Source organism: Pseudomonas sp. R4-35-07, assembly GCF_003852235.1.
Classification (GTDB): domain Bacteria; phylum Pseudomonadota; class Gammaproteobacteria; order Pseudomonadales; family Pseudomonadaceae; genus Aquipseudomonas.
On the sequence record NZ_CP027732.1, the window covers coordinates 2,449,568 to 2,563,385 of the forward strand.

General features: G+C 61.8%; 97 protein-coding genes and 2 pseudogenes (2 of these 99 cut by a window edge). 50 read left to right on the top strand and 49 right to left on the bottom strand.

The features are described from left to right. The 3 genes from C4J89_RS11350 to C4J89_RS11360 form a co-directional block, all read right to left on the bottom strand. A protein-coding gene (locus C4J89_RS11350; protein WP_124414430.1) for a hypothetical protein crosses the window boundary here: on the bottom strand, positions 1 to 3,646 show its 5' portion. 128 nt of this gene lie to the left of the window's left edge; only the first 3,646 of its 3,774 coding nucleotides appear in the window; it begins with the start codon at positions 3,644 to 3,646; the stop codon falls past the left edge of the window. A 110-nt stretch (positions 3,647 to 3,756) separates the two neighbouring features. Beyond that, positions 3,757 to 4,662, bottom strand: a complete 906-nt coding sequence (locus C4J89_RS11355) for an AraC family transcriptional regulator (RefSeq protein ID WP_124362431.1) — start codon at positions 4,660 to 4,662, stop codon at positions 3,757 to 3,759. Between the two features lie 72 nt (positions 4,663 to 4,734). Continuing rightward, a complete protein-coding gene (locus C4J89_RS11360) occupies positions 4,735 to 6,024 on the bottom strand; it encodes a glycosyltransferase (RefSeq protein ID WP_124414431.1) in 1,290 nt (429 codons plus the stop codon). 159 nt (positions 6,025 to 6,183) lie between these two features. Here C4J89_RS11360 and tpx point away from each other — a divergent pair, with 159 nt between their 5' ends. The 5 genes from tpx to C4J89_RS11385 all read left to right on the top strand — a co-directional run bounded on the left by tpx (position 6,184) and on the right by C4J89_RS11385 (position 15,951). After that, the gene (gene tpx / locus C4J89_RS11365; protein ID WP_124370392.1) at positions 6,184 to 6,684 is read left to right on the top strand and encodes a thiol peroxidase; all 501 of its coding nucleotides are present in this window, start codon (positions 6,184 to 6,186) and stop codon (positions 6,682 to 6,684) included. Between the two features lie 231 nt (positions 6,685 to 6,915). Next, positions 6,916 to 8,214 (top strand): MdtA/MuxA family multidrug efflux RND transporter periplasmic adaptor subunit, encoded by a 1,299-nt coding sequence (locus tag C4J89_RS11370; RefSeq protein ID WP_124414432.1) that lies wholly within the window; start codon positions 6,916 to 6,918, stop codon positions 8,212 to 8,214. Next, a complete protein-coding gene (locus C4J89_RS11375; protein WP_124414433.1) occupies positions 8,211 to 11,312 on the top strand; it encodes an MdtB/MuxB family multidrug efflux RND transporter permease subunit in 3,102 nt (1,033 codons plus the stop codon). The genes C4J89_RS11370 and C4J89_RS11375 overlap by 4 nt, the downstream gene beginning before the upstream one ends. Beyond that, entirely contained in the window at positions 11,309 to 14,416 is a 3,108-nt protein-coding gene (locus tag C4J89_RS11380; RefSeq protein ID WP_124414434.1) for an efflux RND transporter permease subunit, read from the top strand. Before C4J89_RS11375 ends, C4J89_RS11380 begins: the two co-directional genes overlap by 4 nt. Then, a complete protein-coding gene (locus C4J89_RS11385; RefSeq protein ID WP_124414435.1) occupies positions 14,413 to 15,951 on the top strand; it encodes an efflux transporter outer membrane subunit in 1,539 nt (512 codons plus the stop codon). Before C4J89_RS11380 ends, C4J89_RS11385 begins: the two co-directional genes overlap by 4 nt. A gap of 108 nt (positions 15,952 to 16,059) precedes the next feature. On the opposite strand, the gene C4J89_RS11390 is transcribed toward C4J89_RS11385, so the two are convergent. The 4 genes from C4J89_RS11390 to xylA all read right to left on the bottom strand — a co-directional run bounded on the left by C4J89_RS11390 (position 16,060) and on the right by xylA (position 21,237). Continuing rightward, positions 16,060 to 17,196 (bottom strand): sugar ABC transporter permease, encoded by a 1,137-nt coding sequence (locus C4J89_RS11390; RefSeq protein WP_124414436.1) that lies wholly within the window; start codon positions 17,194 to 17,196, stop codon positions 16,060 to 16,062. Continuing rightward, entirely contained in the window at positions 17,197 to 18,753 is a 1,557-nt protein-coding gene (xylG, locus tag C4J89_RS11395) for a D-xylose ABC transporter ATP-binding protein (RefSeq protein ID WP_124414437.1), read from the bottom strand. Further along, on the bottom strand, positions 18,750 to 19,751 hold the full coding sequence (gene xylF / locus C4J89_RS11400) for a D-xylose ABC transporter substrate-binding protein (protein ID WP_057721949.1): 1,002 nt from the start codon (positions 19,749 to 19,751) through the stop codon (positions 18,750 to 18,752). Before xylF ends, xylG begins: the two co-directional genes overlap by 4 nt. Positions 19,752 to 19,920: 169 nt before the next feature. Continuing rightward, entirely contained in the window at positions 19,921 to 21,237 is a 1,317-nt protein-coding gene (gene xylA / locus C4J89_RS11410) for a xylose isomerase (protein WP_124414438.1), read from the bottom strand. Between the two features lie 139 nt (positions 21,238 to 21,376). Here xylA and C4J89_RS11415 point away from each other — a divergent pair, with 139 nt between their 5' ends. Then, complete coding sequence (locus C4J89_RS11415; protein ID WP_124403895.1) at positions 21,377 to 22,552, top strand: XylR family transcriptional regulator; 1,176 nt, start codon at positions 21,377 to 21,379, stop codon at positions 22,550 to 22,552. Here the strand turns inward: C4J89_RS11415 and C4J89_RS11420 are convergent. The 4 genes from C4J89_RS11420 to C4J89_RS11435 form a co-directional block, all read right to left on the bottom strand. After that, positions 22,549 to 23,814 (bottom strand): carbohydrate porin, encoded by a 1,266-nt coding sequence (locus C4J89_RS11420; protein WP_124414439.1) that lies wholly within the window; start codon positions 23,812 to 23,814, stop codon positions 22,549 to 22,551. The two genes, C4J89_RS11415 and C4J89_RS11420, sit on opposite strands and share 4 nt — an antisense overlap. A 57-nt stretch (positions 23,815 to 23,871) precedes the next feature. Next, positions 23,872 to 26,280, bottom strand: coding sequence for a glucose/quinate/shikimate family membrane-bound PQQ-dependent dehydrogenase (locus C4J89_RS11425; RefSeq protein WP_124414440.1), 2,409 nt, complete (start codon positions 26,278 to 26,280; stop codon positions 23,872 to 23,874). Positions 26,281 to 26,461: 181 nt separating this feature from the next. Next, positions 26,462 to 27,505, bottom strand: a complete 1,044-nt coding sequence (locus C4J89_RS11430; protein ID WP_124414441.1) for an LLM class flavin-dependent oxidoreductase — start codon at positions 27,503 to 27,505, stop codon at positions 26,462 to 26,464. Between the two features lie 56 nt (positions 27,506 to 27,561). Then, the gene (locus tag C4J89_RS11435) at positions 27,562 to 28,047 is read right to left on the bottom strand and encodes a flavin reductase family protein (RefSeq protein ID WP_124362446.1); all 486 of its coding nucleotides are present in this window, start codon (positions 28,045 to 28,047) and stop codon (positions 27,562 to 27,564) included. 317 nt (positions 28,048 to 28,364) lie between these two features. Here C4J89_RS11435 and C4J89_RS11440 point away from each other — a divergent pair, with 317 nt between their 5' ends. Next, positions 28,365 to 29,771 (top strand): cytosine permease, encoded by a 1,407-nt coding sequence (locus C4J89_RS11440; protein WP_124414442.1) that lies wholly within the window; start codon positions 28,365 to 28,367, stop codon positions 29,769 to 29,771. 195 nt (positions 29,772 to 29,966) lie between these two features. Here the strand turns inward: C4J89_RS11440 and C4J89_RS11445 are convergent, their stop codons facing one another. From C4J89_RS11445 to ribBA, 5 genes are all read right to left on the bottom strand, one after another. After that, complete coding sequence (locus C4J89_RS11445) at positions 29,967 to 31,121, bottom strand: ABC transporter ATP-binding protein (protein WP_124362448.1); 1,155 nt, start codon at positions 31,119 to 31,121, stop codon at positions 29,967 to 29,969. A 17-nt stretch (positions 31,122 to 31,138) separates the two neighbouring features. After that, positions 31,139 to 31,948: an ABC transporter permease gene (locus tag C4J89_RS11450; RefSeq protein WP_124362449.1), complete on the bottom strand. Its 810-nt coding sequence runs from the start codon at positions 31,946 to 31,948 to the stop codon at positions 31,139 to 31,141. A gap of 6 nt (positions 31,949 to 31,954) precedes the next feature. Then, positions 31,955 to 32,872 (bottom strand): ABC transporter permease, encoded by a 918-nt coding sequence (locus C4J89_RS11455; protein WP_164484582.1) that lies wholly within the window; start codon positions 32,870 to 32,872, stop codon positions 31,955 to 31,957. Further along, positions 32,869 to 33,894, bottom strand: coding sequence for an ABC transporter substrate-binding protein (locus C4J89_RS11460; protein ID WP_124362451.1), 1,026 nt, complete (start codon positions 33,892 to 33,894; stop codon positions 32,869 to 32,871). The genes C4J89_RS11455 and C4J89_RS11460 overlap by 4 nt, the downstream gene beginning before the upstream one ends. 179 nt (positions 33,895 to 34,073) lie before the next feature. Next, positions 34,074 to 35,180 (bottom strand): bifunctional 3,4-dihydroxy-2-butanone-4-phosphate synthase/GTP cyclohydrolase II, encoded by a 1,107-nt coding sequence (gene ribBA / locus C4J89_RS11465; RefSeq protein WP_124362452.1) that lies wholly within the window; start codon positions 35,178 to 35,180, stop codon positions 34,074 to 34,076. A gap of 69 nt (positions 35,181 to 35,249) precedes the next feature. On the opposite strand from ribBA, the gene C4J89_RS11470 reads away from it, so the two are divergent. Both C4J89_RS11470 and C4J89_RS11475 read left to right on the top strand, forming a co-directional pair. Then, positions 35,250 to 35,543, top strand: coding sequence for a DUF1330 domain-containing protein (locus tag C4J89_RS11470; protein WP_124362453.1), 294 nt, complete (start codon positions 35,250 to 35,252; stop codon positions 35,541 to 35,543). Positions 35,544 to 35,988: 445 nt separating this feature from the next. Next, a complete protein-coding gene (locus C4J89_RS11475) occupies positions 35,989 to 37,509 on the top strand; it encodes an MFS transporter (RefSeq protein WP_124414443.1) in 1,521 nt (506 codons plus the stop codon). A gap of 99 nt (positions 37,510 to 37,608) precedes the next feature. Here the strand turns inward: C4J89_RS11475 and C4J89_RS11480 are convergent, their stop codons facing one another. The 10 genes and pseudogenes from C4J89_RS11480 to C4J89_RS11520 all read right to left on the bottom strand — a co-directional run bounded on the left by C4J89_RS11480 (position 37,609) and on the right by C4J89_RS11520 (position 45,946). Beyond that, complete coding sequence (locus tag C4J89_RS11480) at positions 37,609 to 38,172, bottom strand: NUDIX hydrolase (RefSeq protein WP_124362455.1); 564 nt, start codon at positions 38,170 to 38,172, stop codon at positions 37,609 to 37,611. A gap of 2 nt (positions 38,173 to 38,174) precedes the next feature. Then, positions 38,175 to 38,927: a GntR family transcriptional regulator gene (locus C4J89_RS11485; RefSeq protein WP_057721964.1), complete on the bottom strand. Its 753-nt coding sequence runs from the start codon at positions 38,925 to 38,927 to the stop codon at positions 38,175 to 38,177. Positions 38,928 to 38,950: 23 nt separating this feature from the next. Beyond that, positions 38,951 to 39,352 carry a carboxymuconolactone decarboxylase family protein gene (locus tag C4J89_RS11490; RefSeq protein WP_124414444.1) on the bottom strand — a complete coding sequence of 134 codons (402 nt, stop codon included), beginning with the start codon at positions 39,350 to 39,352 and terminating at the stop codon, positions 38,951 to 38,953. A 13-nt stretch (positions 39,353 to 39,365) separates the two neighbouring features. Then, entirely contained in the window at positions 39,366 to 39,851 is a 486-nt protein-coding gene (locus C4J89_RS11495; protein WP_124362457.1) for a flavin reductase family protein, read from the bottom strand. A gap of 12 nt (positions 39,852 to 39,863) precedes the next feature. Next, on the bottom strand, positions 39,864 to 41,345 hold the full coding sequence (locus C4J89_RS11500) for an aldehyde dehydrogenase (protein ID WP_124362458.1): 1,482 nt from the start codon (positions 41,343 to 41,345) through the stop codon (positions 39,864 to 39,866). Then, positions 41,342 to 42,175 carry an alpha/beta fold hydrolase gene (locus C4J89_RS11505; RefSeq protein ID WP_124362459.1) on the bottom strand — a complete coding sequence of 278 codons (834 nt, stop codon included), beginning with the start codon at positions 42,173 to 42,175 and terminating at the stop codon, positions 41,342 to 41,344. The genes C4J89_RS11500 and C4J89_RS11505 overlap by 4 nt, the downstream gene beginning before the upstream one ends. Before the next feature lie 39 nt (positions 42,176 to 42,214). Further along, positions 42,215 to 42,805, bottom strand: a complete 591-nt coding sequence (locus tag C4J89_RS11510; RefSeq protein ID WP_124362460.1) for an amino acid synthesis family protein — start codon at positions 42,803 to 42,805, stop codon at positions 42,215 to 42,217. Positions 42,806 to 42,971: 166 nt separating this feature from the next. Further along, a pseudogene (locus tag C4J89_RS27435) lies at positions 42,972 to 43,508 on the bottom strand (methyl-accepting chemotaxis protein); the annotation flags it as partial. Between the two features lie 375 nt (positions 43,509 to 43,883). Further along, a pseudogene (locus C4J89_RS27440) lies at positions 43,884 to 44,915 on the bottom strand (cache domain-containing protein); the annotation flags it as partial. Positions 44,916 to 45,055: 140 nt separating this feature from the next. Then, positions 45,056 to 45,946: a bestrophin family protein gene (locus tag C4J89_RS11520; protein WP_124414446.1), complete on the bottom strand. Its 891-nt coding sequence runs from the start codon at positions 45,944 to 45,946 to the stop codon at positions 45,056 to 45,058. 262 nt (positions 45,947 to 46,208) lie between these two features. Between C4J89_RS11520 and C4J89_RS11525 the strand changes: the two genes are divergently transcribed. Next, positions 46,209 to 47,060 carry a hypothetical protein gene (locus tag C4J89_RS11525; RefSeq protein ID WP_177412812.1) on the top strand — a complete coding sequence of 284 codons (852 nt, stop codon included), beginning with the start codon at positions 46,209 to 46,211 and terminating at the stop codon, positions 47,058 to 47,060. Between the two features lie 2 nt (positions 47,061 to 47,062). Further along, complete coding sequence (locus tag C4J89_RS11530) at positions 47,063 to 48,088, top strand: GGDEF domain-containing protein (RefSeq protein WP_124414447.1); 1,026 nt, start codon at positions 47,063 to 47,065, stop codon at positions 48,086 to 48,088. Positions 48,089 to 48,105: 17 nt separating this feature from the next. Here C4J89_RS11530 and C4J89_RS11535 read toward each other — a convergent pair whose 3' ends face one another. After that, the gene (locus C4J89_RS11535) at positions 48,106 to 48,405 is read right to left on the bottom strand and encodes a helix-turn-helix transcriptional regulator (protein ID WP_124370413.1); all 300 of its coding nucleotides are present in this window, start codon (positions 48,403 to 48,405) and stop codon (positions 48,106 to 48,108) included. A 90-nt stretch (positions 48,406 to 48,495) separates the two neighbouring features. On the opposite strand from C4J89_RS11535, the gene C4J89_RS11540 reads away from it, so the two are divergent. Together C4J89_RS11540 and C4J89_RS11545 are read left to right on the top strand one after the other, a co-directional pair. Beyond that, a complete protein-coding gene (locus tag C4J89_RS11540) occupies positions 48,496 to 49,587 on the top strand; it encodes an NADH:flavin oxidoreductase/NADH oxidase (RefSeq protein ID WP_124414448.1) in 1,092 nt (363 codons plus the stop codon). Between the two features lie 274 nt (positions 49,588 to 49,861). Continuing rightward, positions 49,862 to 51,988, top strand: coding sequence for a TonB-dependent siderophore receptor (locus C4J89_RS11545; RefSeq protein WP_124414449.1), 2,127 nt, complete (start codon positions 49,862 to 49,864; stop codon positions 51,986 to 51,988). Between the two features lie 135 nt (positions 51,989 to 52,123). Here C4J89_RS11545 and C4J89_RS11550 read toward each other — a convergent pair whose 3' ends face one another. Beyond that, the gene (locus tag C4J89_RS11550) at positions 52,124 to 52,846 is read right to left on the bottom strand and encodes a FadR/GntR family transcriptional regulator (RefSeq protein WP_124362468.1); all 723 of its coding nucleotides are present in this window, start codon (positions 52,844 to 52,846) and stop codon (positions 52,124 to 52,126) included. 48 nt (positions 52,847 to 52,894) lie between these two features. Further along, the gene (locus tag C4J89_RS11555; protein WP_124362469.1) at positions 52,895 to 54,631 is read right to left on the bottom strand and encodes an IlvD/Edd family dehydratase; all 1,737 of its coding nucleotides are present in this window, start codon (positions 54,629 to 54,631) and stop codon (positions 52,895 to 52,897) included. A 192-nt stretch (positions 54,632 to 54,823) separates the two neighbouring features. Here C4J89_RS11555 and C4J89_RS11560 point away from each other — a divergent pair, with 192 nt between their 5' ends. From C4J89_RS11560 to araH, 7 genes are read left to right on the top strand one after another with little or no spacing between them, the layout of a single operon-like run. Then, positions 54,824 to 56,146 (top strand): MFS transporter, encoded by a 1,323-nt coding sequence (locus tag C4J89_RS11560; RefSeq protein ID WP_124414450.1) that lies wholly within the window; start codon positions 54,824 to 54,826, stop codon positions 56,144 to 56,146. A 15-nt stretch (positions 56,147 to 56,161) separates the two neighbouring features. After that, on the top strand, positions 56,162 to 57,151 hold the full coding sequence (araD1, locus tag C4J89_RS11565; RefSeq protein WP_124414451.1) for an AraD1 family protein: 990 nt from the start codon (positions 56,162 to 56,164) through the stop codon (positions 57,149 to 57,151). Positions 57,152 to 57,162: 11 nt separating this feature from the next. Further along, positions 57,163 to 58,743 carry an aldehyde dehydrogenase (NADP(+)) gene (locus C4J89_RS11570; RefSeq protein WP_124414452.1) on the top strand — a complete coding sequence of 527 codons (1,581 nt, stop codon included), beginning with the start codon at positions 57,163 to 57,165 and terminating at the stop codon, positions 58,741 to 58,743. Positions 58,744 to 58,759: 16 nt separating this feature from the next. Beyond that, a complete protein-coding gene (locus C4J89_RS11575; RefSeq protein WP_124414453.1) occupies positions 58,760 to 59,623 on the top strand; it encodes an SMP-30/gluconolactonase/LRE family protein in 864 nt (287 codons plus the stop codon). Positions 59,624 to 59,667: 44 nt separating this feature from the next. Beyond that, a complete protein-coding gene (locus C4J89_RS11580; protein ID WP_124414454.1) occupies positions 59,668 to 60,669 on the top strand; it encodes a substrate-binding domain-containing protein in 1,002 nt (333 codons plus the stop codon). Beyond that, positions 60,666 to 62,168 (top strand): L-arabinose ABC transporter ATP-binding protein AraG, encoded by a 1,503-nt coding sequence (gene araG, locus C4J89_RS11585; protein ID WP_124414455.1) that lies wholly within the window; start codon positions 60,666 to 60,668, stop codon positions 62,166 to 62,168. The genes C4J89_RS11580 and araG overlap by 4 nt, the downstream gene beginning before the upstream one ends. Positions 62,169 to 62,177: 9 nt before the next feature. After that, the gene (araH, locus tag C4J89_RS11590; protein WP_124370421.1) at positions 62,178 to 63,146 is read left to right on the top strand and encodes an L-arabinose ABC transporter permease AraH; all 969 of its coding nucleotides are present in this window, start codon (positions 62,178 to 62,180) and stop codon (positions 63,144 to 63,146) included. A gap of 127 nt (positions 63,147 to 63,273) precedes the next feature. On the opposite strand, the gene C4J89_RS11595 is transcribed toward araH, so the two are convergent. Then, the gene (locus C4J89_RS11595) at positions 63,274 to 64,422 is read right to left on the bottom strand and encodes an aldose epimerase family protein (protein ID WP_124362477.1); all 1,149 of its coding nucleotides are present in this window, start codon (positions 64,420 to 64,422) and stop codon (positions 63,274 to 63,276) included. Positions 64,423 to 64,560: 138 nt separating this feature from the next. Between C4J89_RS11595 and C4J89_RS11600 the strand changes: the two genes are divergently transcribed. Then, complete coding sequence (locus C4J89_RS11600; RefSeq protein WP_124362478.1) at positions 64,561 to 65,328, top strand: SDR family NAD(P)-dependent oxidoreductase; 768 nt, start codon at positions 64,561 to 64,563, stop codon at positions 65,326 to 65,328. Between the two features lie 170 nt (positions 65,329 to 65,498). On the opposite strand, the gene C4J89_RS11605 is transcribed toward C4J89_RS11600, so the two are convergent. Beyond that, positions 65,499 to 66,488 carry an AraC family transcriptional regulator gene (locus C4J89_RS11605; RefSeq protein WP_372238975.1) on the bottom strand — a complete coding sequence of 330 codons (990 nt, stop codon included), beginning with the start codon at positions 66,486 to 66,488 and terminating at the stop codon, positions 65,499 to 65,501. 62 nt (positions 66,489 to 66,550) lie between these two features. On the opposite strand from C4J89_RS11605, the gene C4J89_RS11610 reads away from it, so the two are divergent. Both C4J89_RS11610 and yghU read left to right on the top strand, forming a co-directional pair. Then, positions 66,551 to 67,777: an MFS transporter gene (locus C4J89_RS11610; protein ID WP_124414457.1), complete on the top strand. Its 1,227-nt coding sequence runs from the start codon at positions 66,551 to 66,553 to the stop codon at positions 67,775 to 67,777. Positions 67,778 to 67,823: 46 nt separating this feature from the next. Next, positions 67,824 to 68,651 carry a glutathione-dependent disulfide-bond oxidoreductase gene (gene yghU / locus C4J89_RS11615; protein ID WP_124414458.1) on the top strand — a complete coding sequence of 276 codons (828 nt, stop codon included), beginning with the start codon at positions 67,824 to 67,826 and terminating at the stop codon, positions 68,649 to 68,651. A 52-nt stretch (positions 68,652 to 68,703) separates the two neighbouring features. Here the strand turns inward: yghU and C4J89_RS11620 are convergent, their stop codons facing one another. From C4J89_RS11620 to C4J89_RS11630, 3 genes are read right to left on the bottom strand one after another with little or no spacing between them, the layout of a single operon-like run. Then, positions 68,704 to 69,630, bottom strand: coding sequence for a sugar ABC transporter substrate-binding protein (locus C4J89_RS11620; RefSeq protein ID WP_124362482.1), 927 nt, complete (start codon positions 69,628 to 69,630; stop codon positions 68,704 to 68,706). Between the two features lie 18 nt (positions 69,631 to 69,648). Then, positions 69,649 to 70,428, bottom strand: coding sequence for a TIM barrel protein (locus C4J89_RS11625; protein ID WP_124414459.1), 780 nt, complete (start codon positions 70,426 to 70,428; stop codon positions 69,649 to 69,651). Beyond that, the gene (locus tag C4J89_RS11630) at positions 70,425 to 71,429 is read right to left on the bottom strand and encodes a Gfo/Idh/MocA family oxidoreductase (protein ID WP_124362484.1); all 1,005 of its coding nucleotides are present in this window, start codon (positions 71,427 to 71,429) and stop codon (positions 70,425 to 70,427) included. The genes C4J89_RS11625 and C4J89_RS11630 overlap by 4 nt, the downstream gene beginning before the upstream one ends. 183 nt (positions 71,430 to 71,612) lie before the next feature. Here C4J89_RS11630 and C4J89_RS11635 point away from each other — a divergent pair, with 183 nt between their 5' ends. Beyond that, complete coding sequence (locus C4J89_RS11635; RefSeq protein WP_124414460.1) at positions 71,613 to 73,586, top strand: sigma-54-dependent Fis family transcriptional regulator; 1,974 nt, start codon at positions 71,613 to 71,615, stop codon at positions 73,584 to 73,586. Between the two features lie 182 nt (positions 73,587 to 73,768). Here C4J89_RS11635 and C4J89_RS11640 read toward each other — a convergent pair whose 3' ends face one another. Then, the gene (locus tag C4J89_RS11640; protein WP_124414461.1) at positions 73,769 to 74,818 is read right to left on the bottom strand and encodes a LacI family DNA-binding transcriptional regulator; all 1,050 of its coding nucleotides are present in this window, start codon (positions 74,816 to 74,818) and stop codon (positions 73,769 to 73,771) included. Positions 74,819 to 74,980: 162 nt separating this feature from the next. Between C4J89_RS11640 and C4J89_RS11645 the strand changes: the two genes are divergently transcribed. The 4 genes from C4J89_RS11645 to C4J89_RS11660 all read left to right on the top strand — a co-directional run bounded on the left by C4J89_RS11645 (position 74,981) and on the right by C4J89_RS11660 (position 78,579). Next, complete coding sequence (locus C4J89_RS11645) at positions 74,981 to 76,066, top strand: fatty acid desaturase family protein (protein ID WP_124414462.1); 1,086 nt, start codon at positions 74,981 to 74,983, stop codon at positions 76,064 to 76,066. A gap of 110 nt (positions 76,067 to 76,176) precedes the next feature. Next, positions 76,177 to 76,497 (top strand): MocE family 2Fe-2S type ferredoxin, encoded by a 321-nt coding sequence (locus C4J89_RS11650; protein ID WP_053128781.1) that lies wholly within the window; start codon positions 76,177 to 76,179, stop codon positions 76,495 to 76,497. A gap of 2 nt (positions 76,498 to 76,499) precedes the next feature. Beyond that, on the top strand, positions 76,500 to 77,699 hold the full coding sequence (locus C4J89_RS11655; RefSeq protein ID WP_124414463.1) for an NAD(P)/FAD-dependent oxidoreductase: 1,200 nt from the start codon (positions 76,500 to 76,502) through the stop codon (positions 77,697 to 77,699). A gap of 1 nt (position 77,700) precedes the next feature. After that, entirely contained in the window at positions 77,701 to 78,579 is an 879-nt protein-coding gene (locus tag C4J89_RS11660; protein WP_256681794.1) for a sugar phosphate isomerase/epimerase, read from the top strand. Here C4J89_RS11660 and C4J89_RS11665 read toward each other — a convergent pair. After that, positions 78,519 to 79,391 (bottom strand): undecaprenyl-diphosphate phosphatase, encoded by an 873-nt coding sequence (locus C4J89_RS11665; protein ID WP_124362489.1) that lies wholly within the window; start codon positions 79,389 to 79,391, stop codon positions 78,519 to 78,521. The genes C4J89_RS11660 and C4J89_RS11665 overlap by 61 nt on opposite strands. A gap of 178 nt (positions 79,392 to 79,569) precedes the next feature. Here C4J89_RS11665 and C4J89_RS11670 point away from each other — a divergent pair, with 178 nt between their 5' ends. Further along, the gene (locus C4J89_RS11670) at positions 79,570 to 80,076 is read left to right on the top strand and encodes a GNAT family N-acetyltransferase (RefSeq protein WP_256681679.1); all 507 of its coding nucleotides are present in this window, start codon (positions 79,570 to 79,572) and stop codon (positions 80,074 to 80,076) included. Here C4J89_RS11670 and C4J89_RS11675 read toward each other — a convergent pair. Beyond that, positions 80,065 to 81,027, bottom strand: a complete 963-nt coding sequence (locus tag C4J89_RS11675; RefSeq protein ID WP_124414464.1) for a GlxA family transcriptional regulator — start codon at positions 81,025 to 81,027, stop codon at positions 80,065 to 80,067. The genes C4J89_RS11670 and C4J89_RS11675 overlap by 12 nt on opposite strands. 173 nt (positions 81,028 to 81,200) lie before the next feature. Between C4J89_RS11675 and C4J89_RS11680 the strand changes: the two genes are divergently transcribed. The 3 genes from C4J89_RS11680 to C4J89_RS11690 all read left to right on the top strand — a co-directional run bounded on the left by C4J89_RS11680 (position 81,201) and on the right by C4J89_RS11690 (position 83,709). Beyond that, positions 81,201 to 81,830 (top strand): TetR/AcrR family transcriptional regulator, encoded by a 630-nt coding sequence (locus tag C4J89_RS11680; protein ID WP_124414465.1) that lies wholly within the window; start codon positions 81,201 to 81,203, stop codon positions 81,828 to 81,830. Beyond that, entirely contained in the window at positions 81,827 to 82,504 is a 678-nt protein-coding gene (locus tag C4J89_RS11685) for a type 1 glutamine amidotransferase domain-containing protein (RefSeq protein ID WP_124414466.1), read from the top strand. Before C4J89_RS11680 ends, C4J89_RS11685 begins: the two co-directional genes overlap by 4 nt. A 77-nt stretch (positions 82,505 to 82,581) precedes the next feature. Then, positions 82,582 to 83,709 (top strand): alkene reductase, encoded by a 1,128-nt coding sequence (locus C4J89_RS11690; protein ID WP_124414467.1) that lies wholly within the window; start codon positions 82,582 to 82,584, stop codon positions 83,707 to 83,709. Positions 83,710 to 83,794: 85 nt separating this feature from the next. Here the strand turns inward: C4J89_RS11690 and C4J89_RS11695 are convergent, their stop codons facing one another. Continuing rightward, complete coding sequence (locus tag C4J89_RS11695; RefSeq protein WP_124414468.1) at positions 83,795 to 84,793, bottom strand: NAD(P)H-quinone oxidoreductase; 999 nt, start codon at positions 84,791 to 84,793, stop codon at positions 83,795 to 83,797. Further along, positions 84,790 to 86,019, bottom strand: a complete 1,230-nt coding sequence (locus C4J89_RS11700) for a YbfB/YjiJ family MFS transporter (protein ID WP_124414469.1) — start codon at positions 86,017 to 86,019, stop codon at positions 84,790 to 84,792. Before C4J89_RS11700 ends, C4J89_RS11695 begins: the two co-directional genes overlap by 4 nt. Before the next feature lie 109 nt (positions 86,020 to 86,128). On the opposite strand from C4J89_RS11700, the gene C4J89_RS11705 reads away from it, so the two are divergent. Both C4J89_RS11705 and C4J89_RS11710 read left to right on the top strand, forming a co-directional pair. Further along, positions 86,129 to 87,004, top strand: coding sequence for a LysR family transcriptional regulator (locus C4J89_RS11705; protein ID WP_124414470.1), 876 nt, complete (start codon positions 86,129 to 86,131; stop codon positions 87,002 to 87,004). Positions 87,005 to 87,084: 80 nt separating this feature from the next. After that, positions 87,085 to 87,471 carry a DoxX family protein gene (locus C4J89_RS11710; protein WP_124414471.1) on the top strand — a complete coding sequence of 129 codons (387 nt, stop codon included), beginning with the start codon at positions 87,085 to 87,087 and terminating at the stop codon, positions 87,469 to 87,471. 116 nt (positions 87,472 to 87,587) lie between these two features. Here the strand turns inward: C4J89_RS11710 and C4J89_RS11715 are convergent, their stop codons facing one another. The 3 genes from C4J89_RS11715 to C4J89_RS11725 form a co-directional block, all read right to left on the bottom strand. Beyond that, positions 87,588 to 88,406 (bottom strand): alpha/beta fold hydrolase, encoded by an 819-nt coding sequence (locus C4J89_RS11715; protein WP_124362499.1) that lies wholly within the window; start codon positions 88,404 to 88,406, stop codon positions 87,588 to 87,590. A gap of 112 nt (positions 88,407 to 88,518) precedes the next feature. Further along, entirely contained in the window at positions 88,519 to 89,910 is a 1,392-nt protein-coding gene (locus C4J89_RS11720; RefSeq protein WP_124414472.1) for an alginate export family protein, read from the bottom strand. After that, a complete protein-coding gene (locus C4J89_RS11725) occupies positions 89,907 to 90,803 on the bottom strand; it encodes a VOC family protein (protein WP_124414473.1) in 897 nt (298 codons plus the stop codon). The genes C4J89_RS11720 and C4J89_RS11725 overlap by 4 nt, the downstream gene beginning before the upstream one ends. Positions 90,804 to 90,950: 147 nt before the next feature. Here C4J89_RS11725 and C4J89_RS11730 point away from each other — a divergent pair, with 147 nt between their 5' ends. The 3 genes from C4J89_RS11730 (at position 90,951) to C4J89_RS11750 (ending at position 95,524) form a co-directional block, all read left to right on the top strand. Continuing rightward, positions 90,951 to 92,018, top strand: a complete 1,068-nt coding sequence (locus tag C4J89_RS11730) for an NAD(P)-dependent alcohol dehydrogenase (protein WP_124414474.1) — start codon at positions 90,951 to 90,953, stop codon at positions 92,016 to 92,018. 188 nt (positions 92,019 to 92,206) lie between these two features. Further along, positions 92,207 to 93,508, top strand: coding sequence for an IS4 family transposase (locus C4J89_RS11735; RefSeq protein WP_124416016.1), 1,302 nt, complete (start codon positions 92,207 to 92,209; stop codon positions 93,506 to 93,508). Positions 93,509 to 94,160: 652 nt separating this feature from the next. After that, a protein-coding gene (locus C4J89_RS11750; protein WP_124414103.1) for an IS3 family transposase occupies positions 94,161 to 95,524 on the top strand; the annotation gives its coding sequence in 2 pieces (ribosomal slippage) (positions 94,161 to 94,626 and positions 94,626 to 95,524; 1,365 coding nt in all). A 112-nt stretch (positions 95,525 to 95,636) separates the two neighbouring features. Here C4J89_RS11750 and C4J89_RS11755 read toward each other — a convergent pair. Next, entirely contained in the window at positions 95,637 to 96,209 is a 573-nt protein-coding gene (locus C4J89_RS11755) for a PAS and helix-turn-helix domain-containing protein (RefSeq protein ID WP_124362504.1), read from the bottom strand. A gap of 129 nt (positions 96,210 to 96,338) precedes the next feature. Between C4J89_RS11755 and C4J89_RS11760 the strand changes: the two genes are divergently transcribed. From C4J89_RS11760 to C4J89_RS11785, 6 genes are all read left to right on the top strand, one after another. Next, positions 96,339 to 97,517: an acetyl-CoA acetyltransferase gene (locus tag C4J89_RS11760; protein ID WP_124414476.1), complete on the top strand. Its 1,179-nt coding sequence runs from the start codon at positions 96,339 to 96,341 to the stop codon at positions 97,515 to 97,517. Between the two features lie 3 nt (positions 97,518 to 97,520). Next, on the top strand, positions 97,521 to 99,050 hold the full coding sequence (locus C4J89_RS11765; RefSeq protein ID WP_124414477.1) for a class I adenylate-forming enzyme family protein: 1,530 nt from the start codon (positions 97,521 to 97,523) through the stop codon (positions 99,048 to 99,050). 33 nt (positions 99,051 to 99,083) lie between these two features. Then, positions 99,084 to 100,403, top strand: coding sequence for an MFS transporter (locus tag C4J89_RS11770; protein WP_124414478.1), 1,320 nt, complete (start codon positions 99,084 to 99,086; stop codon positions 100,401 to 100,403). A gap of 64 nt (positions 100,404 to 100,467) precedes the next feature. After that, a complete protein-coding gene (locus C4J89_RS11775; protein WP_124414479.1) occupies positions 100,468 to 101,022 on the top strand; it encodes a histidine phosphatase family protein in 555 nt (184 codons plus the stop codon). Positions 101,023 to 101,067: 45 nt separating this feature from the next. Next, positions 101,068 to 101,823, top strand: coding sequence for a precorrin-6A synthase (deacetylating) (gene cobF / locus C4J89_RS11780; protein WP_124362509.1), 756 nt, complete (start codon positions 101,068 to 101,070; stop codon positions 101,821 to 101,823). Positions 101,824 to 101,835: 12 nt separating this feature from the next. Next, entirely contained in the window at positions 101,836 to 102,555 is a 720-nt protein-coding gene (locus tag C4J89_RS11785; protein ID WP_124414480.1) for an alpha/beta hydrolase, read from the top strand. 130 nt (positions 102,556 to 102,685) lie between these two features. Here the strand turns inward: C4J89_RS11785 and C4J89_RS11790 are convergent, their stop codons facing one another. Further along, positions 102,686 to 103,240 (bottom strand): hypothetical protein, encoded by a 555-nt coding sequence (locus C4J89_RS11790; RefSeq protein ID WP_124362511.1) that lies wholly within the window; start codon positions 103,238 to 103,240, stop codon positions 102,686 to 102,688. 72 nt (positions 103,241 to 103,312) lie between these two features. Beyond that, the gene (locus C4J89_RS11795; protein WP_124414481.1) at positions 103,313 to 105,121 is read right to left on the bottom strand and encodes a monovalent cation:proton antiporter-2 (CPA2) family protein; all 1,809 of its coding nucleotides are present in this window, start codon (positions 105,119 to 105,121) and stop codon (positions 103,313 to 103,315) included. Positions 105,122 to 105,401: 280 nt separating this feature from the next. On the opposite strand from C4J89_RS11795, the gene C4J89_RS11800 reads away from it, so the two are divergent. From C4J89_RS11800 to C4J89_RS11815, 4 genes are all read left to right on the top strand, one after another. Then, on the top strand, positions 105,402 to 105,767 hold the full coding sequence (locus C4J89_RS11800) for a type II toxin-antitoxin system RelE/ParE family toxin (protein WP_124362513.1): 366 nt from the start codon (positions 105,402 to 105,404) through the stop codon (positions 105,765 to 105,767). Next, positions 105,760 to 106,065, top strand: coding sequence for an XRE family transcriptional regulator (locus tag C4J89_RS11805; protein ID WP_124362514.1), 306 nt, complete (start codon positions 105,760 to 105,762; stop codon positions 106,063 to 106,065). Before C4J89_RS11800 ends, C4J89_RS11805 begins: the two co-directional genes overlap by 8 nt. A gap of 94 nt (positions 106,066 to 106,159) precedes the next feature. After that, on the top strand, positions 106,160 to 107,716 hold the full coding sequence (locus C4J89_RS11810; RefSeq protein WP_124414482.1) for a DUF726 domain-containing protein: 1,557 nt from the start codon (positions 106,160 to 106,162) through the stop codon (positions 107,714 to 107,716). Positions 107,717 to 107,754: 38 nt separating this feature from the next. Beyond that, complete coding sequence (locus C4J89_RS11815; protein WP_124414483.1) at positions 107,755 to 109,074, top strand: Nramp family divalent metal transporter; 1,320 nt, start codon at positions 107,755 to 107,757, stop codon at positions 109,072 to 109,074. Between the two features lies 1 nt (position 109,075). Here the strand turns inward: C4J89_RS11815 and C4J89_RS11820 are convergent, their stop codons facing one another. Next, on the bottom strand, positions 109,076 to 110,008 hold the full coding sequence (locus C4J89_RS11820; RefSeq protein WP_124414484.1) for a LysR family transcriptional regulator: 933 nt from the start codon (positions 110,006 to 110,008) through the stop codon (positions 109,076 to 109,078). A 115-nt stretch (positions 110,009 to 110,123) separates the two neighbouring features. Here C4J89_RS11820 and C4J89_RS11825 point away from each other — a divergent pair, with 115 nt between their 5' ends. The 3 genes from C4J89_RS11825 (at position 110,124) to C4J89_RS11835 (ending at position 111,338) form a co-directional block, all read left to right on the top strand. Next, entirely contained in the window at positions 110,124 to 110,612 is a 489-nt protein-coding gene (locus tag C4J89_RS11825; RefSeq protein WP_124362518.1) for a DMT family transporter, read from the top strand. Positions 110,613 to 110,616: 4 nt separating this feature from the next. Next, positions 110,617 to 111,072, top strand: coding sequence for a DMT family transporter (locus tag C4J89_RS11830; RefSeq protein ID WP_124362519.1), 456 nt, complete (start codon positions 110,617 to 110,619; stop codon positions 111,070 to 111,072). Positions 111,073 to 111,161: 89 nt separating this feature from the next. Further along, positions 111,162 to 111,338 carry a metallothionein gene (locus C4J89_RS11835; protein ID WP_124414485.1) on the top strand — a complete coding sequence of 59 codons (177 nt, stop codon included), beginning with the start codon at positions 111,162 to 111,164 and terminating at the stop codon, positions 111,336 to 111,338. Positions 111,339 to 111,448: 110 nt separating this feature from the next. Here C4J89_RS11835 and C4J89_RS11840 read toward each other — a convergent pair whose 3' ends face one another. The 3 genes from C4J89_RS11840 to C4J89_RS11850 form a co-directional block, all read right to left on the bottom strand. Next, the gene (locus tag C4J89_RS11840; protein WP_124414486.1) at positions 111,449 to 112,477 is read right to left on the bottom strand and encodes a purine nucleoside permease; all 1,029 of its coding nucleotides are present in this window, start codon (positions 112,475 to 112,477) and stop codon (positions 111,449 to 111,451) included. 14 nt (positions 112,478 to 112,491) lie between these two features. Continuing rightward, positions 112,492 to 113,442, bottom strand: a complete 951-nt coding sequence (locus tag C4J89_RS11845; protein WP_124362522.1) for a nucleoside-specific channel-forming protein Tsx — start codon at positions 113,440 to 113,442, stop codon at positions 112,492 to 112,494. Positions 113,443 to 113,596: 154 nt separating this feature from the next. Further along, positions 113,597 to 113,818: the 3' portion of an AraC family transcriptional regulator gene (locus C4J89_RS11850; RefSeq protein ID WP_124414487.1), read on the bottom strand. Its footprint extends 702 nt past the window's final position; the window shows 222 of its 924 coding nt (coding positions 703-924); its start codon lies off the right edge, out of view — the gene reads right to left on this strand; its stop codon occupies positions 113,597 to 113,599.

The window sequence follows — 113,818 nt, forward strand, 5'->3', positions numbered from 1 at the left end:
CATTGACGCTGAGCCAGGTGTTCAACGTGGGCACGTTTTGCGTCCATTTCAACGTGCCCAGATGGATCTCGACAAAGGTCGGCGCCCCAATCGCGGCAAACTTGCTGATCCTGTAGCGGAAGCTGACGCGGTAGTAGCCCTCGGCGGCGGGCGTCAGCACTTTGTACAGACTGACGCCCCTGCCGGTAGTCGGTGTCGACTGCCAGAAATAGTTGCCATTCGACTCGCGGCGAATGCCTGCGTCCGGCCATTCACTGAGCCAGTAGTTCATGTAATTGTCATTGAACGTCGTGCACTCCTTGATCATCACGCTTTGCAGCGTGTAACGAGTGGGTGGAAATTCAATCGCTTGCAATTCATCCCTTAAGCCATTGAGCGCCACTTTGAATTGCAGGGTCAGCTGGCTGCGATTGCCAAGGTCTCGCAGGTAGTTGATCAATACGGTTTCCAGGTGATAACCCTGGCTGATCCAGGCCGAGTCGACCTCGGCCTTGTTCGAACCATTCATCAGGGTCAGGTTATGCGGCGTACCGTCGGCTCTGAAACCGTACAAATACAGCCATACGGGCAGGTGTGGGGCAATGAATGGGAAGGTCGTCACCCTTGCGGTGGCGTTGCCGGGCAGGGCGTCCACATCGATCACGCCGCTGGCGGATGCTTGATCGATACGAATCACGGTTTTTTTCAGTTCGCTCAGCGGCAGGCTTTCAAGATTGACCGTGAGCGGTACCGAGGGCCGGGTTTGCCCGCTTCGTGTCACCGTATACCTGATCGTGAACTGCGTAGGCGTGTTGCCGATATTCGCGGCGATCACTGAAGCGGGCACGTCGACGATGACGGTGCCATCGGTTTCGCCATACGTCGGCCCGATCACTGCCGAGCCTGCAGCGGTTTTACCCACGATCTCCACGAAGATGACGTCGCTGGTATACATCGGGCTGGTGGACACCTGCACATGCGCCCCGTGCTGTGCGTTCAAGGGGGCCAGGGTGACCAGTGTGCCGGAGCCGGTTGCCTCGATCAGGATCGGCACCGGGAACTGCGCGGGCAAGGCCTGAATGGTATAGCGCCGCTCCTTGAACCAGACCGCATTGGCCAGCTCGGCGCTGCGGTCGAACGTTACCCCGAAGCGCATTTTCAGTGGCGAACCGTCCTTGAGCTTGCGCAATTCAGGGACCGGCGCCGGTGGACGAATACCGTTCAATTCGCCGTCCTGTGTCACCAGGTCTGCCGTGTAAAAGGTGTGGTAGAAGGGATAACCGTCAGCGTAGGTGCCGGACATCTCGAACCACATTCGCTGGAACCGATGACTGAAGTGCCAGCGGTCTTCAATCGCGCGTTCGGTACCGTTCAATGTGCCGACATTCAGCACGCCATCATAGGAGTGGCCTTCTATGTAGGGTTCAGGCAGCGGCGGTGGCAACAACTCCAGGGCCAGCACAGGCGAAGGGGACTCGTGCTCGCCCCGCATGACGAAGTACTGCACGTGGATGACATGTCCCTGGGCCTGGATGTTGGCGCCCACCACCTCTGGGTCAATATCAAAGTGCAGAACTTTCGAAGAGCTGCCGTATTGGGTCTCGCAGTAAGTGCCGATGCCCGCAATGCCGGTCCAGCAACAGCGAACCTGATGGGAAGGCGCCATCTGCGGGTAGTCGACGACGACAGTCGCGCCGTTTATCGCGGCCACCGCCGCCAACTGGTCGGGATAGCGCGTGGCCTGCACGACCTCGGGACGCTTGAGGGTCAGCGCTCGGCCCACGGTAATGGTCCGGCGCTCCGAATAACGGCGTCGGCTGCCGTCCTTGGGTACCAAGGCGTAGCTCAGGCGGATTTCCTTATTGTCATTGGCAATGACGAACGCTTCGTCCACCAGGACCACTACCGGCTTGCCGGCCGTATCGGAATAGAGTTCGACTTCCTCTCCAGTGGTTCCGCTGGCGTTGGCGCCCAGCCATGTCCAGATGAACTTGTCCCCAGGGAACGTGCGTGGGTAAGGCAACGTCAGCTTGAGCTGACCTCCGATCACGCTGGCAGGGTCCAGGTTGTCGAACACGTCGACATACTGCAATAGCGGCGCCGGCAACTCGGCGACGACCGATCCGAAAATGACTTCCAACACTTCGGACTTGCGCACCGTCTGTACGCCTGGGCCAAGCGTGCGCATTTGATGGTCATTGACGAGGTAGTAGACCTTGACCGACCCCACGCCAATGAAGGGCGCAAAATCCTCCTGCAGTACGATGCGAAAGCGATCAGGTGGCGGTGGGGCGCCGGCGTTCACGGTTTCTTCGTATTCAATCAGGCCGCCGCCAGGTCGCGGTGCTTCCATGCGAAAGGTCACGCTGTTGCTGGGGGCGTAAGGGCTGTAGACCGGAAAAATGGCTCTGATGAAAGGGTGTTCCGGATCAATCAGGCCGCCCTCGTCTTGCTCGATTCGCATCGGGGGCATCATTTTTTTTGTGCCGAACACGCGAATACTCAGGCGTCGAGAAGCGCGCAGGAAGGCGCCGCTGGCCGTTGTCAGGGTATATTCGATGCGCAGTTGTCCATCGATCACGTCTTCAAGGTACTTATTGTCCAGCACGATGGAGGACGAAAGGCCGATGCGTGCAGGAAAACCAGGCAGCGTCACCACGCTGGATGAGCCATCCGGGAAAAACTGGGTCAGGGTTACATGGATCAGCGCGCCAGCTGGGGTAGGTCTGGCGGTATCATTGGGCGTAGCGGGTAGCGTTCGAGGAACGACCATTTCCGCGGTGAACACCTCGTCTCCATGGGTATCAAAATTCAACTCATCGACGGACTCAACGCCGACCACGAAGTGCGGCCGATCAAGCAAGCCGAGTTCAAGGTCGGTCTCCAACTTGACCACCTTCGACCACTGCGGGTCTTCCCCGGAATAGTTGAGTACGCGGTCAAACACCCGGAAGAGAATGGAGACTGCGCCGCTGCCCCCTGAAATAATCGTTTGTTCAGGTACATGCACGATGATGGGCTTGGTGCCATCAACGTGTTGCTGATCGATTTTTTGAAAAATAGCGATACCGTTCCACCACACTTCAATAGTGTCGCCTACCGTGCAGAACGGATAAAAGTCACAGGTCAAGTCCACTCCTGCCTTGGCACGCTCGGCGTCCAGCGGCGTGTATTCCAAGTCTTCAGGCAGGTGTATCACCAGGTTCGAGTGGAACCATGGGTAGACGCTGCGACCACCTGGCCGTGAGGTTTTGGTGTACCAGGTCTGAGGTGGGGATGTGCTGGGCGTGGCGCTGCCCACTCTGATCGCTTCACCGAAGCAGGGATAAATCGTGCCTTCGGGCACCAGCGATGCGGGAATGACCAACTGCACACGGTCTTTGTACAAATCTTCCGGGTAAACCTCGCCTGCACCCAAAGCGTAGCTGGTACTGCCGGCGAAAAATTTATAGGTGTCACCGACATTGAAGTTCGACCATCTTTCAAAACTCACAATCAGCCACGGATCGATCTGTCGAATGCCCAATCCTACGTCAGCATCCAGATTCGGCTGCAGTGCGCCGTTGACATACGGCGGGTCAAGGTTGACGGCGGAGGGCGATGGGGGTTCGTGGGGCGGGGATTCACACAGGGGAATGGGCAGGTTGGAGGACGTTGGTTCTTTCATCGTGAGCGCTCCTTGTACAGTGGTGAAACCGGGCAAGGAAATCACACACCCCTGGCAGCAGAGCGGATAGCTGTCAAAGTTGACAGAAGCGACGAGTGGTTGCGTCAGGCTCAGGCCTGGTTACGCTCGGTCAGCCGTTGTACGGCCAGGCGCCGATAGTGCGATGGGGTCATGCCCTTGAGCTGCTGAAAGCGCCGGTTGAAGTTGGAAATGTTATTGAAGCCCGACTCAAAGCACACATCCGTCACCGCCTTGTCGCCATCGGCCAGCAACTCGCAGGACTTGCTGATGCGCAGCCGGTTGACGAACTCGATAAACGTGCGCCCGGTAGCCTGTTTGAACACGCGGGAAAAATAGGTGGGCTTCATGCCCAGGTAGTCCGCCACTTCCTCCAACGGTAGCTCGCGGGCGTAGTGGGCAAAGATATAATCCACCGCGCGGTTGGTGCGGTCGATGCTGTGCTCATCGGCCAGCTGCGGTGTAGTGGCACCCGACAGCAGATGGTAGTCCTCGCAGGCGCTCAATACTTCCAGCAAGATAAAGAAGTGCCCCAGCCGCGCCATGCCCTGGGTGTCTTCGATGCGCTGCATCAGATCCATGGCTCGCGCGATGGTGGTCTTGCAGCGGAATTCGATGCCGTACTGGGCGCGTTCGAGCAGCGGCGCCAGGCTTCTGAGTTCGGTGAAGATCTGACTGCCGTTTTCCAGCAACTCGTCGGTAAAGTTCACCAGCATGTCGCGCTTGGGGACTGTCTCATCGGCCTCCACCTGGCTGATCCAGTTATGCGGCAAATTGGGGCCCGTCAGGAACAGGCTTTCGGGATAGAAGTTGCCGATGTAGTCGCCAATGAACACTTTTCCGGAGCTGGCGACGATCAGGTGCAGCTCGTATTCCTTATGGAAGTGCCAGCGCACCAGCGGGCAGGGAAAGCCGTGCTGGCGATAGATGATGGACAGGCCGTTATGGTCGTCCATCAACTCGTAGGAAGGGTCGGTGATGCGCGTTGCTCGGGTCATGTTGCCGTCGCTTTATTGTGGGTGCCGCGTAGGATAATGCCCCGTTGCGCGCGACCCTGCCAGCGTCGCGCGTTAAAGACTGCGGTTTTTTGCCTCGATCCATTGAGACATGTACTGCGTACTTTTATGCGCATGGTGGCGCAGCATGCTGCCGGTGAAATTATCCCGTCGATGGGCGTCCAGCTGGCTGCGACAGTGTTCCAGGCAGGCCACCAGCGCTGGGCCGTGGAAAGTTTGGTCATAGCGCCGGGCAAGCAGCTGACGGCCGTGTTCCTGGGCCTGGGTCCAGCGTTCGCCGTCTTGGTAGAGGCTCACGGCGGCAGCGGCCAGGGCCGGGGCGCTGTGCTCGATTGCCCCCGGCCAGGGCTGTTCAGCGCCCATGGCTTCGGCACCGATTGGCGTGGTGATAGTCGGCGTGCCACACAGCATCGCGTCCGCCAGTTTGCCCTTGATCCCCGCGCCAAAGCGCAGCGGCGCCAGGCAGATGCGTGCGGCCGTCATCACTTGCAGCGCATCTTCGGCCCAGTTCATCACATGAAAGCCCTGCGCCGGGTTGTGCAGGGCGGTGGCCTTGGGCGGGGTGTAGGCGCCGTAGATGTGCAACTGGGCGCCCGGTAATTGCTGGCGGATCAGCGGCCAGAGGCTGTGCTTCATCCACAACACCGCGTCCCAGTTGGGCGCGTGGCGGAAGTTGCCGATGCTGAGAAAGTGCGCGCGGTCTTCGAACGGCGCGAAGGCTGCGGTCGGCGGCTGCATCATCAACGGGCACCAGTGGAGCAGGGCGGCGGGCACCTTGAACTGCTCGGTGAGCAGGCGGATCTCCACGTCGGAGATCATCAGGCTGATGTCGCAGCGGTAGATCGCGGCAATTTCGCGTTTGGCCAGGTCGGTGTCGGCCATCCGTTGGAATTCCTGCTCCAGGTCCGGGGCGAACAGGGCGGTAAAGTCATCACGCTCCGGATCGGCTTTGAGCGCCGCCTTGAGCCGCACATGCCGGGCGTCGCGCAGGCTTTGCAGGTCGGAGGTTTCCAGCACGCGCAGGGCGTCGGGGCAGCATTTTTCCACGCGCCAGCCGAACTGTTCTTCCATCATGAAACGGTCGAACAGCACGATGTCCGGCGCCAGCTCACGGATGAAGTCGTCGAAGCTGCTGTTATTGAGCTCGATGGCGCATTCACGGATGCCCAGCGCCGGCAAGTCGGCCTTGTGCTCGCCGACGGTGGCCGGGCTGCTGAAGGTGATGTCCCAACCTTGTGTAAGAAAACTCTGCAGAATTTGCATCATATGCCCGCCCGCAGCCGAAGAACGCGGCTCCGGCCAGACGTAACCGATGACCAGGACTTTGGTGGCGGGATGATTCATCGGCATTGATTTCCTTGAAGGGCAGGCGAAAAGCGCGCAATTAAACCACAATCAGATGGCATGACAATTTGTGTCTGGCGGTAGGTAGCCAAGGGACTTTGTGGTTAACTTCGGCCTCTCGATTTCGTTTAACCAAAACCCAGCATAAGGATTCCGTTCATGGCTCAAGTTACCCTCAAAGGCAACCCGGTCCAGGTTGAAGGCGAACTGCCGAAAGTCGGCGCCAAAGCTGCAGATTTCACCCTGACCGCCGGCGATCTGTCCAACGCCACCCTGGCTACCTTTGCCGGCAAGCGCAAAGTGCTGAACATCTTCCCAAGCGTTGACACCCCAACCTGCGCGACTTCGGTGCGCAAGTTCAACGCCCAGGCCAACGATGTGGAAAACACCGTGGTGCTGTGCATCTCCACCGACCTGCCATTCGCCCAGGCGCGTTTCTGCGGCTCCGAAGGCCTGGAAAACGTGAAGAACCTGTCGGACTTCCGCGATTCGGATTTCGCCGTTGATTACGGTGTGGCGATTGCCGACGGCCCGCTCAAGGGCCTGACCGCTCGCGCGGTGGTGGTGCTGGACGAAAACGACACTGTGCTGCACAGCGAGTTGGTCAAGGAAATCGCTGAAGAGCCAAACTACGACGCAGCCCTGGCTGTGTTGAAGTAACTGTATCTGCGCGTGACTGTCGTTTGGCAGTAACACGTATGATGCATGATTGCGGCCTGGCCTAGTCCAGGCCGTTTTTATTTGAGCGTCAGCGGTTTAGCGAAATAGCCGGCGGACTAAGATCAGCAGTTAAAAGTTGTAAGCCCAAGGTAAATAGCCGGTAAAGGTGCTTTTCTAAACGCACCCCAGTGCTTATCTTTCAGCCTCCCAAAGAAGAAGCTCTCGCGCCCAATGGTTGATCACTCCATGCAATCCTCCCCCCGCAACTCCCGTCGCTGGCTGTTCGGCCTGCTTGTGCTGCTGGTTATCGCCGGCCTGTGCTGGAAATTCTGGCCCAACGGTGCGGCCCATAAAGACGCGCCGGCCGGGCACACCGGCAAGACCGGTATGGCGCGCCCAGGGTTTGGCGGTGCCACCGGCCCAGTGCCGGTGCGGGTGGCGCCTGCGGCACTGGGTGATTTCCCGGTGTACTACAAGGCATTGGGCACGGTGACGGCGCTCAACACCATTAATGTGCGCAGCCGGGTGGGCGGCGAGCTGGTGAAGATCGCCTTTGAAGAAGGGCAGATGGTCAAGGCCGGCGACCTGCTGGCCGAAATCGACCCGCGCAGCTACCAGAACGCCTTGCTCCAGGCCCAGGGCACGTTGTTGCAGAACCAGGCCCAGCTGAAAAACGCCCAGGTCGACGTCGAGCGTTATCGCGGCCTGTATGCCCAGGACAGCATCGCCAAGCAGACCCTGGACACCGCCGAAGCGCTGGTGATGCAGTACCAGGGCACGGTCAAGACCAACCAGGGCGCGGTCGACGATGCCAAGCTGAACCTTGAATTCACCAAGATCCGCGCGCCGATTGCCGGTCGCGTCGGCCTGCGTCAGCTCGATGTCGGCAACCTGGTGGCCGCCAACGACACCACCGCCCTCGCGGTGATCACTCAGACCCAACCAATCAGCGTGGCCTTCACCCTGCCGGAAAATACCCTGGAAACCGTGCTGGCCCGTTACCACGCCGGCAACAAACTGCCGGTGGAAGCCTGGGACCGTGGCGACGCGAAAAAGCAGGCGGTGGGCGTGCTGCAAAGCCTGGACAACCAGATCGACGTGACCACCGGCACCCTGAAATTCAAGGCGCGCTTCGATAACAAGGATCAGGCGCTGTTCCCCAATCAGTTCGTCAATGTGCATCTGCTGGCCGACACCTTGCACAACGTGGTACTGGCACCTTCCGCTGCGATCCAGTTCGGTAACAACGGCACCTTCGTCTACAAGCTCGATGGCGACAAGAAGGTCAAGGTCCAGCCGCTGGTGGTGGGCGACACCGATGGCGACAACACCGTGATCAAGCAAGGCCTCGCGGCGGGTGATCGGGTGGTCATGGAAGGCACCGACCGTCTCAAGGACGGCAGTGAAATCGAAGTGGTCAACGACAGCAGCGAAGTGCCGACCACCCCGACCGAACACCTGCAAGGCAAACCCGCGGCAAAAGGGGAGACCGGCACTGACGGCGGCAAGGCGCAAAAGGTCGGCGCATGAACCTGTCGCGCCTGTTCATCCTTCGCCCGGTCGCCACCACGCTGAGCATGCTGGCCATTGTACTGGCCGGCCTCATCGCCTATCGCCTGTTGCCGGTGTCGGCCTTGCCCCAGGTGGACTACCCGACGATTCGGGTGATGACGCTGTACCCCGGCGCCAGCCCCGACGTGATGACCAGCGCAGTCACCGCGCCGCTGGAGCGCCAGTTCGGGCAGATGCCCGGCCTGACCCAGATGGCGTCCACCAGCTCCGGCGGTGCGTCGGTGCTGACCCTGCGCTTCAACCTCGACATCAACATGGATGTCGCCGAGCAACAGGTACAGGCTGCGATCAATGCCGCCACCAACCTGCTGCCCAAGGATTTGCCGGCGCCGCCGGTGTACAACAAGGTCAACCCGGCGGATACCCCGGTACTGACGTTGGCCATCACCTCCAAGACCATGCTGCTGCCCAAGCTCAATGACCTGGTCGACACGCGCATGGCGCAAAAGATCGCGCAGATCAGCGGTGTCGGCATGGTCAGCATCGCCGGTGGCCAGCGCCAGGCCGTGCGCATCAAGGTCAACCCCGAGGCCCTGGCGGCCAACGGCTTGAACCTGTCGGACGTGCGCACCTTGATCGCCGCGTCCAACGTCAACCAGCCCAAGGGCAATTTCGACGGCCCCACGCGGGTGTCGATGCTCGATGCCAACGACCAGTTGGTCTCGCCCCAGCAATATGCCGAACTGATCCTGGCCTACAGCAACGGCGCGCCGCTGCGCCTTAAAGACGTGGCGCAAATTGTCGACGGCGCCGAAAACGAGCGCCTTGCTGCCTGGGCCAATGAAAACCAGGCCGTGCTGCTCAATATCCAGCGCCAGCCGGGCGCCAACGTGATCGAGGTGGTGGACCGTATCAAGGCGCTGCTGCCGAGTATCACCGACAACCTGCCGGCGGGCCTGGACGTGACCGTGCTCACCGATCGCACCCAGACCATCCGCGCGTCGGTGAAAGACGTGCAGCACGAATTGCTGATCGCCATTGTCCTGGTGGTAATGGTGACGTTCCTGTTCCTGCGCCGAGTCAGCGCCACGCTTATTCCATCCATCGCCGTGCCGCTGTCGCTGATCGGCACCTTTGGCGTGATGTACCTGGCGGGGTTCTCGGTCAACAACCTGACGTTGATGGCCCTGACCATTGCCACCGGGTTCGTGGTGGACGATGCCATCGTGATGCTGGAGAACATCTCCCGCTACATCGAGGAAGGCGAGACGCCCATGGCCGCCGCGCTCAAAGGCGCCAAACAGATCGGCTTCACCCTGATTTCCCTGACCCTGTCGCTGATCGCCGTATTGATCCCGCTGCTGTTCATGGCCGATGTGGTCGGGCGCCTGTTCCGTGAGTTTGCCATCACCCTGGCCGTGGCGATCCTGATTTCCCTGGTGGTGTCCCTCACGCTCACGCCGATGATGTGCGCGCGCTTGCTCAAGCGTGAGCCGAAAGAAGAGGAGCAGGGCCGCTTTTACAAGGCCAGCGGCGCCTGGATCGATTGGCTGATCGAAGCCTACGGGCGCAAGTTGCAATGGGTGCTCAAGCACCAGCCGCTGACCCTGCTGGTGGCCATCGCCACCCTGGGCCTTACGGTGGTGCTGTACCTGGTGGTGCCCAAGGGCTTTTTCCCGGTGCAGGACACCGGCGTGATCCAGGGCATTTCCGAGGCGCCGCAGTCGATCTCCTTTGCGGCGATGAGCCAGCGCCAGCAGGAACTGGCGAAGATCATCCTGGCCGATCCGGCGGTTGAAAGCCTGTCGTCCTACATTGGCGTGGACGGTGATAACGCCACGCTCAACAGCGGCCGCTTGCTGATCAACCTCAAGGCCCACGGGCAGCGCGACTTGAGCGCGACGCAGGTGATCGCGCGCCTGCAGCCGGAAATCGACAAGCTGGTGGGCATCCGCCTGTTCATGCAGCCGGTGCAGGACCTGACCATTGAAGACCGCGTCAGCCGCACCCAGTACCAATTCAGCATGTCGTCGCCGGACGCCGAGCTGTTGGCCCTGTGGAGTGAAAAACTGGTGCATGCCCTCAGCCAGTTGCCGGAACTCACCGACGTGGCCAGTGACCTGCAGGACAAAGGCCTGCAGGTGTACCTGGTGATCGATCGCGATGCCGCCTCGCGCCTGGGCGTCAGCGTCTCGACCATCACCGACGCGCTGTACGACGCCTTCGGCCAACGGCAGATTTCCACCATCTACACCCAGGCCAGCCAGTACCGCGTGGTATTGCAGGCCCAATCGGGCGAAACCCTGGGCCCGGCCGCGCTCAACCAGATCCATGTGAAGACCACCGACGGCGGCCAGGTACGGCTGTCGAGCCTGGCCCATGTGGAGCAGCGCCAGGCGCAGTTGGCGATTGCCCATATCGGCCAGTTCCCGGCGGTGATGATGTCGTTCAACCTGGCCCCCGGCGTTGCGCTGGGCAAAGGCGTCGAGCTGATCAACCAGACCCAGAAGGACATCGGCATGCCGGTCGGCGTGCAGACCCAGTTCCAGGGCGCGGCCCAGGCGTTCGAGGCCTCGCTGTCGAGCACCTTGCTGCTGATCCTGGCGGCGGTGGTCACCATGTACATCGTGCTCGGCGTGCTCTACGAGAGTTATATCCACCCGATCACCATTCTCTCGACCTTGCCCTCGGCGGCGGTGGGTGCCTTGCTCGCCTTGCTGCTCAGTGGCAATGACCTGGGCATGATCGCGATCATCGGCATCATTTTGCTGATCGGTATCGTCAAGAAGAACGCGATCATGATGATCGACTTCGCCCTCGACGCCGAGCGCAACCAGGGCCTGGACCCGCAGACCGCCATTTACCAGGCGGCGCTGCTGCGCTTCCGGCCGATCCTGATGACCACCCTGGCCGCCTTGTTCGGTGCGGTGCCGCTGATGCTGGCCAGCGGTTCCGGTGCGGAACTGCGCCAGCCCCTGGGCCTGGTGATGGTCGGCGGGTTGCTGGTGAGCCAGGTGCTGACGCTGTTCACCACGCCGGTGATCTACCTGTATTTCGATCGGTTGGGACGGCGCTGGCGCAAGGAACCGCAGAGCCTGGAGCCGGTTGAATCATGAACCTGTCCGGACCGTTCATTCGCCGGCCAGTAGCCACGATGCTGCTGAGCCTGGCGATCATGTTGCTCGGCGGCGTCAGCTTCAATCTGCTGCCGGTGTCGCCGTTGCCGCAGATCGACTTCCCGGTGATCGTGGTGTCGGCCAGCTTGCCCGGCGCCAGCCCCGAGGTCATGGCGTCTACCGTGGCCACGCCGCTGGAGCGCTCGTTCGGCGCGATTGCTGGCATCACCACCATGAGCAGTTCATCGAGCCAGGGCTCGACGCGGGTGATCCTGGCGTTCGATTCCGACCGCGATATCAACGGCGCGGCGCGGGAAGTGCAGGCGGCGATCAATGCGTCGCGCAACCTGCTGCCCAGCGGCATGCGCAGCATGCCCACGTACAAGAAGATCAACCCGTCCCAGGCGCCGATCATGGTGCTGTCGCTGACCTCGGACGTGCTGCAGAAGGGCCAGCTGTACGACCTGGCCTCGACCATCCTGTCCCAGAGCCTGTCCCAGGTGCCGGGGGTGGGTGAAGTGCAGATCGGCGGCAGTTCGCTGCCGGCGGTGCGCATCGAACTGGAGCCCAAGGCCCTCGACCAGTACGGCGTGGCCCTGGACGATGTGCGCAATACCATCGCCAACGCCAACCAGCGCCGGCCCAAGGGTTCCCTGGAAGACAGCGAGCGCAACTGGCAGATTCAGGCCAACGACCAGTTGGAAAAAGCCAAGGACTACGAGCCGCTGCTGATTCGCTACCAGAATGGCGCGGCGCTGCGCCTGAGCGATGTGGCGAAGATCAGCGATGGCGTCGAAGACCGTTACAACAGCGGTTTTTTCAACAATGATTCGGCGGTGCTGCTGGTGATCAACCGCCAGTCCGGCGCCAACATCATCGAGACGGTGCGGCAGATCAAGGCGCAGTTGCCGGCGTTGCAGGCGGTGTTGCCGTCCAGCGTCAAGCTCAACCTGGCCATGGACCGTTCGCCGGTCATCACCGCCACCTTGCACGAAGCCGAAATGACCCTGCTGATCGCCGTGGCCCTGGTGGTGCTGGTGGTGTACCTGTTCCTGGGCAACTTCCGCGCCTCGTTGATCCCCACCCTGGCGGTGCCAGTGTCGCTGGTGGGCACTTTTGCGGTGATGTACCTGTACGGGTTTTCGTTGAACAACTTCTCGCTGATGGCGCTGATCCTGGCCACCGGCCTGGTGGTGGACGATGCCATCGTGGTGCTGGAGAACATTTCCCGGCATATCGACGAGGGCGTGCCGCCGATGAAGGCTGCCTACCTGGGCGCCGAGGAAGTCGGCTTTACCTTGCTGTCGATGAACGTATCGCTGGTGGCGGTGTTTCTCTCCATCCTGTTCATGGGCGGGATCGTCACCAACCTGTTTCGTGAGTTTTCCATCACCTTGTCGGCGGCGATCATCGTCTCGCTGATCGTGTCGCTGACCCTGACCCCGATGCTCTGCGCGCGCTGGCTCAAGCCCCATGTCAAAGGGCACATGACCGGGTTGCAGCGCTGGAGCCACCGCATCAACGAGCGCATGGTCGCCGCCTATGCCACCAGCCTGGACTGGGTGCTGCGCCATCGACGCCTGACCCTGCTCAGCCTGCTGGTCACCGTGGGCGTGAACATCGCGCTGTACGTGGTGGTGCCGAAAACCTTCATGCCCCAGCAGGACACCGGCCAGTTGATCGGTTTTGTGCGCGGCGATGACGGGCTGTCGTTCAATGTGATGCAGCCGAAGATGGAAATTTTTCGCCAGGCCGTGCTCAAGGACCCGGCGGTGCTCAGCGTGGCTGGCTTTATCGGCGGCAACAGTGGCATCAACAATGCGGTGATGCTGGTGCGCCTCAAACCCATCGGTGAGCGCAAGGCCTCGGCCCAGGCGGTGATCGAGCGCTTGCGCAAGGAGGTACCGCTGGTGCCGGGCGGTCGTCTGTTCCTGATGGCCGACCAGGACCTGCAGTTTGGCGGCAGCCGCGACCAGACCAGCGCGCAGTACTCCTACATCCTGCAAAGCGGTGACCTGGCCGCGTTGCGCCTGTGGTACCCGAAAGTGGTGGCCGCCATGCGTGAACTGCCGGAGCTGACCGCCATCGACGCCCGCGAAGGACGCGGCGCGGCCCAGGTCACGCTGATCGTCGACCGCGATCAGGCCAAGCGCCTGGGGATCGACATGGACATGGTCACCTCGGTGCTGAATAACGCCTACAGCCAGCGGCAGATTTCCACGATCTACGACAGCCTCAACCAGTATCAGGTGGTGATGGAGGTCAACCCTAAATATGCCCAGGACCCGATCACCCTTAACCAGGTGCAGGTGATCACCGCCGATGGCGCGCGCGTGCCGCTGTCGACCATTGCCCATTATGAGAACAGCCTGGCCGATGACCGCGTCAGCCATGAAGGGCAGTTCGCCTCGGAAAACATCGCGTTCGACATGGCGCCCGGCGTCACGGTGGAGCAGGGCACTGCTGCCATCGAACGCGCGATTGCCAAGGTCGGCCTGCCGGAAGATGTGATCGCCAAGATGGCCGGCACCGCCGACGCGTTCGCCGCGACCCAGAAGGGCCAGCCGTTCATGATTCTCGGTGCGTTGGTGGCGGTGTACCTGGTGCTGGGCATTCTGTATGAAAGCTATATCCACCCGCTGACGATCCTGTCGACCTTGCCGTCGGCCGGGGTCGGCGCGTTGCTGTCGATCTACCTGCTGGGCGGGGAGTTCAGCCTGATCTCACTGCTGGGATTGTTCCTGCTGATCGGGGTGGTGAAGAAAAACGCGATCCTGATGATCGACCTGGCGCTGCAGCTTGAGCGTCATGACGGCATGAGCCCGCTGGAGTCGATTCGCAGCGCCTGCCTGCTGCGCCTGCGCCCGATCCTGATGACCACCCTGGCGGCGATTCTCGGGGCCTTGCCATTGCTGCTCGGCGCCGGCGACGGCGCGGAAATGCGCCAGCCCCTGGGCCTGACCATTATCGGCGGCCTGGTGTTCAGCCAGATCCTGACCCTTTACACCACTCCGGTGGTTTACCTCTATCTTGACCGCGCGCGCCACCGCTTCAATGCCTGGCGCGGCGTGCGTACCGATGCTGCCCTGGACACTGCGCTATGACCGATTCAGCTAACGCCAATCCCACTGTAGGAGCGAGCTTGCTCGCGAAAAACCTGCACGCACCGCGTTCTTCCAGGTTCGGCGCGTTATCGTTGACGATCTTCGCGAGCAAGCTCGCTCCTACAGTGGGGTTGGCGTTGCTACTGAGCGCCTGCGCCATCGGTCCTGATTACCAGCGCCCGGCCGTGGTCGAACCGGCACAATTCAAGCAAGCCCAGGGCTGGCGCCAGGCCAATCCAAGTGATTCCCTGGCCCGTGGCGCATGGTGGGAGCTGTACGGCGACCGCCAATTGAACGACCTGGTGGTGCGCCTCAACACCTCCAACCAGACCGTCGCCCAGGCCGAGGCGCGCTTTCGCCAGGCCCAGGCACTGGTGCGCAGTGCTCGCGGGGCGTTTTACCCCAGCGTCGACCTGAGCGTCGGTAAAACCCGCGCCAGCCAGGGCACCGGCAGCAGCAGCGCCAGCCTCAGCAGTTCCAGCAGTGGTATTCGCGACACCCTCAATGCGCAGTTGGGCGTGAGCTGGGAAGCTGATATCTGGGGCAAATTGCGTCGGGGCCTGGAGGCCAACGAAGCCAGCGCCGAGGCCAGCTCGGCCGACCTGGCCGCAATGCGCCTGAGCCAACAGTCGGAGCTGGTGCAGAGCTATTTGCAGTTGCGGGTCATGGACGAACAGACCCGTTTGCTGCAAGCCACGCTGGACACCTACCAGCGCTCGCTGCAAATGACCGAAAACCAATACCGTGCCGGTGTGGCCGGCAAGGACGCCATCGCCCAGGCGCAAACCCAGTTCAAGACTACCCAGGCCAGCCTGATCGACCTGATCTGGCAGCGCGCGCAGCTGGAAAACGCCATTGCAGTACTGATCGGTGAAGCGCCGGCCAATTTCAGCCTGGCCGTGAGCAAAGACATCCCGGCACTGCCGCAGATTCCCGTCGGCCTGCCGTCGCACCTGTTGGAGCGTCGCCCGGATATTGCCTCGGCGGAACGCTCGGTGATTGCGGCCAACGCCAATATCGGCGTAGCCAAGGCTGCCTATTACCCCGACTTGACCTTGAGCCTGGCGGGGGGCTATTCCAGCAGCACCTATGCAGACTGGATCAGCCTGCCGAACCGCTTCTGGTCGGTGGGCCCGAAGCTGGCCATGACCCTGTTCGACGGCGGCCAGCGCTCGGCGGAAGTCGACCGCAGCGTGGCCAGTTACGACGAGACCGTGGCCAAGTACCGTCAGACCGTGCTGGATGGGTTCCGCGAAGTGGAAAACTACATGGTGCAGCTCAAGGTGCTGGCGGACGAAGCGGTAGTCAGCAACGAAGCGCTGGAGTCTGCCCGCGAGTCGTTGCGGTTGACCGAAAACCAGTACAAAGCGGGGCTGATTGCTTATCTGGACGTGGTCACCGTGCAGGCGACGGCCTTGAGCAACGAGCGCACGGTATTGACCTTGCTGCAGTCGCGGCTGGTGGCGAGCGTGCAATTGATTGCGGCGCTGGGTGGCGGATGGGACGGCAACACTGCTCTGGTCGAGAAGGATTGACCGCAACGCTCCCGCGTGGGAACGATCATCCCCCGTTGCTAGCCTTGGCGATCACCCCCGAGGAAAAATGAGGACAATGTGGGAGGGGGCTTGCCCCCTCCCAAAGGGTTACCGGCGACCCGCCCGTGTACTCACATCCACCCACACCGCCAGCACCAGGATGCTGCCCTTCACGATCATCTGCCAGTAACTGTCCACATCCAGCATCGACATGCCGTTATCCAAACTGGTAATCACCAACGCCCCGAGTAGGGCGCCATATACCGTGCCCGACCCGCCGCGCATCGAGGTGCCGCCGATGAAGCACGCCGCAATGGCGTCCAGCTCGCCCATATTGCCCGCCGACGGTGAGCCGGCGGCCAGGCGGGCGGTGTTGACCAGGCCGGCGAGGGCGCACATCACGCCCATGATGCCGAAGATCCACAATTTCACCGCCTGCACGTTGATGCCGGACAGCCGCGTGGCTTCCATATTGCTGCCCACCGCATACACGCGGCGGCCGAAGACGGTCTGGCTGGTGACGTAGCTGAACACGCCGAGCAGCACCAGCAGCAGCAACACCGGCACCGGGATGCCGTCGTAGCTGTTGAGGGTGGTGACAAACCCTGCCAGCACCGCGCCGATCAGCACCACGCGCAGCACGTCGCGCACCAGAGAGTGCGCGGCCAGGCCATGCAGGGCGCGGTTGCGCCGTTGTTTCCAGGTGAGGAACAGCGTCAGCGCGAACAGCACTGCGCCCAGCCCGATGCCCACGGTGTGCGGCAGGTAGCCTTGGCCGACGTACACCAGCGACGGCGACACCGGTGCGATGGTGGTGCCGCCGGTGATGCCCAGCAAAATCCCGCGAAACGCCAGCATCCCGCCCAGGCCGACAATGAACGAGGGGATGCGCAGGTAGGCGGTCATGTAGCCATTCGCCAGGCCGATCATCAGACCGCACAACGCCACCAGGCTCAGGTTGGCCAGCAGCGGGATGTGGTACACCACATCCAGGATCGCCGCCAACCCGCCCAGCAATCCGAGCAACGAACCCACCGACAAATCGATTTCGCCACTGATGATCACCAGCACCATGCCGCACGCGAGGATCCCGGTGATCGACATCTGCCGCAGCAGGTTGGACAGGTTGCGCGGCGTAAGGAAGCCGCCGTCGGTCTGCCAGCTGAAAAACAACCAGATGAATGCCACGGCGATCACCAGGGCGAGCATTTTGTAGCGGGTGAAAAGGTGTTTGACCTGATTCATCTACGCGGTCTTCCGATCATTGTTATTTTGGCTGAGCGCAGCGGCGAGCACCTGTTCCTGGGTGAGCCCCTGATTGATGAAGTCACCCCGCAGCTGGCCGTCGCCGATCACCAGCACGCGGTTGGACACGCCGAGCACTTCAGCGAGCTCCGACGACACCATGATGATCGACACCCCCTCGGCCGCCAGCGCGCCCATCAGTTTGTAGATCTCGTACTTGGCGCCCACATCCACCCCGCGCGTGGGCTCATCGAGGATCAGCACCTTGGGCTTGGCCATCAGCATTTTCGCCAGCACGGCTTTTTGCTGATTGCCACCGGACAGGCTGGTGATCGGCAGAAACGGGCTGGCGGTCTTGAGGTGCATGCGGGCGATCTGCTGATCGATGCTGCCCAGTTCGGCTTCGGCGTCGATGCGGGTCAGGTGGGCGTAGGTGTCGAGAACCGCCAGGGTGATGTTCTGGCCCACGCCCAGGTCGGGAATGATGCCCTGGCGCTTGCGGTCCTCGGGCACCATGCACAGCCCTGCGCGGATCGACTTGAGCGGCGTGCGCGTGTCGATCACCTGGCCCTCCAGCCATACCTCGGCGCTGTAGCGGCCGGGGTAGGCGCCGAACAGCGCCGACACCAGTTCCGTACGCCCGGCGCCCACCAGCCCGGCGATGCCGAGGATTTCACCGCGCTTGAGCACAAACGAAATATCGTCGACGCGTTTGCGCCTGGGGTTGTCGACGTCGTAGCAGGTGACGTTGCGCGCTTCGAAGATCACCTCGCCCACCTCGTGGGGCTCGGTGGGGTAGAGGTTGCTCATTTCGCGGCCGACCATCTGCGTGATGATCCGTGGGATGTCCATGTCGGCCATGGCGGTGGTCGCGATGTGCTTGCCATCGCGAATCACCGCAATGGTGTCGCACACGGCGGCCACTTCATCGAGCTTGTGCGAGATATACACACAGGCCACGCCCTTGGCCTTGAGGTCACGGATAATGTCGAGCAGCACCTCGATTTCCGAGCGGGTCAGGGCCGAAGAGGGCTCGTCCAGGATCAGCAGGCGCGCCTGTTTGTTGAGGGCCTTGGCGATCTCCACCAGTTGCTGGTAGCCGCCGCCGTACTGCGACACCGGCAGCGCGACGTTCATGTCCGGCACCTTGAGTTCGCGCATCAACGCCTCGGCGCGGTGCAGCATCGCCGGGTAATTCATACGCCCACCGGGCAGGGTCAGCTCGTGGCCCATGAAGATGTTCTCGGCCACCGACAGGTCGGGCACCAGGGTCAGTTCCTGGTGGATAATGACGATGCCGGCGGCCTCGGTTTCGCTGATCGACTGGGCTTTGAGCGGTTGCCCGTCCCAGAGGATTTCGCCCTCCCAGGTGCCATACGGGTACACCGCCGACAGCACCTTCATCAAGGTGGATTTGCCGGCGCCGTTCTCGCCACACAGGCCGACGCATTCCCCCGGCCGTACCTTGATGTCGATGCCGTCGAGGGCGTTGACACCGCCAAAGCTTTTGACGATGCCGTTCATTTGCAGCAAGTAGTCGGCGGCCATAGCGGTCATTGCCCGGCGATCTGCTCTTTGGTGTAGAACCCGTCCTTCTCCAGCACGTCGATGTTGGCCTTGGTCAGCGGCGTCGGCGTGAGCAGGATGGTGTCGACCTGCTTGCTGCCATTGTCGTATTGCGAGCTGTAGGTGGGCTTTTCATTGCGCGCCAGCTGCACCGACAATTTGGCCGCCTCGGTGGCGATCAACTTGAGCGGCTTGTAGACGGTCATGGTCTGGGTACCGTCGATCACACGCTTGATCGCCGCCAGGTCAGCGTCCTGCCCGGAAATCGGCACCTTGCCTGCCAGCTTCTGCGCGGCCAGGGCCTGGATCGCACCGCCGGCGGTGGCGTCGTTGGAGGCGACGATGGCGTCGATTTTGTTGTTATTGCGGGTCAGGGCGTTCTCGACAATGCTCAGCGCCTCGGTGGGGTTCCATTCCTTGACCCACTGCTGGCCGACAATCTTGATATCGCCCTTGTCGATGGCCGGCTGCAGCACTTTCATCTGGCCTTCGCGCAGCACCTTGGCGTTGTTGTCGGTGGGCGCGCCGCCGAGCAGGAAATAATTACCCTTGGGCGCCGCTTGCAGCACGCCGCTGGCCTGCATTTCGCCGACTTTTTCGTTATCGAAGGAGATGTAGGCGTCGATGTCCGCGTTGAGGATCAGGCGGTCGTAAGACACGACTTTGATCCCGGCCTTCTTGGCTTCGGCGACCGCGTTGGTCAACACCGTGGCATTGAACGGCACGATAACGATCACGTCGACGCCACGGGAGATGAGGTTTTCGATCTGCGAGATCTGCTTCTGCTCATTGGCATCGGCCGATTGCACGAACACCTTGGCATCGAGCTTTTCCGCCGCTGCGACGAAGTAATCGCGGTCTCGGGACCAGCGTTCCAGGCGCAGGTCGTCGATGGAAAAACCGATTTTCGGGTGCGCCGAATCGGCCATCACCGGCAGGGCGAGCAGGGCCAGGGCGGTGGCGAGCAGGGTACGTTTGAATGACTTCATGGTGGTGCGTCCTTTTATTGTTGTTGGAAAGACACTGTGGCGAGGGAGCTTGCTCCCGCTGGGCTGCGAAGCAGCCCCAAAACCAGACACCTCGGTATATCAGGTAAACCGCAGAACCTGTAGACGGGGCCGCTTCGCGACCCAGCGGGAGCAAGCTCCCTCGCCACAGTCAGGTGTAGATAAATCGGTTCACAACCCCCTCCAGCATCTCCTGCCGTCCACTCACGGCCTGCGGGTCCAGTTCGTTGGCGAACGCGTGTTCGGCCAGGGATTGCAGGCTGAACTCGCCCGCCAGTACGGCTTTGCCCAGCGGCTGGTCCCAGCCGGCATAACGCTGGTCCTTGAACTGCTGCAGCCGGTCGTTCTGCACCATCGCCGCCGCGCGCTCCAGGGCCAGGGCCAGTACATCCATAGCCGCTACATGGCCGTGGAACAGGTCCACATCGTCCAGGCTCTGGCGGCGCACTTTTGAATCGAAATTGTAGCCGCCGTTCTTGAACCCGCCGGCCTTGAGAATCTCATAGGTGGCCAGGGTCATTTCCTCGACGCTGTTGGGGAATTGGTCAGTGTCCCAGCCGTTCTGCGGGTCGCCACGGTTGGCGTCGATGCTGCCGAAAATCCCCAGGGACACGGCGGTGGCGATCTCATGATGAAAGCTGTGCCCGGCGAGCGTCGCGTGGTTGGCCTCGATGTTCACGTTGATCTCGTGTTCCAGGCCGTACTCATGCAGGAAGCCGAATACCGTGGCGCTGTCGTAATCGTACTGGTGCTTGGTCGGCTCCTGGGGCTTGGGCTCGATCAACAGGTCGCCCTTGAAGCCGATCTTGTGCTTGTGTTCCACCACCATGCGCATGAACCGGCCGAGCTGTTCCCGCTCGCGCTTGAGGTCGGTATTGAGCAGGGTTTCATAGCCTTCACGGCCGCCCCACAGCACATAGTTGGAGCCCTTGAGCCGCAGCGTGGCATTCATCGCGCTGAACACCTGGGCAGCGGCGTAGGCGAACACCTCTGGGTCGGGATTGCTCGCGGCACCGGCGGCAAAGCGCGGGTTGCTGAAGCAATTGGCAGTGCCCCACAGCAGCTTGATACCGGTCTGTTCCTGATGACGCTCCAGGTGATCGACCATCTGCGCAAAGTGGTTGCGATATTCCTTGAGCGAGCTGCCTTCGGGCGCCACGTCAGTGTCGTGAAAACTGTAGTAATCGATGCCCAGCTTGGAGAAGAACTCGAAGGCCGCATCCGCCTTGCCAATGGCCAACTCCATCGGATCACCGCTGCGCTGCCACGGTCGCTTGAAGGTGCCCACGCCAAACATATCCGCCCCCGGCCACACAAAGGTGTGCCAGTAACAGGCGGCCATGCGCAGGTGCTCACGCATGGGTTTGCCGAGGATCAACTTGTTGGCGTCGTAGTGGCGAAAGGCGAGAGGGGCGTCGCTGGCAGGGCCTTCGAAGCGAACCTGCTCGACACCGGGGAAGTACGGCATGGCGTTTTCCTTATTGTTCTTGGCGGTGTCTGGATACTAGCAACGGCACTGGGGCTGCTGATTATGAAAATCACCAAGGGATGGTGCGATTTTGTGCAGTCAGGTCTAGTCTGTCCCAACCGGCCCCAGGACAAAAACAATGAAAACCCTACCGCCCGTTCACCGCATCGCCTTGCTCTTCAACGGCAGCAAAATCTACGACCGTGGCATCATCGCCGGCATCGGCAATTACCTGAGCAGCACCCGGGCGTCCTGGGATTTGTTTCTGGAAGAAGATTTTCTCTGTCGGTTGCGCGGCATCGAGCGTTGGCAGGGCGATGGCATCATTGCCGACTTCGATGACCCGCTGATCGGCGAGGCGTTGGCCGGGAGCCGAATACCGGTGGTGGCGGTGGGCGGTTCGTATGAGGACGCCGGCCAATACCCCAAGGGCATTCCCTATGTGGCGACCGATAACCACGCCTTGATGAAGTTGGCCTACGAGCACCTGATCGAGGCCGGGCTGACGCGGTTTGCCTGTTTCAGCCTGCCCGAAGCCCAGGCCAATCGCTGGGCCCAGGAGCGTGAGAAGGCCTTTCGCCGCTTGATGCAGCGCGATGGCCTGCATGTCGAAGTGTACCGTGGCCTGGGCACCAGCGCGCCGTTATGGGACAGCGCGGTGGAGCAGCAGATCGCCTGGCTGCACAGCTTGCCCAAGCCCATCGGCATTATTGCGGTGACCGATGCCCGCGCTCGGCAACTGCTGCAAGCCTGCCTGACAGCAGGCATTGCAGTGCCTGAGGAAGTGGCGCTGATCGGTATCGACAACGACCCGCTGACCCGCACCCTGACGCGGGTGCCGCTCAGTTCGGTGATCCAGGGCACCGAGACCATGGGCCGCACCGCCGCCGCGCTGCTGCACCAGATGCTGCATGGCAAACCCTGTGCCGGTACGCAGGTGCTGGTGCCGCCGGACGCGATCAACGTGCAGGCCTCCAGCCTGCATCAACCGTTGGGCAATCCCTATGTGATGCAGGCCCTGCTGTTCATTCGCCAGTATGCGTGCCAGGGCATCAAGACCGCGCAGGTGGCGGCGTATGTCGGGGTGTCGCGTTCATCGTTGGAGTCGCACTTTCGCAAGGTGCGCGGGTGCAGCGTGCACGATGAGATCCTGCGCTTCAAACTTGCCGCCGCCGCCAAGGGCCTGGAAAACCAGGCGCTGGCGATTGCCGATATCGCGCAGACCTGCGGGTTCACATCGGCGCAATACCTGCACACGGTGTTTCGTCGTGAGTACGGGTGTACGCCGAGGCAGTACCAGCAAGGCGCGGCTTAGAACACCGCCTTGACTTGCAAACCCAGGATCAGTGCATCGTCGATGCTTTCGCCGGAGAACGCCCCCGGTTCGATGATGTATTGCACGTCCGGCCGCAGGGTCAGCCAGGGCGTGGCCTGATAGCCATAACTGAGTTCGATCAACTGCTCGGCGCTGTCGAGGCCAGGGTAGGGGCGGTCGGCATTGAACGCGGCAAGCGCCTGCACGTCGCGACTGCGCGGGTTCGGCACCGCGCGGCCATACCCCAGGGCGACGGTGTCACGTGGGCGGCCTTCGAACGGTTTGTACAGCACCACCCCGGCGCCATACCACTTGCTGAACGGCGACGCCGCCTCGCTGGCCGCCGAATACTGACCGAAGGCGTGCAGGCTGCGGCCCTGGGATGACCGGGAAGCCCATACGGCCTGGTCGATCAACAGGTAGTGGCCGCCGCGACCGCTGACCTCCTTGTCGCTGCCGATGCGTTTTACATCGGAGCTGTCGTAGTAGTAACCCAGCTTGTATTCCCCCGGCAGGCTGCCGGCGTGTTTGTAGATCAGCTCAATGGGCACCACGGTGCCAGTGGTGTGCTTGGGCCCCAGGTGCCAGGCGCGGCTGGAATTACCGTTGCTGGACGGGTCGACATTGAACGCCGCCACGCGCAGTTGCCAGCTCGGCGAAAAGTCGTATTTAACCCGCGCGCCCAAGTGCGCGTTCGGGTAGTTGGCCCAGCCGCTGCCGCCCGACATGTTCAGCGGATGCCCGCAGAAACCGGCGTTCATGAAATTGCACAGGATGCCGCTGTCCAGGCCGCCGAGGTCATTGCCCATGGCCATGTAGCCGAGCTTGACGTTAAGTGCCGGGGTGAACAGCGTGCGCTCATAGCTCAGTTCGGTGAGGCGCGTATACAGGCCGCCATAATTTTCCTGGATCGGGAGGCGGTTGCCCACCAGGTCATCGGAGGCGCTGTTGCCGCGCCGGTCGTTGATGGTCAGCTGGATGCGGTCGTCATGGGTGAAACCGTAGAGCTTGCCCAGGTCGAACTGCACACCGAGTTTGAGGTTCTGCGAATAGCGCGCCGAGCGATGCTGGCCGCCGTGGGCGTTGTAGGCGGTCTCACCGCTGTAGTCGCCGGTGAAACGCACACCGCGTTCGTCGAGTTCACGGCGCAGGCCGCCCCAGTCGCCGGTCAGGGTGGTGTCGTCGGCCTGGACGGGCAGCGCGGCAGCAAAGGCCAGGCCCAGCACCAGGCGCCCAAGGGCGATATGAGAAGTAGGGTTCATGGGGGGATTTTCCAGACACAAAGCGCGGTGCGGGCGCACCGCGCGAACAGAGGGTGGTTAAGGCAAGGCGTAGGCGATCACGTAGTCGCCACGGTCGGTGGACTGGCGCGCACCGCCGGCGGTGACAACGATGTATTGCTTGCCGGTTTTCGGTGACACGTAGGTCATCGGGCCGCCCTGGCTGCCGACCGGCAGGCGGGCTTTCCAGATTTCATCACCGTTGCCGCTGTTGAAAGCGCGCAGGTAGAAGTCCTGGGTGCCGGCGATAAAGATCAGGCCACCCTGGGTCGACAGCGTACCGCCGAGGGTCGGCAGGCCTACTTTGATCGGCAGGTGCATGCGGATACCCAGGGGGCCGGTGTCTTCAACGGTGCCCACCGGTACTTGCCAGGCGATTTTTTGCGTCTTCATGTCGATGGCGGTCAAGGTGCCGAACGGCGGCGCCTGGCACGGAATGCCGGCCACCGACAGGAAGCGGTTCTTGTTCACCGCATACGGCGTGCCCTTGAGCGGCACGGCGCCCATGCCGGTGTTCAGCGCTTCACCCCCGGACGCCGCCAGGGCCTTGTTCTGCGACGGCACCATCTGGATCCACAGGCCCAGGCGCATGTCGTTGACAAAGATAAAGCCGTGCACCGGGTCGGTGGAAATGCTGCCCCAGTTCATGCCACCCAGGGAGCCCGGGAAACTCAGGGATTTATCGGTGCCCGGCGCGGTGTACAGGCCGTCGTAGCGCATGCCTTTGAAGTCGATGCGGCACAGCAGCTGGTCATAGGGCGTGGCGCCCCACATGTCCGATTCGGTCAGGGTCTGCGCGCCGATCTGCGGCATGCCCACTGATTTGGGCTGGGTGGGGGAATACGGCTCGTTGGGAATGTTCGCGGCTTTCACCGGCACTTCCTGTACGTCGGTCAACGGCTTGCCGGTGGCGCGGTCGAGCACGTAGATCTGCCCGGCCTTGGTGCCGATTACCACCGCAGGTACGGCCTTGTCGCTGCCGGGCGGGGTGAAATCGATCAGGCTCGGTTGCATCGGCAGGTCGAAGTCCCACAGATCATTGTGAACCGTCTGGTACACCCATTTCTCTGCGCCGGTGGAGGCGTCCAGCGCCAGTACCGAAGCGCCGTATTTGTGATTGAGCTCGGTGCGCTCAACACCGTAGATGTCGGTGGATGAGCTGCCCATCGGCAGGAAAACCGTGTTCATCAGCGGGTCGTAGGACATCGGCGCCCAGCTGTTCGGGGTGCTGCGCACGTAGGTGCTGCCGTCGGCCGGCGCCTGCTTGTCTTGCGGGTTGCCGGGGTCGAACGCCCAGCGCATCTGACCGCTGATCACATCGAACCCACGGATCACGCCGCCCGGCATATCGGTTTGCACGTTATCGGCCACGCGTCCGCCCACCACCACCGTGGTACCAGCAATCAGCGGCGCCGAGGACAGTTGGTAGTAGCTGTCCGGGACATTACCCAAGCCCGCCTTCAAATCCACCTGGCCGTGGGTGCCGAAGTCTTCGCAGAATTTGCCGGTGTCGGCATCCACGGCGATCAGGCGTGCATCGATGGTGTTGGTCAGCAGGCGCCGCTGGCATTGCGCACCGGCGGGCACGCTGGCGGCGATCACCGGCGAACTGTTCGGTTGGGTCGGCTGGGCAATCGGCGCAGTCGCGTCGAAGTAGGCCATGCCACGGCATCGCTGCCACACCGCCGATTGGGCATTGATCTCGTTCTTCCACAGCTCCTTGCCGGTGTCGGCGTCCAGCGCGATGAGGTTGTTGTGCGGGGTGCAGATGAACACTTTGTTGCCGATCTGCAGGGGCGTCAGCTGGTCTTCGGCGCCGTTGCCGTCGCTGATGGCCACGTCACCGGTGCGGTAGGTCCAGGCGACTTTGAGCTTGTCGATGTTGTCGCGATTGATCTGGTCCAGCGCAGCGAAGCGGCTGCCGCCTTCGGTGTTGCCGTAGTGTGCCCAGTCTTTCTGGGCATCGGCCGCAGCCACCGGGGTGATGCCAGGGCCGGCACCGGTCGGCGCTACGCTTGGGTGAGCGACGAACATATTGCCCGCCGCCACCGCCGCGCCCAGCGCCAGCACGGCAGCAACGCCATACGCGCCCCGCGCCGGTTTGCCGACCAGCAATGGATAGACCAGCGCAACCACGATGCCGATCACCGCGAACATGAACAGTCGCGAGAACAGCGGCCAGTACACCAAGCCTACATCGGCCACGGCCCAGACGGCCGTGCCGACCAGAAACGCGGCGAACCACCACGCGCCCGCCGGCTTGCGCCGGGCAATCAACAGCCCGGCAATGGCCATGACCACGCCACCGACCAGGAAGTACCAGGAACCTCCCAGACTGACCAGTTTGGCGCCGCCGACGGCGAGCGCAAGGCCGAGCAGGGCGATGATTACGCCCAGGCCCAGCAGAAGAAAACGTGAGACGCCAGCGGCGCGCGATGCTCGTTTCATGTCGAAAAGACTCGAGTGAGAGAGGGCAAAGCGCGATTTTAGCAAGATAAGTAACTGGTTAGTACATTATGCGGCGCAATAGACTGTTACCGATGCTGCGATGATGGCCTGAGGCCAAAAGAATGTGGAGCGGGCAAGCCCGCTCCCATGATGTGGTTGATGAGCGGGCGCCTGCAGCCGGTCAACGAAACGCGGGCATCACCTGCTCGATAAACAGTGCCAGGGACTTCTTTTTCTCGGCATGGGGCAGGCTGTTGTCGCACCAAAAACTGAACTCATCCACGCCCAGTTCCTGGTAGTACCGAATGCGCGGGATGATCTCTGCTGCGGTGCCGATCATTGCGGTTTTGTGCAGGCTCTCCAGTTCGAACTCTGGGCGTGCGGCGAACTTCTCTTCCGGGCTTGGCTCCAGGAAACCATTGACCGGCACGTTCTTGTTGCCGAACCAGGCATCGAAGGTGCGATAGAACTTCGAGATCGCCTTGGCCCCGACTTCCCAGCCTTGCGGGTCATCAGCGGCGTGCACGTGGGTGTGACGCAGCACCATCAATTGCGGGCGGGGCACGCCAGGGTTGTTGTCCAGGGCGACCTGGAATTTGTTTTTAAGGTCCAGGACTTCTTCGTCGCCCTTCATCAGCGGCGTGACCATGACGTTGCAGCCGTTGGCCACTGCAAAATTGTGGGAGTCGGGGTCGCGGGCGGCGATCCACATCGGTGGGGTGGGCTGCTGGATCGGCTTGGGCACGCTGGTGGAGGTGGGGAATTTCCAGATGTCGCCGTCATGGGCGTAGTCGCCTTTCCAGAGGGCGCGCACTACCGGCACCATTTCGCGCAGGGCCTGGCCGCCGCTCGAGGCGGGCATGCCGCCGGCCATGCGGTCGAATTCCACTTGGTAAGCACCACGGGCCAGGCCCACTTCCATGCGTCCATTGCTGATCACGTCGAGCAACGCGCATTCCCCTGCCACCCGCAGCGGGTGCCAGAACGGCGCGATGATGGTGCCAGCGCCCAGGCGAATAGTGGTGGTCCTGGCCGCGAGGTATGCCAGCAGCGGCATTGGACTTGGCGAGATGGTGTATTCCATGGCGTGGTGTTCGCCAATCCACACGGTGCTGAAGCCACCGGCTTCGGCCATCAGGGTCAGTTCGGTCAAGTCTTCGAACAACTGACGGTGGCTGACGCTTTCATCCCAGCGTTCCATGTGTATGAACAGCGAAAATTTCATGACGCATACCTCGGATCTATTGTTATTTTCCGCAAAAAAACGGGTTCAGCGGGGTATCAGGCAGGCACCGGCAGGGTACCCATCTTGCCGTGGCAATACACCAGGGGCCCATTCGGCTGTGTGGGAACGATCAGGTTCTTGACCGAGCCAACCATGATTGCGTGGTCGCCGCCTTCGTATTCACGCCACAACTGGCATTCAATGACCGCCGTGGCGTTGGCCAGGATCGGATTGCCCAAAGCACTCAAGGTCCACTCGATGCCCTGGGCCTTGTCCTTGCCTTTGCGCGCAAAGGCATAGGCTTCGCTTTGCTGCCCGCCGGACAACACATGGATGGCGAAGCGCTTGTTCTTGATCAGTACGGGGTAGGAGTCAGAGCTGTAGTTGGGGCAGAAGAGCACCAGGGCCGGGTCCATGGACAGCGAGCTGAAAGCACTGGCGGTGAGGCCGACGATTTGCCCGTCGTCGTCCAGCGTAGTAATCACGGTGACCCCGGACGGAAACGAACCCATCACTTGTTTGTAGATGGCGGCATCGATCATGAGATGGTCCTCTGCTATGAAGCGGTTTTTTAAATTTATAGGTCTGATGGTATACCGTAATACAGTAGTTGCAAGGGCTTTTTTGGACAGGCGATAAACGTGTCTCTGACCCACCAAAGCCCTCTATTACCGGGGTTTATCCTCTGGTAGCGGTCTTTCCAGAGCCGGGATTACCAGATCAGAGGCGGGCGAAAAAAGCGAATCAATCTTGTTAAAAAGTTGGAATACCATAATATGGTGTTCATCTGAGGCGGCTGTAGAGCTCCCCTCGGTTGGCGTCAAACAACTATAAGATCAGACAAACGCGAGTTATTCCTATGCCTCAGATGTCCCGGCAAGACCCCCTGATCGAGCATCACACGGTCGATTACGTCCCCCTCGCAGAGCGCCACGGGAAGGCCCGCGACCTGTTCACCTTGTGGTTCAGTACCAATATCGCGCCGCTGCCCGTCGTCACCGGTGCGATGGTGACCCAGGTGTTCCATCTCAACCTGCTGTGGGGGTTGCTGGCGATTGCCCTCGGGCATCTGTTGGGCGGTGTAGTGATCGCCCTTGCCTCGGCCCAGGGCCCGCGCATGGGCATCCCGCAGATGGTGCAGAGCCGCGGCCAGTTCGGGCGCTATGGCGCGCTGCTGATCGTGTTTTTCGCAGCGCTGATCTACATCGGCTTTTTCATTTCCAACATCGTGCTGGCCGGCAAATCCATCGTCGGCATCGTGCCCTCGGTCCCGGTGCCAGCGAGCATCCTGATCGGCGCTCTCAGCGCCACGGCCATCGGCGTGATCGGCTACCGCTTTATCCATACCTTGAACCGCATCGGCACCTGGGTGATGGGCAGCGCGTTGCTCGCCGGTTTTGTCTACATTTTTGCTCACGACCTGCCGGCCGACTTCCTCACCCGCGGCGGTTTCAACGCCGCCGGATGGCTGGCCACGGTGTCGCTCGGGATCATCTGGCAGATCAGCTTCTCGCCCTACACCAGCGACTATTCGCGTTACCTGCCGGCGGACATCGGCATCACCCGACCGTTTATTGCCACCTATCTGGGCGCAACGCTGGGCACCATCCTGTCGTTCGCCTTCGGCCTGGTGGCAGCGCTGGCGACACCGGAAGGCACCGAAGCGATGGTCGCGGTCAAACAAGCCACGGGCGCGCTGGGGCCGATCCTGATGGTGCTGTTCCTGCTCAATATCATCAGCCACAACGCACTGAACCTGTACGGCGCAGTGCTTTCGATCATCACCTCGATCCAGACCTTCGCCAGCCACTGGACCCCCGGCATCAAGGTGCGCGTGGTGCTCTCGGGTATTATTCTCGCCGGTTGCTGCGTGGTGGCGCTGGGCGCGTCGGCGGACTTCATCGCGCAATTTATCGGGCTGATCCTCGCGCTGTTGCTGGTGCTGGTGCCGTGGGCCTCGATCAACCTGATCGATTTCTACGTGATCAAGCGCGGGGTGTACGACATTGCCTCGATCTTTCAGGCGGATGGCGGGGTGTATGGGCGGTTTAACCTGCACGCGATCGTGGCGTATTTCATCGGCATCCTCGTGCAACTACCGTTTGCCAATACGTCGTTGTATGTGGGGCCCTGGGCCAACCTGGTGGACGGCGCGGATCTGTCGTGGCTGGTCGGGTTGGCGGTGACGTGTCCGTTGTATTACTGCCTGGCGACACGCAAGCACACGCAGAAGGTCCGAGCGGTGAAGCTGGGTTATTCGGACTGATCATCACGTCAAATCAGATACCCGGCGCTTGCCGGGTATTTTTTTGTAGTCGGTTTTTCCTGGCGAGGTAGTCTGGATCATTTGGTACAGACTTGATACGACGCTCCGATGGCGGAACTGCCAGCTACAAACTAACTGACGGATATTTCGCTATCGGGAGCCAGCCGCTGCCACATGAAGTCTTACAAGGCAGGCTCAGTGCGCTCCGGCCGCCTTATTCAAATCACTCTCGGCCCACTCCGTATACACACACGCATCCGCCGTGGCCCAACGCACCCGCACCGGATCGCCGGCCTTGAGCGGCATGCCCGCCGCCGAGAGCGCCTTGACCGTCATCGAAGTACCGCCGAGGGTCTTCACTGCGCAGGTCTGGCTCTCGCCCAGAAACAGCACCTCCCCGACAATCGCCGAGACCTCATTCCAGCCTGCGGCCAACGGTTGCTCGATGGCCTGTTCGACGCTCAGCGCCAGGGCCTTTTCCGGGCGCACCATCAGCAATACATCCTGCTCGGTTTGAAGGCCGCTGGTCAGGCGGATCGACAGCGACTGGCCTTCGAACGACGCTGCCGCATTGCCCTGGGCCTTGAGCTTGAGGAAGTTGGAATTGCCCAGGAACGAGGCGACGAACGCGTTCGGCGGGTTCTGGTACAGGTCGAAACCACTGCCCAGGCCGACGATTTTGCCGTGGCTGAAAATCGCGATGCGCTGTGACAGACGCATGGCTTCTTCCTGGTCGTGGGTCACGTAGACGATGGTGATGCCCAGGCGTCGGTGCAGCTGGCGCAGTTCGTCCTGCAGGTCTTCACGCAGCTTCTTGTCGAGGGCACCGAGGGGTTCGTCCATCAGCAGGATGCGCGGCTCGTACACCAGCGCACGGGCGATGGCCACTCGCTGTTGCTGGCCACCGGAGAGTTGCGAAGGGCGGCGATGGGCGAACGGTTCCAGCTGTACCAGCTTGAGCATGGCGTCCACGCGTTTCTCGCGTTCGGCGCTGGCCAGTTTGCGGATGGCCAGGGGGAAGGCGATGTTGTCGCGCACCGACAAGTGCGGAAACAACGAGTAGCGTTGAAACACCATGCCGATGTCACGCTTGTGCGGCGGCACGTTGACCAGGGATTGCCCGCTCACCAGGATCTCGCCGCTGCTCGGCGTTTCAAAGCCGGCGAGCATCGACAGGGTGGTGCTCTTGCCCGAGCCGCTGGAGCCGAGGAAGGTGAGGAACTCGCCGTCCTGGATGTCCAGGGAAATGTTGTCCACGGCGGCAAAGTCGCCGTAGTACTTGTTCAGGTTACGCAGGCTGACCAGGGGTTGGCCGGAATTCTGCGCGACATCTTGGATCACTGCACTCATGTTCTGCTCCTGGGCGCTTAGGCGTTGGTTTCAGTGCGCCGACGAAGGGCGGCGGCGATCACCATGACCAGTACCGACAGGCCGATCAGCAACGTCGAGGCGACGGAGATCACAGGCGTCAGGTCCTGGCGCAGGGTGGTCCACATTTTGACGGGAAGGGTTTGCAGGGTTGGGCTGGCCATCATCACGCTGAGCACCACTTCGTCCCACGAGACGAGAAAGGCGAACAGCGCACCGGCGACCATCCCTGGGCGAATCGCCGGGAAGGTCACCTTGAACACCGCCTGCACGCGCGAGGCGCCGCAGATCACCGCCGCGTCTTCAATTGACTGGTCGAACAGCTTCAGCGAGTTGATGATCGAGATGATGGTGAACGGCAGCGCGACAATCACATGGCTGACCACGAAAGCGAACATCGTGCCGGTATAGCCGAGCTTGAGGAACAGCGCGTACACCGCCACGGCGATGATCACCAGCGGCACGATCATCGGCAGGGTGAACAGGCCGTAGAGCAACTCGCGGCCGGGGAAGCGTCCGCGCACCAGGGCAAAGGCGGTCGGCAGCCCCAGCGCGACGGCGAACAGCGTGGTCAGCACCGCCACCTTGAGGCTGGCCATCGCCGCGCTCATCCAGTCGGGGTTGGAGAAGAACTGGCCGTACCATTTCAGTGTCCAGCCCGGTGGCGGGAACACCAGCCATTGCGACGAGCCGAACGACAGCAACACGATAAACACGATCGGCAACAGCAGGAACAGGCCAATCAAACCGGTGGTGGTGTAGAGGCCCAGGCGCATCCTGCGACTCATGGCGTTGGGGGTCAGGAGCATGACGGCTTACCTCGCGTTGCTGGCGCCAACCGGGGATTCCGGCTGGAGCTTCAGGTAGAAGTAGAACAGCACCAACGTGATGAAAATCAGCAACGCCGCCCCGGCACTGGCCAGACCCCAATTGAGGAACGATTGCACCTGTTGAATGATGAACTCGGGCAGCATCATGTTCTGTGCACCGCCGAGCAGAGCCGGGGTGACGTAGTAACCGAGGGACATCACAAAAACCATCAACCCGCCGGAAAACAACCCCGGCCGGCACAGCGGCAGGAACACCCGGAAGAAGTTGGTCCACGGGCTGGCGCCACAGATGGAGCCGGCCTGCAGGATCATCGGGTCGATGGCCTGCATGGTCGCCTGCAGCGGCAACACGATGAACGGAATCATGATGTAGCTCATGCCGATCACCACGCCGGTGAGGTTATGCACCATCTCCAGCGGTTGATCGATGATGCCCATGGCCATCAACGCCTTGTTGATCACCCCCGAGGCCTGCAGCAATACCAGCCAGGAATAGGTGCGGGCGAGTAGGCTGGTCCACATCGACAGCAGCACGATACTCAGGATCCAGCGGCCCCAGCCGCGCGGCACGAGGGTAATCGCCCAGGCGAGCGGAAAGCCCAGCAGCAGGCTGAACAGGGTCACCAGGCCGGCCACTGAAAAGGTATTGAGCAACACCCGCGCATAGGCCGAGTTGGCGAACAGCTGTTCATAGTTGCCAAGGCCCGGTACCGGCTCCAGCACGCCGCGCAGTAACAGGCCGATCAGCGGTGCCAGGAAGAACAGGCCGAGGAACAGCAGGGCCGGGATCAAGGTGCTCGACCCCCGCCAGCGTTGCGCCAGGGATAGCGCCCCGGCCTTGTGGGAAACCGCGTCGGCAGCGCCGAGGGCGCTCCCGGTCGGCGTGGTTGCCGTCATTTTCATTTGACTAGCCATTCATTCCACCGTGTCGCAATGGCCGGACCGTTCTTGGCCCAGTAGGCGAAATCGAGGGTGATCTGATCCTTGGCGTACGCCGTCGGTAGGTTGGGCGCCAGGACCGAATCCAGGCGCTGCACGCTGTCGATATTTACCGGAGCGTAGGCGGTCAGGTTGGAGAAATCCGCCTGGCCCTTGGCGCTGCTGGCACTGACCAGAAACTTCATCGCGGCCGCTTTGTTTTTCGAGCCTTTAGGCACCACAAGAATGTCGGCCATCACCAGATTCTGTTTCCAGCTCACGCCCACTGGTGCGCCATCTTCCTGCAAGGCGTGAATGCGGCCGTTCCAGAACTGGCCCATGCTGACTTCGCCGGAGGCCAGCAACTGTTGCGACTGCGCACCGCCGCCCCACCAGACGATGTCTTTCTTGATGGTGTCGAGTTTCTTGAAGGCGCGGTCCAGGTCCAGGGGGTAGAGCGTGGCGGCGGGTACGCCGTCGGCCAGCAGCGCCAGTTCAAGCACACCTGGGCTTGGCCATTTGTAGAGGGCGCGTTTGCCGGGGTAGGTCTTGGTGTCGAACAAGGCGCTCCAGTCCTGCGGTTTGCCGGTGCCGAGCTTGCCTTCGTTGTAGCCGAGCACGAAGGAGAAGAAGAACGAGCCGACGCCATGGTCGGAGACGAAACGCGGGTCGATCTTGTCGCGCTCGATCACCGAGAAGTCGAGGGGCTCGAGCAGGCCTTCGGCGGCGGCGCGCAGGGCGAAGTCGGCTTCGACATCCACCACGTCCCACTGTACGTTGCCGCTTTCGACCATGGCCTTGAGTTTGCCGTAGTCGGTGGGGCCGTCCTGAACGACGGTGATGCCGCTGGCCTTGCTGAAAGGATCGGCCCATGCCTGCTTCTGCGCATCCTGGGTGCTGCCGCCCCAACTGACGAAGTTGACACTTTCCGCCGCCAACGCCGCCTGGCTGGCCACGCTCAACAAACCCGCGAACAGCACCGCGGTTGCACCTGTGTTCAACACCATTTTTACGCCCTCATTGTTGTGTTTATGAGCGGGGCTTTGGAGTGCCCGCCTGTCGGGAGCAATCGGTCCGGGTGGCCTGATTCAGGTTGTCCGGCCTATGGAATATCATATTATGGTATTCCAAGCTTTGCGCAAGCACTTTGCCATACCGGCTATCCGCCGACGCTGGGTTTCCAGCCTCAGGTGAAGGGGATGCTTTCCACGACTTCCAGGTCGTAACCGGTCAAGCCTGCGTATTTCAGCGGTGGTCCGAGGTGGCGCAGTTTGCCCACGCCCAGGTCCTGCAATATCTGAGCGCCAGTACCCACTTCCGAGTAAATCCGTGACTGGGAGCGGCTGAACTGACGCGGCGCCTGGGTCAACTGCGGTACGCGTTCCAACAGTGCCTGGGACGACTCATGGTTGGCCAGCACCACCACCACGCCGCTGCCTTCTGCCGCCACGCGTTGCAGGGCGGCCCACAAGGTCCAGTTGGACGGCCCACTGTAGTCGGCGCCGACCAGGTCGCGCAGCGGGTCGATCACGTGCACACGGACCAGTGCCGGTTCATCGCGGCGCAGTTGGCCCATGACCATGGCCATATGCACGCCGCCGTCGATGCGGTCTTCAAAAGTGATCAGGCGGAAGGTGCCGTGCACTGTGGGCAGGTCGCGTTCGCCGATGCGTACCACGGTGCGTTCGGTGCTGAGGCGGTAGTGGATCAGGTCGGCGATGGTGCCGATCTTGATCCGGTGCTTGCGGGCAAAGGCTTCCAGATCAGGTCGGCGGGCCATGGTGCCGTCGTCGTTCATCACTTCGACAATCACCGAGGCCGGTATGTGCCCCGCCAGGCGCGCCAGATCGCAACCGGCTTCGGTGTGGCCGGCGCGGGTCAGCACGCCGCCATCCCTGGCGCGCAGCGGGAAAATATGCCCCGGCTGCACAATGTCGGCGGGGCCCGCGTTGATGTCCACAGCCGCCGCCACGGTGCGTGCGCGATCGGCGGCGGAGATGCCGGTGGTCACGCCGGTGGCGGCTTCGATGGACACGGTAAACGCAGTGCTGAACACGCTGCCATTGCTGGGCACCATCTGCTCCAGGCCCAGGCGTTGGCAATGTTCATCGGTGAGGGTCAGGCAGATCAGGCCCCGCGCTTCACGGGCCATGAAGCTGATAGTCTCGGCGGTGCAGCACGCTGCAGGCAACAGCAGGTCGCCTTCGTTTTCCCGGTCTTCGTCGTCCACCAGAAGCACCATCTTGCCCTGGCCGTAGTCTTCGAGGATGTCTGCGATGCTGTTGAAGGGCATGGGGAGTGCTCTGTTTGTTGGTTGTATGTATTATGGTATACCACAAATTCTAAGCAAGAGGATGTCTCGATGAAGGCCTATTGGATTGCCCATGTGGATGTGTCAGATGCAGAGCAATACACCCAGTACACCCAGCGCGCCCCGGCTGCTTTCGCGAAGTTCGGCGGGCGATTTCTGGCCAGGGGCGGGCGCAGTGAGGCGCTGGAAGGCGGGCCGGCACGGCAGCGCAATGTGGTGATTGAGTTTGAGAGCTATGAGCAGGCGGTGGCGTGCTATGAGTCTGTGGAATATCAGGAGGCAAAGGCGCATAGAGCGGGGGCGGGAGAGGCGCAGATCATTATTGTGGAAGGGCTGGCGCCCTAGGTGCCAAGTGTATGCCAATCAGATGCAGGAGGCCCATCCACAGTAACCTGCATTCAAATTCGAAATGAAAAGGCGACCTTTCAAAAGTCGCCTTTTTGTCATTGCTCGCATTTCTTGCTCGGCTGCCTGCGGCGCGCTCTGCATTTTTTTGCTCGCGGTCTTAAGCAGTGGCCGCCATCACAACCAGAATCAATAGCAAGTATCGGTATTCAGCGATCCGTATCAGGACGACTTGAGTTCGCTCAGCCGCTTTTTATGCGCGAGGAGAATTAAGGTGGGTAAGTTCTTACAGAAAATTCAGAATTTGTTTTGAATCTATGTGGGTTTGTAACAGCAATACAATGTGAAACAAATACTTCATGGTCTCGCAGCCTTACAAATTATAAAAAGCTCAGCATGCTCCTACAGGGGGACGGTTTTACGATTGTTTTATAAGGAGCCGATGATGTCATTGACGGCGGAAGATGTAACGCAGCAACCACGCTCCAGCCGGTGGATAGCTTTAGCGATATTGATGCTACCGGTCCTGCTCGTGACCGTGGATAACACTGTCCTGGGTTTTGCCCTGCCGAAAATAGCCGAAGCCTTGCATCCCAGCGCCAGCCAGCAGCTATGGATAATCGATGCCTATTCATTGGTCTTGGCCGGGCTGCTCATTTCCATGGGTAGCCTGGGTGATCGCAAAGGTCATCGAAAACTGCTGCTGATCGGCTCATTGGGATTTTGCGTAGTCTCCGTCATGACGGCTTACTCCGGTAATGCCGCGCAACTGATCGCCGGGCGCGCCTGCATGGGGATCTTCGGGGCCATGTTGATGCCTTCAACATTAGCCTTGATCCGTTCACTTTTTGAAGACCGGGAAGAGCGGCGGCTTGCCGTGGCTATTTGGGCAACAACCTTGACGGTCGGTTCTGCACTCGGGCCTTTGATAGGCGGTGTGCTACTGGAGTTCTTCAGCTGGGGATCGATTTTTCTGCTGGCGGTGCCGGTGCTGGTGCCATTATTGGTCCTCGGACCGTTGCTGTTACCCGAGTCTGAGCCAGATGGGTCGGGGCCGATGGATACCATAAGTACTGTGCAATCGATGGTGGCCCTCGGTGCGCTGGTGTATAGCATCAAGCACATCGCAAGTGCTGGTCCGGATGTGTTGGCACTGGTGGCCTTCAGTGTTGCTCTCGTCATCGGCTGGCTATTCGTGCGGCGGCAACTGCGCCTGCCAACGCCGTTGATGGACCTGAGCCTGTTTCGCAACAAAATGTTCAGCGGGTCGGTGGCCATCAACCTGATGAGTCTGGCGTTTCTGATCGGTTTTATGTTTTTTTTCACTCAGTTCCTGCAAATCGTCCTGCGGATGTCTCCCCTCAACGCCAGCCTGGCGCTGATACCGGGCCAGGTTATGGCTATCGTCGTGGGGCTGCTGATAGTCCCGGTCGCCCAGCGAGTATCGGTCATTGTTTTGATTCCAATTTTGCTGGGTCTTATTGCTGCAGCCTTTTTGCTGGTTGCCGGCCTTGGTAGCAGCCTGATGGTACTAGTGGTGGCATTTGCCTTGCTGAACATTGGAGTCGGCGCCATCGCCACGGTATCCAACGACGTGGTGCTGTCGGCCGTCCCCTCCACCAAAGCTGGAGCGGCTTCAGCCATCAGCGAGACTGCCTATGAAGTGGGTGTCGTGCTCGGTACCACCGTACTCGGCGGCATCGTCACCGCAAACTACCGCGGCACATTACAGTTGCCGGACTTCCTGACACCGCTGCAAATGCACTTGGCCAGCGAAACATTGGCAGGTGCCCACGCGGTATCGGCAACATTGTCAGGAGATCAAGCCAATGAGGTGATGTATAACGCCACACGAGCATTTGAAGGCGGTATCAGTTTGATGGCCTGGGCAACTTTCAGTTTGGCGGTGCTGGCGATCCTCATTGCCAGGTGCACATTGAAAAGCCCCAAAGCGGCTCCGGTATAGTGTAAGGAAGGAGCAGTGATCATTTTCTTGGTACTGTTATCGAGAGCAACGCGAATCGTCGCACCGCGCCTGCCACATTAAGACCGGTTTGGCCTGGGCTCAGCGCATGAAGTGGATTTTGCCGCTGTCATCATTCCCCATGTAGATGCCATACACCCCAGCCTGGCGTTCCTCGATGTAACGCTCGAGGATCTGCCGGATCGCCGGGTAATAGATGCTGTCCCACGGAATGTCCTCGGGGGCGAAGAATGTGTAGGCCAGGGTTTCCGGGCCGAACTGGCCGGTGATCTCCAGCGCGATGGCGCGGAAGATGATGTACACCTCGCTGATTTTCGGCACGCTGAAAATCGAGTAGGGCGACACGATCGCGGCGCGCACGCCGGTCTCTTCCCAGACTTCGCGCAACGCCGCTTCTTCGGTGGTTTCGCCACCTTCCATGAAGCCCGCCGGCAGCGTCCAGGTGCCGGGGCGTGGGGGGATTGCGCGCTGGCACAGCAGGTATTTGCCGTCCTGCTCGATGATGCAACCGGCGATGATCTTGGGGTTGATGTAGTGGATGTAGCCACAGTCCCGGCACATCAGGCGCTCGTGGGTGTCGCCCGGTGGCAGTTGGTGACCGAGGTCACGGCCGCCGCAGGTCGGGCAGAAGCTGGGGCAGGGCACGATCAGTGACCTATGCGCGGTTCTTTGAGCGCGATAGGCAGGGTGATCTCGGGGAGCTTGCCGGTTTCTTCCTGTTTGCGCTTGAGGTAATCCAGGGCCACGGCTGCCGCTGCACGCACGTGATCGACGCAGGCTTGGTGGGCTGCCAGGGGGTCACCGCTCTTGATCGCCTGAACCATGCGTTCCATTTCCTGGTTGCTGGCGCCACGCCGGTTTTGCTGGGACACAGACGTCGCGCGCAGGTAGCTGATACGCGCCTGCAACTGGCGCAACTGAGTGGCGGCCACGTGATTGCCGCAGCCTTCGAGCAACACATCGTAGAAGCCCTGCACGGAGTCGATCACTTGCTGCAGTTCGCCTTCCTTGAGAGCCTTGCGGTTTTCCTCAAGGGCTTTTTCCAAGGCCTTGATGTCCTTGGCCTTGGCGCGCAGGGTGAACAGCTGCACGATCAAGCCTTCGAGCACGCAGCGCAGTTCATAGATATCGACGGCATCGGCCAGGGTGATGATCGCCACCTGCGGGCCCTTGGCATCGGCGAATTCCACCAGGCCTTCGGACTCCAGGTGGCGCAAGGCTTCGCGCACCGACGTGCGGCTGACACCGAGGCGGTCACACAGGTCGCGCTCCACCAGGCGGTCACCGGGCAGTAGCTGGAAATTCATGATGGCGCTGCGCAGTTTCTCCAGCACGATTTCGCGCAGGGTGACCGGGTTGTGATTGACCTTGAAGCTATCGTCGAGGGGCGCGCGTTTCATGGGGTCTGCTCTGAATGTAGCGGTTAACTGGAGGCCTCGGCATCGGCATCGGCATCGGCTTCGGCGAAGGCTTCACGGGCCAGCCGGAAGCTGTCCACAGCAGCGGGAACCCCGCAGTAAATGCCGACCTGAAGCAGAATTTCGCGTATTTGTTCACGACTCAGCCCGTTGCGCAAGGCGCCACGCACGTGCAGCTTGAGTTCGTGAGGCCGATTGAGGGCCGAAATCATCGCCAAGTTTATCATGCTGCGTTCTTTAAGCGACAAACCCTCCCGGCCCCACACATGGCCCCAGCAGTACTCGGTGACCATCTCCTGCAGCGGTCGGGTGAAGTCGTCGGCGTTGTCGATTGAACGCTGTACATAGGCTTCACCCAAGACCTGGGTACGAATTTTCAGGCCCTGTTCATACTTGTCGTTGCTCATGGTTCAGCGCTCCTCAGGCCAGGGTCGGCAGTGGGCCCAGCTTGCCCTTGTGATAGATCATCGGCGTGACCGGCTGTGTGGGCAGGATCAGGTTCTTCACCGCACCGACAATGATCGCGTGGTCGCCGCCGTCGTATTCGCGCCACAACTCGCACTCGATGATGGCCGTGGCGTTGGCCAGCAACGGGTTGCCCAGCTCGCTGAGGTACCACTCGATGCCCTTGGTCTTTTCTTTGCCTTTGCTGGCGAAGGCATAGGCTTCGGCGGTCTGGCCGGCGGACAGCAGGTGGATCGCGAAGCGCTTGCTGTCGCGCAGAATCGGGTAGGTGTCCGACGCGTAGTTGGGGCAGAACAGCACAAGGGCCGGGTCGATCGACAGCGCACTGAAGGCGCTGGCGGTGATGCCGACGATGCCGCCGTCCGGGTCGAGGGTGGTGACCACCGTGACGCCCGAAGGAAACGAGCTCATGACGTCTTTGTAAATGCCGGGTTCGATCATGGTTGTGGTCTCTTAACGCATCACAAAGGGATCAGGCATGGGCGCCTGGGAGAGGTTGATCCACACCGTCTTCAGCTCGGTGTAGGCGAGCACCGAATCGATGCCGCTTTCGCGTCCATAGCCGCTGTTCTTGAAGCCGCCGATGGGCGCCATGGCCGAGACGGCGCGGTAGGTGTTGACCCAGATGATCCCCGAGCGCACGTCGCGTGCCAGGCGGTGGGCGCGGCCCAGGTCACGGGTCCAGATGCCGGCGGCGAGGCCGAACTGCGAGTCGTTGGCGATGGCCAGGGCCTGGGCTTCGTCCTTGAAACGGATCACCGAAGCCACCGGGCCGAACACTTCTTCCTGCATGATCTTCATCGAATTGGTGTCGCACTCGAACAGCGTCGGCTCATAGAACCAGCCTTCGCCGAGGTTCTGCGGGCGCTTGCCACCGGTGCGCAGGCGCGCGCCTTCAGCGATGGCATCCGCCACCAGGCCTTCTACCACGGCCAGTTGCTGGGCGGTGGCCATGGGACCCATTTCGCTGGCGTCGTCCTGCGGGTTGCCGATGCGGATGCGTTGGGCGCGTTCCACCAGACGCTCGACGAACTCGTCGTAGATTTCATCCTGAACCAGCAGGCGCGAACCGGACACGCAGCTCTGCCCGGACGCCGCATAGATCCCGGCGATTGCACCGTTGATGGCACTGTCGAGGTCGGCGTCGGCAAAAATGATATTCGGTGACTTGCCACCCAGTTCCAGCGACAGCTTGGCGAAGTTCTCCGCGCTGCTGCGCACCACATGCCGTGCCGTGGCCGCGCCGCCGGTAAAGGCGATCTTGCGTACCAACGGGTGGCGGGTGAGGGCGGCGCCGGTGTTTGGGCCGTAGCCGGTCACCACGTTGACCACGCCTGGTGGAATCCCGGCTTCCAGCGCCAGGCGCGCCAGCTCCAAGACGGTTGCCGAAGCGTGCTCCGAGGGTTTGATCACGATGGTATTGCCCGCCGCCAGGGCCGGCGCGAGTTTGATCGCCGTCAGGTACAGCGGGCTGTTCCACGGAATGATCGCGGCGACCACGCCCATGGCTTCGTGGACCGTGTAGGCCAACAGGTCCGGTTTGTCCAGCGGCAAGGTGCCGCCTTCGAGCTTGTCGGCCAGGCCTGCGGTGTAGTGGAAGAACTCCGGCAGATAGCTTACCTGGCCACGGGTCTCGCGGATCAGTTTGCCGTTGTCGCGGCTTTCCAGCTGCGCCAGTTGTTCTGTGTTTTCGGCGATCAAGTCACCCAGGCGGCGCAACAATTTGCCCCGTGCAGTAGCGCTGAGGCCGCGCCAGGCCGGGCTCTCGAAAGCCGATTGCGCGGCCTGTACGGCGCGGTCCACGTCGGCTTCATCGGCATCGGGCAATTGCGCCCAGGGTTCGGCCAGGGCCGGGTTGAGGCTGTCGAAAGTCTTGCCGGACAGGGCATCGACCCATTCACCGCCGATGCACATCTGGAAGCGTGCGAGTGTCATGCAACGATCCCCTTTATTGGATTGTTTTGGGCGTACACGGTGTCGAGGAACCCCAGCAGCAGGCTATTGACCAGGCGCGGTGATTCCACCGGCATCATATGCCGTTGCTCGGCCAGCACCGCAACCGTGGCGCCGGGAATACGGTCGGCCAGTTGCCGGGCCATTTCCGGCGTCGAGCCGGGGTCCAGTTCGCCGGTGGCTACCAGGGTGGGCACGCGCAACACCTTGAGGTCGTCGGCGCGGTACATGTCCTGGGTCGCAAACAGCTCGTAGGTGGTGAGGTAGCCCTGGGGGTCGTTGCCCGCCAGGGTCTGGCGCAACGCGGCGATTTGCGCCGGATTGGCCGCCTGGTATTCACGGCTGAACCAGCGCGACAGCGCCGCTTCCGCATTTGCATCCGGCCCGTGCTCGGCGGCCTGGGCCGTGCGTGCGATCACACCGGCACGCTGCTCGGGGCTGCGGTTGAATACACTGTTGAGCACCACCAGGCTTTTGAGACGGTCGGGGTAATGCAGGGCAAACGCCCGTGCGACCAGGCCGCCCATGGAAAACCCGATCACCGTGGCCTGGGGCAGTTGCAGGTGGTCGAGCAGTTCCAGCAACTGGTCCGCATAGCCGAGCAACGGTGTGCCGGGGGCCGGGCGCGGGCTGGCGCCATGGCCGAGCATGTCATAGCTGATCACATGATAATTGGTGGCCAGGCCAACGATTTGCCCGCCCCACATTTCTTTGTTCAGGCCCACGCCGTGGATCAAAACCACAGGCTGGCCTTGGCCGGTCGCCAGGTAACTGGTACCCGCCGGGGTGCGTTCAGCGGTGAGCCGAATCATGGAGCGCTCCTGCATGCTTTTTCTTATGGCCGGTGTCGCTTACTGGGCTTTTTCAGCCGCCAGCTCTTCCAGGTCGATGTAACGGTTGCCGATCCGTGGGTGCAGGCGACCGCCATCGGCGCAGCCCAGCACGACGACGATTTCGTCAGCGCGCGGCGCGTCTTCGATTTGCATTTCCAGGGTGATGTAGTGCGAGCGCAGGCCTTCGTCGTCCTTGTGCATCATTGGAATCTGGATCGAGGTACCCGGGCCGCCGCGCTTGTTGGTGAAGCTCAGGTAGCTTTTGGCCTTGACGGCTTCACGGTAGTGGTTGCCGAAGCGCAGGGTATGGATGATCGCGCTCGCGTGTTCGATCTCGCCATCGGCGCCTACCACGGCCGCTTTGCCGTAGGCCTCGATCTTGTCGGCACCGCCGATGATGCCCACCAGGCGCTCGACCATCAGCGCGCCGAGGTCGGAGCAGTTAGCGCGGATCTCCGGCTTCAGGTCTTCGACGAAACCACGGCCCAGCCAGGGGTTTTTCAGTACCACGGCCAGGCCGACCATTTTCACGGGCGTGTCGGAGGCTTTGCCGCCCTCGATAAAGGTCTCTTCTACATAACTGACGATCTTGCGGATTTCGAAACTCATGGGCTGCTCCGTCTCAGTGAGGGTCTGCGTATGATGGTATACCATAATACGAGAAGCGCAATAGGCGTGCGGCAAGATCCCAGGCAGGCGTGCGTGGGTTTGTTGAGGAGGGGGGTATGCAGCGATCAGGCGGTGAAGGGCTCACCGCCTGCCTTGGGAGAGGACGTCAGAACTTGAAGCGGCCCACCAGACCGTTGAGCTGACCGGAAATGTCGGTCAAACGCCCCGACCCGCTCTGCGCCGTATGCGCAAACTCTTCAACCAACTGCGCATCGGCATGAATCTGTGCGATGTGCCGGTTGATCTCTTCGGCCACTTGGTGCTGCTCTTCGGCGGCGGTGGCAATCTGGGTGTTCTGGTCGCGAATCGAGTCCACCGAACCGCGAATCTTGTCGAAGCTGTCGCGGGCCTGCTGGATGCGTTCCACGCTGGTGTGCGACCCCTGCAGGCTGCTTTGCATTTGCTGGGTGACTTCCTTGGTGCGGCGGGCAAGATTGCCCAGCAGGCTGTCGATCTCGCCGGTGGAGTCGGCGGTGCGGCGGGCGAGGGCGCGGACTTCGTCGGCGACCACGGCGAACCCTCGGCCCTGATCGCCGGCGCGTGCGGCTTCAATCGCAGCGTTAAGCGCCAGCAGGTTGGTCTGTTCGGCAATCGAGCGGATGGTATCGAGGATGGCGTTGATGTTCTGGCTGTCTTGTTCGAGCAACTGCATGGTCTGCGTGGATTTCTGCAGGTCTTCGCTGAGCTTGAGCACGCTGCCGGTGGCTTCGCCGATGTGCTGCTGGCCGTTGTGTACGTCGCGATAGCCTTCGTCGGCACTCGACGCGGCGGCGCTGCACGAGCGCGCCACTTCATTGGCGGTGGCCACCATTTCGTTGAAGGCGGTGCTCACCAGTTCCACGGCTTCGCGTTGGCGGCCGGCGGCCTGGTTCATGTTGTGCGCGACTTCACGGGTGTCAGCGGCGGCGGTTTGCAGGTCCGAAGACGCGTTGCCGATGCGCTGCACCAACTGGGCGATCATGCTCAGGAACTGGTTGAACCAACCGGCCAGGCTGGCGGTTTCGTCCTTGCCCTGCACCTTGAGCTGGCGCGTGAGGTCGCCTTCACCTTCGGCAATTTCCTGCAGGCCGTCGGCCACACCGCGAATCGGGCGCACGATCACGCGGGCGAAACTGGCGCCGACGATGGCGAATACCACCGCCAAGACGGCGGCGATGGCGGCGATCAACCACGTCAGGCGGGTGGCGCCGGCCATCACTTCGTCACGCTTGATCAGGCCGATAAAGCGCCAGCCCAGGTCTTTGGAGCTGACCACGTTGGCCATATAGGCCACGCCGTCGATGTCGATCCGGGTCACGCCGTCGCCGCCCTTGGCCAGTTCGGCGTAGTTGGGCCCCAGGTCGGCCAGGGGCTTGAAGTTGTGCTTGGCATCGCTGGGGTCTACCAGCACGTTGCCGTTGCCTTCCACCAGCATCAGGTAGCCGCTGTCGCCCAGCTTGATGGTGCGCACCAGTTCGGTGAGCTGCTTGAGCGACACGTCCAGGCCGACTACGCCAAGGATATTGCCAGTGGTGTCGGCGACGGTATGCACGGTACCGATCAGCACCACATCGTCCGGTGCCCAGTAGTAGGCACCGGTGCGCACGGTCTTGCCTGGCGCCGCAATGGCCGCCTGGTACCAGGGGCGTACGCGTGGGTCGTAGTTGGTCAGTTTGGTGTCGTCCGGCCAACTGGCGTAGCCGCCGTCGCGCAGGCCCAGGGACAGGTAGGCAGTGCTGGGATGGCTTTTGGCGAATTGGTCGAAAATCGCCAGCAGTTCGGTGTTGGTCGGTGTGAGCGGGATTTGCGCGGCGTCCGCGCTGGCGTAGCTCTTCAGGTCTTTGGCCGCGATAACGCGCGGGTCCTTGGCCACGTACTCGACGTTCTGGCTGATGCCGTCGAAAAACTGCTTCATGCCATTGTCGATCTGGCGGATCTCGCGACCGCTGCTGTCGAGAAAGTTGGCGAGGGCGCCTTCGCGCACATTCAGCACCACGATCATCGCGACCAGGATGACCGGGAGGCACGCGATGGCCGCAAACGCCCATGTCAGCTTCTGCTTGATATTCATGACTTCACCCGCGGGTATTTATAGTTTTGGCAAGGGAGAAAACGGTCGTGCTGTGCGTCGCATGCGTTTTATGAGGACATGGTCATGCTTACCCTCGGTATATCGACCGAGGGCGGCGGCACTTGAGGGAAGGGGGGCAATCAGCCGATCTGGTCACCGGCCATGGCGTCACGACGCATCGACTGCAGGTTCTTCTCGATGGTTTCGCAGATCGCTTCCATTTGAATCTGATGTTCACTGGAGCGAAACGGGCTTTGCAGGTCGGTGCCGATGCGTTCGATGGCCAGCAGCATGAAACCCACCACCGTGGAGGCCAGCGGCGTGAACCAGCCGAGGGATTCCACCAGGCCCACGGGCACGATCAGGCAGAACAGCGAAATGAACAGACGTGGGAAATACACGTAGGGGTAGGGCAGCGGCGTGTTGGCGATCCGCTCCATGCCGCCCTGGGCATTGGACAGGTCCACCAGCGTCGACTCCAACCGCGCCAGGCGGATGCTGTCCAGGTGACCGGCCTTGTATTCCCGGGCCAGCAATGCGGCTGAGCCAGTGAGAATGTCGTTGGCGAAGTTGTTGGTTGCGCCATTGCGCGCAAATTCCGCGTCAGGGATGAACGCGCGCACTTCCTCCGGGCAGGGCTCGCCCTTGAGGTGCGCGGCCAGGCAATTCACATAGGCCACATGACGGCGCAACAGCGTGGATTTGATCGGGTTCACTTCGCTGTCGGGATCGTCCAGCAGGGTCAGTACCTGGCGGGCGAAGCTGCGCGAGTTATTGACCATCGAGCCCCATAAGGTGCGCGCTTCCCACCAGCGGTTGTAGGCGCTGCTGTTACGGAAACTGATCAGCACCACCAGTGCCGAACCCAGCAAGGTCAGGGGCATCAGCGGCAGGTTGATCTTGGAGTTGAGGAACAGCATGAAATCCACCGTAACGGCAATATCCCACAGCAACAGCCAGAACAGGGCCCAGCCCACATAGCCCATGGTCTTGATGATCAGGCGGTATTTCTTGAGAAGGGCAGCTTTCAAACGAGAACCTCGCGGCGTGCGGTTGGCAACAGTGCCAGGTTACGACGCCGTAGACGGGTGAAGGTTCGCCTGACGGGACCCGGTTCGGGAAATCTGGAACAACTTTGGTACTGATGTCGTCTGGCGCGGCAATCGCTGTACATTGCGCCGAGGCAAAAAGCCATTAACCGCAGGGTTTACCACGTGATTTGTTTTGGGGCCGGGCTGCAGGGATTTCGTAGCTGAGATCAGTGGAATCAAGTTGGATGATCAGGGCTCTTTCATGCATGTCAGTTCGTTGAAGTCGGCTATGTGTAATACCGCGCAAGCGCTCGAACGTCATAGGGATTTTGAATCGTGCTTGAGAGCGCATTACCACGTGCTGCTCGTGCCCTATTCCAGACGACCGTTTTTCTACAAGAGTGCACTTAAATACAGCCGTTTGATGGTGTCGTTTGCGTTATTGAGCGAGTACTTCGCCACGCCGTTGCCGTTGTTGTCCGAAGTTAAAAACCTGTGCGTGACGCGCAGGTATTGTTCGAAAAACAGCCTGGAGTCGATCTTTCTGTTGTTTCGTGCGCTGGGCTTCATGGAGGTTGCGCCGCACCCTGAAGACAGTCGCTTCAGGGTGTATGCGCCCTCGGACGAAGCCTGCCGTGAAGCGCGCCTGATGTTGACCTCCCTCACGGAGTCGTTGGCGCGGTTGTACCCCGAGAGGGCGATTTTTCAACAATTGCGTGAGTTGGATGACCGCGGTTTCCTGGCCCTTTATTTCAAGGGTTTTGCCATCATTCTCGACGCCGACCTCACGGTCGATGTATTGCTGCCCGAGTGTTACTGGCTGGTTAAAAGGGACGCCGGGCACCTGTTGATGTTGGCCATTTATAACGATGCCTTTGCACCGGAAAATGATCGGGCGACGTTCAGGTCATCTTCGTATCTGGCATTGGCCAAGCAACTGTCGGTGTCCAAGACCCACATTATTCGGATGGTGCAGGAGGGCGTGGAAAAAGGCTATTTCAAAGCGCACTCCAAGACCCGGCTGGAAGTTTTGCCGCCCTTTGTCAGCCTGGTAAAGCGGTTCATGGCCTTTTCATTTGCGGTTGGCCTGCATGCTATTGAAATGGGAGCGTAGGGATGCCTGCTCACTTGAAGTTAAGGCCCAGGATGCGCCGGTTGCTGTCGCCTGCGGTAACGCAAGCCGAATGGATAGGCATCGTTGCCTGGACTGGTATCGGCTTGATCCAGGCCATGATGTTCGACCCGTATGTGTTGAGCGTCACCCTCGGCCTGTTAGTTGTGTGCCGTTTTCATTCGCTGACGACGAACTTCCTGTTGTGGCGGTTGCTGGGGGTGACCTATATCGTGCTGTTGTCGGTGGGGTTTGCCTACATCATTCACTTGAATCCGCCATTGCGTATCTACGGCTTGCCCCTGGCCGTCACACTGGTGGTCGGCAGCGCGATCCTGTTTATCAGTGTCCAGGATTATCTGGTCGGCGCCCTGTCGGTCTGGCTTATCCTGTGGTCGCCGATGCAGGCCGAACTCTATGTCGGCACCCAAAGTTATCTGCTGATATTTTGCGCGTCGTCAGTGTCGATCGGTTTCATCCTGAGTTACTCATACTTGAAGAACCTGCGTTCGGTGTTGCTGGTGGAAAGTGAGTTTCGCGCATTGGCCGAGACCGATTACCTGACCTCTATCCTCAACCGGCGCGCGTTCATGCAAAGCTTCGAAAAGTTGCTCGACAGTGGCCAGGGCGGCTACTTCATCATGTTGGATATCGACAGCTTCAAGGCCAAGAATGACCTGTACGGCCACGACGTCGGCGATAAGATTTTGCGCGCCATGGCGCTCTGCCTGAAAAACGCCAAAGGCAGCCACAGCTTTGGACGCATCGGTGGGGAAGAGTTCGGCGTGTTGTTGCAGGGCGATGACCCGGCGCGGGCCGGCGAGTTTGTGCTGGATTTGTTGCAGGCGATCCGCTGCAGCGTCGCCGCGCCTCACAACTACACGTGCAGTGCCGGCATGGCGCGCTTTTCGGCAGGTGACGACTTGTCGACGGTACTCAAGTTAGCCGACAAAAACCTGTATGGCGCCAAGCGCAATGGCAAGGACTGTGTGCATCTGGATGGCGCGCCGCTGCGGCCGGTCACGGCCTGAAGCGCAGGGGCCGGTGTTCACCGTTGGGCAAGCACACTCGCCAACAACCCGGGGAAGCGACCTTCGAGCTCTTCGCGACGCAACGAGTTCATGTGGGTGGTGCCGACATTGCGGGTGTTCACCAGGCCCGCATCACGTAACACCCTGAAGTGGTGGGACATGCTCGATTTGGGGCGCCCGCCGTCCAGTTCGCCACACGTGGCTTCGGGCACGCCGGCCAGGCAGCGCACGATTTCCAGGCGCACGGGGTCGCTGAGGGCGTAGAGCACGCGCTCAAGTGTCAGCTCTTGCGGGGTAGGGTGTTTGAAGGCTCGCATGGCGCGGATCATAACAGGGGGGTAGCGTTGAATACCATAGTTCGATTACCATCGAACTATCGAATCACGCACGTTTATCCGGAGTATCTGATGTCCGCTTTGTTCGAACCGTTCAAACTCAAAGACGTAACCCTGCGCAATCGCATTGCCATCCCGCCGATGTGCCAATACATGGCCGACGACGGCATGGTCAATGACTGGCACCACGTGCACCTGGCCGGCATGGCCCGTGGCGGCGCCGGCCTGCTGGTGGTCGAGGCCACTGCCGTCGCGCCGGAGGGGCGTATCACCCCAGGCTGCGCCGGTATCTGGAGCGATGCCCATGCCCAGGCGTTCGTGCCGATGGTCAAGGCGATCAAGGCTGCAGGTTCCGTACCCGGTATCCAGATTGCCCACGCCGGTCGCAAAGCCAGCGCCAACCGTCCATGGGAAGGCGACGACCACATCCCGGCCTCCGATGCCCGTAGCTGGGAAACCATCGCCCCGTCGGCCATTGCGTTCGGCGCGAACCTGCCCAACGTACCGCGTGCCATGACCCTGGACGACATCGCCCGCGTCCAGCAAGACTTCGTCGACGCCGCCCGTCGTGCCCGTGACGCCGGTTTTGAATGGATCGAGCTGCACTTCGCCCATGGCTACCTGGGCCAGAGCTTTTTCTCCGAACACTCCAACCAGCGTACCGACGCCTACGGTGGCAGCTTCGACAACCGCAGCCGCTTCCTCCTGGAAACCCTGGCCGCCGTGCGTGAAGTCTGGCCGGAAAACCTGCCGCTCACCGCCCGCTTCGGCGTGATTGAGTACGACGGCCGTGATGAGCAGACCCTCACCGAGTCCATCGAACTGGCCCGCCGATTCAAGGCCGGTGGCCTGGACCTGCTGAGCGTCAGCGTTGGGTTCACCATTCCCGACACCAACATCCCGTGGGGCCCGGCGTTCATGGGCCCGATTGCCGAACGTGTGCGCCGTGAAGCCGGTATTCCGGTGACCTCGGCGTGGGGCTTTGGTACACCGCAACTGGCCGAAAGCGCGCTGCAGGCCGGGCATCTTGACCTGGTCTCCGTGGGCCGTGCGCACCTGGCCGATCCGCATTGGGCGTACTTTGCGGCCAAGGAACTGGGCGTGGACAAGTCGTCGTGGACCTTGCCGGCGCCGTATGCGCATTGGTTGGAACGTTATCGCTGAGCTAGCGACTCGGTAAAACTGTGGGAGGGGGCTTGCTCCCGATGGCGGTGGGTCAGTAGCAGATAAGCTGCCTGATCCACCGCCATCGGGAGCAAGCCCCCTCCCACATTTGGTTTTCATACATCAGGAATACCGAGCTACCTGATACAGAGCTGATACGCGAAAGATAGCAAATGAGAATAGATGTCAAACGCGAATGCGTTGATATATGATGCGCGGCGAATTCTTGGCAGGTTTGCCGCCCCATCTGGCTCATTCACTAGGTTCAACATCCATGCGTCGTACCCTGATTTCCATCTGTGTGCTGCAGGCGTTTTCCCCGTTCAGTTGGGCAGATAGTGCCCCCACCGAAAACACCAGCCTTGAGTTGCAAGCGACCACTGTGACCGGCACGGCGGATTTCGAGACGGCTCAAGGACCGGTCAAGGGCTACCACGCCACGCGATCAGCCAGTGCGACGCGCACCGACACCTCGATTCATGAAACCCCGCAGTCCATCAGCGTGGTGTCCAGGGATGTGGTCGAAGACATCGGCGCAACGCGCCTGCAGGATGCCCTTGACTATGCCGGCGGGGTTGGCCGCGCCAACAACTTCGGTGGCCAGGGCCTGACCACCTTCACCGTGCGGGGCTTTACCACCGGTGAGTTCTACCGCAACGGTTTCCCGATCAATCGCGGTTACCCGAACATGCCGGATGCCAATACCATCGAGCGCCTCGAGGTGTTGCGCGGCCCGGCGACCATGCTCTACGGCCGTGGCGACCCCGGTGGCACGTTCAACGTGGTGTCCAAGCAGCCGCTGGCCGAACGCAGCGTCACCCTGGGCAGCCAAGTCAATGACCAAGGCATGAAGCGCGGCACCCTGGATGCCTCCGGCCCGCTGGACGAAGCAGGCCGCCTGGCATATCGCCTGAATGTGGTGGGCGAGGGCGGTGACACCTTCCGCGATCACGTCGAGACCGAACGCTACGGCGTGACACCGGTGCTCACCTGGCAGGCCAGCGATGACACCAAGGTGATCTTCGAAGGCGACTTCATGCGTAACAATGCCCCCTTGGACCGTGGCCTGACGCGTTATCCGAATCAGCGAGGCACGCCGTCGCGCGAGACGTTCTGGGGCGACAAGGACGTGGGCAAGCTGCACAACGACAACAACATGGCGCAGTTGCGTTTCGAGCATGCGCTCAATGACAACTGGACGTTGGGCGGTGGTTTCCAATGGTTGGACGGGACGTTGAAGGGCAACGCAATCGAGGCTAACGGCCTGGGCGCCGATGGCCGTACCCTGGAACGCAATTTTAACTACCGCAAGCTGGAGTGGACCGACAAGGACTATCAGCTCAACCTGACCGGGCATTTCTCCACCGCTGGTTTCGAGCACACCTTGCTGACCGGCATCGAGTACGAAGACTACGACTATAAGTCGATCATCCAGCGCTCCAGCGCCACTGCGGGCACTTACCCGATCGATATCTTCAACCCGGTCTACGGCCAGGCGCGCCCACCGCTGACGCGCACGCCGACCCATGACAAGGAAAACCTCAAGACCTACGCGGCCTTCGTGCAGGACCAGGTGGCCCTGACCGAGCGCTTGAAAGTCCTGGCCGGTGCACGTTTCGAACGGTTTGAACATGACTATGAAAGTTATGTGCCCGGCGTGAACCCCTTTCAGAGCGCAGAAAACGCCGTCACCCCACGTGTGGGTGTGATCTACGACCTCACCGATACCGTCGCGGTGTATGCCGACGCCGCACGTTCGTTCAAGCCGAACACCGGTGCGGCACGCGAAGGCGGTGGCTTCGCGCCAGAAAAGGGCAAGTCCTATGAGATGGGGATCAAGTGGGAAGCCCTGGACCGCCAACTGAGCGTCGATGCTTCGATTTATCAGATCGACAAGAAAAACGTACTGACCACCGACCCGGTGGTCAACACGTTCAGCGTCGCCGCCGGTGAAGTGCGCAGCCGAGGCTTTGACCTCAACGTCGCGGGCAACCTCACGCCTGAGTGGCGCATGATCGGCGGCTATGCCTACGTGGACGCCGAAGTCACCAAGGACAACAGCATCCGCTCCGGCACGCGCTTGTTGAATATTCCGCGCAACAGCTTCAGCCTGCTCAACGTCTATGAGTTCCAGGACGGCGCCCTCAAGGGCCTGGGCCTGGGCGCCGGCGGCAAATACGTCGACCAGCGCGCCGGCCAGACCGCCAATACCGCCTTCTCGATGGACGCCTACACCGTGGTTGATCTGCTGGGCTACTACAAGGTCAACGAACAGGTACGCCTGAACCTGGACGTGAAAAACCTGTTCAATCGCGAGTATGAGGAAGGCGCGTTCGGCAATATCTACGCCTATCCAGGCGCACCGCGCACGGTGCAGGTCGGAATCTCCTACACCCTCTGACGCTGTACACAGTTCCAAATGTGGGAGGGGGCTTGCCCCCGATTGCGGTGTGTCAGTCTCAATATTTTTGACTGATATACCGCTATCGGGGGCAAGCCCCCTCCCACATTTGATCCCATTTATCCCCTGGGCGCGCTACAACGGCGTCAACACATTCATCACCGTATCCAACGCCACCCGTGTGTCATCCAACTGCACCAACGAGGCATGCCGCGCGCCCAGTGCGTCGCGGTTTTTGATCGCGGTGAGGATCGCCTTGTGCCGGGGCAGGCTCAGGCCCTGGATATCCGGGCGGCGGTTGGTGATGTTGATCGACTCGCGCAACGGCAGCGAGAGCATGTTGCACATATAGGCGAGCAGGTCGTTGCGGGTGGCGTCGGCAATGGCGCGGTGAAAGTCCAGGTCGGCCTGCAACAGGTCTTCGTGGGTTTTCGCGGTTTCCATGCCCACGTAGGCTTTTTCGATGGTGGCGATGTCTTCGTCGGTGGCGGTGGTCGCGGCCATGGCGGCGATTTCCGGTTCGAGAATGCGCCGCACGCCGGCCAGGGTGTTGAAAAACTCGCTGTGGGGCGTGGACTGCATCAACCAGGACAGCACGTCCGGGTCGAGCAGGTGCCACTTCAAGCGTGGCCGCACCACGGCGCCCACCCGAGGCTTGGAATACACCAGGCCCTTGGCGCTGAGCACCCGCGTCGCCTCGCGCAACACCGAACGGCTGACCTTGTATTCCTCGCACAGCGTGGCTTCCATGGGCAGTCTTTCTTCCGGTTTGAAGCGTCCGGAAACGATGTGCATGCCCAAGTCCTGAACGATCTGGGCATGCATGCTCTTGCGCGGCTTGGGCGGCTGGTGATCCATAACGACGGGCAGGCTCTGGCTTAAATTCGCCGCATCATAGCATCCCAATTAGTGGGAATGCCGTGGGACTTCGGCGCCACGGCAGCCCACCAGGAAGTCGAAGTCGCAACCCTGGTCGGCCTGCAGCACATGGTCGATGTACAGCTGGCGATAGCCGCCGACGATGAGTTTTTCGGGCGGCGCCAAATCGGCCATGCGCGACGCCAATTCGGCGTCGGGAATGTCCAGGTGCAGGCGCCCGTTGGCGCAGTCGAGTTCGATCCAGTCACCTTCCTGCACGGCCGCCAACGGCCCGCCCGCTGCGGCTTCCGGCGCCACATGCAGCACCACCGTGCCATAGGCGGTACCGCTCATGCGCGCATCGGAAATGCGCACCATGTCGGTCACGCCTTGGGCCAGCAATTTGGCCGGCAGGCCCATGTTGCCGACTTCGGCCATGCCTGGGTAACCCTTGGGCCCGCAGTTTTTCATGACCAGGATCGAGTTGGCGTCCACGTCCAGTTCCGGATCGTTGATGCGCGCCTTGTACATGTCGAAGTTTTCGAACACTACCGCGCGGCCTCGGTGCTGCATCAGCTCGGCACTGGCGGCAGACGGTTTGAGCACCGCACCCAGCGGCGCCAGGTTACCGCGCAGCACGCAGATGCCGCCGTCGGCGCGGATCGGGTTGTCGAGGGTGCGGATCACTTCGTCCTGGCCGTAGATCGGTGAGTCCTTGGTGTTCTCGCCCAAGGTTTTGCCGTTGACGGTCAAGGCATTCGGGTGCGGGATCAGGTTGGCTTCGCCCAGGCGGCGCAGTACGGCGGGCAGGCCGCCGGCGTAGTAGAACTCTTCCATCAGGAAGCGCCCCGAGGGTTGCAGGTCGACGATAGTCGGCATGCCACGCCCGATGCGGGTCCAGTCGTCCAGGTCCAGCTCGACGCCGATGCGCCCGGCGATGGCTTTCAAATGGATCACCGCGTTGGTCGAACCGCCGATGGCCGCGTTCACCCGGATCGCGTTTTCGAAGGCTTCCTTGGTGAGGATCTTTGACAGTTTCAAGTCTTCGCGCACCATCTCTACCGCTCGCATGCCCGACATGTGCGCCAGCACATAACGCCGCGCATCCACTGCCGGAATCGCCGCGTTGTGGGGCAGGGAGGTGCCCAGTGCCTCGGCCATGCAGGCCATGGTCGACGCGGTGCCCATGGTGTTGCAGGTACCCGCCGAACGCGACATGCCGCCTTCGGCCGCGAGGAAATCATCCAGGGTAATGGTGCCGGCCTTGACCTGTTCGCTGAGCTGCCACACCACCGTGCCCGAGCCGATGTCCTGGCCCTTGTGCTTGCCGTTGAGCATCGGCCCGCCGGTGACGACGATGGCCGGCACATCACAACTGGCGGCGCCCATCAACAGGGCCGGGGTGGTTTTGTCGCAGCCGGTGAGCAGCACCACGCCATCGATCGGGTTGCCGCGAATCGCTTCTTCCACGTCCATGCTCGCCAGGTTGCGCGTCAGCATGGCGGTGGGGCGCAGGTTGGATTCGCCGTTGGAGAACACCGGAAATTCTACCGGGAAGCCACCGGCTTCGATCACACCGCGTTTAACGTGCTCGGCGATCTGGCGGAAGTGCGCGTTGCACGGGGTCAGCTCCGACCAGGTGTTGCAGATGCCGATGATCGGCTTGCCATGGAACTGATGGTCGGCAATGCCCTGGTTCTTCATCCAGCTGCGGTACATGAAGCCGTTCTTGTCGGCAGTACCGAACCACTGGGCGGAGCGTAGGCCGGGCTTTTTATCAGACATGATCGATTCTCTTATTGTATGACTATATGTTCTGAGCGTGGTTAAACATAAGCGCAAAATCGAAGCTTTGGAAGAGTTGTTTTGCAAATAGTCCTACTATATAGTCTTTCTCAACTGAGGTATGACCCTGGCGGATTTTCGCGAGAGGCGTCCCCCGAGCTTCTATAAAAACAACAATCGGAGATCGACCCCATGAGCCAGGAACTGCGGCTTATTCGGCGCATCACGCTGAAACTGATTCCCTTCCTGATCCTGCTGTACCTGATTGCCTACGTGGACCGCTCCGCCGTGGGCTTCGCCAAGCTGCACATGGGCGCCGACGTCGGCATCGGCGATGCGGCCTATGGCCTGGGCGCGGGGTTGTTCTTCATTGGCTACTTTCTGTTCGAGATTCCCAGCAACCTGATGCTCGACCGCTTCGGCGCGCGGCGCTGGTTCGCGCGCATCATGATCACCTGGGGCACCATCACCATCGGCATGGCCTTTGTACAAGGGCCGCACAGCTTCTATGTGATGCGCTTTCTGCTCGGCGCGGCCGAGGCCGGGTTCTTTCCGGGCGTGCTGTACTACATCACCCAATGGTTCCCGGTGCGCCATCGCGGCAAGATCCTCGGGCTGTTCATCCTCTCCCAACCAATCGCGATGATGATTACCGGGCCCGTGTCCGGCGGCTTGCTGGGCATGGACGGCACCCTGGGCCTGCACGGCTGGCAGTGGCTGTTCATCGTGATCGGCACCCCGGCGATCCTGCTCACCTGGCCGGTGCTGCGCTACCTGCCGGACGGCCCCAGCCAAGTCAAGTGGATGAGCGAGGAAGAAAAGGCCTGGCTCACCGGTGAGCTCAACAAAGACCTGCAAGCCTACGGCCAGACCCGCCACGGCAACCCGCTGCATGCGCTCAAGGACAAGCGCGTGTTGCTGCTGGCGCTGTTCTACCTGCCGGTGACCTTGAGTATCTACGGCCTGGGCCTGTGGCTGCCGACCTTGATCAAGCAATTTGGCGGCAGTGACCTCACCACCGGTTTCATCTCCGCCGTGCCGTACATTTTCGGCATCATCGGCCTGCTGATCATCCCGCGCAGTTCCGACCGTTTGAATGACCGTTACGGCCACCTCGCCGTGCTCTATGTACTGGGCGCCATCGGCCTGTTCTTCAGCGCCTGGCTCAGTGTGCCGGTGCTGCAAATGGCGGCCCTGTGCCTGGCGGCGTTCGCGATGTTTTCCTGCACTGCAGTGTTCTGGACCTTGCCGGGGCGCTTCTTCGCCGGTGCCAGTGCGGCGGCCGGTATCGCGTTGATCAATTCGGTGGGCAACCTTGGCGGCTACATCGGCCCGTTCGTGATCGGTGCGCTCAAGGAGTACACCGGCAACCTGGCGTCGGGCTTGTACTTTCTATCCGGTGTGATGCTGTTCGGGCTGGTGCTGACCCTGGTGGTCTATCGCCTGCTGGAACGCAAGCATGTGCTGCCCACCGAGCAATTCGCCGCCAGTGCCCGTGGCGCCACACGTACTTAATTCAGGAGAAATGGCATGCGTTTAGTTCAGTTCGAGTTGCCCAACGGCGAACGCCGCGTCGGCGTAGTGGAAGGCACACAGCTGCGCGAAGTTCAGGCGGCGCGCAGCGTGCGTGAATTGGCCCTGGCCGCGATCGAAGCCGGTGTGGGCCTTGAGCAGCAGGTGAACCGCCTTGGCCTGGGCGACAGCCACGACTACGCTGCGTTGCTGGCCGAGCTCAAAGTGCTGCCGCCACTGGACCACCCGGACCCGGCCCATATGCTGATCAGCGGCACCGGCCTGACTCACCTGGGCAGCGCCTCGGCGCGAGACAAAATGCACCAGGCCGGTGACGACACCGCCCTGACCGACACCATGCGCATCTTCAAATGGGGCGTTGAAGGCGGCAAGCCAGCCGCCGGGCAGGCGGGCGTGCAACCGGAGTGGTTCTATAAAGGCGACGGCAGCACCGTGGTGCGCCCCGGCGCAGCGTTCCCGGTACCGCCGTTTGCCGAAGACGCCGGCGAAGAGCCGGAAATCGGTGGCCTCTACGTGATCGGCCCGGACAGCAAGCCCTACCGTGTGGGCTTTGCGGTGGGCAACGAATTCTCCGACCATGTGATGGAACGCAAGAACTACCTGTACCTGGCCCATTCCAAACTGCGCAGTTGCAGCTACGGGCCGGAATTGCGCGTGGGCGAGTTGCCCCAGCACCTGGCAGGCACCAGCCGCATCCTGCGTAACGGCGAAGAAATCTGGCGGAACGAATTCCTCAGCGGCGAGGCCAATATGTGCCACAGCCTGGAAAACCTCGAATACCACCACTTCAAATACCGCCAGTTCCTCAAGCCCGGCGATGTGCACATCCACTTCTTCGGCACTGCCACGCTGTCATTTGCCGACGGTATACGTACCCAGGCCGGCGATGTGTTCGAGATTACCCAGGCTGAATTCGGCGCGCCGCTGGTCAACCGTGTCGGCAGCGACGACGCGGTATTCGCACCCGGCAACGTCATTACCCTTTAAAGGAGAGCCCCATGCCTCAGTTCCTCGGTCACAACTACATCGGCGGCCAGCGCAGTGCCAACGGCAGCACCCAGTTGCAGAGCGTCGACGCCACCACCGGCGAAGCCTTGCCCCAGGCGTTCTACCAGGCCACCCCGCAGGAGGTCGATGCCGCCGCCAAAGCGGCCGCCGCCGCGTACCCGGCTTACCGCGCGTTGAGCGCGTCACGCCGTGCGCAATTTCTTGATGCGATTGCCGACGAGCTGGACGCATTGGGCGATGATTTCGTCGAACTGGTCTGCCGCGAAACCGCCTTGCCGGCGGCGCGTATCAAAGGCGAACGTGGGCGTACCAGCGGCCAGATGCGCCTGTTCGCCACGGTGTTGCGTCGCGGTGATTTCTACGGCGCGCGCATCGACAAAGCGCTGCCGGATCGCCAGCCATTGCCGCGTCCGGACCTGCGCCAATACCGCATCGGCCTGGGCCCGGTCGCGGTGTTCGGCGCCAGCAACTTCCCCCTGGCCTTTTCCACCGCCGGCGGTGATACCGCCGCTGCGCTGGCAGCCGGTTGCCCGGTGGTATTCAAGGCACACAGCGGGCATATGGCGACGGCGGAGCAGGTGGCCGATGCGATCATCCGCGCCGCCCAAGCCACTGAAATGCCGGCGGGCGTGTTCAACATGATCTTCGGCGGCGGCGTTGGCGAAGCGCTGGTCAAGCACCCGGCGATCCAGGCCGTCGGCTTTACCGGCTCGCTCAAGGGCGGCCGTGCCCTGTGCGATATGGCGGCGGCGCGCCCGCAGCCGATCCCGGTGTTTGCCGAGATGTCGAGCATCAACCCGGTCATCGTGCTGCCGCAGGCGCTGCAAGCCCGCGCCGACAGCGTCGCCCGCGACCTGACCGCCTCGGTGGTGCAAGGCTGTGGTCAGTTCTGCACCAACCCTGGCCTGGTGATCGGCATCACGTCCCCAGCGTTCAGCGCGTTCACGCAACAGGTCGCGAAGCTGATCGGCGAGCAACCAGCGCAAACCATGCTTAACGCGGGCACCTTGGGCAGCTACGGCAAGGGCCTGGAAAAGCTCCTGTCTCACCCCGGTATCGAGCACCTGGCGGGCAACGCCCAATCGGGCAACCAGGCCCAGCCGCAGTTGTTCAAGGCCGATGTGCGCCTGTTGATCGACGGCGATGAAGTGCTGCAGGAAGAAGTGTTCGGCCCGACCACGGTGTTCGTCGAAGTCGCCGACCAGGCCCAGCTCAGCGCCGCCTTGCACGGCCTGCACGGGCAGTTGACCGCCACGATCATTGGCGAACCGGCCGACCTGCAACAGTTCGCCGAGCTGACGCCGCTGCTGGAGCAGAAAGTCGGGCGCATCCTGCTCAACGGTTACCCCACCGGTGTGGAAGTCTGCGATTCGATGGTGCACGGCGGGCCGTACCCGGCCACTTCCGATGCCCGTGGCACCTCGGTCGGCACCTTGGCCATCGATCGGTTCCTGCGCCCGGTGTGCTTCCAGAACTACCCTGATAGCCTGCTGCCCGACGCGCTGAAAAACGCTAACCCGTTGCGTATCCAGCGGCTGGTGGATGGCGCGCCGTCTCGAGAATCCCTGTAAGTCATCCGGAGGCTTCATGTCGTTGAGCGCAGTCACCCCGCACCGTGCCCGGTTGGGCGAAGGGCCGTTCTGGGATGCTCCGTCCCAGGCCCTGTATTGGGTGGATATCGCCGCCCGCCAGGCCCTGCGCCTGATGGACGGGCAGTTGCGAGTCTGGCAATTACCCGAACACGTCTCGGCGTTCATCCCCTGCGAAAGCGGGGATGCGCTGGTGACCCTGAGCAGCGGTGTGTACCGGCTGGACTTGAACACCGAAGCCCTGTCTTTGCTGTGCGTGGCCGACCCGCAACCGGGTAACCGCGGCAACGAAGCCCGTTGCGATGCCCAGGGCCGACTGTGGCTGGGCACCATGCAGAACAACATCGGCGCCCACGGTGAAGACCTGCCTATCACGCGACGCTCCGGCGGGCTGTTTCGTATCGACGCCGATGCGACGGTTACGCCGCTGCTGAGCGGGCTGGGCATTCCCAACACGCTGTTATGGAGCGACGACGGCGGCCATGTGCATTTCGGCGACAGCCTGGATGGCACGCTGTACCGGCATGCCATTCAGCCTGACGGCCAGCTCGACGCCGCCCGGACGTGGTTCGCTGCCCACGAACGCGGCGGGCCGGACGGCTCGGCCATGGACAGTGAGGGCTACATCTGGAATGCGCGCTGGGACGGCAGTTGCCTGCTACGCCTGACGCCTGAAGGGCAGGTGGACCGCGTCGTCGAACTGCCCGTCAGCCGTCCCACCAGCTGCGTGTTTGGTGGGCCTGACCTGACCACCCTATATATCACCAGCGCCGCCAGCCCCTTGGATCACCCATTGGACGGTGCGGTACTGAGCCTGCAAGTGGAGGTGCCAGGCAAGCCCTGTCACCGCTTCGCCGGATAAACCGAAAAACGAATATTCAAAAACAACAACAAGGAGTCACCCGTATGAATCGTCGTCGTGGTTTGCGTTCCCTGTGCTGCGCCGCTGTGGCGGTCTCGGCCATGAGCTTGAGCGGCCTGCTGCTGGCTGAAGAAGTGAAGATCGGCTTTCTGGTCAAGCAGGCCGAAGAGCCTTGGTTCCAGACCGAATGGGCCTTCGCCGAAAAAGCCGGCAAGGAGCACGGTTTCACTGTGATCAAGATCGCCGTGCCCGACGGTGAGAAAACCCTTTCGGCCATCGACAGCCTGGCCGCCAACGGCGCCAAGGGTTTCGTGATCTGCCCGCCGGATGTGTCCCTGGGCCCGGCGATTGTCGCCAAGGCCAAGGCCAACGGCCTGAAAGTGATCGCGGTGGATGACCGTTTCGTCGATGCCAAGGGCAACTTCATGGAGGATGTGCCGTACCTGGGCATGGCCGCGTTTGAAGTGGGCCAGAAGCAGGGCGCCGCCATGGCCGCCGAAGCGAAAAAACGCGGTTGGGACTGGAAGGACACCTATGCGGTGATCAACACGTTCAACGAACTCGACACCGGCAAGAAACGCACCGACGGCTCGATCAAATCCCTGGAAGAAGCCGGCATTCCCAAGGACCATATCCTGACCGCCGCGCTGAAAACCCTCGACGTCCCAGGCAGCATGGACGCCACCAACTCGGCGCTGGTCAAGCTGCCCAGCGGCGCGAAAAACCTGATCATCGGCGGCATGAACGACAACACCGTGCTGGGTGGCGTGCGTGCTACCGAAAGCGCCGGTTTCGCGGCGGCTAATGTGATCGGCATCGGCATCAATGGCACCGACGCCATCGGTGAATTGAAGAAAGCCAACAGCGGCTTCTTCGGCTCGATGCTGCCCAGCCCGCATATCGAGGGCTACAACACCGCGCTGATGATGTACGAGTGGGTCACCAAAGGCACTGAACCGCCGAAGTACACCGCCATGGACGAAGTGACCCTGATCACCCGCGAGAACTTCCAGGCGGAACTGACCAAGATCGGGCTGTGGAAATGACCGCTGCGACCCTGCGTTTTGACGGTATCGGCAAAACTTTCCCTGGGGTCAAGGCGCTCGACGGCATCAGCTTCACCGCCCTCCCAGGGCAAGTGCACGCCCTGATGGGCGAGAACGGTGCGGGTAAATCGACGCTGCTGAAGATCCTCGGCGGCGCCTATATTCCCAGCACCGGCACGGTGCAGATCGGCGAGCAAGTCATGGCCTTCAAATGCGCCGCCGACAGCATTGCCAGCGGCGTCGCGGTGATCCACCAGGAATTGCACCTGGTGCCGGAGATGACGGTTGCCGAGAACCTGTTCCTCGGGCATTTACCGTCGCGTTTTGGCGTGGTCAATCGCAGCGTGCTGCGCCAGCAGGCGCTGGCGTGCCTGAAGGGCCTGGCTGATGAAATCGACCCCCAGGAAAAGCTCGGGCGCCTGTCCCTGGGACAGCGCCAACTGGTGGAAATCGCCAAGGCGCTGTCCCGTGGCGCCCATGTGATCGCCTTCGATGAGCCGACCAGCAGCCTCTCGGCGCGGGAGATCGATCGCTTGATGGCGATCATCACGCGCCTGCGCGATGAGGGCAAAGTGGTGTTGTACGTGTCCCACCGCATGGAGGAGGTGTTCCGTATCTGCAACGCGGTGACGGTGTTCAAGGACGGCCGCTTCGTGCGCACCTTCGATGACATGAGCGCGCTGAACCACGACCAGTTGGTGACCTGCATGGTCGGCCGCGATATCCAGGACATCTACGACTATCGCCCGCGAGAGCACGGCGAAGTCGCCCTGAAGGTCAACGGCCTGCTCGGTCCCGGCTTGCGCGAACCGATCAGTTTTGAGGTGCGCAAAGGCGAAATCCTCGGCCTGTTCGGGCTGGTGGGGGCAGGGCGCACGGAACTGTTCCGACTGCTCAGCGGCCTGGAGCGTGCCAGTGCCGGCAGCCTGGAGTTGTGCGGTGAGCCGCTGCAATTGCGCTCACCTCGCGATGCCATCGCCGCCGGGGTGCTGCTGTGCCCCGAGGACCGCAAGAAGGAAGGCATCATTCCGCTGTCCAGCGTCGCCGAAAACATCAACATCAGTGCCCGTGGCGCGCATTCCGCGTTCGGCTGGCTGTTGCGCGATGGCTGGGAGAAAGGCAACGCCGACCACCAGATCAAGGCGATGAAGGTCAAGACCCCGAACGCGGCGCAGAAAATCATGTACCTGTCCGGTGGCAACCAACAGAAAGCCATCCTCGGCCGCTGGCTGTCGATGCCGATGAAAGTGCTGCTGCTGGACGAACCGACCCGTGGCATCGATATCGGCGCCAAGGCCGAGATCTACCAGATCATCCATAACCTCGCGGCGCAGGGCATCGCGGTGATCGTGGTGTCCAGCGACCTGATGGAAGTCATGGGCATTTCCGACCGCATCCTGGTGCTGTGCGAAGGCGCCTTGCGCGGTGAACAACTGCGCGCACACGCGACTGAATCCAACCTGCTGCAGCTGGCCTTGCCGCGCGGCCTGGCGAACTGAGAGACGACCATGACCACTCAAAACAACGCGCTGCCCTCGGCACGCAAACCCCTCGACCTGCGCGCCTTGCTCGACAACTGGGCGATGCTGCTGGCGGCGGTGGGCATTTTTGTCCTGTGTGCCTTGCTGATCGATAACTTCCTCTCGCCGTTGAACATGCGCGGGCTGGGCCTGGCGATTTCCACGGTAGGCATTGCGGCGTGCACCATGCTGTTCTGCCTGGCCTCCGGGCATTTCGACTTGTCGGTGGGTTCGGTGATTGCCTGCGCCGGCGTGGTGGCGGCGATTGTGATGCGCGACACCGACAGTGTGATGCTCGGCATCGGCGCGGCGCTGCTGATGGGCCTGATGGTGGGGTTGATCAACGGGATCGTGATCGCCAAGCTGCGGGTCAACGCGTTGATTACCACCCTGGCAACCATGCAGATCGTGCGCGGCCTGGCCTATATCTTCGCCGACGGCAAAGCGGTGGGCGTGTCCCAGGATCAGTTCTTCGTGTTCGGCAACGGCCAGTTGTTCGGCGTGCCGGTGCCGATCCTGATCACCATCGTGTGCTTCCTGTTCTTTGGCTGGTTGCTCAACTACACCACCTACGGGCGCAACACCATGGCCATCGGCGGCAACCCGGAAGCGGCGTTGCTGGCGGGGGTCAATGTGGATCGCACCAAGATCCTGATCTTCGCCGTGCACGGCTTGATCGGCGCGTTGGCCGGGGTGATCCTGGCCTCGCGCATGACCTCCGGCCAACCGATGATCGGCCAGGGCTTCGAGCTGACGGTGATTTCCGCCTGTGTGCTGGGCGGTGTGTCGTTGAGTGGCGGTATCGGCATGATCCGCCATGTGATCGCCGGGGTATTGATCCTGGCGATTATCGAAAATGCGATGAACCTGAAGAACATCGATACCTTCTACCAGTACGTGATTCGCGGCTCGATCCTGCTGTTGGCCGTCGTCATCGACCGCATGAAACAACGCTGAACTTGATCGTTCCCACGCTCTGCGTGGGAATGCACCCCGGGACGCTCTGCGTCCACTTCTGAATCGGGACGCGGAGCGTCCCAGGTGGCATTCCCACGCGGAGCGTGGGAACGATCAATGTAGGGTTTTAGTTGGCGGTGAACTTGAAGATGGTGTTCTGGGTGTAGGTCTGCCCAGGGTTCAAGCGGGTCGAGGCAAACTTGGGCTGGTTAGGCGCATCCGGAAAGTGCTGGGTCTCCAAGGTAAACCCACTCCAATGCTGGTAGGTCTTGCCAGCCTTGCCCTTCACCGAACCATCCAGGAAGTTACTGGTGTAGAACTGCACGCCCGGTTCGCTGGTATAGAGCTGCAAACGCCGCCCCGACTCAGGATCATGCACCTCGGCCGCCAGTTGCTTCACGTCGCCTTTGGTGTCCAGTGCCCAGTTGAAGTCGAACCCACCCTGTTTCGGTTCGGCGAACTTGAGCTGCGGATGATCCTCCTTGATGTGCTGGCCGATGGCGGTAGGCTTGAGGAAATCCATCGGCGTGCCCTTGACCGGCGCCAGTTCGCCGGTGGGAATCAGGGTGGCGTTCACCGGTGTGTAATGGCTGGCGTGCAAGGTGGCGACCTGCTTGAGAATATCGCCATTACCCGCGCCAGCCAGGTTGAAGTAGCTGTGGTTGGTGAGGTTGAGCACGGTCGGTTTGTCAGTGGTGGCCTTGTAGTCGATGTGCAGTTCGTTCTTGTCGTTGAGGCGATAAGTGACTTCGGTTTTCAGGTTGCCGGGGAAACCCATTTCACCGTCCTTGGACAGGTAGGTGAGGGTGACCCCGACCGAGTCCTTGTCCTTGACCGGCTTGGCTTGCCACACCTGCTTGTCGAAGCCCTGGGCGCCGCCATGCAGCGAGTTGGGGCCGTCGTTGAGCGGCACCTGGTAGCGTTTGCCGTCGAGTTCGAACGCACCGCCGGCCAGGCGATTGCCGAAGCGGCCGATGGTCGCGCCGAAAAATGCGGTACCGCCTTGATAGCCTTGTACGTCGTCAAAGCCCAGCACCACGTCGTCGACCTTGCCGTGTTTGTCCGGCACCTTCAGCGATTGCAGCACACCGCCGTAGGTAATCACCGTGGCTTGCATGCCATGGCTATTGCGCAACACGTATTGTTCGACGGCGGTGCCGTCGTTGGTTTTGCCGAAGGGTTTGTGTTCGCTGGTCAGGCCTGCGGCCTGGGCGCCGCCGCTGGCGATCAACATGGACATCGCCAGGCCGGACAGCAGGTATCGAGGGTGCTTCATGGTCGAACTTCCTTTTGTTGTTTTTGGATTGAATAGTTCTACTAATGTGCGATATTTCATGATTGAGACAGCGAATTTATAGCCTTTAACGCCGATTTCGTAAAATAAAATAAGACTAATTGATCGAGGCATCACGTTATGAGTACTCAGCAGGCCCTGTATCCCGACCTCAAGGGCAAGACCGTATTGATCTCCGGCGGGGCTTCCGGGATTGGCGAGTTCATGGTGCGGGCGTTCGCCGCCCAGGGCGCCAAGGTGGCGTTCGTGGACCGCGCCCAAAGCCAGGGCGAACGCCTGGCTGCGCTGTTGAACTCCAACGGGCATAGCGTTGAGTTCGAATGCTGCGATATCACCGACGAGATCGGCTATCGCGCGGCGATCGGGCGCTTCGAACATTCCCTCGGCCCGATCACGGTGCTGGTCAACAACGCGGCGAACGACGTACGCCATACCCTGGAAGAAATCGACTCGGAAATGTTCGACCGGCTGATTGCGGTCAACCTCAAGCACGCCTTCTTTGCCGCCAAGGCCGTGGTACCAATGATGAAACAGGCCGGTGGCGGCTCGATCATCAACCTGGGCTCGGTCGGCTGGATGATGGCCTCCGCCGGCTACCCGGTGTACGCCGCCAGCAAGGCCGCCGCCCACGGCATGACCCGTGGCCTGGCGCGGGAGTTAGGCCCCCACCACATCCGCGTCAATACCCTGGTGCCAGGCTGGGTGATGACGGAAAAACAACTGGCCATGTGGGTGGACGATGCGGCCCGTGAGCTGATCGCCCGCAGCCAGTGCCTGCCGGGCAGCGTGATGCCCGAGCATATCGCCAATATGGCGCTGTTTTTGGCTTCCGATGCCTCGGCGATGTGTTCGGCGCAGAACTTTATCGTGGATGGCGGTTGGGTCTAGGCCAGGCGCCACTGTTCAACTGTGGGAGGGGGCTTGCTCCCGATAGCGGTGGGTCAGTCAAGGATGCATTGACTGACATGCCCTCATCGGGAGCAAGCCCCCTCCCACATTTGAACAGTGGTGTTTATTCGATCGGGTCAGGCTTTGAAGGCCGCGTGCCGCGCGAGGCTTCATGCCGAACGCCTGGCAGCCCCCGGCGGCTGCCCGGTGATGCGTTTGAAGGCACGGCTGAATGCCGCCTGGGAGGTGTAGCCCAGGCGTTGCGCCACCGTTTCGATGGGCATGCGTTCCAGGGTCAGCCATTGGCTGGCCAGGCGCATGCGCAGTTCCGTGGCATAGCGCAGTGGCGGTATGCCGAGGACGGCCTGGAAGCGGTCAGCGAACACCGAGCGCGAGGTATGACACTGGGCGGCCAGCTCCGCCACGCTCCAGTCGTGGCCCGGCTGCTGGTGCAAGGCGAGCAGGGCGCTGGCCAGGCGCGGGTCGCGCAACGCGGCCACCAGGCCCGAGGCGTTGCCACAGGCGCACTCGACCCAGCCGCGTACGATCATCGCCGCCACGACATCGGCGAGGCGCGCAAGAATACCGGCAAAGCCTACGCGCGCCGTGGACATTTCGCGTTCCATTACCGCCAGGATCGGCATCAGTCCCGGGTAACGCTGGCCGCCGGCATCGATCAGCATCAGGGCCGGCATCAGGTTGCCGAGCCCCTGGAGGCTGCCGAGCTCAAACTCCATGCACGCACTGAACAACACCAGGCTGGGGACGGTATCGGGTGATGCATCCACGGCGCATACGGTATCTCCCAACGGTGCGCTGTCGAAATGGTCGATGTCCTGCACGACGGCATCCGCTGCGGATAACAGCGCGTGCGCGCCGCCGTGGGAGATGAACACCGCATTGCCGGCCGACAGCGCGAAAAGGCTGCCGTCCTCGGTGCGCAGCGTGGCGCGGCCGGCCGCGATAAAGTGGAAATAGGCGTGGCCCGGCCGGGCGCCAAAGCCCATGCCGAATGTGGGCCCGGCCTGGATGCGCCGGTACTGCACACCGCGCAGGCGCATGCCGCGCAGCAACTCGTTGATCAGCTCTGAAGAAGCGGTGAATGCGTCCACTGAAGTCATGCCCGGGGTTTCGGTTAAAAACTCAAGGCTTTGTATCATAGATCATCCTGGCCGGCCTACCTAGACTGAGCGCCTCGCTAATGACTTGAGGAAGACCTGCGATGACTGATTGTGCAGCCCATGCGCCTGCGGGCGTTGTAACAGAACCGGCCTGGCTGGCGGTATTTTCCCTGGCGATGGGGGTATTCGGCTTGCTCACGGCGGAGTACCTGCCGGCCAGCCTGTTGACACCGATGGCCCTGGACCTGGGCGTTACAGAGGCGCTGGCCGGGCAAGCCGTCACGGTGACGGCGGTGGTAGCGCTGTTTGCCGGTCTGCTGGTGCCGGGGCTGACCCGTGGTATCGACCGGCGCGTCGTGCTGCTGGGGTTTTCCACGCTGATGATCGCCTCCAACCTGCTGGTGGCATTGTCCTCCAGCCTGACGGTGCTGTTGTTGATGCGCATCCTGCTGGGCATCGCCCTCGGCGGGTTCTGGAGCATGGCGGCTGCAGTGGCGATGCGCCTGGTGCCGGCGGCGTCCTTGCCCCGTGCGCTGTCGATCATTTTCAGCGGGATCGCGCTGGGCACCGTGGTCGCCGTGCCGCTGGGCAGCTATTTGGGTGGCCTGTACGGCTGGCGCAGTGCGTTTATTGCGGCGGCCGCCGTCGGCCTGCTGACCCTGGCGTTCCAGGCATTCACGCTGCCGCGCATGGCACCCCATGGCACCGCGCGCCTGCGCACCGTGGTGGACGTACTGCAGCGCCCCGGTATCGCCATCGGCATGTTCGGCTGCGTACTGGTGCACACCGCGCATTTCGCGCTGTTCACCTACATCCGGCCGTTCCTGGAAAGCACCACCGGGGTCGACACCGAGGGGCTGGCGCTGATGCTGCTGGGTTTTGGCGTGGCGAATTTCGCCGGCACGCTGCTCGCCGGGTGGCTGCTGGTGCGCCGCCCACGCACAACACTGGTGTTAATGCCGGTGTTGGTGGGAATTGCGGCACTGGCCCTGGTCTGGTTGCCGGCGTCACTGCCGGGCCAGGCGATGCTGCTGGCGCTATGGGGCATGGCATTTGGCGGCGTACCCGTGGCGTGGTCGAACTGGGTCGCGCGTGCGGTGCCGGACCAGGCGGAAAGTGCCGGAGGCATGGTCGTCGCGTCGGTGCAGTCGGCCATCGCGGCGGGCGCTGCCGGTGGCGGGCTGATGTTCAGCTTCAGTGGCATTGGTGGGGTGTTTATCGGTGCGGGTGTGTTGATGTTGCTCGCGGCCTTGCTCATCGCTCTGCGTGTGCAGGTGCCTGGGCAAGACGGGGACACCAGTGTGACGCGCCACGCGTCTTTGGTTTAGTCTTAAACCCTTTGTTGATCGCAAGCGCCCTCTAGGAGCATCGAGCATGGCTGACTACGTACCCCCCAAGGTCTGGACCTGGGACACCGAAAGCGGCGGCACCTTCGCCAGCATCAACCGGCCCATCGCCGGCGCCACCCATGAAAAAGCGCTGCCGGTCGGCAAGCACCCGTTGCAGCTGTATTCCCTGGCCACGCCCAATGGGCAGAAGGTCACGATCCTGCTCGAAGAGCTGCTGGCGCTCGGGCACACCGGTGCCGAATACGACGCCTGGCTGATCAAGATCGGTGACGGCGACCAGTTCGGCAGCGGTTTCGTGGCGGTGAACCCGAACTCGAAGATTCCGGCGCTGATGGATCACAGCGGCGCTGCGCCGATTCGCGTGTTCGAGTCGGGCGCGATCCTGCAGTACCTGGCCGAGAAGTTCGGCGCGTTTTTGCCCACCGAACCTGCCGCCCGTGCCGAATGCCTGTCGTGGCTGTTCTGGCAGATGGGCAGCGCACCGTACTTGGGCGGCGGCTTCGGGCATTTCTACGCGTATGCGCCGAGCAAGATGGAATACCCGATCAATCGTTTCGCCATGGAGGCCAAGCGCCAGTTGGATGTGCTGGACAAGCGCCTGGCGGTGAGCGAGTACATTGCCGGGGACGCCTACACCATCGCCGACATCGCCATCTGGCCCTGGTACGGCGGGTTGGTCAAAGGGCGGTTGTATGGGGCGGCGGAGTTTCTGTCGGTGCATGAATACAAGCACGTCATGCGCTGGGCGGATGCGATTGATGCACGGCCGGCGGTGCAGCGCGGGCGGCGGGTGAATCGGGTGTCCGGTGATGATCAGTTGGCCGAGCGCCATAGTGCGAGCGACTTGGACTGAAAGTGTGGGAGGGAGCAAGCCCCCTCCCACATTTGGATCTTCTTGGCTTCAATTATTTGTAGCGTTGCTCGAACACAGCCACTTGCTCGGGTTTTATGAGTTCGAAGGGCACCCACACCTCCGACTCAATCGGCTCGCCCTTGATCATCCGCACCGCCGCTTGTACCGCTTGAGTCGCCTGGGCTTTGGGGTCCTGGAACACTGAGGCGGTGAGCACGCCGCGCCTGATCGCCGCCAGGCCATCGGGCAGGCCATCGATGCCGACAATCGCCACGTCGCCCTTGGCTTTGCCGGCCTGCTGCAAAGCCATGGCCGCGCCAATCGCCATTTCATCGTTGTTGGCCACAATCGCATCGAACTGTGTGCCCGCCAGCAGCCAGTTGCTGGTCAGGTCCATGGCCTTGCTGCGTTGCCATTCGGCACTTTGCTGCTCGACGATCTTGATCCCGGGAAAGTCCTTGAGCACCTGCTTGGCGCCTTCAGTGCGGTCATGGGTGGCGTTTTGCGCCAGGTCGCCCATGATGATCGCCACGTTGCCCTTGCCGCCGAGTTTTTCCGCGAGGTAGCGCATTTGCAATTGCCCGGCTTCGATGTCGTTGGACGCCACGGTCACGACTCCCTTGGGCAGCGTGCGTTGATCGGGATGGCGGTTGACGTACACCAATGGCTTATTGGCGGCCACGGCGGCGCGGGTCATGTTGGCGGTGGCGGCGGTGTCCACCGGCAGCACGATGACCGCGTCGACGTTCTGGTTGAGAAACCCTTCGACCTGGTTGAGCTGACGCACCACGTCGCCCTGGGCGTCCTCGAACTGGATCTGCACGTCTTGTTGTTTGGCGGCCGTTTCAAGGCCAGTGCGCACGTAGGTCATGAAGTTATCGTCAACCCGCGCGATGCTCACGCCAATGCGGTACGCGGCGAAGGTCCATTGGCTGAACAGCAGCAACAGGGTGGCAACGATCAATGAATAGCGATGCATGAGGTGTTCCTCTTGTTGTTATAGGGTGAAGGCTTGGCGAAAACGCTCCAGGGCCGCTTCGCTGTCGCCGCTGGCCCAGGCTTCCAGGCCGACCACGCCGCTGTAGCCGATGGCCTGCAGCGCCCTGGCAATCGCCGGGTAGTGGATTTCGCCGGTGCCAGGCTCCTGGCGCCCGGGCACGTCCGCCACCTGGATTTCGCCGATGGCGCTGCCCGCGCGCTGGATCAATTCGATCAGGTTTCCTTCGCCGATCTGCGCGTGGTAAAGGTCCAGGTTCATTTTCAAATACGGGCTGCCCACGGCTTCGATCAGCGCCAGGGTGTCGTCGGCGCGGGCGAATGGCGTGCCGGGGTGGTCGACCTCGGTGTTGAGGTTTTCCAGCAGGAACACGCGGCCGGCGTCTTGCCCCAGGCGAGCGATTTTCTCCAGCGTCTTGCAGGCACTCAGCCACATGCGCCCGGTGGTCCGGCTGACGGGTTGCACCGGCAGGCCGCCGTCACCCAGGCCGGTGCCGTGCAAATTGAGGCTGGGGCACTTGAGGCGCTCGGCAACACTTAAGGATTCGCGGGCGCTGTCGAGCAAGTGGAGGATACCGTCGGGGTCGGTGAGCGTGCCGCTGATGTAGCCGGTCATCGAGGTGAAGTCCGCGCCCGTCGCGGCCAGGGCGTTGATGTCCTTGTCTGTCCAGTTCCAGATTTCGGCGCTGAAACCCAGGGCATGAATCCGCTTGACCCGCTCGACGAAGGGCAGATCCAGAAACACCATCTCGGCACTCACCGCCAGCTTGAACGGGCTCATAGGCTCACCGCCGTGCCTTGCTCATAGGATTGGATACACGCGCGGGCAATCGCCAGGGCGGCGCGGGCATCTTCCCCGCTGGCCAGGGGCTTGGCGCCGCTTTGCAGGCAGTCGACGAAGTGGTTGAGCTCGGCAATGTAGGCATCGCGCAACAGGTCGGTGTCCAGGCGCTGGGTGTCGGCCTGGATGCCCTGGGCCTGGTAGCGCACCAGGTCGCAGGCCTGCACGCTGCCCATGGTCAGCATGCCGGCGCTGCCGAACACTTCACCGCGCACGTCATAGCCATACACCGCCTGGAAGCTGGCTTCGGCGGTGGCAATCGCGCCGTTATCGAAACGGATCGTGACCACGGCGGTGTCGAGCAAACCCTGGCTTTTGTAGTCCGGGGCGATCAGGGCGTCGGCCATCACCTGCACCTGCACCGCTTCGGCGCCGGGGTTGAGGTAGCGCAGGGTGTCGAAGTCGTGGATCAGGGTTTCCAGGAAAATCACCCATTGCGGTGAGGCGCCAGGGTTGTTCAGCGCCGGGTCGCGGGTCAGGGAGCGCAGCAACTGCGGAGTGCCGATACGGCCTGCGGCGACGTCGAGGTGGGCGGCGCGAAAGCTGTTGGCGAAGCGCCGGTTGAAGCCGACTTGCAGTGGCACTCGGGCATCGGCCGCAGCGGCGATGGCGCGGTCGGCTTCATCGAGGGTGATCGCCATGGGCTTCTCGCAGAAGATGCCCTTGCCGGCACGGGCGGCGCTGATCACCAGTTCGGCATGGCTGCGGGCGGGGGCGGCGATGAGTACGCCGTCGATATCCGGGTCGTCGAGCAGTTGCTGCGGGTCGGTGTACACCTTGGCTACACCCAGCTCTGCCGCCAGACGTGCGGCTTGCCCTGGCGTAGGGTCGGCGATGGCGGCGAGGCAAGCGCCGGGAATGTGCCGGGCGGCGGTCAGGCCGTGGAAGCTGCCCATGCGGCCGGCGCCGATCAAGCCCAGGCGGATGTTTTTTGTATTCATGTATGACCCCTTTTTATTGTTGGCCTCAGGACGGTCCTGGCGGGTAAAGGGGTAAGAGCAAGGGCTGTGCCAAAATCCAAGTGACTGATATTTAACGGTTATAAATAAACACCAAAAAAATAGTGTTCATTTAAATGACATGTCTATGCTGACATGTTGAAAACATGAACATGGACACCGCTTATGAGCATGGCGATCAGTGCGCAAGACCTCGATTACCTGACGGCGCTGGGCCCCGCGGCGCTGAATGACGGCCCGGTCGCAGCCTTGGAGCAGGCGTGGCAGGCCTGCCTGAGCGGCCAGCTGCAGCGCCCGCCCGAGGTGCGTCAGACGATCTGGGATTCCTGGCGGCGCAGCGTCGAGGCCGGCATCGATCCGGCAGACAACGCTTACCGTTTCGTCGCCGCCGACACACTGGCGGCCACCCTGGCCAGCCACCGCGTGCTGATCGCCGCCGCCGCGCAAGTCATGCACGGATTACTGGCGTACAACCCGCGCGGTCATATCAACCTTACCGACGCTGACGGCACCACTTTGTATTTCTGTGGGTTGGACATCACCCCCGTGGGCAGTCGCCTGCTCGAATCGGTGCAGGGCACCAACTGCACCGGCCTGGCGCTGGCCGAAGATCATCTGGTGTATGTGCTGGCCGAAGAAAACTTCGCCGTCGGCCTGCGTCAACGCCGCATGCACTGCGCCGCCGCGCCGATAAAGAATGCCCAGGGCCAGACCCTGGCCATGCTGACGCTGACGGCCGAGCCCGGCTGGTTTCACTTCCATACCCTGGGCACCGTCCAGGCGGCCGCCGAGGCCGTGTCGCGGCAGATGGCGCTGCAAGCGTTGCTGCAAGAGCAGCAAACCGTGCTTGAAGTGCTTAACGAAGGCTTGGTGGTGCTGGATGAACGCGGGTGCATCAAGGCGATCAATCGCTACGCGCGGCAACTGTTCAACGTGGGCCTGGAGCTGCTCGGCAGCCCCTTCAATCGGCTCGCTCGCAGCGAGCTGAGCGACGCCATGCTCCTGCGCGGCGGCGAAAACCTGCGCGATCTGGACTGCACCTTTCACTTGCACGACCGCAGCCAGCTCGCCTGCCTGGTCTCGGTGTGCCCGCTGGAGCAGGGTGGGGTGATCGTGTCGGTGCGTGAAAACCGCCGCATCCGCGAAATCACCCGGCGCATTGTCGGCACCCAGGCCCGCTACACCTTTGAAACCATCCAGGGCACCTCGCGCGCGATCCAGGACGCGCTGCACCTGGGACGCATCGCCAGTCGCAGTGATTCCACCACCTTGATCCTCGGCGAAAGCGGCACCGGCAAAGAGTTATTTGCCCAGGCCATTCATAACGCCAGCGAGCGTTGCACTGGCCCCTTCGTCGCAGTCAACTGCGGCGCGATCCCACGGGACCTGGTGCAAAGCGAATTGTTCGGCCATACCGAAGGCGCCTTCACCGGCTCGGCACGCGGCGGTTCGGCGGGCAAGTTTGAACTGGCCGATGGCGGGACGATTTTCCTCGATGAAATCGGCGACATGGCCTTCGACGCGCAAGTCAGCCTGTTGCGCGTGTTGCAGGAAGGCGAGGTGACCCGCGTGGGCGCGAAGACCTCACGGCCAGTGGATGTGCGCATCATTGCGGCGACCCACCGCAATCTCAGCCAGGCGGTGGCCGAGGGGGCGTTTCGCGAAGACCTTTACTACCGCCTCAACGTGCTGAATATCACCGTGCCGCCCCTGCGTATGCGCCGTGACGATATTCCTCTGCTGGCGCGGCATTTCCTGCAGCGTTGCGCGCGTTCGTTGCGCAAATCGCTGCAAGGATTCTCGCCGGATGCGCTGGCGTTGCTGTCGGCCCATGGCTGGCCGGGCAATGTGCGCGAGCTGGAAAACGCGATTGAGCGGGCGACCAACCTGGCGATGGGCGAGTGGATCGAGCCTGGCGATTTACCCTTGGAGGCCAGGCCGCGCGCCCCGGCCATCCCATATGCCGCGCCAGCCACCCAAGACCTGAGCAGCCACGAGATGCACGCCATCGTCACGGCGCTGAAAAACACCGCTGGCAATATCCGCCTGGCCGCCCGGCAGCTGAACGTTTCCCGTGGCGGGCTGTACAACAAGATGAATCGGTTCGGGTTGAATGCCGGGGATTTTCGCGGCCGGTGAACGGTTACCGATGTGGGAGGGGCGATGAAGCGTACGCCGCCCTCTGTAGGAGCGAGCTTGCTCGCGAAAAACGCCCAGGCAACGCGTTTATTCTGGATAAACGCGGGGGGCCTGAATTTTTCGCGAGCAAGCTCGCTCCTACAAAAAGCTCTGACTGACTGGCATCAGGGCAAGCCCCCTCTTCAGGTGCCCATGTTTTCCGAGGTGACGATGTGCGGCGGGATGTGCACCCGATGCCGCGCCGGATCGAACGCCTCGTCGCTCTGCAGCGCCACCAGCAGGTCCACCAGCGCCACCGCCGTCTGGCGTGGCTGCGAATCCATCACCACATCGATCAACCCTCGGCCCAGGGCCTGGCGCGACAGTTCGGTGGACTCCTGCAAAATGCAGCACAACGCCGGGCGCTTGGGCAGTTGCGCCAAGGCGTTGATCACGCCGTCACCGCCGCCGCCCACCACGCACAGCCCGCGCAAGTCGGTGTGGCGGCTGAGCAGGTCGAGGGTGGCTTCTTCGGTGATGTCGCAGTTGTCCAGATTGATCAGCGGTTCCAAGGGTTTGAGCCCCGGTGCGTGTTCGGCCAGGTAGCTGTGCAAGCCTTCGACCCGCGCCTGGTGGCCGAGAAAACGGTGGCCCCCCAGCAAGATGCCCACGCTGCCTTTACGCGCACCGCAGGTACGCGCCAACAGCCAGCCCATGGTGCGGCCGACGACGTGATTATCCTGGCCCACATAAGGTTCGGCCGCGCGTTCGTGGATGTCCGAGAGCAGCGCCACCACCGGCACGCCGGCTGCGCGGATCTGCGCCAGGCACGCATTGATCAACGGGTGGGCGAAGCTGACCACCGCCAGCGCGTCGCACTGCACGGCCAGTTGCTCGATCTGCGCGACGATGGCGCTGGGTGTGCGGTCAACGATGTACTCGAACTGGCAGCTCAGGTTGGCGCTGGCGTGCTGCTGCGCCGCCGCGCTGATCGACTGGGCCAGGTTGGCATAGAACGCCTGGGCGGTGCCCAGCAGGAGAATGCCGAAACGGTAGGTCGGACGCCGTTCGCGAATACGCTGGCCGATCAGTCGCGCGGCGAAATAACCGACCGCTTCGGCGGCCTGGAATACGTGCTCGGCGGTTTGCGGATTGACCGGTGCGCGAGCGTTCAATACACGGTCGACGGTGGCCACACTGAGGCCCGCGTGGGCGGCAACCGTGGCGATGGTCGGGCGTTTATGGGTATTCATGGCGAGCCCCTTGAGCGTCTTGATAGAAAACTATCAAGCCCCGCTGGGCCTGGATGATAGCTTGATAGGGAATGGATTCAAGCCCTTGAGGCTGATTTGGCCGCGCTCTATGGTTGGTCTCGCAAAGCCCCTGAAACCCCACGCTTGCGGAGAACGATAACAATGCCTGAACACACCGCTCACCGCGCCCGGCGCGATTACAGCCTGACCGGCCCCGAAGCCGCCCGCGCCGCCGAAAAAGGCCTGGTCTCGGCCCGTTGGTACCAATCGCCGATTCCGCGCAAACGCATGAAGGAACTGATGCAGCGCCGTGACGGCCCGGCCCTGGTCGATACGGCCATCTGGTTCACCGCGTTGTTCGTCACAGGCTTTGGCGGCTACTGGTTCTGGGGCTCCTGGGCCTGTGTGCCGTTCTTCCTCGCCTATGGCGTGCTCTACGGCACCGCCTCCAACCCGCGCTGGCACGAAACCGGGCATGGCACGGCGTTCAAGACCCGCTGGATGAATGACGCGCTGTACCCAGTGGCGTGCTTCATGTGCCTGTTCGAACCCCATGTGTGGCGCTGGAGCCATGCCCGGCACCACACCGACACCATCGTCGTCGGCCGCGACCCGGAGATCGTCGAGCCGCGCCCGCCAAGCTTCTGGATGATGTTTCTGAGCCTGTTCAATCTGCCCCTGGCCTGGAAGACCTTCAGTGGCGTGGCCCGCCATGCCATCGGCCGTATGAGTGCCCAGGAGCAGGACTTCATCCCCGAATCCGAATGGCCCAAAGTGTTTCGCGCCGCGCGCATCTGGGTGGGCATTTACGCGTTGATCATCGGCACCGCCTTGTACCTGCACAGCTGGTTGCCGCTGATGCTGGTGGGGCTGCCGAGTCTCTATGGCGCCTGGCTCGGCTACCTGTTCGGCCTCACCCAGCACGTGGGCCTGGCCGAAGATGTGCTCGACCACCGCAGCAACTGCCGCACCATTTACATGAACCGCGTGCTGCGCTTTATCTACATGGACATGAACTACCACCTCGAGCACCACATGTACCCGATGGTGCCGTACCACGCGCTCGAACAACTGCACGAAGAAATCCGCCGCGACTGCCCACCGCCGTATGCCAATCTGTTCGAGGCCTACAAGGAAATCCTGCCAACCCTGTGGAAGCAGCGCAGCGACCCGACCTATTTCGTCCAGCGCCCCACCCATAGTGGCGAGCGAGCTTGCTCGCGCTGGGCTGCGCAGCAGCCCCAATAAACCTGACGCGGTCTTTCAGATAACCCTCAATCGCGATCCTGGGCTGCTTCGCAGCCCAGCGCGAGCAAGCTCGCTCGCCACCAGGAACGTTATTCACTTGGAGAAAAATCATGAACGATCAATGGATCGACGTCTGCGCCGTGGGCGAGATAGACGAAGAAGACGTGCTGCGCTTCGACCACGGGGCACACACCTATGCGGTGTTCCGCTCCGCCGACAATGAGTTTTTCGCCACCGCCGGCCTGTGCACCCACGAGAAAATCCACCTGGCCGACGGCCTGGTCATGGACCATGTGATCGAATGCCCCAAGCACAACGGGCGTTTCGATTACCGCTCCGGCAAGGCCCTAGGCGCGCCGGTCTGTGTCAACCTGAAGACCTACCCGGTACGGGTCGAAGCGGGGCGAGTGTTGCTCGCTGTCACGGCGTGATGATGAGCGCGCCCCTGATTATCGTTGGCGCCGGCCATGCCGGTGGCCGTGCGGCGTTGACCCTGCGCGAGGAGGGTTACGACGGTCGGCTGATCCTGATCGGCGACGAACCGCACGTGCCCTACGAACGACCGCCGCTGTCCAAGGCCCTGTTGCAAGGCAGCCAGGACCTGGCCGGGTGTAGCCTGTGCGACAGCGCGCGGCTGGCCGAGCTGGATATCGAGCATATTGCCGGCAATGCGGTCAGCCAGCTGGCGCCGCAGCAGCATCGGCTGCAACTGGCCGATGGCCGCTGGCTGGACTATGCCGGCGTGCTACTCGCCACTGGCGGCCGTGCGCGGCGTCTGCCTCAGGCCCAGGCCAATGTGCTTTACCTGCGCACCCACGATGAAGCGCTGGCCCTGCGCGTCCAGTTGCGCCCCGGCACCCGGCTGGTGATCGTCGGCGGTGGGTTTATCGGCCTGGAAGTGGCGGCGACTGCGCGAGGCCTGGGCTGCGCGGTGACGGTGCTCGAAGCCGGGCCGCGCCTGGCCGGCAGGGTATTGCCAGCGATCATCAGTGCAGCATTGCTGGATCTGCACCGCGAACAGGGTGTGGACGTGCGCTTGAACGTCACTGTGGAATCCATCCAGGCCGACGCCGTGCAACTGGTGGACGGGCAGACGCTGCCCTGTGACCTAGTGGTGGTCGGCATCGGCATGCAACCCAATATCGAACTGGCGGCAGCGGCCGGGCTGGAGGTAGGGCAGGGCATTCGCGTTGACGTGCACTTGCGTACCAGCGCGGCGAATATCTACGCAGCGGGAGACGTCTGCGAGTTCCGGCTTGGCGGCCTCTATCAGCGTCAGGAAACCTGGCGCAATGCCGAGGCCCAAGGTCGGCATGCCGCGTTGAACCTGCTGGGCCGGGCATTGCCCTTCGACGCCGTGCCGGGTTTCTGGTCCGACCACTATGACTGGGGCTTGCAGACGGTCGGTGTGATGACGCCGGAGGTGGTCAGCCGCGCCTTGCCCCACGGCGGTTTGCTGCTGTTCTACCTCGATGCCGATGGGTATCTGCAAGGCGCCTGCGGCTGGGCGCCGGGCAATAGCGTGGCCAAGGACATCAAGCTGTGTGAACGCCTGATCATCGCCCATGTGCCGTTGCCGTCGGTGGGCCTGGCTGATCCGGCGGTCTCTCTCAAACATTGGTTGCGGGGCTGACATGCGCGAATTTCTGGTATTCCAATCCCTGTGGGCGATGCACACCGAACCCGGCCCGCTCGAGGCGCAACTGGATCGCATCGCCGCCGCCGGTTTCGATGGCGTCACCGATCACTACTGGAAGGCGGCCGAGGTAGCACGCCTGCAAGCGGCCGCCGCCGCACGGGGTTTGCAGATCGAAGGCCAGCTGTTTCCGCAATCGGTGGATGACCTGGCGCGGGCACTGGAGGTGATCAGCCGCTACGGCTGTCATCACCTCACTCTGCAAGCCGACGTGCGCCCGCGTACCCAGGCCGAGGCGGGCCGGTTGATCGACGGCTGGCAACGCCTGGCCGAGCAGGTGGCTTTCCCGATCCTGCTGGAAACCCACCGTTATCGCCTGACCAGTGACCTGTTGTTCACCCTCGACCTGCTGGCGCAAATGCCTGACCTGAAACTGCTGGCGGACCTGTCCCACTACGTGGTCGGTGGCGAATTGCCCGAACCTGGCGCCGCCGACGACGATGAACAGATACGCACGATTCTGCACCATAGCTGGGGCTTTCATGGGCGCGTAGCCAGCAGTGAACAGGTGCAGGTCGCGCTGGATTTCCCCCAGCATCGAGCCTGGGTAGAACGCTTTCTCGGCTGGTGGCGCTACGGAATCGAGGACTGGTTGGCCCGCCCGAACACCCCCCAAAGCCTGTCCTTCACCTGCGAACTCGGCCCGCCGCCCTATGCGATCACCGGCGCGGATGGCCGGGAACTCAGTGATCGCTGGGCTGAGGCGCTCACCATGAAAACCCTGGTTCGCAACCTATGGAAGCAGTGCCTGGACGATCAACTCAGCAGCCCGGTGCTGACCGCCCCAATCAAAAACACCCCCAGCAGCGCGCGGTAGATCACGAACGGCCAGGTGGAGAAGCGTTCCAGAAACTTCATCAGGCCCCAGATCGCGAAAAACGCCGAGATGCTCGCCACCACCAGGCCGAAGAGCAAGTGCGGCCAGGCGTGGGCGGGCAGGTCGGCGTGCAGCAGCACCCACAGTTCTTTCAGGCCGGCGAGGGCGATGGCGGGCAGGCCCAGCAAGAACGAAAAGCGTGCCGCTTCTTCGCGTTTGAAATTCAGGAACAGCGCGGCGGTCAAGGTCGAGCCCGAGCGCGAGACCCCGGGAATCAACGCGCCGATCTGGGCGATGCCGACGATCAACGCATCACGCAAGCGCATTTCGCTCACCTCGCGGGTGTGACGGGCGCGCAGTTCGGCTGCCGCCAGTAATATCGCCATCACCACACAGGCAATACCGATCACCATCAGCCCGCGCAGCGGCGAGTTGCAGGTATTCAAGGTTGACGACAGCGCCAGGCCGGCGATGCAGATCGGGATGGTCGCCAGCACAATCGCCACCGCCAGCTTGAACCAGCGGTCGTTGTAGTCACCCCGGCGTACGGCACTGATGCTGCCCGTGGTCACTTGCTGCACATCGCGCCAGAAGTAGCTCACCACCGCCGCCAGCGCCGCCAACTGCATCGCTGCGGAAAACGCCGAGCCAGGGTCTTGCCAGCCAAGCAGTGCCGGCACCACGCGCATGTGCGCGGTGGACGACACCGGCAGCAATTCGGTAATGCCCTGGATCACACCCAGGATAAAAATCTGCAGGTAATCCAGGGAGGCAAACCCCACATCCAGGCCGGCGGAGCAGACGTTAGTCAAAATACGTGTCCTTGAAAAAAGGGAGAGCCGGCGAAGTTTATTCTAAATGTTTCTGGATTTCGGCCAGGGGCCAGGGCTATTTGCAATCGGTTCAGCCAATAGAAAGGTTGGGCAATGTATTGGCCTTGCCAGCCGATTTGTGAACAATGGCGCCCTGCGTTTTTTCACCGAGAGCCCCATGCCTGAAACCACTGTCGAATTGATCCAGACCGGCCCTGAACACGCCGAGCTGATCCGCAATCTCTACCAGTACTACGCCTATGAGTCTTCAGATTGGGAGCAGGAAGATGTCGAGGCCGATGGCCGTTTCTACATCCACGACGAGCACCTGGCCCGCTATTGGCATGACCCGCAGTGGAGCGCCAATCTGTTATTGGTCGACGGCTATGTGGCCGGCTTCCTGCTGATCGAAGGCAGCGAACTGCCAGGCATCGATGCCCTGGAGCTGGCCGACCTGTTCATCCTCAAGCGCTACCGCCGCAAAGGCATCGGCCGCGCCATCGCCACCCAAGTGCTGTGCAGCGGCGAGGCCAATTGGCTGGTGCGGTTTTATGACCAGGACGAAGTGTCCCAGGCGTTCTGGCGCACGGTGCTGGATAACCTGCCGCGCCCGGTGCAAACCCTCGAACTCGAGGATGAGCCGCACTTGATCAGCTACCTGGTGACCCACGCTTCACTGCATTGAGCGGCCATGGGCCTGGGCGGGGCTGAACAACACCTGCTGCATCGCTTGCGGCGGTTGCCCGAAGGCTCGCAGGAACGCCTGGCGCATGCGCTCGCGATCACCAAAGCCGGTCTCGCGGGCTACCACTTCGACCGGGTGGCGGCTGGTTTCCATCATCGCCCGCGCCGCCTCCACGCGCAGCGCCTCGATGGCCTTGGCCGGCGTTTGCCCGGTTTCTTCGCGAAACACCCGGCTGAACTGGCGCGGGCTGAGACGGGCGACATCGGCCAGGGCGTCCACCGACAGGTCGTGGGTGAGGTTTTCGCGGGCGTAGGCCAGGGCCAGTTGTACACGGTCGGACTTGGGGTCCAGTTCCAGCAGGGCCGACAGTTGCGACTGTTCACTGCCGCGCCGTTGTGCGATCACCAGCTTGCGCGCAATGCGCCGGGCCAGGTCGCTGCCCAGGTCGTTTTCGACCATGGCCAGCGCCAGATCGACCCCGGCGCTCATGCCGGCGCCGGTCCATACCTGGCCGTCCACCACGAATAACTTGTCTTCTTCCAGGCAAATATCCGGGTAGCGCTTGCGAAACGCCGGTGCGTGGATCCAGTGAGTGGTGGTGCGCTTGCCTTCGAGCAACCCGGCTTCGGCCAGCACGAAAATACCCATGCACAATGAGGCCACGCGGCGCGATTGCGCGGAGGCGGCCTTGACCATCTCCAACAGATTGGCTTCCGGCAGGCGAAACTCCAGGTAGCCGCTGACGATCAGCGTGTCGTAACCCTGCGGCCTAATCGGCGCGGTGTTCACCGAAAAACCCTGGGACGTCATCACCGCGCCGCCGCTTTCCGATACCAGGTGAAACTCATACGCCGGCTCGCCCCGCAGCAGGTTGGCGCACTCGAACACCGAGCCCAGGCTGAGGCTCAAGGACTGGAAATTCGGGTAAACCATCAACGCAACGCTGTGCATCGGCATTCTCCAAGGGGCGCGGGAGAGGCGATTGTCGGCGCGTGCCAGGTAAACGGCAACTGGCTTTGGCCGATGGCCGGAATCCTTGCGCATATGACATTGTGAGCCTGCGCCTGCGGCCCTAACATTCCTCCAACGAACTAGACGACTGGTCTAATCGGCAGGGGCGAAGCATGAACAGCGAAACCAGAAGTGCACGGCAGACCATTCTTGAAAGTGCGCAAGCGATTGTGGGCAGCAAGGGATTTTCCGCGGTGGGATTGAACGAAATACTTCAAGCCGCCGACGTGCCCAAGGGTTCGTTCTATCACTACTTCAGCTCCAAGGACGCCTTCGGTGTGGTGTTGCTCGATACGTATTTCGACAACTACGTGCTCGGCATGCAGCAGTTGTTCAGCCAGGCGGACCTGTCTGCGTACGCCAAGCTGATGCGCTACTGGCAGGCCTGGATCGACAACCACACCGGCTGCACCGACGCCGGCAAATGCCTGGCCGTCAAACTCGGCGCCGAAGTGTCTGACCTGTCAGAGCCGATGCGCCTGGCGTTGCAACGCGGCACTTCACGCACCATCGAGCTGCTCGCCACGGAGTTGCAGCACGGTGTGCAAGACGGCTCGCTGATGATCGGGCAACCCCCCGAAAGCCTGGCCCGACGCCTGTATGCGTTGTGGCTGGGAACCAGCGTCATGGGCAAGATTACCCGTACCACCGCGCCGTTCGATGAGGCGCTGGGGCTGACCCGACAGTTGTTGGGCCACCCCGAAAACCCTGTTAATCACAACGATCGAGGCACTGGAAAATGAAAGTATTAATGGTACTGACCTCTCACGACCAGCTTGGCGATACCGGCCGCAAGACCGGCTTCTGGCTCGAAGAGTTTGCCGCTCCCTATTACGCGTTCAAGGACGCCGGTGCCGATGTAGTGCTGGCATCGCCCGCCGGTGGCCAGCCGCCGCTGGACCCGGTCAGCGATCAGCCGGACTTCCAGACCGACCAAACCCGACGCTTCGCCGCCGACCCGGCCGCGCAACAGGCCTTGGCCACCACGGTGAAACTGGACGCGGTCAACGCCGATGACTTCGACACCGTGTTCTACCCAGGTGGCCACGGCCCGCTGTGGGACCTGGCCGAGTCGCCGGTTTCCATCGCGCTGATCGAGTCGTTCGAGCGTGCCGGCAAGCCTGTCGGGTTTGTCTGCCATGCACCGGGCGCCTTGCGTCACGTCAAGGCGGTCAACGGCGAGCCATTGATCAAAGGCCGTCGCGTCACCGGGTTCTCCAACTCCGAAGAGGCGGCGGTGGGATTGACCGAGGTGGTGCCCTTCCTGATTGAAGATGAATTCAAGAAGCTGGGTGGCAACTATGAGAAGGGCGCTGATTGGCAGTCTTTCGTGATCGTCGATGGCTTGCTGGTGACGGGGCAGAACCCCGGCAGCTCCAGCGAAGTAGCCAAGGCGCTGCTCAAACTCACCGCTTAATTTTAATAACCGATTGATGCGTTGGCGGCTCGCGAGAGCCGCCAGTGTTTTCGTTCGTCCTGAATTTGGAATATCCCATGGCTCATCCATTGAACACCCCAGTAAAACTGGGACATCACACCTTGAACAACCGCATCGTGTTGCCGCCCCTGACGCGCCAGCGCAGCGCCCAACCCGGCGATATCGCCACCGACTTGATGGCCCGCTACTACCGTCAACGCGCCAGCGCCGGCTTCATGGTCAGCGAGGGCACCCAGATCGAACCGCGTGGCCAGGGTTACGCGTGGACGCCGGGGATCTACACGCCGGCGCAGATCGACGGCTGGCGCAAGGTCACCGAGGCGGTGCATGCCGAGGGCGGGGTGATCTTCGCCCAGTTGTGGCATGTGGGCCGCGTGTCCCATAACGCCTTGCAACCCGAGGGCGCCGCGCCGGTCGCACCGTCGGCGATCCAGGCCGTGCAAGCGAAGGCATTTATCGAAACCGCGCCGGGTGTCGGCGAGCTGAAACAGCCCCCGGTACCCCGTGCTCTGACGGTGCTGGAGATCGAGGAACTGGTCGGCCACTACGCACAGGCGGCGCGCAATGCGTTGGACTCAGGCTTCGACGGGGTGGAGATTCATGCGGCCAACGGCTACCTGGTCAACCAGTTCATCTCGGCCCATTCGAACCAGCGTGAGGATGAATACGGCGGCTCACTGGACAACCGTCTGCGCTTTCTGCGCGAGATCGTCGAAGCTGTCTGCCGCGTAGTGGGTCCGGAACGTGTGGGCGTGCGCTTTTCGCCTTTGTTCAGCGGCACTGACCAAGATCGCGTGTACATCGGCCTGGTGGAAGAAGACCCGCACCACACCTACATCGAAGCGATCAAAGTGCTGGAGCAGTCGGGTATCGCTTACGTCTCCATTGCCGAAGCCGACTGGGACAATGCCCCTGTGCTGCCGCACAGCTTCCGCCAGGCCGTGCGCAGCACCTTCAGCGGGCGCATCATTTACGCCGGCCGTTACACCGCTGAGCGCGGCGCGCAACTGGTGCAAGCGGGGCTGGCGGACCTGATTGCGTTCGGGCGGCCGTTCATTGCCAACCCGGATCTGCCGCAGCGGATTTTCAATGGCTGGCCGTTGAATGTGTTGAAGGCTGAAGGGCTGTATGGCGGGACTGAGGCGGGGTATGTCGATTATCCGGAATATGCCCAACAAAACTGAGCGCAAACGCTACCCCTGTGAAGGATTGAGGAGGGCTTCGCCCTCCAGCGGGAGCAAGCTCCCTCGCCACAGGGGCAGGCGTGTTTTATTCGACGCGCAACACAATCTTGCCGATATGATCGCCACCTTCCATCCGCGCGTGCGCCTGGGCGGCGTCGGTGTATTCATACACCTTATCGATGATCGGCAGGCAGCGCCCTTGGCTCAGCACCGGCCAGATATGTTCACGCAACTGCTCGGCAATCGCGGCCTTTTCTTCGCGAGTGCGAGCGCGCAGTAGCGAACCGGTGATCACCGCGCGTTTGCCGAGAATGGTCAATAGGTCCACATCATTGGCCTTGCCGCCACCGAGAAAGCCCAGCATCACCAAGTGGCCGTCCATGCCCAGGGCCTTGAGGTTGTTGTTGAGGTAGGAGGCACCCATGATGTCGAGGATCACATCGACGCCCTGGCCGGCGGTTTTCTCGGCGATGACCTCGGCAAAGTCTTCCTCGCGATAATTGATCGGCTGCGCGCCGAGCTTGGCAATTGCCGCGCATTTGTCGGCGCTGCCGGCGGTGGCGAAGGCCTGGATACCGAATTCCTGGCAGAGCATCAAGGCGGTGGTGCCGATGCCGCTGGTGCCGCCGTGGATCAAGGCGCGTTCGCCGCTGCAGGCGCCGCCCAGACCGAACAGGTTGGCCCAGACGGTGAAGAAGGTTTCCGGCACGGCAGCGGCCTGAATCCAGTCCATGCCTTCGGGAATCGGCAGCGCCTGGCTGGCCGGTACCGCGCAGAACTGCGCATAGCCGCCGCCATTGGTCAGGGCGCAGACCTTATCGCCGAGCGCGAATTGATCCACGCCTTCACCCAGCGCCACCACTTCACCGGCCACTTCCAGGCCGGGAATCGGGCTCATGCCGGGTTTCATCGGGTACTTGCCGGCCCGCTGCAAGGCGTCGGGGCGGTTGACCCCGGCCGCATGCACGCGAATCAGGATCTCGCCCGGGCCGGCCACCGGTACGTCTGCACGTCGCGGTTGCAGCACTTCGGGGCCGCCGGGGGCGGTGATTTCGATCAGGGTCATTTCTTGAGGCAGGGTCATGAAGGGGTTCCTGTGACGATGAGCGTATGGGTTGGGACCGTGGCGAGCGGTCGACGGTTCAGCCAGATCATGCCCGCTTCCAGCAACAGTGCAACCACAATGGCGCCAGCCGCGATCAGGAACAACAGCCCATGCTGGCCGCCACTGCCGTTGAACAGCGCCGAGTAGGCAAAGCCGGCGAGCGCCTGGAAGGTAGCAAAAGACACTGTCGCCCGGCTCCAGGCTATTTGCTGCGAGTGATGCTCGGGGATCAGTTCGTGGATTCGCGCCAGCGCCAGCGGCACAATGCCTGGCGGGAACGAGCCGAGGATCAGCGCCAACACGGCAAGGGCCACGAATGAGCTGGAGACCGCCAGCGAGCCCAATGCAATCGCCTGTATCACCAGCACGACGCGAATACTCAAGCGGGCACCGAGGGTGTCGGCAAGAAATCCGTAGGTTACCGGCCCGACGATGGCGCCCAGGCCATACATCACCCAGATCATCGCCCCGACATGCGCCCCGGCACCCAGGCCGCGTGCCACGTAATCCACCAAGAACACCATGGCCGGCACCAGGCCCGCCGCCATGAAAGCGTATTGCGCGAACAGCAGGTACACCGCTGCCGGTGTCGGCGTTTTAGCCGTTGGCGGCGTTGCCTCCTGCAGCGTGCCGTTGGGCCAGGCGAACCAACTGGCGGCGGTCAGCACCAGGGCCAGCAGGCCCAGGCCGAACCAGGTCTGTTGCAGGCCCAGATTCAACAACGGCGGCACGATTGTGCCGGAGCCGGCGATGCCCAAGCCGATGCCGAGGAAGATCGCACCACTGGCCACGCCACGGCGCGGGGCCGGAACATGCGGCAGCACGGTCGCCGCCACCAACACCATGATCGCGCCGCCGGCGATGCCCGACAGCAAGCGCCAGGCGAAGAACCACAGCACCGACAACGGATAGCCACAGGCGAAAAACGCCAGGGTCACTGCCACCATCATCAGGCGCAGCGCCGTTTTGTTGGAAGTCGCTCGGGCGATGGGCCGCCCGATCAGCGCGCCCACCAGGTAACCCACCAGGTTCGCGGCGCCGAGGTAGACCACGTCGCTGGCGGAAAACCACTGGGCCTGGATCAGCGAGGGGATCAACGGCGTATAGGCAAAGCGCGCCAGGCCGATGCTGACCAGGCTGGCGCAGAGCCCGGCGAAGATCGGTAACCAGACGGCGTTTCGGGATGAAGCCTGTGTGTGCAGCATGATGGCGGTCCTGGATATTTTTCTGTGGCGGCCAGCATAGCCAGGTTTGCTGATGCAATAATGCAGCGAATTTGCGGCGCGTTGATGCGTTTATGCAGTGGGGGTAGTGATGAATTGGGACGATGCGCGAGTGTTCCTCGCGGTATGCCGGGAAACCACATTACGTGGCGCGGCTCGGGTGCTGGGCGTGGACCAGGCCACGGTCGGGCGGCGGATCAACGCCTTGGAAAAATCCCTCGGCGCGACGTTGTTCCTGCGCACTTCCGAGGGCTATGCCTTGACCGCCGTCGGCGAAGCCGCGTTGCTTTCGGTGGAAAAAATGGAGCGTTCGGCCCTGGAGTTGCAGCGCCAGATACAAGGGCTGGATGAGCGTCTCACCGGCACCGTGCGCGTCAGCACCACCGACTCGTTGGCCATCGACTTCCTGATCCCGGCCATCGCGCGTCTGCATGAGCAGCACCCGGACGTGCGCGTGCAGTTGGACGCCTCGACCCAGTTCCTCAGCCTGGCCAAGCGTGAAACCGATATCGCCGTGCGTAACATCCGCCCGGACAACCCGGACCTGATCGCCCGGCGCATCGCCCGCTGGCCGGTGGGGCTGTTCGCGGCGCAGTCCTATATCGATCGCCACGGCGTGCCGGAACCCGGCAGCCTGTTCGAAGGCCATGACCTGGTGGTGTATCAACCCTACCTGCAAAGCCAGAAAGACTTGACGCTGGTCTGCGAACCGTTGGGGCGCGGGCGGATTGTGGCAGCGTTGAGCTCCAGCCTGCTGGTACGCCGCGCAATTGCCGCTGGCATCGGCATCGGCGAGATCCCGGTGTACACCGGCGAACGCGACGGTCTGGTCCGCCTGTGGCCGCAGCGCACGCGACCGTTGCCCTATGACGTCTGGCTGGTAACCCACGCCGACCTGCGTCATACCGCACGGGTGCGGGTGGTGATCGATGAAATCGTTGCGGGTTTTTCAGTGTCACCGGTCTAAGGTCAGCACACGCCTGCAAGCCCATCGTCGCGGCCAGGGCCACACTGGCGGTCGGTCATTTCGACGGACACAGGTGGCATATGAACGAAACCAAGAAACAAGATATCGGGCTGTTGTTCCTGCGGGTCAGCGGGGCGCTGTTTTTGCTGTGGGTGCATGGATTGCCGAAACTGCTCAACTACAGCGACCAGTTGAAGCTGATCGAAGACCCGTTTCACCTGGGCGCGCCGCTCACCTTGCTGCTGGCCATATTTGCCGAGGTGCTGTGCCCGCTGCTGATCATCGCGGGGGTGTGGACGCGCTTGGCATGCCTGCCGATCCTGGCGGTGCTGGTGATCGCGCTGCTGGTGGTGCATCCGGAATGGACGCTGTTCGAAGGGCAGTTTGGCTGGCTGTTGATGATTATCTTCACCAGCATCCTGATTGCGGGGTCGGGGAGTCTGAGACTGGGGCAGCGACTTGCCTGAATAGTAAAGGTGATTCAACTGTGGGAGGGGGCTTGCTCCCGATAGCGGTGGGTCAGTTATCAGTACGCTGACTGAACCACCGCTATCGGGAGCAAGCCCCCTCCCACAGGGGTTACTCAGCGGTTCAGGAAGGCCAGCAGGTCTTCATTGAGCTGCTGGGTGTGGGTGGCGGCAAACCCGTGGGGCGCATCTTTGTACACCTTCAGTTGCGCGCCCTCGATCATCTGGGCGGCAACTTTGCCAGTGGTTTCGAACGGAACGATCTGGTCACCGTCACCGTGGATGACCAGGGTCGGCACGTCAATTTTGGCCATGTCCGGGCGGAAGTCGGTCTGGGAGAACGCGGTGACGCAATCCACGGTGGCTTTCAGCGAGGCTTGCAGCGCGATCTGCAGGGTCTGGGTGAGCACGCCCTCCGAGACTTTCTGGCCCTTGTTGAGGCCAAAGAACGGCGTGTTGAAATCGCTGATGAATTGCGCGCGGTCCTTCAGCAGGCCGGCCTTGATGCCATCGAAGACGTCGTTGGGCACGCCTTGTGGGTAATCGGCTTTCTGCCCGAAGATCGGCGTCACCGCACCCAGCAGTACCAGCCCGGCGACCCGCGCGCTGCCATGGCGCGCGATATAGCGGGCCACATCACCGCCACCCATGGAGAAACCCACCAGGGTCACGTCGTTGAGGTCCAGGTGGTCGATCAACTGGGCGATGTCGTCGGCGAAGGTGTCGTAATCGTTGCCGGTCCACGGCTGGTCCGAGCGGCCAAAGCCTCGGCGGTCGAACGCGATTGTGCGAAAGCCACGGCTGCTCAGGTATTCCATCTGGTATTCCCACATGTCGGCATCCAGCGGCCAGCCGTGGCTGAACAGCACGGGTTTGCCGCTGCCCCAGTCCTTGAAGTAGATCTGGGTACCGTCTTTGGCAACGAATGTGCTCATCTGAAACTCCTGTGTCTGCATGAAAAGACTGGGTAAAAAATCCGCCTTGTTACATCGCGAAAAGCCTGCGCCAAAAAACCAAGCCGGGCTTGTATCGGTGTGCTTGCCTCAATTACCAACTGAACTTGAGCTCCATGCCCAGGTAATTGCTGTCGTGCCCGCCGGCATCACGCAGGGTCTGGCCGACCGCGTAATGCACGGCTTCGACCGCGCCGGTCAGGTTCGGCGTGAAGGCGTAGTCGGTTCTCAGCTGACCGTAGGCACCGGTCCAGCGTTCACCCTGGCCCGCAGTGCCGGCGACCGGCACGCTGGGCTGGGTGTAGACCGCATCCGCCGTGGTTTGCCGCCACAGCAAGCCGATGGCGGTTTGCACGCTGAGCTTGGCGATGGGCTTGACGGTGATCGATGGCTTGACGTGAATCAGGTTGCTGTAGCCGGTATAGCCCGCCAGGGAAAAGTAGTAGCCGTTGGGAAACAGCGGGTTGAAGGTGCCGACGGTGCCGTCACCGGTTTTGCGATCGCCCGAGGCGATGTCCAGTTGCAGGCCGAGGCGCGGCTTCCACGCCAGGCTGTCGAAGGTGTAGCCGGTGCGGCTGCCGCCGGCCCAGGCGCGAATGTCTTTGTTGCCCACCGAGCCGCCTTGCAGCATGGCTTCGATGTCCCAGTCGAAGCCCTGGGCCGCGCCACCCAGGCGCGCATCCAACAGCTGGCGCGTTTCGTCGCCATCGGCGTCCAGATAGTGCGCCGCGCTGCGCTCATACACGCCGTAGTAGGCCGACAGCTCATTCGTGCCGCCCACCAGGCGCTCGACCCGCAGCATATGAAAACGCGCGTCACTGTTGGACTTGTCGTCGAAATGCCGGCCATCCTGGTACTGCACCGGTTGGCTGGCGATCCCGATAAAGCGCCAGTTTGGCGTTTCCCAGTCGGCCCACAACGCATCGAACGACTGCCGCACATTCGGGCCGTCCCGTGACGAAATGAAGCGCTGCAAGTCGAAGGCAAAGTCCTGGCGACCGATACGGCTCTTGAACGTGCCGCTGCTGAAGGTGTTCACGTATTCGGCGAAGGCCAGGCGCAAATCCACGCGGTTCTGATCGGCGCCGCCCAGGGTGGTTTTGTCATAGGCGCGCACGTCTTCGAGCTGGGTGAACACGCGCCAGTGTTCATTCAAATGCAGGTCGGCATGAACCTGGAAGCGCTGGATCAGGTAGCGATCACGGGCCACGTTCTTCACGCCGAAACCGCTGGCGTCATTCATCTCGAAACGCTCGCGCAAGGTCGCGCCCAGGGACAGGTAGGTGAACGGGTTGGCGCCCGACAGCGGGATGTACTTGAGGGTGTCCAGCGGCTGCGTGCGCAACGCCGGGTCCTTGAGCACCGACCAGTCTTCCTGCCAGCGATTGGCCTTGATCGCCGGTCGGCTCGGTGGATCGTCGGCGTGGACGCTGCCGACGAGCAGCGGCCACAGCACGGCCAGGCTCCAGCCTGTATGACGGATCATTTTTTCGCGGTGAGCTGGTGAATTTCCGCCACATAACCGCCGGGGAATTCGACCACTGCACTGCGCCGGCCTTTGCTGTCGAACGCGGGCACCAGCACCTTGGCGCCAGACCCGCTGGCCTTGCCGAGGGTGGCGGCCAGGTCGCTGACTTGATAGCCGGTGGTGTCGTGGCCGAACGGGTAGGGCAGATGGCCATTGGTGACCAGCACCGCCATGCGCCCGAAGGCTGACTCGATCTCGACGCGACGGTACTCGCCGCCCGCTTGGCCGACATCAGCGGCGGGGGCGTGCTTGTCGTCGTTCACTATGTTGCCGTGGGAGAAGCCGAGGAACGCTTTGATAAAGCGCTCGGCACTGTCATTGGACACATACACGCGGTTCTCCGGAATGGTCTCGAACGCCGCGTAATCCGGGGTCTTGGTGTGCCAGTAGAGCTGCATGTTGACGCCGCCCGGCCACTGCACCACGGCATCACGGCCGATGGGGTCGGGAAAATCGCTGACGATCACATCGGCGCCATTGTCCCGCGCCGCCTTGAGGGCTATGTCCATGTCCTTGACCAGATAGCCGTTGCGTTCCTGACCGAACGGGTGCGGCACGGGCGTGGTGAAGCCGAACAACGAGACCGTGCCCGCCGGGGTCTGCAGCAATTGCGAAGTAGTGCTGCTCGGCACCGGCAGCACATTCACCACCACTTGGGGCGTGCTTTTGCCGCCGAAGGTAGCCAGGAAACTCTGGGCGAAACGGTCGACATCGGCCGGCGCGACATACACGTGGCTGGTGTCGTATTGCGGCGCCACGGCGACGCTTGGGGTGGCCGCCAAAGCGCTGTTTATCATGGCGCTTGCCAACAGCGTCAATGCTACGGATACCTTGATTGCTTTGTTACGCATGCCCATTCTCCAGCGCTTCTACGGGTTCGAAAGCCGTGAGGTTAGGGGGCAGGCGCCATTGGGAATTGTATGGACGTGCTCGGTTGAACGTTTCAGCGGCCAGGCGTGTCCACCGAACTCTTCCGTCAGATCACACAGGTGAACGAAATGGCCAAGACTTACAGCTATGCCGCTCGGGACTCCAAGGATTCGCTCAAGCCCTTTATCTTTGAGCGCCGCGCCCCCGGCGCGGATGACGTACAGATCGAGATTCTTTATTGCGGGGTATGCCATTCCGACCTGCACACCGCCCGCAACGAGTGGAACAACACCCTGTACCCGTCGGTGCCCGGTCATGAAATCGTCGGCCGTGTGACGGCGGTCGGCGCCAATGTGAAGACATTCAAGGTGGGTGACCTGGCGGGTGTCGGTTGTATGGTCGACAGCTGCCAGCAGTGCGCATCCTGTGCCGAGGGCGAGGAGCAGTATTGCGAGAACGGCTTTACCGGCACCTATAACGGCCCGCTGTTCGGTGGCGAGAACACCTACGGCGGCTATTCGGACAACATCGTGGTCAAGCAGCAGTTCGTGCTGCGCATCTCCCACGATGATTCGAACCTGGCGGCGGTAGCGCCGTTGCTGTGTGCCGGGATTACCACCTATTCGCCGCTGCACCACTGGAAGGTCGGGCCGGGCAAGAAGGTTGGGGTGGTCGGGCTTGGCGGGCTTGGGCATATGGCGGTGAAGATTGCCCACGCCATGGGGGCACATGTGACGTTGTTCACCACTTCACCGAACAAGCGTGAGGATGGGTTGCGTTTGGGTGCTGATCAGGTGGTGGTGTCGAAGAATGCCGATGAGATGGCCAAGGTGGTCAACAGCCTGGACTTTATCCTCAATACGGTGGCTGCGCCCCATGACCTTGATGCGTTTATCAACCTGCTCAAGCGTGATGGCACGATGACGCTGGTGGGTGCGCCGGACAGTCCGCATCCGTCGCCTGCGGTATTCAACCTGATTTTCAAGCGGCGCAGTTTGGCGGGGTCGTTGATTGGTGGGATTCAGGAGACCCAGGAGATGTTGGATTTTTGTGCCAAGCACGGGATTGTTTCTGATATTGAGATGATTGATATCCAGGGGATCAACGAGGCGTATGAGCGGATGCTCAAGGGGGATGTGAAGTATCGGTTTGTGATTGATATGGAGAGTTTGAAGAGGGAAAGTCAGGTGGCCTGATGACTGCGCTGGGGTGGGGTTGACCGGGTACATATCCGTTATTTAGGTCATGGCGGCTGGCGGTTCCGCTCTTACAGCCAGCCCTTTCAAGGTCTTTGATAAAATCCCGCAAAACTCCGATCAGGGTGACGAAAGCGATGTGGGCAGAGGTTCTAGCGCGGTTTGAAAAAAAAGCACCGGCCAGTGTCATGACCAGAGTGATATTGGAGCAGGCTGTTCCTGCTGAATGGGTCGACCAGATATTCGAAGAGCACCGTCAGCGGCAGTACCCACGAGAGCTTTTGTTTTCAACCATCGTTGAACTGATGTCCCTTGTTTCATTGGGTTTGCGACCTTCGCTGCATGCCGCCGCGCGACAGATGGAAGATCTTCCTGTCAGCTTGGCGGCGCTGTATGACAAGGTCAGTCGTACAGAGCCTGCGCTACTGCGCGCCCTGGTCACCGGTAGCGCAGAGCGTTTGGCACCGACGATAAAAGAACTGGGGCACACAGCCATTTTGCCTGGTTGGCAACTACGGGTCGTTGACGGTAACCACCTGCCTTCCAGCGAAAAGCGTCTGGGCGCTTTGCGCCGTGAACGAGGCGCCGCCCGGCCTGGTTTTTCCGTTGTGGTTTACGACCCCGATCTGGACCAGGTCGTTGATCTTCAGCCTTGTGAAGATGCCTATGCCAGCGAACGCGTCAGCGTGCTGCCGTTGCTGGAAAAGGCCTGTGCGGGACAACTGTGGATGGCTGACCGACTCTACTGCACGCTCCCAGTCATGGAGGCCTGCGAAGATACCGGGGCCTCGTTCATCATTCGCGAACAGAGCAAACATCCACGCCTGCTTAAGGAAAGCGACTGGCAGCTGCCTGTTGCGGTCGCGGCAGGCAGCGTGCGTGAGCAAATCATCGAAGTAAAAGGTGGACGCCAGTGGCGGCGAGTCGAACTGAGCCTGCAAAACCCCACCGAATCCGGCGACACCACGCTGCTGTTCTGGAGCAACTTGCCCGACTCTATCAGTGCTGAGCAAATCGCCGATTTGTACCGCCGTCGTTGGAGCATCGAAGGGATGTTCCAGCGCCTGGAAGCGGTGTTGGACAGTGAAATCGAAACCTTGGGCAACCCTAAAGCAGCCCTGTTGGGATTTGCATCAGCCGTGTTGGCTTACAACGTTCTGGCCGTGCTCAAACGCAGCGTCGAGCAGGCTCATCGCCAGACTTTGCCCGACGATTGGGAGGCATCGATTTTCCACCTGACGGTGCAGGTACGCAGCGGTTACGAGGGAATGCAAATAGCCTTGCCAGAATATTTATCCATCCCTATCCCCGCAGCGGGGCTGGCTCAATATCTGCTTGCACTTGCTCGAAATATCCAGCCCAAAGCGGTCGTCAAGAGCAAGCGAGGGCCGAAGGTGCCTAAACCCAAGGAATGGCTGGAAGGCAAAGCCGCGAATGCCCATGTGTCGACGGATCGGGTGCTCAAGGCCGCTAAAATCAAAAGACCTTGAAAGGGCTGGCTCTTACAGCGGGTCACTTTTGGAGGGACCCAAAAGTAACCAAAAGGTCCTCGCCCCACCACTCGGTGCCTCGCCTAGGCTCGGCATGCCCTCACTCCGGCTTGAATCCGTGGGCCGCCGCCATGCGCCATCCATGGCGCAGGGCGGCTAACCCGGCGTCCTGCCGGGTTACCCACGGATTCAAGCCTGCGTTCGGCCAGCGTGGTTTAACGGGGCGCCCGAGATCAAGATCCAAAGCAAAAGCAGGAGCAAGAGCCAGATCAAAAGATTGCTGACTTCGTCAGCGTCTAAGGAAGTAGAAGCCATATCGCGCACGCTTCAATAATCAGGTCGGCTTTAAGGCCGCCGCGCTTTGCTTTTGCTTTTGCTTTTGATCTTAAGCGCCCCGTCAACCACGCTGGCCGGAATTCGATAGGGATTTGGGGGGTAAACCGGCAGGACGCCGGTTTAGCCGCCCCGCGCCATGGATGGCGCGTGGCGGCGGCCCCCCCAAATCACTGTCGGATTACGGGCACACCGAGCCTAGGCGAGGTGCCGAGTGGTGGGGCAAGAGCCTTTTGGTTACTTTGGGGCTTTTCCAAAGTGACCCGCCGTTGAACTGCCCCCCGAATGTTGGACATCTGACCCCACGGGAGGGTGTTCCATGACGAAATACAACCTAGCACTCAAGCAATCACTGATTGAAGAGTGCCTGTCTGCCAGTAGCGTTCATGAGGTGGCCCTCAAGCATGGCTTGAGTCCATCGCTGCTGCGGCGCTGGGTCAAGGGTTTTGAAAAGCACGGCGCCTCTGGCTTGATTGCCAAATACAGCCATTACGATGCCCAGTTTAAATTGAAGGTTTTGCAGTGCATCGAACAAGACGGACTGTCGGACCAACAGGCCTGTATACGGTTTGATATCCGTGGTCCAAGTAGTATCAGGCAGTGGCGAAAGCTGTACGATGAAGGCGGTGTAAGAGCACTACAACCGCATCGTCTTAAAGAGCCCAGCATGCCCCGCAAACCTTCCAGGCAACCCAAAGCAAGTCCTGCTCTTCCTGCGGACGCAGAACTGACCCCTAAACAAATGCTCGCAGAACTGGCCTATCTGCGCGCGGAGAATGCCTATCTAAAAAAGCTCGATGCCTTAATCCAAGCGGATCCCCGTACTGCGCAGCTAAAAAAACGCAGGTCGTCCAAGGATTGAGGCATGAGCATCCACTTGCTCTGTTGCTACGTGCTGCGGGACTTGCACGCAGCACCTTCTATTACCAAAGCAAAACACTGCTAACCGACAAGCATGCCGACCTTAAAGATCGCATCCGCAGCGTCTATCACGGGCATAAGGGGCGTTACGGCTACCGCCGCATTACCGTGACCCTTGGAAACAGTGGTGAGTTGATCAATCACAAGAAGGTGCACCGGCTGATGCAGATGATGGGCCTCAAGTCGCTGGTCAAAGTGAAGAAATATCGTTCTTACCGAGGTGCTGAAGGGCTTGTTGCGCCCGATCTGCTAAAGCGAGAATTCAAGGCAGAAGCCCCTAACCAGAAATGGACAACCGACGTGACGGAGTTCAAGGTGAACGGGCAAAAGCTGTTTCTCTCGCCTCTCATGGATTTGTACAACGGCGAGATCCTGGCTTACCAGATCAACCGACGTCCCGAATTCAGTATGGTTTCGATGATGCTGGAAAAAGCCTTCGGGCGACTGAGTCGAGATGAAAAACCAATACTGCACTCTGACCAGGGTTGGCAGTACAGACAGCCTACCTACCGACACATGCTGGCCGAAAAGGGCATCGAGCAGAGCATGTCTCGCAAGGGTAATTGCTTGGACAATGCCGCCATGGAAAGCTTTTTCGGCACGCTCAAGAGCGAGTTTTTCTATCTGGAATCATTTGAGAGTGTGGAGCAGCTGGCATCAGGCATAGAGGATTACATCGCCTACTACAACCAAGACCGCATAAGCCTCAGACTGAATGGCTTGAGTCCGGTACAGTTTCGGACCCAGGCACTAAATCAATAGCGTCTCCCGTCCAACTTTTGGGGGGCAGTTCACGTCAGGGCGGAACCCTAAGCCGCCGTTACCTAAATAACGGATATGTACTCGGTCAATTCCAAAAAAATCCCGGCCAACCTCAAGCCACCATGATGATCTTCGACACCAACTCCACCACCGTCTTGGCCTGCAACTTCCTCATCAACCGCGCCCGATGCACTTCCACCGTCCGATGCGAAATCCCCAATCGCAGCGCAATTTCCTTGGACTTGAGCCCATTGACGATGTGCATGGCAATCTCCCGCTCCCGCGGCGTAAGGTCGCCCGTGCCTTGATGGGTGCGGTCCAGCCGTTCGAAGTGCCAGATCATCAACTTGAACGGATCCCTGGGCGTGAGCGTGTAGCCATGGGACCTGGCCCAGAACACTTCGCCATTGCGATGCTGCATGAAGCGCTCGTCGGAATAAAAACCGCTGTCGCTGTCGAGCAACCACTCATGGCTGCGCTTGCCAATGGCGTGGTAGTCGGCCTGGGACGGGTAGATCAGCAGGGTCAATTGATTGACCAACGTCGCGTGGGTGTAGCCGAACAGGTTCAGGAACGCGTCGTTGCAGTCGATGATCACGCGGTTGCTGGTGACCAGCTGCGGCGCGGGGGACAGCTTGAACGCCAGGCGTTCAAGGTTCTGGAATGGTGGGGTAATCACGGTCATGGGCATCCTGCCTCGTTGTTCAACTGACTGGCGGACTACTTATCCATGTAAGTAGTTACACGAATTGGCCCGCGACCAGAGGTGGGTCATTGTAGGGAAAGTCCGGTTCAAGAACAGAAGAAATTGATTATGCCTGCTGATTGCGTGTCTATCGTTGCCGCTGGTCATTCGCGTTTTGGTCGCTTGGAAGGTACCACGCTGGAAGATCTGATTGTTCAGGTCACGCGTGAGGCCTTGAGCGATGCTGCCCTCGATGCGGCGCAAATCGACGCGCTGTTCCTCGGCCATTTCAATGCCGGGCTGGTGCCGGATGGGTTTGCCGCGTCGTTGTTGCTGCAGGCCGACCCCGGGCTGCGCTTCAAGCCGGCCACGCGCTGTGAGAACGCCTGTGCATCCGGTTCGGCGGCGATCCAGGCCGGCGTCAATGCGATTCTCTCCGGCAGCGCCGAATTGGTGCTGGTGGTGGGGGCCGAGAAAATGACCCATACCTCCACGGCCGCCGTCACCCAGGCGCTGGCCGGCGCCGGTTATCAGAACGATGCGGCCGAAGCCGGCCTGAGTTTCCCGCAGTTGTTCGGCCGCGCCGCTCGCCAATACGCCGAGCGTTACCATTGCCCGCTGGGCTCGATGGCGGCGATTGCCACCAAGAACCACTCCAATGCCATGGTCAACCCGTTGGCGCAGATGCACCGCGAGATGAATTTCGAGCACTGCAATAACGTGTCCCAGAGCAACCCGTTCGTGGCCGAGTCGCTGCGCCTCACCGATTGCTCGCTGATCAGCGATGGCGCTGCGGCGATTGTGCTGGCGTCGCCCAAGCGTGCGCGGGCGTTTCGCCGCGATGTGCAGATTCGCGCGATGACCCAGGTCAACGACACATTGCCCATCGCCCAGCGCGACATCCTGGCGTTTGAAGGCCCGCAGCGGGCGATTCATTCGGCGCTGCGCGGGGCGAATGTGACCCTGGCCGACCTGAGCTTCGCCGAGGTGCATGATTGCTTCACCATCGCCGAACTGCTGATCTACGAAGCCATGGGCCTGGCGCCCAAGGGCGAGGGGCACCGTGTGCTCGACAGCGGCGTGGTGCGCGCGGGCGGGCGCTTGCCGGTGAACCTTTCCGGTGGGCTCAAGGCCAAGGGCCATCCCGTCGGCGCGACCGGTGTCTCGATGCATGCCCTGGCATTCCGGCAATTGACCGGCGAGCCGATTGGCTTGGCGGTGCCCAACGCGGAGTTCGGCCTGGTATTCAACATGGGCGGTATGGCGGTGGCCAACTACGCTTCGGTCCTGCACGCGCGTCGGTACTGAACCATGAACATTGCCAATTGGTTGCACGACACCCAGCGTCGCGACCCGCAACGCCCGGCACTGTTCGACGGCGCCCGGCAAGTGGCCGACTACGCCACCTTCGCCGCCCATGTGCGCCAGCGCGCCGCGCACCTGGTCGACCAGCACGGCTTGCAGCCAGGGGACGCGGTGGCGGTGCTGATGAAAAACAGCTGCGACTACCTGGAGTTGCTCTACGCCATCTGGTGGATGGGCGCGGTGGCGGTACCGATCAATGCCAAGCTGCACCCGACCGAGGCGGCATGGATCGCGGATAACGCCGAAGCACGCTTGATCTTTACCGATGGCGGGCGGGTGTTTTCATCGCGGGATTTGCCTGCGCGCTGCACGGAACTCGACGGTCACGTGCTCCCGCCGAACCAGGGCTGGCCAACCCTGGAGCAACCGGTACCACGCCAGGACAACGACCTCGCCTGGCTGTTCTACACCTCCGGTACCACCGGGCGTTCCAAGGGGGTGATGCTGTCCCATGGCAACCTGATCGCCATGTCGTTGTGCTACGCCACCGACGTCGATCCGGTCAGCGCCGACGATGCCGCGCTTTACGCCGCGCCGATGTCCCATGGCGCCGGGCTCTACAACTTTATTCACGTACGCTGCGGCGCGCGGCATGTGGTGCCGGCGTCCAACGGTTTTGACGCCGCCGAGTTGTTCGGGCTGGCGACAGAGCTGGGCAGCGTTTCACTGTTTGCCGCACCGACCATGGTCAAGCGCATGGTCGAGCAGGCACGGCAACAGGGCTATCACGGCGAAGGCATCAAGACCATCGTCTACGGCGGCGGCCCGATGTACCTGGCCGACTTGCGCGACGCCGTCGACACGTTCGGCCCCCGCCTGGTGCAGATCTACGGCCAGGGCGAGAGCCCGATGACTATCAGCGTGTTGCCCCGTGGGCTGATCGCCGATCGCCAGCGCGGCGACTGGGCGACCCTGGCCGCGTCCGTAGGCTACGCGCAAGCCTGCGTGGAAATCCGCATTCTCGATGCCCGCCACCGACCGTTACCAACCGGCGAGCGCGGTGAAATCGCGGTGCGCGGCGCCACGGTGATGCAAGGCTATTGGCGCAATCCGCAGGCCACCAGCGACACCCTGGTCGAGGGTTGGCTGCTCACCGGTGATATCGGCTTTCTTGACCCCGCCGGCTACCTGACCCTCACGGATCGCTCCAAGGACGTGATCATCAGCGGCGGCAGCAATGTGTACCCGCGCGAAGTCGAGGAGGTGCTGGCCCAGCATCCCGAGGTCTTCGAAGTGTGCGTGGTGGGCGAGCCGGACCCGCAATGGGGCGAGTCGGTGGTGGCGTTTGTGGTGACGCGCAGCGGCGAGCCCCTCGACGAAGGCGAGCTCACGGCATGGTTTGTGGCGCGCATGGCCTCGTTCAAAAAACCGAAAAAATATGTGTGGCGCAGCGATTTGCCCAAGAACAGCTACGGCAAGGTCCTCAAGACCGACTTGCGGCAGTGGTTGAAAGCAGCGACTATCGCCGCGCTTTAGCACGGATCGACCAACAGACAAGGAGTCCCCCCGATGGGCAATCACGCGCAAGACACCGTCCGCAAACGCCGCCGCGCGTTTCTCGGTGCCACCTCCGGCCACTTGATCGAGTGGTATGACTACGGCGTCTACGGCTTTCTTGCCGTGTATATCGGCCAGGCGTTCTTCGTTTCCGACGACCCCACTACCAGCCTGCTGGCCAGTTTTGCCGCGTTCGCCCTGAGCTTCTTCATCCGCCCGTTGGGCGGGCTGTTCTTCGGCCCGCTGGCGGACAAGATCGGCCGGCGTAAAACCCTGATCATGGCGCTGGTGATGATGACCGGCTCCACGGTAATGCTGGGCCTGCTACCGACCTACGCCACCCTCGGCATCGTCGCCCCGATCCTGCTGATCCTGGTGCGCTGCGTGCAAGGTTTCTCGGCGGGCGGTGAGATCGGCACGGTGACCAGCTTCATTTCCGAATACGCCGGCCCTGGCCGACGCGGCTTTGCCACCTGCTGGCTGATGGTCACCGCGGTGCTCGGCCTGCTACTGGGCGGCGCCGTAGCCAACGGCATGACCTGGGTGCTGGGCGCCGACGTCATGCAGGAATGGGCCTGGCGCGTGCCGTTCCTGATCGCCGCGCCCCTGGGCTTCATCTCCATGTACATCCGCCTCAAGCTTGAAGACAGCCCTGAGTTCCTGGCCTTGCAACGCGCCGGGCAAACTTCCCGTGCGCCCCTGCGCGAGGTCTGGCAGTGGAAGCGCGCCATCGCCCTGGTGTTCTTCATCATCACCTTGCACAGCTCAATCTTTTACCTGGTCCTGACCTTCGCCTCGACCTACATGGCCAAGATCCTCAAGTTCGACAGCGGCACCACCTTGCTCTATGTGTTCGTCGCCAGTTTCTCGGCGGCCTTCGTCATGCCGTTCGGGGGCGCATTTACCGATAAATACGGGCGCAAGCCGTTCCTGATGGTGGTCGGCGCGCTGGCGACCCTGGCGATGTTCTGGCTGTTCAAGATGGCCCCGACCGCAACGCCGGCGACGTTCTTTGCGCCCTTGATGGCGGTGGCGATCCTGTTCGGCCTCTATGCTTCGTCCACCTATGCGCTGATGAGCGAACTGCTGCCCACACGCATCCGTTCTACCGGCATCGCCGTGGCGTACAACGTGCCGGTGGCGGTGTTCGGCGGCAGCGCGCCACTGATCTCCACCTGGCTGATCAAGGTGACCGGGGACATCACCTCGCCCTGGTACTTCTACGTGGCGACCGGAGTGGTGTCGTTGATTGCCTTGGTGCTGCTGCGCAAGGAGGACTTCGTGGCCAGCGCCAGCCCGGCGGCGGTACCTGCGGGGGCAGCATTGGCCTGAGGGCGTTGCATCGGCGCGCTGACTGCGCCAGGCTTGGCAGCCTCATCCCTTCGGAATGAATCGCGTGCAGGCTACCCGTTTGACCCTGATCTGCCATGCGGCCACGCCGTCGCAAAAACAGGCGCGCTTTGCCGATGACGAGTCGCTGGTCATGGACTGGCAGGGCGCGGCGTTGTCGTTGGCAGGCCGTTACCCCAAGACGGCGCGCCTGCTGTGCGGGCCGGAGACGCGAACCCGGCAGACGGCGGGGTTGTTCGGCGAACAGCCGAGCATCGAACCGGCCCTGCGCGACGTCGACCTTGGGCACTGGAAAGGCCAGGCTCTGCGCGCGCTCGACAGCGCTGAGCTGAACGCCTGGCTCACCGACAGCGCCCATGCGCCCCATGGCGGCGAGTCGGTGGCGCAACTGTGCACGCGGGTCGGGCAGTGGATGAAGGCCCTGGAAAGCCAGCCCGGTCATGTGCTGGCGGTGACCCACCCCTTTGTGATCCGTGCCGCGCTGTTGTACGTCATGCGGTATCCGGCCTCGATGTTCTACCGGATCGACGTAGAGCCACTGTCGCGCACTGAGCTGCGCTTCAACGCGGTCTGGCGCCTGCGCCTGGAAACTTATGCCTGAGCCCACGATCATGGCAAAATCCACGCCCCGCAATGAGAGCAACCCATGAAACGCATCCTGATCATCGGCATTGGCGCCGGCAACCCTGACTACATCACGATGCAGGCCGTGAAGGCGCTGAACCGCACCGACGTGTTTTTCCTGATGGACAAGGGCCAGAGCAAGGACAAGCTGATCGACCTGCGCCGTGAAATCTGCGAAACCTACATCACCAGGCCCGGCTACCGCTTCGTCGAGGCCGACTGCCCCGAGCGCGTGCGCGGTGATATCGACTACACCACCGCGGTGCGCGACCTCAACCGCGACAAGCAGCAAACCTTCGAGCGCATGATCAACGAGGACATGGCCGACGGCGAAGTGGGGGCGTTCCTGGCCTGGGGTGACCCGGCGTTGTACGACAGCACCATCCGCATTCTGCAGGCGATCCTTGCCGAGGGGCGCTGTGCATTCGAGTTCGAGGTGATCCCCGGTATTACCAGCGTGCAGGCCCTGGCGGCCCAGCATAAGGTGGCGTTGAACCGTATCGGCAAGTCCATTGAAATCACCACCGGGCGCCGCCTGGCGGCGGGGCAGGCGAGTGATGCCGACACCCTGGTGGTGATGCTCGATGCCGAAGATTCCTACCGCAGCGTGGCGGATCAGGACCTGGATATCTATTGGGGCGCCTACCTGGGCACGCCGGATGAAATCCTGATCAGCGGCAAAGTTAGCGAGGTCGCGGACGAAATCCAACGGGCGCGCAAGGCCGCGCGACTCGCCAATGGCTGGATCATGGACACCTATTTGTTGCGCAAACCCTGAGGGATAGACCCCATGCTCAAACTGCTCGCTCTCGCGCTGGCCTTGCTGGCCGGTGTCGCCCATGCGGACTCCGATCTGCATACCGACCTGCCGTTGTCGTACCTGGAGCAAACCCAGGGCGATGCACGCAACCAACCGCTGGTGATTTTCCTGCATGGCTTTGGCAGCAACGAGGAAGACCTGTTCGGTATCAAGGATGCGCTGCCTTCCACCTGGACCTACCTGTCGGTGCGCGCGCCGATGCCGGTGGAGCCGCATGGCTATCGCTGGTTTACCAAGACCCCGGGTGACGGTGATTACGATGGGGTGACGGCTGATCTGCAAAGCAGCGCCAGGCTGCTCGAAGACTTTGTGGCCAAGGCCACCGCCAAGTACCACACCCAGAGTGATCGTGTGTTTCTGGTCGGGTTCAGCCAGGGGGCGATCATGTCCTATGAGGTGGGTTTGCGCAGGCCCGAGCTGCTGCGTGGTATAGCGGCCCTGAGCGGCAGCGTGTTGCCGGTGCTCAAGGCCGAGCTCAAGCCGAATGAAGCGTTGGACAAGCTGGCGATCTTTATCGGCCATGGCACCTTGGACCAGGCGCTGCCTTATGCCTCGGGAACGCGGGCCAACGAGGTGCTGGAAGGGATTGGCTTGAAGCCGCAGTTTCATGGGTATCCGGGGATGAACCATACAATCAGCGAGGCGGAAATCCAGGACCTGAAGGCTTGGCTGGAGAAGAGCCTGCGGTAAACACCGTAAAAAATGTGGGAGGGGGCTTGCCCCCGATGGCGGTATTTCAGTCACAGATGTATCGACTGATTCACCGCTATCGGGAGCAAGCCCCCTCCCACATTGGTTTTATGTCGCTTGGGAGGTTGGCTTACTTGCCACCAGTAATCTGCTTCACCAGCGCGGCATGCCCCTTCACATCATCCGCCCGCGAAATCGCTTGGATCACCAGCAGGTGATTGCCGGAGCCAGCCAGGAACGTGGAGTTCAGGGTCTTGCCGCCGCCTTGGGTAGCCGTGCTGTCGACCTGGCGCAGGCCAAGGCCCTTGAAGGTCAGTTTTTTCTCGCCGAGTTTCTTGAAGTCGGGCAGGGCGGCGCTCTGGTTCTTGACGAAATCGCTCACGGCGCCATCGAGAAATTTGGCGTCGTTGTCCTGGATTGACACCCCATCGTTACGCACGGTTTCGGCGACGATCACCACACTTTTCGTGGTTGCGTTGGCGTACAGGGTGCCTTGGGTATCGGCGGTGCCGTCTTCAGCCTTGCCGGAGGGCAGGGCGTCGGCGGTGTAGGCCTTGGGCAGGCTGAAGGTGAACTTGCCGCCCAGGGTGGAGAGCGTTTGCGTGGCCGGTTTGGCGGCGGCGAACACGCTGCTGGCGGTAAGCGCGAGGGCCAGCAGCACTGCAGTCTTGGTGAAGGTGGCCATGAAGCGCTCCAGAGATGAACGAAATTGCGGCGTATTCTGTCAGAAAATTCGCAATATCGTTCATCTGCAGCCTCACACCTTGTCGGACTCTTCCTGAAGCCGATCCATCTCAAACAAGCGCGCCAGTTCTGCGCGGGCTTCCTGGGCGGTCTGCATGACTTTGGCCGCATCGTCGTACACCGCATGCTGGGCGGCGAGGACTTGCTGGTCGTGGGCCCTGAAGCGGTCGATGCGCGCGTCGGCCTGGGCCTGGCTCAGACCAAGGCCGACCAGGGTACGGCGGCTCATCTCCAGGCTTGAGTAAAAGGTTTCACGCACCGGTGAGGCGTCCAGGTCCACCAGGCGGTGGACGTGCTGGCGGTTACGCGCGCGGGCGATGATCTTCATGTGTGGGTAGAGGTTGCGCACCAGTTCGGCGGTCTTGATGTTGATCTGCGGATCATCCATGGCGATCACAAAGAATTCCGCCTGGTCGACCTTGGCCGCATGGAGGATTTCCGGGCGTTGCGGATCACCGTAGAACACCGGCATACCGCCAAAACTGCGGGTCAGTTCGATGGTTTCCACCGAGGTGTCGAGGGCGATGAACGAGATGTTCTGTGCGCGCAGGATTCGCGCAACGATCTGGCCCATTCGGCCCATGCCGGCAATCACCACGCGCGGCGCGTCGCCTTCAATGGCGCGGTACTCCTCGGGCACCTCCACCGGCTTGGCCTTGGACTTGAACAGCTTCGGGCACACCAACAGCAGCAGCGGGGTCACGGCCATGGACAGGGTGATGGTCAACACCAGCACATCGTAAAGGTGCGGTTCGAACAGGCCCTGGTCGCGGCCGATCTTGAACACCACGAAGGCGAACTCACCTCCCGCCGCCAACACCACGCCCAGGCGCAGGGCGCTTTCACGATTGAGTTCGCCCACCATGCGCCCCACGGCGTAAAGCAGTGGCAGTTTCAAACCGATCAACAGCAAGGTCAGCCCGATCACCACCAGCGGTGTGCTGAGCAGCAGGCTGAGGTTGGCGCCCATGCCCACGCTGATAAAAAACAGCCCCAGCAGCAGGCCCTTGAACGGTTCGATCTGGGATTCCAGTTCGTGGCGGTATTCCGAGTCCGCCAGCAGCAGCCCGGCGAGGAACGCGCCGAGGGCCATGGACACGCCCACCAGCTCCATCAGCCAGGCGGTGCCGATCACCACCAGCAGCGCGGTGGCGGTGGAGACTTCACGCAGGCCGGTCTTGGCGACGATACGAAACACCGGTCGCAGCAGATAGCGCCCGCCGATGATCACCACGGCAATGCTGCCGAGGATTTGCAAGACGTGTTGCACGCCCTGGGCTTCGCTGGTCGGATGATCGCTGCCGGCCAGCAGCGGCACCATGGCAATCAACGGGATCGCTGCAATGTCCTGGAACAACAGGATCGCGAAGGCCAGGCGCCCATGGGGTTGGTTGAGTTCCTTGCGCTCGGCCAGGCTTTGCAGGCCAAACGCGGTGGAGGACAGCGCCAGGCCCAGGCCCAGCACAATCGCGCTGTTCCAGGGCTGGCCAAACAGCCACAGCGCTACCACGCCCATCACCAGCCCGGTGAGCAGCACCTGGGCCAGGCCGACACCGAATACCGCCTTGCGCATCACCCATAACCGTTTGGGCGAAAGCTCCAGGCCGATGATAAACAGCAACAGTACCACGCCCAGTTCAGAGAACTGCGCCACGCTTTGCGGGTTGCCGATCAGGCCCAGCACCGAGGGGCCGATGATCACCCCGGCGAACAGATAGCCCAGCACCGCGCCCAGTTGCAGACGCTTGGCCAACGGCACGGCCAGCACGGCGGCGAACAGGAACACCACGGCTGCTTGTAACAGGTTGCCTTCATGGGGCATTGCGAACTCCATTGTTTGCTTGAATCAGATGCTGACGCTTTCAAGGGCGAGGGAAAGGGCCCTATTAGAGCGTGTTTTCACATTTTGAAACTTGTATTTTTGATGCAGAGGTCAATGAATGTGGCTGTTATCTGGCGGATTTCGGCGGCTACGGATGTTTGCTTTTCGTGGAAGCTGAAGAATCTACAAACACTTTCTCCCAATGCTCGGCTGGCAGACTCGTCACCTCTGTACCTAAATTCATGCTCTTGAGTTTATATTCCTTGGGTGGCATATTTGCATGGTATGGGACATTGAATACACGGATGAATTCGGCGAGTGGTGGGGCAACTTGGGTGAGAAGGAGCAATCTTCGGTCGCTGCCAGCGTGGATCTGCTGGGCCTGCTCGGCCCGGGGCTTGGCTTTCCCCACAGCAGCGATATCAAGGGCTCTCGCCACGGCAATCTGCGCGAACTGCGTATACAGCACGCAGGTCGTCCCTATCGGGTGCTGTATGCCTTTGATCCCCGGCGCTGCGCAGTCCTGCTGATAGGTGGCGATAAAACCGCACAGCATCGTTGGTACGACGTGCACGTACCGGTGGCGGAAAAGCTGTATGACATCCATTTGAAAACATTGCGCAAAGAGGGCCTTACCCATGGCTAAAAAATTCGCTGATCTCAAGGCGCGCATGACTCCCGAGTCGCGTGCCGATGCCGAGCAGCTTTTTCAACAGCATCTGAGAGAGATGCCCCTGCATGAGCTGCGCAAGGCGCAGCAACTGAGCCAGGAAAGCCTGGCCAAGGCGTTGAATATCAATCAGGCGGCGGTGTCGAAAATGGAGCGTCGCACCGATATGTACATCAGCACATTGCGCGACTACATACGTGCGATGGGGGGAGAGCTGGAAATTATCGCGACGTTTCCCGATGGCCAGGTAAAAATCGACAACTTCGCGCGCTGAACCAGTCCGGCGTCGCGATGCCTGTGGTTTTCATCTCGGCTTGATTGGCTCTTTGTTACCATGGCCGCCCCTTGTCACCAGGAGTCACCGGCCCATGCAACAGCAGTGGGATGAAATGCACCGCACCCGCAAGCCTACGTTCGTCCTGTGTGGCGAGCCTCAGGGGGACGTGCTCAATCTCTACGTGCACGGTTATTCGGCGTTTTTCAGCCAGCAGCAGTTGGCCGGCTTCAAGGAACAACTGGCCGGCATTGAAGGCTCGACCAACCTGATGTTGTTCTGGCCGGCGGGGCACTTCCTGGAAAACCTGTTTGCCCCGTTCAAGGAGGTAATCGCCTCGATGCTAGGCGGCGGTGGCCTGGGCGCGGCGACCGTGGGTGTGGGCAAGGCGATCGCGTATTTTCTCGACCATTACAAAAGCGTCGAGGCGCGGGTCGATGAAGTGGCCAGGACCTTGTTGCCCGAGCTGGCGAGCTACCTGCACGCCGAATCGCTCCAGGTGCGGCAGATCAACCTGATCGGCCATTCCCTTGGCGCCCGGATCCTGGTCAAGAGTGTGCTGGCCAGCCCTGAAACCGCCCATGAACTGCCATTGAATAACGTGCTGCTGATGGGCGGGGCAATCTGTACGTCGAGCCCTTGGGAGGCGGTGTCGGCACCGCTCAAGGGGCGGCTGATCAATTGCTACTCGAGCAAGGACTGGGCACTGGCGATGAAGCCGGATACCGAGCGTTGCATCGGCCGCTATGCGATTGCGGTAACGCCCGCGCTCAAGGCCAAGGTCACCAACGTGCATCTGGCCAGCTTCGACCATGCCGCCTACTGGCCGCAGTTGCGCACGGTGGTGCAGTACACCGACCTGCTGCAGGAACGCCGTGGCCTGATCCGCGCCGACCTGCGCAGCAGTGAAGCGCGTTTTGCCGAAGAAGATCTCGATCTGTTTCCGATGCTGATGCAGGCGCGCCCGGATGAGCTGAAGTTTCTCGCCGAACTGATGGCGCAAAAGCGCAGTGCTTCGATTGATGCCAGCGTACGCGAGCCGCGCAAGCTCGCCATCGAGTTGCAGCGCATGGGCGGCGACAGTTTCATGAACCTGGCCCGTGGCCACGGCGTGGCTTATCGCCAGATCGCCGAAGCGGTGGCGCAACGCTTGGGCATCAAGTTCGACGATGCAATGGCCAGCGTGGCCCTGGCGGATATCGAAGCGCAGGTCGCGGAAAAACTCCTCAAGCAGTATCACGACAACCTCAGCGGTGCCGACCGACAGGCGTTCGACGCCGAACTCAAGGCCGCGATGCAAAAAGAGCAAGGTGTGTTCAAGCGTCTCGACGTGGGCCGTACGGCCACTACCGCCTTGAGCGGCACGGCATTGGCGGGGCTCACCGGGTTTATGCTGCGCCGCGGTGCCGCCACGGCGATTCCGGTGGTGGGCCAGGCGTTGGCGGCAGCGATGTTGCTGGTCAGCGGCGTACGGGCGTTTTCCGGCCCAGCGTATTCGATCACTACGTTGGCGGTGTTGGTGATCGGCGTGATTCGCCAGCGTCTGGAACGTGAGGCGCTGAATCAGGAGCTGGACCTGGTGGTGCAGGTGGTTGAGGCATTTGACCTGCCCCGGGAGACGGTGATGCGCACCGTTGCGTCGGACTGCTAAGCTGGCGCCCTGACTTGTGTGTTTGCCTGGGATCCCGCGTGAAATTCAGCCTGCCGAAAATTGCTACCGCCCCTTTCTGCCCGCCGGAAGTGGCCGGCTCCGTTGTCGTTGATCCCAAGGCGTCGTTCTTCAAACGTGCGCTGATGTTCGCCGGCCCCGGCCTGTTGATTTCCATCGGCTACATGGACCCCGGCAACTGGGCGACCGCCATCGAAGCCGGGTCGCGCTACGGCTATAGCCTGTTATTCGTGGTGCTGCTGGCCAGCCTGGCGGGGATGGCGGTGCAGTGCCTGTGCTCGCGGCTGGGTATCGCCACTGGTAAAGACCTGGCGCAACTGTGCCGTGAGCGCTACAGCAAGCGCTCCGCGCGCACCCAATGGGTGTTGGCGGAAATTTCCATCATCGCCACCGACCTCGCCGAAGTGCTCGGCTGCGCCCTGGCATTTCACCTGCTGCTGGGTGTATCGCTGACCACCGGGATCGTCATCACCGCCTTCGACACGCTGTTGATCCTGGCCCTGCAGAACCGAGGTTTCCGCCGGCTGGAAGCGATCATGCTGGCGTTGGTCGCGACCATCGGCGTGTGTTTCTTCATCGAACTGGTGCTGATCAAACCTTACTGGCCGGACGTGCTCAGTGGCTTCACGCCCTCGCTGTCAGCCATCAGCGATGCCGCGCCGCTGTACCTGGCCATCGGCATCCTCGGTGCGACGGTGATGCCGCATAACCTCTACCTGCACACCTCGATTGTGCAGACCCGCCTGATCGGCAAGGACCTGGCCAGCAAACAGGACGCGGTCAAGCTTGCACGCATCGACACCATTGGCTCCCTGGCCTTGGCCCTGTTGGTCAATGCGGCCATCCTGGTGCTGGCCGCCGCAGCGTTCTACAAGACCGGCCATACCGACGTGGTGGAGATCCAGGACGCCTATCATCTGCTCGACCCGCTGGTGGGCGGTGCGTTCGCCAGCATCCTGTTCGGCATCGCCTTGCTGGCCTCGGGCCAGAGTTCGACCTTCACCGGTACGATTGCCGGGCAGGTGATCATGGAGGGTTACCTTAACCTGCGCATCCCCTGCTGGCAGCGCCGCCTGATCACCCGTGGGCTGGCGCTGATCCCGGCGTTCCTCGGCGTGTGGCTGATGGGCGACGACGCCATCGGCAAGCTGCTGATTTTGAGCCAGGTGGTGCTGAGCCTGCAGTTGCCCTTCGCGTTATACCCGCTGATCCGCATGACCGGCGACAAACAACTGATGGGCCCGTTCGTCAACCGGCTGCCGACGCGGATGCTGGCGTGGTTTTTGTTTGCAGTGATCAGTGGGGCGAATGCGTGGTTGATTGGGCAGTGGGTGTTCTGACTCACCGATCCCAATACGGCACCGTCCCAAAACATTCCACAAAATAATCGATCACCGTGCGCACCTTCAGCGACAGCCTGCGGCTACCCGGCCACAACGCCGCGATCTGCTGGGGCTCCAGGGTGGTCGCCACTTCGTAATCGGTCAGCACCGCTTGCAAGGTGCCGGCGCGCAGGCCTTCACCGATCAGCCAGGAAGGAAACACCACCAGCCCCAGGCCCTGCTCGGCGGCGTGGGTCAGGGTGTCAGCGTGGTTGCCGGTGATCGGGCCCTTGACGCTGTAGGCGCTCCAGTCGTCGTGGTCGCGGCGGAAGAACCAGCGCTCCTGGCCTTTTATGCCCTTATAGGCCAGGCACTGGTGGTTGACCAGTTCGTCGGGATGGCGCGGCGTGCCGTGCTGCGCCAGGTAGGCGGGGCTGGCGGCGAGGCGAAAGCGTTGCGGCGCGAAGATCCGCGCCTGCATGCTGGAGTCATTGAGCACGCCGATACGAAACAGCAGGTCAGTGCCGTCCTGCAGCGGGTCGACGAAGGTATCGGTCTGCTGGATGTCCAGTTGCAGCTTCGGATAGCGCCGGCACAGCTCCCCCAGCCACGGCGAAAGATGACGTTGGCCGAATACCATGGGCGCATTGATGCGCACCAGTCCGCTGGGTTCGCTGTCTTGTTCCTGCAGGGCCTGGCTCGCTGTTTCCAGCTGCTCCAGCATCAGCCGCGCGTGTCGCCCGAGCAGGCGTCCGGCTTCGGTCGGGCTCACGGCACGGGTGTGGCGGTACAGCAGCTGCTGACCGAGGGCGTGTTCCATCAGCTGGATCTGCCGGGAAATGGACGAGGGCGCCAGGCCTTCGCGGCGTGCCACCTCAGAAAAACTGCCCTGGTCCAGCACGGCGACGAACAGGCGCAGCGCCTTGAAACTCAGTTCATTCAAACCCTGCATCATGACTCCAAGCTGTGCGTTTTGCGCAAAGGTGTTGTCTGCATGCTGCCATTTATCGCACAGGCAAGCCACTGGATAATGCACGCCTGTTTTCTTCTTCAAGCGCAGGTGATGTATGCAGGCACATTCTATCGAGGGTACGGCGCAATCCCGGCCAAAGCGAAACGTTCTCCGGCTGCTGTTGTTGCCGTTGGTTATTCTCGCGGGCATGGGGCTGTCGGTCGAGGCCGGTTTGCTGGGGCCATTGGGTGTGCAGGTCGGGCATTTATGGGCGACGTTGAGCATCTTTGGCGTCGGCTCGGCGATCCTGTTCTTGTTGTTGCTGTTCAGCGGCCCACAAAAGGGCCCGGCCTTCACCCAACTGCCGCGCTGGCAGTTGATCGGTGGTTTCCTGGGACCGATGTACGTGGTGGTGCTGACCCTGGCCACGCCCCATATCGGTGTGGCAATGACGATGATTGCGATCCTGTCCGGGCAGGTGGGCAAGAGTGTACTGATCGACCATTTCGGCTGGTTCGGCACGGCGCGCAAGCGGGTCAATGTAGAGCGCTGGATAGCCCTGGCGTTGATTGTGGCGGCACTTGTTCTGATTGCACGAGGGTAAGGCGATGAATCTGTTTGTGTTGTTGGTCGTGGTGGTCGCCGCAGGTGCGGTATTGAGCGTGCAGGCGGCCATCAACGGTCGCTTGGGGCAGACCGTTGGGGTATTGCGCAGCAGCCTGCTGACCTTTGCGGTCGGTGCGCTAACCACCGCGCTGTTGATATTTTTCTTCGAGCCCGCCCAGGCGGTCAGTTTGTTGGACGTGCCGAAGTGGCAACTGACCGGCGCTTTATTCGGCGTGGTGTACATGATGGTAATGGTCGGCGCGGTGCCGGTGGTCGGTACGGCGGTCGCCACGGTGGCGGTGATTGTGGGGCAATTAGGCATGGGCATGCTGATCGACAATTTCGGCTGGCTGGGCAACCCGGCGATCGAACTGTCCGGCAGCCGGATCGTCGCGATGCTGTGCCTGGCCCTGGCGCTGGTGTTCATGTATCGCAGCAATACGCGCCAGGCCGACTGACGGCGCTGAACCTTGGCGCCGCGCCTCGGGTCACTGTTTCAGGTGTGGCGTTCGCTGCACCGCGACGACCATGAAGAAGGAGTCTGACCATGCCGGATCAAACCTGTGCTTGCCCACACTGCAAATGCGTACTGGGCATCGACGCGGTCATGAAGCACGGGAAGGGCTATTGCTGCCAGGGCTGCGCCGAGCATCATGCGCACGGTGAACCCTGCGCTGCGGCGACGGGCTGCGAATGCGCCAAAGCGGCTGCCAACGCGAACTGAACCGTCCAATGTGGGAGGGGGCTTGCCCCCGATAGCGGTATGTCAGTCACTGCATCTGTGGCTGAAACACCGCTATCGGGGGCAAGCCCCCTCCCACATTTTGCTCTGCATCAGGCTTCTGGAACGCCTTTTTCCCAGGTCGACCAGTTGTTCAGGATCGCCTGTACCAGCGGATTGCCCGTGCGGTACAGATTCTCCAATGCCGGTACGAAACCGCCTTGATCGGCGTACTTGAGCAGGTTCTCCACTTCGCTGTAGCCCGGATACGGGCGGTCAAAATCGGAACCGGCACGCACCACGGCCAGGCGCTGGATATCCACCAAGCCTTCACGGCTGGCGCGCAGCAGCGCTTCGTAGGTGGAGTTGTCTTCCTGTTGGGTGGTGCAGTATTCGCCCTTGTTGTCCGTGAGCAGTTTGGTCCACACTTCGGCGCGCTCGCTCAGGCGCGTACCGGAGAACCAGGTGTTGCCGGCCAGGGTGTCGCAGCGGGTGACTTGCGGCGGCTGGTTGGCCGGCGCGGCAGGGTAGTGCTTGCGCCAGGCGGCGGATTCCTTGCTTTCCGTCAGCTCCACCTTGTGCGACAAGGCGAATGCCTTGGCTTGCAGTTTGGGGTTGAGCTCGAACACTTCAGTCTTGTAGTCCAGCGGCGGTTTTTCATTGGGCCCCTTGGTGTTGATGCCGATATAACCGGTCGGCCACTCCTTGGGTGCATCCCGTGAATCCAACTCCCACTGGGTACCGAATTCCACCAGGTAATGCGCCCAGGCGGCGGTACCAATGGTGCCGTGCTTGGGGCTGATACCGGCAATCCCGGCGATCAGGAAATAACTCTGGCGCAGGTCGAACTTGGGCGACAAGGCCAGGGCCAGGGTCGAGGCGGCGGCGTTGGTCTGGCCCATGCCAGTGACCAGCAGACACACGTCCTGGGTGTTGCAGCGAATCACCGGGTATTCGGCGGACAGGCCCGGCACGCGCACTTGCTGCTTGAGTTCCAGGCGGTCGATCCAGGTTTGCGCCTCGGGGGCGAACATGGTGATCAGCATGACCTTGGGTTTGATCGGCGCGGCGTTGTCTGCCAGCACCAGGTGGGGCAGCAGGGCAAGGCCCATGGCCAGCGAGAGGCGGGTAAAGGTATTCATCTGCAGCTCCTTGATCAGAATTGGTAGCCCACGCCGGCGTAGTAACCCCAGCCGTCTGAGCGGGCGCGGAAGTTGCCTTCACCGAAATTCAACTCGCTGCCATCCTCCCAGTTGCCGCCGTTATGAAAGTAACGGCCGACCAGGGTGAAACGCAGGTGCGTGAACGAGTACAGCAACACGTTGGTGGCCACCAGGGAATTGGCGGTGCGCGCCGGGTTGTCCTTGTGCAGGTCCGAGCCGAAATCATAGTTGGTGAAGCCGATGTAGGTCAGCGAGGCGCCATTGTCGAATTTGCCGATGGGCACGATGTATTTCATCTGCGCGCGGTAGCCGTCCCAGGAATATTCATTGCTGGCGCCGTAGTTTTCCCACTGGTAACGCCCGTAGAAGTTCGCCGACAGGTTGACCCGCGAGTGGGTGTCGATATCGGTGCCAAGGCCGCTGTACAGGGTGTTGGCGCGGTTCTCCTTGTTGCTGCCGTGGTCGTAGATCCAGTCGAACGCCACATACCATTCCTTGAACGGTCCGATCGCCAGGCTGCGGCCAGCGAGGTAGTCGATGGAGATTCGCGGCTCATGCTCCATGAACACGGGCGAGCCATGGTCCCAGGCGCCTTTGTCATTGCTATTGCCGATGCCGAGGATCTTCGGCACATCGATGTAGCCGTACAGCTCGAACGGCCCCTTGCGGCCGAAATACTCGTACTCCAGGTAAACGTCATCCTGCGGTTTTGGGCCGAAGCTGATGTCCTTGCTGCCGATCAGCGTCAGGTCCTGGTTGAACCATTCCGACAGGTAGGCGCCTTTTTTCGCCGGCGGGTTGGCCTCGGGACTGAGGGTTTCGCCCTGTGCTGAGTCATCGGCGGGTTTGTCCTGCGCCAAAATGGGTGCACTGAGTACTCCCGTAACGGCGGCCAGTAGCAAGGAAACACCAAAGCAAGCGCGAGGCGTTGAGGTGGGGTGCATTGAAAATCCCTATTCGTACGCGGTTTGAACCCGATTGCACGGGTGGAGTGAACCTGGTGGCCAAGTTCGTTCCGCAAACGTTTGCACAGGCTGTACCAACTTTGCTCAATCGTCTGAAAGGCCTGCAAAAAAGCCTGATTAGTCGTCTTTATGGTCAGAAATGACTGGGTGTCATTTTTTCCAGATGATTGCCGGTCTCGCGCCGATACTCACTCGGTGTCTGGTTCATCTCGATGCGAAAGTGCCGGTTGAAATTGGACAGGTTCGCGTAGCCGACTTCGAAGCAAATATCCGCCACTGACATATCGCTTTGCAGCAATAACCGGCAGGCGCGCTGCACGCGGAATTTGCGCATCAGCTCGATAAAGCCATGGCC

What these genes read in the sequence shown, in the direction of transcription:
- C4J89_RS11685 (WP_124414466.1), top strand. Translation starts at nt 81,827, where the DNA reads ATGAAAGTATTAATGGTACTGACCTCTCACGACCAGCTTGGCGATACC.
- C4J89_RS11580 (WP_124414454.1), top strand. Translation starts at nt 59,668, where the DNA reads ATGAATCGTCGTCGTGGTTTGCGTTCCCTGTGCTGCGCCGCTGTGGCG.
- C4J89_RS11600 (WP_124362478.1), top strand. Translation starts at nt 64,561, where the DNA reads ATGAGTACTCAGCAGGCCCTGTATCCCGACCTCAAGGGCAAGACCGTA.
- C4J89_RS11785 (WP_124414480.1), top strand. Translation starts at nt 101,836, where the DNA reads ATGCTCAAACTGCTCGCTCTCGCGCTGGCCTTGCTGGCCGGTGTCGCC.
- C4J89_RS11510 (WP_124362460.1), bottom strand. Translation starts at nt 42,805, where the DNA reads ATGAGTTTCGAAATCCGCAAGATCGTCAGTTATGTAGAAGAGACCTTT.
- C4J89_RS11555 (WP_124362469.1), bottom strand. Translation starts at nt 54,631, where the DNA reads ATGTCTGATAAAAAGCCCGGCCTACGCTCCGCCCAGTGGTTCGGTACT.
- C4J89_RS11610 (WP_124414457.1), top strand. Translation starts at nt 66,551, where the DNA reads ATGACTGATTGTGCAGCCCATGCGCCTGCGGGCGTTGTAACAGAACCG.
- C4J89_RS11385 (WP_124414435.1), top strand. Translation starts at nt 14,413, where the DNA reads ATGACCGATTCAGCTAACGCCAATCCCACTGTAGGAGCGAGCTTGCTC.
- C4J89_RS11820 (WP_124414484.1), bottom strand. Translation starts at nt 110,008, where the DNA reads ATGCAGGGTTTGAATGAACTGAGTTTCAAGGCGCTGCGCCTGTTCGTC.
- C4J89_RS11830 (WP_124362519.1), top strand. Translation starts at nt 110,617, where the DNA reads ATGAATCTGTTTGTGTTGTTGGTCGTGGTGGTCGCCGCAGGTGCGGTA.
- C4J89_RS11475 (WP_124414443.1), top strand. Translation starts at nt 35,989, where the DNA reads ATGTCATTGACGGCGGAAGATGTAACGCAGCAACCACGCTCCAGCCGG.
- C4J89_RS11495 (WP_124362457.1), bottom strand. Translation starts at nt 39,851, where the DNA reads ATGATCGAACCCGGCATTTACAAAGACGTCATGAGCTCGTTTCCTTCG.
- C4J89_RS11540 (WP_124414448.1), top strand. Translation starts at nt 48,496, where the DNA reads ATGTCCGCTTTGTTCGAACCGTTCAAACTCAAAGACGTAACCCTGCGC.
- C4J89_RS11800 (WP_124362513.1), top strand. Translation starts at nt 105,402, where the DNA reads ATGGTATGGGACATTGAATACACGGATGAATTCGGCGAGTGGTGGGGC.
- C4J89_RS11760 (WP_124414476.1), top strand. Translation starts at nt 96,339, where the DNA reads ATGCCTGCTGATTGCGTGTCTATCGTTGCCGCTGGTCATTCGCGTTTT.
- C4J89_RS11500 (WP_124362458.1), bottom strand. Translation starts at nt 41,345, where the DNA reads ATGACACTCGCACGCTTCCAGATGTGCATCGGCGGTGAATGGGTCGAT.
- C4J89_RS11545 (WP_124414449.1), top strand. Translation starts at nt 49,862, where the DNA reads ATGCGTCGTACCCTGATTTCCATCTGTGTGCTGCAGGCGTTTTCCCCG.
- xylG (WP_124414437.1), bottom strand. Translation starts at nt 18,753, where the DNA reads ATGACCGCTATGGCCGCCGACTACTTGCTGCAAATGAACGGCATCGTC.
- C4J89_RS11355 (WP_124362431.1), bottom strand. Translation starts at nt 4,662, where the DNA reads ATGACCCGAGCAACGCGCATCACCGACCCTTCCTACGAGTTGATGGAC.
- C4J89_RS11630 (WP_124362484.1), bottom strand. Translation starts at nt 71,429, where the DNA reads ATGAATACAAAAAACATCCGCCTGGGCTTGATCGGCGCCGGCCGCATG.
- C4J89_RS11470 (WP_124362453.1), top strand. Translation starts at nt 35,250, where the DNA reads ATGAAGGCCTATTGGATTGCCCATGTGGATGTGTCAGATGCAGAGCAA.
- C4J89_RS11640 (WP_124414461.1), bottom strand. Translation starts at nt 74,818, where the DNA reads ATGAATACCCATAAACGCCCGACCATCGCCACGGTTGCCGCCCACGCG.
- C4J89_RS11435 (WP_124362446.1), bottom strand. Translation starts at nt 28,047, where the DNA reads ATGATCGATGCCGCCATCTACAAACAAGTGATGGGTTCGTTTCCGTCC.
- C4J89_RS11460 (WP_124362451.1), bottom strand. Translation starts at nt 33,894, where the DNA reads ATGGTGTTGAACACAGGTGCAACCGCGGTGCTGTTCGCGGGTTTGTTG.
- C4J89_RS11635 (WP_124414460.1), top strand. Translation starts at nt 71,613, where the DNA reads ATGAGCATGGCGATCAGTGCGCAAGACCTCGATTACCTGACGGCGCTG.
- yghU (WP_124414458.1), top strand. Translation starts at nt 67,824, where the DNA reads ATGGCTGACTACGTACCCCCCAAGGTCTGGACCTGGGACACCGAAAGC.
- C4J89_RS11525 (WP_177412812.1), top strand. Translation starts at nt 46,209, where the DNA reads ATGCATGTCAGTTCGTTGAAGTCGGCTATGTGTAATACCGCGCAAGCG.
- C4J89_RS11700 (WP_124414469.1), bottom strand. Translation starts at nt 86,019, where the DNA reads ATGCTGCACACACAGGCTTCATCCCGAAACGCCGTCTGGTTACCGATC.
- xylA (WP_124414438.1), bottom strand. Translation starts at nt 21,237, where the DNA reads ATGCCGTACTTCCCCGGTGTCGAGCAGGTTCGCTTCGAAGGCCCTGCC.
- C4J89_RS11795 (WP_124414481.1), bottom strand. Translation starts at nt 105,121, where the DNA reads ATGCCCCATGAAGGCAACCTGTTACAAGCAGCCGTGGTGTTCCTGTTC.
- C4J89_RS11645 (WP_124414462.1), top strand. Translation starts at nt 74,981, where the DNA reads ATGCCTGAACACACCGCTCACCGCGCCCGGCGCGATTACAGCCTGACC.
- C4J89_RS11825 (WP_124362518.1), top strand. Translation starts at nt 110,124, where the DNA reads ATGCAGGCACATTCTATCGAGGGTACGGCGCAATCCCGGCCAAAGCGA.
- C4J89_RS11840 (WP_124414486.1), bottom strand. Translation starts at nt 112,477, where the DNA reads ATGAATACCTTTACCCGCCTCTCGCTGGCCATGGGCCTTGCCCTGCTG.
- araD1 (WP_124414451.1), top strand. Translation starts at nt 56,162, where the DNA reads ATGCGTTTAGTTCAGTTCGAGTTGCCCAACGGCGAACGCCGCGTCGGC.
- C4J89_RS11755 (WP_124362504.1), bottom strand. Translation starts at nt 96,209, where the DNA reads ATGACCGTGATTACCCCACCATTCCAGAACCTTGAACGCCTGGCGTTC.
- C4J89_RS11655 (WP_124414463.1), top strand. Translation starts at nt 76,500, where the DNA reads ATGAGCGCGCCCCTGATTATCGTTGGCGCCGGCCATGCCGGTGGCCGT.
- C4J89_RS11805 (WP_124362514.1), top strand. Translation starts at nt 105,760, where the DNA reads ATGGCTAAAAAATTCGCTGATCTCAAGGCGCGCATGACTCCCGAGTCG.
- C4J89_RS11730 (WP_124414474.1), top strand. Translation starts at nt 90,951, where the DNA reads ATGGCCAAGACTTACAGCTATGCCGCTCGGGACTCCAAGGATTCGCTC.
- araG (WP_124414455.1), top strand. Translation starts at nt 60,666, where the DNA reads ATGACCGCTGCGACCCTGCGTTTTGACGGTATCGGCAAAACTTTCCCT.
- C4J89_RS11625 (WP_124414459.1), bottom strand. Translation starts at nt 70,428, where the DNA reads ATGAGCCCGTTCAAGCTGGCGGTGAGTGCCGAGATGGTGTTTCTGGAT.
- C4J89_RS11530 (WP_124414447.1), top strand. Translation starts at nt 47,063, where the DNA reads ATGCCTGCTCACTTGAAGTTAAGGCCCAGGATGCGCCGGTTGCTGTCG.
- C4J89_RS11765 (WP_124414477.1), top strand. Translation starts at nt 97,521, where the DNA reads ATGAACATTGCCAATTGGTTGCACGACACCCAGCGTCGCGACCCGCAA.
- C4J89_RS11445 (WP_124362448.1), bottom strand. Translation starts at nt 31,121, where the DNA reads ATGAGTGCAGTGATCCAAGATGTCGCGCAGAATTCCGGCCAACCCCTG.
- C4J89_RS11390 (WP_124414436.1), bottom strand. Translation starts at nt 17,196, where the DNA reads ATGAATCAGGTCAAACACCTTTTCACCCGCTACAAAATGCTCGCCCTG.
- C4J89_RS11605 (WP_372238975.1), bottom strand. Translation starts at nt 66,488, where the DNA reads ATGATACAAAGCCTTGAGTTTTTAACCGAAACCCCGGGCATGACTTCA.
- C4J89_RS11485 (WP_057721964.1), bottom strand. Translation starts at nt 38,927, where the DNA reads ATGAAACGCGCGCCCCTCGACGATAGCTTCAAGGTCAATCACAACCCG.
- C4J89_RS11455 (WP_164484582.1), bottom strand. Translation starts at nt 32,872, where the DNA reads ATGAAAATGACGGCAACCACGCCGACCGGGAGCGCCCTCGGCGCTGCC.
- C4J89_RS11620 (WP_124362482.1), bottom strand. Translation starts at nt 69,630, where the DNA reads ATGCATCGCTATTCATTGATCGTTGCCACCCTGTTGCTGCTGTTCAGC.
- C4J89_RS11715 (WP_124362499.1), bottom strand. Translation starts at nt 88,406, where the DNA reads ATGAGCACATTCGTTGCCAAAGACGGTACCCAGATCTACTTCAAGGAC.
- C4J89_RS11490 (WP_124414444.1), bottom strand. Translation starts at nt 39,352, where the DNA reads ATGAGCAACGACAAGTATGAACAGGGCCTGAAAATTCGTACCCAGGTC.
- C4J89_RS11575 (WP_124414453.1), top strand. Translation starts at nt 58,760, where the DNA reads ATGTCGTTGAGCGCAGTCACCCCGCACCGTGCCCGGTTGGGCGAAGGG.
- C4J89_RS11720 (WP_124414472.1), bottom strand. Translation starts at nt 89,910, where the DNA reads ATGATCCGTCATACAGGCTGGAGCCTGGCCGTGCTGTGGCCGCTGCTC.
- C4J89_RS11705 (WP_124414470.1), top strand. Translation starts at nt 86,129, where the DNA reads ATGAATTGGGACGATGCGCGAGTGTTCCTCGCGGTATGCCGGGAAACC.
- C4J89_RS11735 (WP_124416016.1), top strand. Translation starts at nt 92,207, where the DNA reads ATGACCAGAGTGATATTGGAGCAGGCTGTTCCTGCTGAATGGGTCGAC.
- C4J89_RS11725 (WP_124414473.1), bottom strand. Translation starts at nt 90,803, where the DNA reads ATGCGTAACAAAGCAATCAAGGTATCCGTAGCATTGACGCTGTTGGCA.
- C4J89_RS11420 (WP_124414439.1), bottom strand. Translation starts at nt 23,814, where the DNA reads ATGAACCCTACTTCTCATATCGCCCTTGGGCGCCTGGTGCTGGGCCTG.
- xylF (WP_057721949.1), bottom strand. Translation starts at nt 19,751, where the DNA reads ATGAAGTCATTCAAACGTACCCTGCTCGCCACCGCCCTGGCCCTGCTC.
- C4J89_RS11650 (WP_053128781.1), top strand. Translation starts at nt 76,177, where the DNA reads ATGAACGATCAATGGATCGACGTCTGCGCCGTGGGCGAGATAGACGAA.
- C4J89_RS11695 (WP_124414468.1), bottom strand. Translation starts at nt 84,793, where the DNA reads ATGACCCTGCCTCAAGAAATGACCCTGATCGAAATCACCGCCCCCGGC.
- C4J89_RS11535 (WP_124370413.1), bottom strand. Translation starts at nt 48,405, where the DNA reads ATGCGAGCCTTCAAACACCCTACCCCGCAAGAGCTGACACTTGAGCGC.
- C4J89_RS11690 (WP_124414467.1), top strand. Translation starts at nt 82,582, where the DNA reads ATGGCTCATCCATTGAACACCCCAGTAAAACTGGGACATCACACCTTG.
- C4J89_RS11660 (WP_256681794.1), top strand. Translation starts at nt 77,701, where the DNA reads ATGCGCGAATTTCTGGTATTCCAATCCCTGTGGGCGATGCACACCGAA.
- C4J89_RS11450 (WP_124362449.1), bottom strand. Translation starts at nt 31,948, where the DNA reads ATGCTCCTGACCCCCAACGCCATGAGTCGCAGGATGCGCCTGGGCCTC.
- C4J89_RS11415 (WP_124403895.1), top strand. Translation starts at nt 21,377, where the DNA reads ATGAAAACCCTACCGCCCGTTCACCGCATCGCCTTGCTCTTCAACGGC.
- C4J89_RS11380 (WP_124414434.1), top strand. Translation starts at nt 11,309, where the DNA reads ATGAACCTGTCCGGACCGTTCATTCGCCGGCCAGTAGCCACGATGCTG.
- C4J89_RS11670 (WP_256681679.1), top strand. Translation starts at nt 79,570, where the DNA reads ATGCCTGAAACCACTGTCGAATTGATCCAGACCGGCCCTGAACACGCC.
- C4J89_RS11505 (WP_124362459.1), bottom strand. Translation starts at nt 42,175, where the DNA reads ATGATTCGGCTCACCGCTGAACGCACCCCGGCGGGTACCAGTTACCTG.
- C4J89_RS11425 (WP_124414440.1), bottom strand. Translation starts at nt 26,280, where the DNA reads ATGAAACGAGCATCGCGCGCCGCTGGCGTCTCACGTTTTCTTCTGCTG.
- C4J89_RS11770 (WP_124414478.1), top strand. Translation starts at nt 99,084, where the DNA reads ATGGGCAATCACGCGCAAGACACCGTCCGCAAACGCCGCCGCGCGTTT.
- C4J89_RS11550 (WP_124362468.1), bottom strand. Translation starts at nt 52,846, where the DNA reads ATGGATCACCAGCCGCCCAAGCCGCGCAAGAGCATGCATGCCCAGATC.
- C4J89_RS11370 (WP_124414432.1), top strand. Translation starts at nt 6,916, where the DNA reads ATGGTTGATCACTCCATGCAATCCTCCCCCCGCAACTCCCGTCGCTGG.
- C4J89_RS11595 (WP_124362477.1), bottom strand. Translation starts at nt 64,422, where the DNA reads ATGAAGCACCCTCGATACCTGCTGTCCGGCCTGGCGATGTCCATGTTG.
- C4J89_RS11710 (WP_124414471.1), top strand. Translation starts at nt 87,085, where the DNA reads ATGAACGAAACCAAGAAACAAGATATCGGGCTGTTGTTCCTGCGGGTC.
- C4J89_RS11790 (WP_124362511.1), bottom strand. Translation starts at nt 103,240, where the DNA reads ATGGCCACCTTCACCAAGACTGCAGTGCTGCTGGCCCTCGCGCTTACC.
- cobF (WP_124362509.1), top strand. Translation starts at nt 101,068, where the DNA reads ATGAAACGCATCCTGATCATCGGCATTGGCGCCGGCAACCCTGACTAC.
- C4J89_RS11560 (WP_124414450.1), top strand. Translation starts at nt 54,824, where the DNA reads ATGAGCCAGGAACTGCGGCTTATTCGGCGCATCACGCTGAAACTGATT.
- C4J89_RS11440 (WP_124414442.1), top strand. Translation starts at nt 28,365, where the DNA reads ATGCCTCAGATGTCCCGGCAAGACCCCCTGATCGAGCATCACACGGTC.
- C4J89_RS11845 (WP_124362522.1), bottom strand. Translation starts at nt 113,442, where the DNA reads ATGCACCCCACCTCAACGCCTCGCGCTTGCTTTGGTGTTTCCTTGCTA.
- araH (WP_124370421.1), top strand. Translation starts at nt 62,178, where the DNA reads ATGACCACTCAAAACAACGCGCTGCCCTCGGCACGCAAACCCCTCGAC.
- C4J89_RS11375 (WP_124414433.1), top strand. Translation starts at nt 8,211, where the DNA reads ATGAACCTGTCGCGCCTGTTCATCCTTCGCCCGGTCGCCACCACGCTG.
- tpx (WP_124370392.1), top strand. Translation starts at nt 6,184, where the DNA reads ATGGCTCAAGTTACCCTCAAAGGCAACCCGGTCCAGGTTGAAGGCGAA.
- C4J89_RS11570 (WP_124414452.1), top strand. Translation starts at nt 57,163, where the DNA reads ATGCCTCAGTTCCTCGGTCACAACTACATCGGCGGCCAGCGCAGTGCC.
- C4J89_RS11360 (WP_124414431.1), bottom strand. Translation starts at nt 6,024, where the DNA reads ATGAATCATCCCGCCACCAAAGTCCTGGTCATCGGTTACGTCTGGCCG.
- C4J89_RS11835 (WP_124414485.1), top strand. Translation starts at nt 111,162, where the DNA reads ATGCCGGATCAAACCTGTGCTTGCCCACACTGCAAATGCGTACTGGGC.
- C4J89_RS11675 (WP_124414464.1), bottom strand. Translation starts at nt 81,027, where the DNA reads ATGCACAGCGTTGCGTTGATGGTTTACCCGAATTTCCAGTCCTTGAGC.
- C4J89_RS11680 (WP_124414465.1), top strand. Translation starts at nt 81,201, where the DNA reads ATGAACAGCGAAACCAGAAGTGCACGGCAGACCATTCTTGAAAGTGCG.
- ribBA (WP_124362452.1), bottom strand. Translation starts at nt 35,180, where the DNA reads ATGCCCTTCAACAGCATCGCAGACATCCTCGAAGACTACGGCCAGGGC.
- C4J89_RS11810 (WP_124414482.1), top strand. Translation starts at nt 106,160, where the DNA reads ATGCAACAGCAGTGGGATGAAATGCACCGCACCCGCAAGCCTACGTTC.
- C4J89_RS11430 (WP_124414441.1), bottom strand. Translation starts at nt 27,505, where the DNA reads ATGAAATTTTCGCTGTTCATACACATGGAACGCTGGGATGAAAGCGTC.